Raw genomic sequence first — 115,343 nt, forward strand, 5'->3', positions numbered from 1 at the left:
ATTGTTGCTTGCTTTAACGAGGTGACCAACTGCAAATCCAACTTCGCCGAGGTTTGTAGAAGCAATTGTTGTTCAGCATAATTATCCGCTGGAATCAGTGCTTGACCGCCACCTTTGCTCAATTGCAACAAGCTTGGCAAGACACCATTAACCGGGCGTAATTCTCCAGTCAAAGCCAGCTCTCCATACAGCTCTATTTCAGGGTCTTGCGGTGCGCTAATTTGTTCTGAGGCAATCAAAATACCAATCGCAATCGCTAAATCATAGCGGCCGCCGGATTTAGGCAAATCAGCTGGCGCTAAATTAACCGTAATACGCTTGGCCGGCATCTCAAAGCCAGAGTTGAGCAAAGCGCTCCGAACGCGCTCTTTACTCTCTTTAACCGACGCCTCCGGTAAACCGACAATCGAGAGACTTGGCAAGCCGGAACTAACATGCGCCTCGACTAGCACACGTGGTGATTCCATGCCTAGAATTGCGCGACTGTATATCCTAGCCAAGCCCATACAAAACCGACGACTACTGACTCTTCTGATCTTCTAACTCTGAAAGGCGTGCTTCCAGTGCTTCAAGCTTACTACGAGTCTTCGCCAAAACCGCTTTCTGCACATCAAACTCTTCACGCGAAACCATTTCCATTCGCTCTAAAACACGCTGTAAATTCAACTGAACCTGCTTTTTTCCCTCTTCAGGGAACTCTGCAAAACCGGCAGGAATCGCATCGGCTAACTTTTTAGCCATTTCTTCTAACTGAGTTGGATTAAACATTACTACTCCTAAATCACAATTTAAGGTAACTATACCCATTCAGACTCAATTAGTGAAGTAGCGAACTCTAGGGAAGCGCAGAACAAGTCCAAATGGCTACTTCAAAGCATTACGCCCCAATGCATTTAGAAACCGTCATTAGAGCAATTTAAAATGCCTAGGTTTTTTTACTAATCTTTTTCAAACCCTTGCCGTTAATCAAATTAACGCTATAAACAATCATAAATAATAATGATGGCAAATAAGTAAGACTGACTTACTGTCCATGCATACAGGTGCCGACTTTGCTAAAATCATTAAACATAACAAGGGAAATAGCTATGTACCGTATTCAGGACAGTCCAAAAGTCGCGCTCCGACTTTTTCAATACATAAAGGCTAGTTTTGAAGAACAGGGGATAAACCCTATTCCACTCAATTACTATCTTTGGTATCAATATTACAAAGGCGAAAACCCGCAATTTCGTCAAGAGATGGACCATATTCTAAATGACGAAATAGGCTATAGCGACCGTATTGGACGCCGCCTATTCAATGATTATTTTGCAGTCGACACCACAGCCTCCGAGTTTGATAAAGCTTTTCGCCGCCTAGTTAACCTGATGGTCAAGAAAATTAATACTTGGAACGAAAAACTAGACACTCACACCGACGAGTTGGAAAACTCCACCGCCCGTTTACAAAACCAAGATCTTAACGTTGACGATATTCGCCAAATTACCGATAACGTTTTGCACACAGCGAACTCAATGCAGGCTACCAACCGAGAATTTCAGCAAGAAATGATCTCCAACGCACATGAGATCAAAAAACTTCGACAACAGTTACTCGCTGTACAAACCGAATCTTTACAAGATGAATTGACCGAAGTCGGCAATCGCAAAGCCTTCAATATGGAAATGGAACAAGTTTTGCAAGAAGCTGAAGAGTACGGTACAAAATGCTGTTTAATTCTGACTGATATCGACCATTTCAAAAAATTTAACGATACTTACGGGCATTTAATAGGAGACAGTGTTCTACGTTACTTTGCCAAGGTAATTAAGCGCAAGCAAGGTGCTAACGAAAAAGTATTCCGCTATGGCGGCGAAGAATTCGTCATCATTTTAAAGAACAGCTCACTGGAAGAAGCACACAAACGAGCAGAAGAGATTCGTAGCCAGGTTTCCAGCGCACATTTAAAACTGAAAAACTCTGATCAAGAAATCAATATGATTACCTCATCATTTGGTGTAGCGGAATTACGCTTAAAAGTAGATGACCGAGAAAGTCTGTTTGCTCGAGCAGACAAAGCGCTCTATCAAGCGAAAAAAGAAGGGCGTAACCAAGTTATCACCGAACAAGCAGCCTAAAGAAGTAACTGTCAAACTAGCAGGTCAAATTCTCGGCTAATTTGACTGCTTATCGCTTGTTTCAGCGATCCTATAGTCTCTTTCCATCACCCCTGCACCGAGAGCTCTTAGCTCATTTTTTCGGGCATTCAATTTCAAACGATTATGATAAGGGGCAGTATAAAGCACATAAACCGCGCGTTTGCGTGCATTGCTCCAAGTTTCACGCATATACAATTTCTGACCTTTTTCACTAAGGCGCTTTAATGCTCGTTGTGCAGCGGCAGGAGAGAAGAAAGAACCTGCCAACAGATATTTAGGCGTCTCTAATGCGACCGAAATCGGCGTAGTATCATCTGGAATAACTTCAACATCATTGATCGTATCGTAAAAGGTAATTTCCGGTTCGGCATACAACTTTGCCGCCTCAGGCATCGGTAAAGCCTCAACAAAGATACCGCTCGGCTCAACAACTTCCTCAACCTTTACCGTTTTTTCGGTAACTGACGAACTCGGCTCACGTAACCACTGCAACGGCTCATCCAAACTATTATTAGAAGGACTTTTCTCAACTTTCGGCTGGATTACATCTGCTTCGACTAAGGAATCATCAAGCGAAGTCTGCGACGCAGCTTCTGACAGGTTTTCAGTATGAGCTTGTGCAGCCTTAACGCTTGACTTAACACCAGAACTGGCAAAATGCGAGACCACCCAAATTCCACCTAGCATCACCACCATCATTAAAAACATCGACAACCATAAATTCCGGTTGCCACTCTGTTTTTCCTGACGCTTATGCCGTGCCGAATGGGTATCTAGCATTTTAGGTTGTCGAGGGCGATAATCGCGAGCCATGCGTCTACCTATCTACTAAGCAAAAAATGTAAGAGATTACATCGACTGTGGTGCCGACACATCCAATAGTGCCAGACCGTTTTTCAATACCTGTTTAACCGCGCTAATCAATGTTAGACGAGCTTGACGTAAGTTATCATCTTCAACAATAAACTGGCTTGCGTTGTAGTAAGAGTGTAATCCATTTGCCAAATCTTTCAGATAGTAAGCAATTTGGTGCGGCTCATAAACTACTGCGGCACGAGCAATAACTTCTGGATATTTCGCCAGTTCAGTCGCCAAAGCAGTTTCATGCTCGGCGGTCAGCAAGTTCAGATTCGCCATCCCTTGCTCAAGATCTAAGCGATAACCTTTATCAACTGCTTGTTCTAATACACGACAGATACGCGCATGTGCATACTGGATGTAATACACCGGGTTATCGTTCGACTGCGACTTCGCTAAATCCAAATCGAAATCCATATGTTGTTCCGACTTACGCTGCACATAGAAGAAACGCGCCGCATCAGCACCGACTTCTTCACGCAGTTCACGCAAAGTAACAAATTGACCGCTACGCGTCGACATCGCCACTTTTTCACCGCCACGATAAAGCACCGCAAACTGAACCAATAATACTTCAAGCTGTTCAGGATTGGTTTCCATCGCTTCCATCGCCGCACGCACACGCGGAATATAACCGTGATGGTCAGAACCCCAAATATCGATCAGCACATCAAAACCGCGTTCCAGTTTATTAAAGTGGTAAGCGATATCCGATGCAAAGTAAGTTTTTAGACCATTATCACGCACCACAACGCGATCTTTTTCGTCACCGTAATCGGTCGAGCGGAACCAAAGCGCGCCGCCTTTTTCATAAATTTTGCCGGCTTTCTGCAACTTCTCTAGCGCCGCATCAATCACACCGGTATCCATCAAAGAACGTTCCGAGAACCAGTTATCAAAGCGTACATTAAAGCCTTCTAAATCGTCTTTAATATCACCTAAAATACTGTTGATCGCAATCTGTAGTACATCGTAATACTGACTTCCAAGCAGGTGTTTGGCTTTTTCAATCAGGTCATCGATATGCTTTTCTTTATCACCGTCATCTTGACCTTCATCCGCCGTAATTCCGGCAAACACTTCAAAAGCCGGCTTCTGTAGCGTTTCCGCAAACTGATTACGTACCTGCGACGCAATATCGAAAATATAATCGCCCTTATAACCATTGCTCGGGAAAGCAAATTCTTCACCGCACTGTTCTAGGTAACGCAACCACACCGAAGTCGCCAAAATATCCATCTGACGACCGGCATCGTTAACGTAATATTCACGACAAACGTCGAAACCGGCAGCATCCAAAAGATTAGCAACTGACGCACCATAAGCCGCACCACGGCCATGCCCGACATGCAGCGGACCGGTCGGATTGGCAGAAACGAATTCCACTAAAACCGACTTACCTTGCCCGACATTGCAGCGACCATAATCGTCAGCTTTCTCGAAAACTTGCCCAACTACATCAAATTTCGCCGAGTCGTTGACAAAGAAGTTAATGAAACCCGGACCAGCAATTTCGACTTTCTCGATAATCGAGCTATTTTGCAACAAATCGATAATCTTCTGCGCCAAATCACGCGGCGGCATACCCGCCATTTTGGTGAGCATCATCGCCAAGTTAGTCGCGAAATCACCGTGCGCTTTATCGCGAGTGTTTTCAACATGGATGCGCGGTGCGGCATCTTCCGGAATCACACCTTGATCTTTAAGTTGTTGCACCACATCGGTCAAAATTTGCGCAAGTTGCTGCTTCATTTGCTGCTCTCTTTGTTGTAAATCTGCAATCTGTCGGGAAGTTTTCTGGATTTTCAAAACCGCCAATTCAAGCGGTTTTACGTTTCTAAAATCAAGCCAGATATGATACCTGATTTCACTTAAGGTTTTTACGAAATCTAGCGATTGAGCGCAGCCCTAAAAACAAAAAACCACCGGCCTACAGAATAGGCCGGTGGTTTTTGCAGACAACGCTGAGCGGAAAAACTAGCCGGAGGTTTTCGAAGCCGGTTTAGCGGTCTTCTTAGTTCCCGTTTTTTTCGCCGTTGTCTTTTTGGTTGTCGTTTTTTTCGCCGCGGCTTTCTTAGCAGGCGCCTTCTTCGCTGCGGCACGACCGCGTTTCTTCGGTTCTGGCGCTTCATCCAAACGCTTGATGCACTCTTCCAATGTTAACTGCAAAGCATCTTCATCCTTGGCAATCTTGGCATTTTTCTTGGTAGTCAAGTCAGTGATATAAGGCCCCCAGCGCCCTTTCAGGATTTTGACATCGGCATTTTCCGGGAAGGTTTTGACAATTTTCTCGGCTTCCGCTTGGATTTTTGCTTCCACTAAAATCACGGCTTCTTCCAGCGTGATGCTTAACGGATCATACCCCTTAATCGGCGCATATTTCTTGGTGCCATATTCCAGATAAGGTCCGAAAGGCCCCTGCTTAGCAATCAGCTTCTGACCGGCTTCAACGCCAAACGTCGAACCGTCCACTGCCGTAGCGCTGTATGATTCTGGCATTTCACCGACTTCACGAGGCAGCTTAAACAGTTCCAACGCATCTTCCAGCTTCAGCACATCCATTTTCTGCCCTGGCATCAGGCTAGCAAACTGCGGTTTCTCTTCATTTTCACCATCGCCCAGCTGCACATAAGGACCGAAACGACCGATTTTAACAAACATCGGCTTGCCGGTTTTTGGGTCATTCCCCAGTAAACGCGCCTGTCCGGCTTCTTCACGAGAAACGTCTTCCGCCGCTTCCACTTTCGGATGGAACTGGCTATAGAAGTCTTCCAGCATATCTTGCCATTCCAACTTACCGCTGGCGATAACATCGAATTTATCCTCAACTTTAGCGGTAAACTGATAATCCAAAACATCACCAAAATGCTTGGTCAAAAAGTTGGTAACAATACCGGCAATATCGGTCGGAAACAGCTTATTCTTTTCCGAACCCGCCATTTCCGATAAAGTTTCAGCATTCATGCCTTCCGCATTCAAAGTCAGCTGGCGGTAATCACGCGGCGTACCTTCACGATCTTCCTTGACCACATATCCACGCTGCTGCACAGTATCGATGGTCGGCGCATAGGTTGATGGACGACCAATACCCATCTCTTCCAAAGTACGAACCAGACTGGCTTCGTTGTAACGTGCCGGCGGGCGAGCAAAACTTTGACGAGCCGTCAGTTCGCCAAGCGACAAGGCTTGACCAATCTGCATCGGCGGTAAAATACCGTCATCGTTTTTATTGCCGAAATCGTAAACTTTCAAGAAACCTTCAAAAGTGATCACCTCACCTTTGGCAACCAATTTATCGTCACTCAAATTACTAATCGCAATCTCAACTGTGGTGCGTTGCAATTGTGCATCGGCCATTTGCGAAGCAATTGCACGGCGCCAAATCAATTGGTACAGTCGCTGCTCATTGCGCTCGCCAGTGACTTCACTGACATTAAAATCAGTCGGTCGAATCGCTTCGTGCGCCTCTTGCGCATCAGCGTTTTTGGTTTTGTAACGGCGGCTATGGCTGTATTCTGCACCGTAATTCGATGTCACAACTTCTTGCGCTTGAGCAATCGCCATTTCCGACAAGTTGACCGAGTCGGTACGCATATAGGTAATTTTCCCAGACTCATACAAACGCTGTGCAATCATCATGGTCTGCTTAACCGAGAAGCCTAGCTTTGAGGAAGCTTCCTGCTGTAGCGTTGATGTGGTGAAAGGCGCTTTCGGGCTACGTTTTGCCGGCTTTTCTTCTAACGACTGCACCGACAATTGCGCTTTGCTGATTGCCATCAGATAAGCTTGCGCTTCTTCTTCGGAGTCAAAACTCGCATTGCGTTTTACATCAATTTCACCACATGGCTGACCGGCTTGATCAAGCAACTGCAACTTACCTTGCACTTTGAATGAGAAGCTAGCCTCGAATTTTTCAATTTCTTTTTCACGTTCGACAATTAAGCGAACAGCCACCGACTGGACACGCCCAGCCGACAGGCCGGTACGGATTTTTTTCCATAGAATTGGCGACAGTTCAAAACCGACGATACGGTCGAGGATTCGGCGCGCTTGCTGCGCATTAACCAAATCCATATCCACAGTACGCGGATTAGCGACCGCGTTTTGAATCGCTGGTTTAGTGATTTCGTGGAACACAATACGTTTGGTGTTGCTAACATCCAGTTTTAAGGCTTCCGCTAGGTGCCAAGCAATGGCTTCCCCTTCGCGGTCCTCATCCGTTGCCAACCAAACCGCATCGGCCTCTTTAGTCAGTTTACGAAGCTCGGCAACGTTCTTCTTTTTATCCGGAGAGATTTCATAATTCGGCTCAAAACGATTCGCTAAATCAATCCCCATGCCTTTCTTTTGAATATCTCGAATATGGCCATAGCTCGAGCGGACAACAAAATCTTTGCCCAAATACTTTTCAATGGTTTTAGCCTTGGCCGGCGACTCCACTATCACCAAATTTGTCATAAATTCCCAATACTTCTTATCAGTCGAATCACTTGTAAATCCAAGGATTCAATTATTAATCTTTTTTTTAGGGTGCATAATTTTTTTCGGATTTGCAATCAATTTTGTTTGCGAACAGAAAAATTCGCAGAAAGGATATATAAAAATAAGAGTGCTTTTGCCGTTAGTGAAGACGCTGCCAACGTCCGGCAGAAAGTTTTTCCACCTGACCTTGCAATTCCAGCATCATTAACTCGGTCTGCAATGCAGAAAGCGGCATTTTACTGAGCACCAAGAGTTCATCTAGGGAAACTGGTTCAAACTCAATAAACTGCAATAATTTACGCGCCGACTCGGATAATTGCGCACCCTTATCATCGGAACTCGCAGACTTACCTTTCTCTTCCGGCAAGAGCGACAACTGTAATAAGGCGCCAAGTTCGGCAAACACATCTTCACCGGACTCAACCAACTTGGCGCCTTGCTTGATTAACTGGTGGCAACCCTTAGCTTGTGGATTGTGAATCGACCCCGGAATCGCAAACACTTCGCGTCCCTGCTCATTGGCAGTACGCGCGGTAATCAGAGAACCGCTTTTCAAGCTCGCTTCGACCACCAAAGTACCGACACTTAAACCGCTGATAATGCGATTACGACGTGGAAAGTTTTTTGCCAAAGGGCGTGTGCCAAGCGGATATTCGGAGACCATCGCCCCCTCGGCAGCAATTTCTCGCGCCAAAGCTTGATTAGCTGCCGGATAGACTCGGTCTAAACCCGTCCCTAAAACAGCAATGGTTTTACCAGTACCTTTTAATCCGCCTTGATGCGCGGCGGCATCGACACCGGCGGCCAAACCGGAAGTAATGGTCAACCCCTGTGAGGAAAGAAAACTGGCAAAATCGAGAGCATTGGCGATACCGGTTTTCGAGGCGTTACGACTGCCGACTACAGCAATCTGCGGGTCATTCAATAACTCGACACTGCCGCGCACCGCTAAAATCGGCGGCGCATCATCGATCTCTTTTAATAAACGTGGATAGTCACTATCCCAATAAGTCAGCCAACGTTGCGGAAAACCGCTACTGTCTTCTTGCCAAGCCAATGCTTGTGCAACTAAAGGCTCAGCAATGTCGTCTTGCAGCTGTTGCAGCTGCCAAGCATTGAAACCGCTGATTTTTTGAATTTCGTTATCACTGGACTGCAAAACATTGCTAAAACTGCCGAAAGCCTGCAACAGAGCCTGTAACTGCTCCAGTTTGGGCTGCGCTTGATGCAAACGCAAGAGTTGTGGGAGTTCTGAAAACGCAGACATAAAATTCAACTTACAATTCAGCTATAATGCAGACAATTATTGATAACCCTGATTTACAGGCGCTAAAAACCTGTAAAAAAGTATAAACGCAAAGAGCATTTTAATGGAAAAACACGCCGATTTACTCGACATTGTCCTGTACCCTGAGCAAGGCCTTCGCGAGATATGCAAACCGGTCGCTGAAATGAATGACCGCATCGACAAACTAATTGACGACATGTTTTACACTATGTACGACGCGCCGGGTATCGGCTTGGCCGCGCCGCAAATCGCCGTACAAGAGCGCGTAATCGTGGTTGATGTGTCAGAAAGCAAAGACGAACCTATCGCCCTGATTAACCCGAAAGTGATTCAAGAAGCCGGTAGCATCACTTGGGAAGAAGGCTGTTTATCTCTGCCGGGCGTTTATGGCAAGGTCAAACGCCCAAGCGACATTATCGTTGAAGGCATGAACCGTGACGGCAAGATCATCCAAATCGAAGCCAGCGAACTGTTAGCAGTCTGTTTACAGCATGAAATCGATCATTTGAACGGCGTACTTTTCACCGACCATCTATCCGGTTTGAAACGCACTCGCGCTCTGCAAAAGTTCCGTAAACTGCAAGCCGAAGGCGAAAAATAATGAGCCAGCCATTGAAGATTATTTTTGCCGGAACACCGGATTTTTCGGTCGCACCTTTGCAAGCGTTGCTTGATTCCGAACACGACGTGATTGCCGTCTATACACAACCGGATCGCCCAGCCGGACGCGGTCGAAAACTAACGGCCAGTCCGGTCAAGCAACTCGCTCTAGAACACGACCTGCCGGTTTATCAGCCATTGAGTTTGCGCGACGAAGCCGCACAAGCTGAAGTCGCCGCCCTAAATGCCGATGTCATGGTGGTGGTTGCTTACGGTTTAATTTTGCCGAAAGCGGTATTGGAGATGCCGAAATTGGGCTGTCTAAATATCCACGCTTCATTGTTGCCAAGATGGCGTGGTGCGGCACCAATCCAGCGTTCAATTCAATCCGGCGACGCGGAAACCGGCATCACCATTATGCAGATGGATGTCGGTTTAGACACCGGCGATATGCTGTATAAAATCGCAACACCAATCAGTGCCGACGACTCTTCACAAACCCTGCATGACCGTTTAATGGACATGGGCGCGCAAGCGATTATCGACACCTTAGCCGACCTGCCAAACTTGCAGAAAAAAGCTGAAGGGCAAGACGAGTCGCTCGTGACCTATGCGGAAAAACTCAGCAAAGCAGAAGCGGAAATCGACTGGACTAAACCGGCCAGCGAACTGCAACGCGCCGTGCAAGCTTATAACCCTTGGCCGGTCGCTTTCTGTAACTTCCAAGACAAACCACTGCGTATCTGGAGCAGCCGCGTTATCGAAGCTAGCACCGATGCAACTCCGGGAACCGTATTAGCGGTCGAAAAAGACGGCGTGCAAGTACAGACCGGTGACGGCGTTCTATGCCTGACTCAAGTGCAACCGGCCGGTAAAAAAGCCATGGCAGCCTATGACTTTGCGCAAGCGCGTCAACTGCAAGGACAGCTTCTACAATGAGTGAGCAGCCAAGCCAAAACAGCGGCGCACACACTCGCTTTGTCGCGTTGAAAATGTGTCTACAAGTGGTCGAGCACGGCCGCTCTTTGAGCCAAGTATTACCGGAAGGTTTAGCACAATTCAGTGATAAGCGTGAACGCTCGTTTGTGCAAAACTTGGTGCTCGGCACCTTGCGCTGGCAATTTCGCTTAATGGCGATTCGCTCGCAACTCTTAAAGAAAAAACTGAAAGCCAAAGACGAAGACGTCAATCAACTGATTCTGCTTGGCTTATTCCAAATTTTGCATACTGAAACCGCTGAACATGCGGCGGTTTCGGAAACCGTCAATGTCACCGCCAAGCTAAAAAAGCCGTGGGCGAAAGGTTTAGTAAATGGTATCCTGCGTAACTTTATGCGTGAAAAAGACGCCATCTGCGCCGAAGTTGATCTGAAACCGGCGCAGAAATATTCGCATCCGCAGTGGTTCTTCAAAGCGATGCGCAAAGCCTATCCTGAACACTGGCAAGAAATTCTTGAAGCCAATAACCAAATCGCGCCGCTGACCTTGCGCAATAACGCCTTGGAACAGTCGCGCGATGAATTATTGCAAGCCTTTGCAGAAGCCGACATCCAAGCCAGCGAGCATCCGCATTGTCAGCAAGGCATCGTGTTGGAACAAAGCACCGATATCACCCAACTGCCGACCTATGACGAAGGCGGTTTTAGCGTACAGGATGCCGCAGCACAACAGGCTGCGCAAATCCTGCAACCACAAGCAGGCCAAAAAATCCTAGACGCTTGTGCAGCACCAGGCGGTAAAACTGCACACTTACTGGAATACGCCAATGCCGATTTAGATTTATTGGCACTGGAAAAAGAGCCCGAGCGCCTGGATAGATTGGCGGAGAACTTGCACCGTCTTGGATTAGAGTGCGATTATCGAGTTGGTGATGCCAGTCAAGCAAGCGACTGGTGGGACGGTCAACCTTTTGACAAAATCCTTCTGGATGCACCTTGTTCGGCAACAGGCATTATTCGCCGTCACCCAGATATTAAATGGCACCGTATCCCGGAAGACATCGAAGAGCTGGTCGAAATTCAGCAAAAAATTCTTGATGAGTTATGGCAAACTCTGAAACCCGGTGGACAGATGCTGTATGCAACCTGTTCGGTACTGCCACAAGAAAACCGCGAACAGATGCAAGCTTTCTTGGAACGTACCAACGATGCAGAGATGATTCCGTTAGCGGTGGACTGGGGTTGGCAAGACAGTGAAATCGGACGTCAAATCCTACCGGGGCAAGACGGCATGGACGGCTTTTACTACTGCTTGCTGCAAAAGCAAGCGTAAACGGTAGCAGGCTCAGGGTATGCAATCGGTCACAAGGCATTTCTCAATCATCTTGATAATCGCCAGCATGTTTGCCGCCCTTTCCATGCCTGCGTTCAGCGCCGACGACATCAGCAAGTCAATTCGCTTGGACCCTTTCTCACAATTAATTAGCCCAAACGATGATGACATCATCGGTTTACAGCCCAACCAAGCCCAACCCAAAGAAGTGTTGAATATCGATCTGGATGAAATGCTCGCTGACGAGGAAAGTGTTATCGACACCATCAGCCAACCGAGCATCACTCTGATCAAGGTGGTCGATTATCGCGATAATCAGCAACTAAAGATTGATTCGCTAAGTCGCTTTAAACTCGGCGAAGCGCAGATTGAAGCGATTAATCATGGCATCAGCCTGAAATTCCGCACCGAAATCCTGCTGACCGAAAGCAGTTCTCTTCTCGGCTTTCCCTATCAGCGTACTCGCAAGCACTTTCGCTACCACACCGAACTGACCAGTTTTGGCCTTAACCGCCAGTATCTTTTATTCAATAACCGCAATGACAAACGTCAACATTTCAGTTCCATTGACCGCGCTCTGGAAACCATGGGCACGCTCGATGACTTTGAAATTGCTAATTTAAAAGAACTACACCCAACCCAAAAGTATCGATTACGAGTGCGCATCTATTTGGATTACTGGGCTTTGCCGTCGCCGATGTTACTGGACGCACTGCTGGATGACTCTTGGCGCTTGGACAGCGGCTGGTTTGAAGTTAACCTAACCACTCCATTGAGTTGGCAATAACAGGAGTCGCAGATGGGATCATTTGGACGCTTTTTAAAACAGTTCGGCTGGGTTAGCCTGCTGTTTAGTGTATTGATGTTGATGCTGGTGATGATGAGCCAAATTCTGCAAAACGCCTCCAAATTCGAAGAGGCCTACTCAGTGATGCTCGTTATCACTTGGGTCGGCGTCGGGGTTCTCTTGGGTCTGTTTGTGCGCACCTTGTGGAAGCTGTATCGCCAATTTCAACAGAATATTCCCGGCATTAAAATCACTATCCGCCTAACGGTTTTGGCGACGATTTTAATGGGCATTCCGGCAATCACCATCTTCGCCTTCTCGCTGAATTTTATCCAACAAGGCATTAACCAATGGTTTGACGTCACCACTGAAGATGCGCTCAATAAAGCCGCTAATCTCGCAACCATCACCTTGGACAATAAAACTCGCGACAGTTTAAAACTAACGCAAAGCGTAGTCAGTCAGCAGCAAATCGGTTTGGAATTCAATCCGGTGGCAACCGTCGATACCATCCGTATTCTGCTCAATGCTCAAGAGGTTGCGCTCTATCAAACCAACCAACAACTAGCCGCTTTCAGCTCTCGTGACAACACGCAAATTTTACCGAGTACGACACCCGGCGATAATCTGTTCCAACAAGTGCGGAAAGAGACTCCTTATGCCGCTATCGAGAGCATCCCCGGCGCCACCCTCAAAGAACAATTCGTACGCATTCTGATTCCAGTCGGACGCTCATTGAACTCGCAATATGCGCTACAGGCAATTTTCCCAATTCCGCAAAACCTCACTGCGCAAGCCGACTCGGTAGCCGTAGCCGCACAACAATACAGCGAACTTTCATACCTAAAAGGCCCATTAACCACCAGTTTCACCTTAATCTTATCAATGGTAGTGTTACTGACTTTAGTGACAGCAGTACTGTTTACCGTGCGAGCAGTACAGAACTTCACTAGCCCGATTCGTACTTTAGCACGCGGTACCAAAGCAGTTTCACGCGGCGACTATACCATTCGCATGCCGGTCAAACAGCAGGATGAATTCGGCGAATTGATTAGCTCTTTCAACGATATGATTAGCCGTATCGCACAAGCGCGAAACGACATTAAACTCAGTCACCAACAAGCCGAAGTGCAAAAACTGTATCTGCAAACCGTCATCCAAAACCTGACTAGCGGCGTGATTACCATGGACACGCAACAGCAAATTCGTACCTTGAATAGCGCCGCCGAAAGAATCCTCGATGTAAAAAGTGAACACCTTCTAGATCAGAGTATGTCGTTCCTCGCCAAGGCGAAAACCCTAGAAGAATTACCCGGCGACCAAGAACTGCATCAACAAAGCTTGCAACATCTGTTGGGACGAATCGTGCAGGAATTTTCCGATTTAGAAAGTGCCTCCAACAAACCAGCCAACGATTCGGAAAATAGCTGGAGCATGCAGTTTGAATTCCAAGTCGCCAATGGTCAAAAAATCTTATTTTTACACGGCTCACCGCTACCGGCGCTGGATCAGAAAGCAGCTGGTTACATTATCGTTATCGATGACATTACCGAATTGGTACAAGCACAAGTACACGCTGCTTGGAGTGATGTGGCACGCCGTTTGGCACATGAAATCAAAAACCCGCTCACGCCGATACAACTTTCGGCGGAACGTCTTAATTTTAAACTTGGGCGCAAGCTAGAAGGCGAAGATCAGGCGCTACTCGACCGACTAACGCTGACCATTATCGAGCAAGTCAGTACCATGCAAACACTGGTACAAGCGTTCAGTGATTACGCCAATACGCCGGAAGTCAAACTGCAACGTACCGAATTGTGCAGCTTGATTCAAGGCATCACCGAAATGTATCAAGACCCGAGCGCTAAGTGGCAAGTCGTCTCACATCTCGATCAAAATTGTCCGTTGGTATTAGCGGATAAATCACGCCTGCGCCAACTGTTCCACAATCTAATTAAGAACGCCTTAGAAGCCTGCGAAGAATTGCCGGCACCTAAGGTCGAAGTCCGCGCCGATGTAGTTGACAATGATCATCTCGAAATTCACGTTTGCGATAATGGCCCCGGCATTCCGCAAGAGGCGCAAAACTGGATTTTTGAACCCTATTCAACCGATAAACCGAAAGGGACGGGCTTAGGTTTAGCGATTGTCCGCAAAATTGTTGACGAACATCACGGACAAATTCGGGTTAAGACTTCACCCGCCGAGGGCACCTGCTTTATAATCACTTTACCCATCCTAGCTAGCGAGTAAACATGAAACCGGGCAAACTACTGATAGTTGATGACGAAAAAGACATTCGTAATTTAATGCACGAAATCTTTGCCGAGGAAGGTTATCAGGTTGATACCGCTGCCAACGGCGTTCAGGCCAAGCAAGCTTGGCGACAAAGTTTACCGGATATTATGTTTCTCGACGTATGGATGCCGGACGTAGACGGCATTAGTCTTCTTAAAGATATGCAACAGGAATCGCTTCTAGAACACACCAAAGTGATTATGATGTCCGGCCACGGTACTATCGAAACGGCAATTGAAGCCACCAAACTGGGGGCTTACGACTTCTTGGAAAAACCGCTTTCGCTGGCAAAACTGATTGTCACTGCCGAACGCGCCATGGAGAACATCCGTCTTAATCAAGAAAACCGTCAGCTTAAACAGAAGCTACCGGAGCAGTTCTTGCCAATTGGCAAAAGCAAATCCATGGTCAGCTTGCGTGAGACCGTAGAACGCTTAGCGAAATTCACCATGCCGGTATTGATTGAAGGCGAATCCGGCAGCGGTAAACATCATCTAGCGCGAGCACTGCACAAAACCAGTAGCCGTAAAGATGGAGCGATTGTTGAACTTTCCGCTTATGACTTTAACCGCCATTTAGAGCAAATGCAGGAATCCGCACTATTACAGCAACTGCGTCAAGCCGACATGGGCACCTTAGTCATTGCGAATATTGAACAACTGAATCTTGACGCACAAAATATTTTGACCGATTTAATTCAAAATAAAATGGTGCAGATGGACGAACAGAAGATCGCTTTAGATATTCGCATTATCGCTCTGAGCCGAGGTGAGCTGGAACTCGCCGTCGAACACGGTAATTTCCGCGACGAACTGTATCAACGTCTGAAGGTGATGCCAATCGGCATTCCTGCCTTGCGCCAACACACTGAAGATATTCCCGAACTATTGGAGTTCTTCATCAACCACTACGTCACCCGTGATGGTTTGGAATACCGTCATTTCAGTGTTCCTGCGCAAAATACACTGCGCCAGTACGCTTGGCCGGGGAATTTAAAAGAATTACAAAACCTAGTACAACGTATATTAATTCTTGGCAATGGCGAAGTGACCGATGAAGAAGTGCGCAATTATCTTAAAGAATCGCAAAGCGAATCCAGTCAAGCAGCCAACGTCGATACCACTTTAAATTTAAAAGAAGCCAAAGACCGTCTGGAAGCGGCTTATCTGTCGCAACTATTACGCGAAACCGGCGGCAATGTCGCCGAGACCGCAAAACGTTCCGGCATTGACCGCACCAACCTATACCGTAAATTGAAAAATCTCGGTATAGACCCGAAAAACCCAATCTGATTTGGCTAACGGAAGGTCTCTCAAGACCATGATGTAAATCGAGAACGCAGATGAACATAGTGATTTTAGGTGCCGGTCAAGTCGGCTCATCGCTGGCAGAAGTGCTAGCTAATGAAAACAATGATGTAACCGTGGTTGATATTGACCGCCTACATCTACAGCGTCTGCAAGACCGCCTCGATATCCGCACTGTTTTCGGCCACGCTTCGCATCCAGACATTCTGACCCAAGCCGGCTTGGAAGACGCTGATATGCTGATTGCCGCAACTCAGAATGACGAAACCAATATCGTCGCTTGCCACCTTGCACAATTGATGTACAAGGTGCCGACTAAGATTGCTCGTGTACGCGGTCGTTCTTATCTTGCTCACCCTGAACTTTTTGATAGAAACCAGAACGAAAACGCCGTCAATATCGACCTGCTTATCAGCCCGGAAAACCTGGTAACTGAATATATCCTACAATTAATCGAATATCCCGGATCATTGCAGGTTATCGATTTCCATCACAGTAAACTACGTATGGTCGCAATGCGCGCCTATGAAGATGGTCTATTGGTTAACAAGCAGATTAATACTCTGAAAAAACATCTTCCTAGCGCAATTAAAACCCGAATTGTCGCCATTTATCGTAACCGAGACGAAATCGTTATGCCTACTGGCGACACAGTAATTCGAGCAGGGGACGAAGTATTTTTCCTAGCCGAGCCGCGTCATGTCCCGGCTATCATTGCCGAATTACGTCAGAAAAAAGAAAAACCGTCACGCAATATCATGATTGGCGGCGGCGGAAATATCGGTTTTCATCTCGCAAAAGCCTTGGAAAAAGACCATATGGTTAAATTAGTTGACCATAATATGCTTCAAGCCCGAGAAGTCGCGGAACAATTGAATAATACCGTAGTCATTCGCGGCGATATTTCCGATAAAGATTTGTTATTGGAAGAAAATATCGATGAAATCGATCTATTCGTTGCGGTAACCAATAGCGACGAAGCCAATATTATTTCCGGCATGCTCGCCAAAAAACTCGGCGTGCGCCGTGTTATTGCTCTGGTGAATAACCAATCTTATGTCGAACTGATTCAATTGAACGGTATCGATGTGGCAATTTCCGCCGACAGCATCACAACCAGTAATTTATTGCACCATACACGCCAGGGCGACACGGTAAAAGCCGTAACCTTACGCCGTGGTGCCGCAGAAGCGATGGAAGTCGTTGCGCACGGTAGTGAAAATACCTCGGAAATTATCGGTAAGACCCTAGCTGAAATTCCTTGGCCAAGCGACATCACTGTCGGCGCGATTATCCGAAATAACGAGGTGATTATTGCTCATCGTGACTTGGAAATTGAAGCCGAAGATCATGTCATTCTCTTCCTGACCGACCCAAATAGCGCCTCGGCAATTGCCGAACTGTTTGCCACCAGCGAACCAAGCTGGTTTAGCTGGAACTAAGTATGCACTCCAAAATCATCCTTAAAATCATCGGTCTATTGCTGATGATTTTCAGCCTGACCCTAGTCCCTCCGATTATTGTTGCGTTGATTTATCAAGATGGCGCTCTAACGGCATTTGCTTCAGTTATGGGCGGAGTCTTAATGCTCGGCTTATTTTTATGGCACCCGGTTCGCGATTACAAACAAGACCTGAAAATCCGCGACGGCTTCTTCGTCGTGGTCATGTTTTGGGTGGTGCTCGGCATGGTCGGAGCACTTCCTTTATATATCGAAAAGGAGGTGCCTCTCAGCCTAACCGATTCCATTTTTGAGTCCTTCTCCGGCTTGACTACCACCGGCGCAACCGTACTGACCGGCTTAGACGATTTACCGCATGCCATTCTCTGGTATCGACAACAGCTACAGTGGCTTGGTGGCATGGGGATTATCGTTTTAGCGGTCGCAGTGCTGCCTATGCTCGGCGTTGGCGGCATGCAATTGTATCGAGCAGAGATGCCTGGTCCAATGAAAGATTCGAAAATTGCACCACGTATATCGGAAACCGCCAAAGCGCTTTGGTACATTTATCTCGGCTTAACCATCGCCTGCGCTCTAGCCTATCGGTTTGCTGGCATGAACTGGTTTGACGCCTTTAGCCATAGTTTCTCTACCGTTGCGATTGGCGGCTTCTCGACCCATGATGCCAGTATCGGTTATTTCGACAGCTTTGAAATTGAATTGGTCGCCATCTTCTTTATGATCTTGGCAGGAATTAACTTTGCACTGCACTTTAGCGCTTTCCGTAGCTTAAACGCCAAAACTTACCTTAGTGACCCTGAATTTAAAGTCTACGCGACCCTATTGCTCGCAATTAGCCTTATCGTCAGCGTATTTTTATATCTACACAATGTCTATCCGAACTGGTCGGATTCCATACGTTATGGCTTATTCCAAGCAATCTCCATTACCACCACCACCGGTTTCGCCAATGCTGACTTTTCTGCATGGCCAAGTTTCTTGCCCGCGTTACTGATATTTATGAGCTTTATCGGCGGTTCTGCGGGTTCAACCGCCGGCGGTATGAAAGTGATTCGTTTCTTGCTACTTTCCAAACAAGTGTTACGTGAAATCCAAGGCTTATTGCATCCAAACGCAATTATGCCGGTAAAACTCAGCGGCCGCAGTATTCCGGAAAAAGTGATGATGGCTGTCTGGGGTTTCCTAGCCGTTTACGTCTTTACCTTCACGATTATTATGCTCGTGGTAATGGCACTGGGGGTTGACCAAGTCACCGCTTTCTCGGCGGTGGCAGCAATGATGAATAACCTCGGCCCGGGATTAGGTGAAGTTTCCGCCAACTACGCGACGCTAAGTGATCCGGTGAAATGGGTGCTGACCTTCGCCATGCTGCTCGGGCGCTTGGAAATTTTCACCTTACTGGTATTATTCACCGCTGCTTTCTGGCGTAAATAAAAAGGATCGTAACCGTGCTTAGCAGCCAAGAAAAATGGGATCAGCGCTATGCTGACTGCACCTTACAAACACCGGCTAATCCCTGCTTTGTGCTACAACAACACAGCAAACTGCTGCCTTTTTCCGGCAGAGCTTTGGAACTAGCATGCGGGCTGGGCGGAAACGCTCGTTTCTTGGCGCGCTGCGGGCTGAAAACCGACGCTTGGGATATTTCCGATAACGCACTGACTATCCTGAATAACTTCGCCAACCTAAATCACTTGCCAATCACACCGCTGATTACCGACCTGGAACAGATGCTTCTTCCCTATCAACAATACGATGTTATTGTCGTCAGTAGATATCTAGACCGCGCCTTGTGCAAACAACTCGTTTCGGCATTAAAGCCAAATGGCTTGTTGTTTTACCAAAGTTTTCTCGCCCCCATGCAAAACAATGCACCGAGTAATTCTGACTTTTATCTGCAAACCGGAGAATTGGTCAAACTCTTTAAAGAATTGCGTTGTGAAGTGAATGGCGAAGGCTGGTTAGCGTCGGAAAACGCGAGCGACGGTGCTGAGAAGCACCGCTACAGCTGGTTTATTGGGCGCAAAATCAAATCGTAAAACTTACTTCTGATAAATGCCCTGTGTGCCGCGGAAGCGGCGATAAGTCCACAAATATTGTTCTGGCGCCATCTTGATACACTGCTCAACTCCCTGATTTAAAGCCATCGCAGCCTTAATAGAGTCAGCATCCGCCAAAGCATCTCGATCAGCGGGTAGGACATGCAAAACAAAACCACCTTGCGGATGGCGCAAACCTACCATAAACAGCACTTCCGCCTCACTCTTCTGCAAGAGTTTGCTGACCAACCCCATGGTTCTGGCCGGCACACCCATAAACGGCACTTTCGGCGCGCCTTCGCCGGCATCCTGATCCGGCAAGATGGCACTTAATTTATTACTGCGCAAAGCCTTAATCAACTGACGAATACCGCGTAAATCGGTCGGCACCAATTCAGAGCCAAACCGACCGCGCGCTTCACGCATCATCTGCTCTAGACCTTGCAGATTGGGCGGTTTATACATCACCGTCGATGGATAATGAATTGCCAAATAATTGCCGACCACTTCCCAATTACCGATATGCGGTCCAAGCATCAACACCCCTTTTCCTTGAGCGAAAGCCTGCTCCAATAGCTCCAAACCATGCACTTCACGGACTGCATTCAACAGCTTTTCCTGATTCCAGCGCCACATAGCACCGGATTCGCAAATCGCTTGTGCATTGTGTTGCAAAACCTGTTTTAACAACTTGTTTCGCTGCTCTTGCGACAATTCAGGGTAAACCGCCCGTAAATTACACTCCGCCAAAAAACGCTGACGATTCGGCAGCCAATATAGAAGCGTGCCGATGAATTTACCAATTGCCTGAGCAACACTCAGCGGCAATAGAGCAAAACCTTTAATCAGCACCACCGCAAACCCAGTCGCAAAGGACTGCTTAAAGCGCTTAGTAAATGAAATTTTTTGTTCAGGAGTTGTCTTACTCATTGCCAATTACTTCTATTCATCAGTTGCTAAATCAGCGGCGCCAGCGTGGTTATCATCAGCAATCAACGGCTGCATTGCAGTCCAAAGATTGGCGTAAAGGTGCTTATTTTTCTTCTCTTGCTCAAGTAACAATTGCTTAGTCTCTTCACGCGCTTGCGGCTTAGCATAACAAGCCGGACAGTTATCAGGAATCACTGGAAGTTCGGCCGTCTTAGCAAAATCGCGAGTCTGATTCTCTCTCACTCGCACCAACGGACGGATAATACGGATATCGCCGTCATCGTTCAGATAATGCGCTTTCATGGTTCGTAGCTGACCGGCGTTAAATGCCGACATAATGAAACTCTCCGCCAAATCATCTAAATGCTGCGCCAAAGCTAAGACGTTATAACCTTCACGGCGACAAGTGGTGTACAAGATGCCGCGCTTTTGACGAGCGCAGAAACTGCAAAAAGAATTGCCCTTCATCCGTTCTTCCGCCAAAGCGACAATATCTTCACTCTCATAAAAATACGGAACATCCATCTTGGCACACCACTCTTTTAACGGCGACGGATCAAAGCCCGGGATTTCCGGATCGATAGTACAGGCCGCTAAATCAAACTTAACTGGCGCGTGACGCTGTAGATGCTTCAAAATAACCAACAAAGCCATCGAGTCCTTACCACCCGATAAACCGAGCATCACTCGATCGCCATCACGCAACATCTTAAATTGCGCCATTGCCCGACCGACCGGTTTCATAATCGCCTTCGGGGGCTTAATCCAATCCTTGGTACGCTCTTTTTTGGTTAATTTAACTTCGTTTTCTTCGTTTGTTTTCTCAACACTGTGCGTGTCGTTCATGAAAATGCCTGCCAACTAAAATTTAAAACAGCGTTATTTTACCGCTTTTGCAAATTCTTAGTAGCGACACTTAAATGATCCTTGATTGACAGCTTCTTCAAACTTCATCAATGAAATTAATTATCCACTTGTTTTACTAAAAATAATTTTATGTTAAGCATTTAAGAAATATTGACATCAATTAAGAACAATTTAAACATCACTAATAGAATGGAATTTCTGTGTAATTCTGTTTTACTTCTACCAACGTCAAGACTTTAAAACAACATGACACGTTCTGGATTTGTCGCAACTGATTATAAAAGCCCTAGCAAACGATTAACATCCTGAACACCTCTTAAAAAATGACCACCAGCATACAGCCGTTAAAGGATACGATTATGAGCCGAACATTCAAACGTACAGCACTCGCCGCAGCGATTCTAACTGCAACTCTAGGACTGACCGCATGCGGAAGCGGGAGTAGTAGCACAGACACTTCCACAACCACTACTTCTGGCACTGCGGCTAAAGGAATTATCAATGCCGGTGTCGTTATCGCTCAAGAACTGGATTTAACAGCAGCCGACCCATTTGCCGCGGATGCACTCATTCCCCTAACGGAAACACAAACGGGTGAGACTGGTAGCTATAGCTTAGAACTGCCGGATAGCTACAATGGCGGTCCAATATTGTTGACACTAACAACTTCTGCAACCTCAGAAATGAAATGTGACACTGTTGGTGGATGTGGATCTTTCGCGAATGCCGATGATGCCAACGATATCCTCGTTGATAATGGAATCATTGACTTTGGTGAATGGTATAAACCCAATGTTGATTCGGATGCAACTGCTGTAATGATGCAAACTTTGATTCCTGCAGGTTCCAGCACGACTATTTCCGCCAGCATTACACCTTTTACCAATATGGCTGTTGCGCGAGCAAAAACAAGATTTTCCAGCGACGACTCTGATTCTCTTAACAATGCTATCAGTAATGCCAACTATGAAGTAGCAACCCTTCTTAATATCAATGCGAATACTCTGTTAGGTACACAACCTATCGATATTACCGATTCAGAATCCGTAAATGGGGCCACCAGTCCTGAACAAGTTGCCTATGCCGCTTTCTCAGCAGCAGTAGCGAATATTGCCGCCAATAACAACCAAACCTTAGGTGAAGCAATTACCGCTCTGGCAAACTCTTTTGCGACAGGTGAAATGGCAATTGATGACACCGATGGTGCTAATACTATATCGATTCGCGAACTGGTACAAGAAGCCAATGACACCTTGGCTGAAGCCGATACCACTGATAAATCTGGCTCAATTCAAAGTATGGAAGATGATGCTGATGAAGCTGAAGCAAATGGCCAAACTACGGTTAATCCCGAACCAAATGATACTGCTACAGCCTCTGCCGTGGATAAAGCAAAAGCACTTGTAAAAGATTTCCGCACCTATGTTAACGCTCTAAACAACACGGTGAACGATCCTAATTTCGCATCGAGTTTTGCTGGCGAGATTGATAGCTCAATGACATTACTATCGAATATGGAAACGGGCGACAACCCAATTGCAGCAACCGCCTATGGGTTACAAGTTATTGAAGCGGAAATTAATAACGCATCGGTGCCAGAAGCTACTTCAATAAACGTTGATATCGACTTTGCAACGGATGCACACGATTACCTATTCACAAGTGGTACTTTGACTGTAACAGCCACCCTAAACGAAGACACGGATGCCTATTCAGGAACTATCGCGCTTGTTAACGCTTCTGATGGAACACGAACCGGTAACTTAAACGGAAGCATTTCAGGAATTATTGAGGAAACTATTCTTAAAGAAACAGAGACTACAGACGAAAGTGAAGGATTATTTACACTTACTAACGGCACACTTAGTGGCGATGTAACGACACCTTCTGGTTCGCTTGAACTCAATGAAACAGCTTTCAACATTAGCGGCGAATATTATGACTACGTTAACTACGATGAAGAGAGTAAAACCTATTCAGATGAATCCAGTGAATCCATAGCGTTCGACTTTGATTCCGGAGCCACGTTAACCGTTTCAAACGAAAGCGGAACTGATGTTGTCTATGCAGGTTCATTCAATATTGATGCGATATTCAACTCAATATCCTCATCGACTAGCACTCCTGAATACTGGGAATACAGCGAAAATGGTCAGCCATTAATTAAAGAGCTTTCATACACTGGTTCAGTCACAGTAGGCGAAGAATCAAGCAGTATTGAGATTACGCTTAATTCTCCGAATGCGTTTGAGTTCTCAAACCCTGAAACGACAGATTCTAATGAAACCGAAGAAAACTTTATGGAACTAGTCGGCTCACTTAGCTTTGATGTCGCCCTAGCTGACTTAATAGACCCTATTTCCGTAGACTGGCTTGCTGAACGTACAGGCCTTAACACGGGCTCTTCAACCTTGACATTAACTCACGGAGACCGATCAATTGTTATTGATGGTAGCGCGACGGTAAACAACGATGCAAGCATAGAAGAACTATTTACTAACGTAAATGGAGATATTACAGTTTCGAATGTAGATGGCGTGGAGCTAATTATCAATCAACCAGAAGAAGATTCTGCTGAAACTGTTATTGGTACTATCACGGTAGAAGGTGAAGAAGTCGCTACTGTCGAAAACATTGACGGCGTCATCAAAATCACCTATCCAGGAGCAGGAGAAAATGGCGGCGATTATGTTCAATTCTTCTAAAAAACATATAACACTTTAGTTACAGCATTAAAGGCGATATATTTCGGTACATCGCCTTTTTTATTAGTCACTAATGCAGGATGCAAAATGCGACACTCTAAATTATTCGCCCATCTAATCGCTATCACAATCTCAATTTTACTAAGCCAACCTGCCCAAGCTAATGACAATATTTTTTTTCAACTCAGTAGCTTCAACCACAGTGAACCCATTGCCCTTAAAGCATTAAACGAGAGTTGGGATAGTGAATTCACAGCTGGCGAAAAAATATTGAGTTTGAGTCAAATAGAACTGGGGTTCAAACAAGATAACTGGCAAATTTCACTATTTCAAAGATTTGACTACCTAGTTAAATTCTCTAAAGACACCTCTGAATTCATTTATGCAACTGAAAACAAATTGCCTCTTGAAGAAAACCAAGAATATCAACTCGAACTAGAGAGCCGATCTTTTGCGGCATCTGGTGTTAAATTTGCCATAAATAGCAATTGGCAAGACATTAACTGGCAGCTAGGAATAAGCTACTTACAAGGCTCAAAACTTACTGACGGAGCATTAAATGGTGTTGCAACACGCATAAATGATAACGACTATAACTTTAACTTTGATGTTGATTATTACTACGACAATGACTTCATCTTCGATCGAAATATAGAGCAGTCACCACAAGGCTATGGCTATGCAATTGATTTAGCTTTAAACAGCCAATTAAGTGAGAAATGGTCTGTCAGACTATTTGCAAAAGATTTGCTTGCTCAAATTTTCTGGCAAGATGCACCTAGATCAGTAGTAACAGGAACGTCAGACACCAAAACCTATGACGAGGACGGTTATGTGATTTTCAATCCAGTCGCTTCCGGAACCGAAAGCACTGAAGACTTCACACAGCGAATACCAATTAAATTAAATTTAAGTAGCACTTATCGAATCACACCGCAACACAGCATAAAATTTGGTTATCGAAACCTCGACGTAGCCGAATTTTATAATCTGGCCTACCAATATCACACTCCTCATTCGCGCTTCGACGTTGGTTATTACCTATCGGCTCAAGCTTGGAGTTTAAGTTATCAACGAAGCTGGTTTAAGCTTCAACTACTCACCGACGATTTGGATTGGCAAGAAGCAAAAACACTCGGTGTTAACTTAGGACTAAGTTACCGTTTTTAGCGGTTTATCTCCCTTCCGCAAACGAAAACGGCGCCGAATTGGCGCCGTTTTTATTTCTCTTCACACAAGCCTGCTACTTAACCAAGCAATGCCGGAACGTTCTTATAAAGAATAAACAGTCCCATTAGAATCATAAACACGGCGAAGCCTTTCTTAAGCGCACCTTGGTCGATTTTTGAGCTGATCTTATGCCCAATCCAACCGCCTAGAATACCAATTGCCGAGAAAATCCAGATGATGTTCCAATCCAGTTGCAGATTGAGTTTTTCCAATACCGGCAGATAACCCGCAAAGCCGGCGAAAGATTTGGCGGCAATAATCACCAAACTGGTTCCGACCGCCATGCGCATTGACAGGCCGCCAAGCAACACTAACGCTGGAATAATCAGGAAGCCGCCGCCGACACCGACTAAACCGGTGACGCCACCAACCACAAAACCGTCGATAGCAATTTTATAGAAAGCACGAGGTTCATGCGGTTCGTCCGATAACTTAACCGGCTTATACATTAAATAAGCGGCAATCAGCAACAGCGCGGTGAAAATCAACATCTGCACTGCGTCGGTAACAAAATTGGCGGTCCAAGCACCAAAAACCGCACCGGCCATACCCGGAATACCGAACATAAACACCGTACGCCAGTCGACTAATTTCTGTTTCGCATAGGGAATCAACGAGAACAGACTAATAATCCCGACAATCATCAAGGAACCGGCAATCGCTACTTTGGTCTCTTGACCAACCACATAATTCAGTACCGGTACGGTGAGAATCGATCCGCCTGAGCCTAACAGCCCGAGGGTAATCCCGATAAATAAAGCGCCAATCCAGGCTAAAACCATAATGGTCTCCTAAAATCTGTAAAAACCTATTTTTAAATCTTTTGAGCTAACTATTATATTTGCCGACTATTGTAGCCAAAGCCCCTATCACTAATCGTGACGGTATCATTAAATGCTTATATTTATTATTTTCGCGTTAAAAACACACCGCTTTCAATGTGATGTGTATAGGGAAATTGGTCGAACAGCGCGGTTTGCTCAATATTATGCGTCTTGGTCAAGACTTCTAAATCGCGTGCTAAGGTTTCTGGATTACAGGAAATATAGATAATTCTGTCGTAATCGCAAACCATCTTTCTGGTTAAATCGTCTAATCCGGCACGCGGTGGATCAACAAAAATGGTGCTAAAGTCGTAGCTGTCTAAGTCCACACCTTTTAGACGATTAAACTCGCGCCCGCCAAACGCCTCGGTGACTTCTTCCGCCGCCATCTTAATAATCTGCAAATTGTCGATGCCGTTGTCGGCAATATTAATTTGCGCGGAAGCCACCGAGGTTTTCGAGATTTCCGTTGCCAGAACTTTGCGGTAACAATCAGCCAAAGCAATCGAAAAATTCCCATTACCGCAATACAGTTCAATTAAATCACCGTTCGACTTGCCGGAAACCGAGCGCGCCCAATGCAGCATATGTTGTGCGACATAAGGATTTGGCTGAGTAAAGCTGTTTTCAATCTGTTGATAATGGAAGTCTTTGCCATCAACATGCAGCGTTTCCGTGACAAAATCCTGATCTAATAGAATTTTCTGCTTACGCGCACGACCCATAATATGGTTAATCGGCAACTGTGTTTTTAGAGCCTGCGCAGCTTCTAGCCATTCATTATCCCCTTCAATTTTGCGACGATAAATCAACGTAACCAGCATTTCACCAGATAGGGTGGCCAAAAAATCCACTTCAAATAAGTTTCTACGTAAGGCTTCATTGGCTTTCAGCGCGTCCATCAGCTTTGGCATTAAATCAGCAATCGACTTAAGCGCCATCGGGCACGAATCGATTCGCACCTTCCGCTTATTCTCCTGATCGAACATAATATAGAAGCTATCGTCTTCCTCATGCCAAATACGGAATTCAGCACGTGCACGATAATGTTCAGTCGGCGATTCAAAAACCTGCAAGTTTGGCGCTTTCGGTAATAAACCTTGTAGACGTTCGACCTTCTCGGCCAGTTGTTGCGAGTAATTTTCAGGAAAAACTTGGCACAGCATAACAATTCGTTCCGTTGCGCCAGAGCTTGGCGAACACAAAAATCGGTATTATAACAAGTCATTAAAAGCGAAATTAAAGGAAACACTGAAATAACTTAACTAGGGTTTGATATTGATCGCATTTGCCCCGCCTTTATATAACAGACGAATTATCGACACTGAAAAAGTTAAGGGCAATTGGCCTGATTAAGTATTAATACTTAAATTAACTGTAATTCTCACTCAAAAATACTTATACTGGAGTAAATTTTATTTAACAAGTAATGAGCATTTAAGATGTCCCAGCCAGTTTTTTTGATTGTTGATGACCAAAAATCCATCGCTCAAGTTCTGAAACAAAAACTTAGCGTGCAATCGACTCTGCCCATAAAAATTTGCCATAGTCTTGCTGAAACCCAAATGTTACTTGCAACGGGGGTCACGATTGAAGTTGCCCTATGCGACCAAAATCTAGCCGATGCGCCACATGGAGAAACCATCAAGTATCTATTACAGCAGCATATCCCCACGGTCGTTTTTAGTGCCAGTTTTTATGATGGCAAAGATGGCGGTAACCACTATAAGAAGATTGCTGATTTTGTAATGAAAGACAGTCCTGCCGCGCTAGATTATGCGGTCAATATAATGCTCAATCTCAGCCAAAATGCGCAACGCCAAGTCTGGCTTTTAACCTCAAACCAGTCAAATTACGCACAAAAACTAATCAACATGCTTCACCTGCAACGCTATCAGGTTCAAACCTTTGAAAAACCAGAAAAAATTCAGCAGCAACTCACCTCAGAAACACCCAATATTATCTTAATTGAAGACGCCACCAATCTAAAACAAGAAGCCGTCTATCAATTTATCGAGGAGGTAAGGCAGGGCTACAATTTAAATCAACTGCCGATGATGATTTGCGAATCTAGCGAAAATATTTACAGCGCAATCAAAATGATGAAATATGGGGTAAACGACTTTTTTAATACCTCTTTTACCGCAGAAGAATTTTATGTTCGTTTAAAACAGAACATCGAGTTAAGCGACTCTTACCACGCGATTGAAGATATCTCACGAACCGATGCACTAACCAAAATTTTCAATCGACGCTACTTCTTTGAATCAGCAGAAAAAAAATTCGCCAAGTTACAGCAGGCACAAAAACCTTTCTTTGTATTGATGGCTGACATTGATCACTTTAAACAGGTAAACGATACCTATGGACATCAAAAAGGCGATGAGGCGATTATCTTTGTAGCAAAACAACTACAAGAGTTTTTTTCAGAGTACTTGGTTGCACGGTTTGGAGGAGAAGAGTTTTGTGTCTTTGGCGAACTAAGCAACCTCGATCAAATTGAACAGCGTTGCGAAGCATTTCGAATCCATATTGAAACCGAATCCGATATCGCAACCAAGATACAATTTACTGTCAGTCTCGGTCTGTGCTCTTCCGGTATGAACATTGACCAAGCCTTTAATCTTGCTGACGAAGCTCTCTACCGCTCCAAAAATAATGGGCGCAATAAACTCTCTCATTGTTAAACCTATTTTAAAACCGCCTAGAGACACAATAGACAACAACTGTTAAAAACCCTCGAAAACGCACTTTAACAATCATTAATCGATACAAAACGATTCGACCACTAAAACAATACCGTGCGATACAAACGTGGAAGCCACCTATAAAGTAACTGCGCTGAAACCAATACAGATATATTCTAAACCTTCCTTAATGCCCATTCTCTCAACTGCGAGCGTTTGCTGTCTAAATCAGTTAAAATACGGCCAATTATTTTTACAGCTTATTCAGGGTTCAGATTTTCATGAGTTCACGCGCGGATCGTATTTCATTACTAAAATCACTTCTTGCCGAAAGAGTCGTCATTCTAGATGGCGCTATGGGGACTATGATTCAAAATATGAACCTTACGGAAGAGGATTTCCGTGGCGAGCGTTTTGCCGATTACCACATGGACATCAAAGGCAATAACGACATTTTGGCAATGACCAAGCCGGAAGTGATTCGCGACATCCATCTAGCTTTCTTACGTCAAGGGGCGGACATAGTTGAAACCAACTCGTTCAACGCCACCACCATTGCCCAAGCCGATTACGACATGCAAGAGGTGGTCACGGAGCTTAACCTTGCCTGCGCCAAAGTCGCACGTGAAGCCTGTGAGATTGCTGAATCGGAAGACGGCAAACCGCGTTTTGTCGCCGGTGTGCTTGGGCCAACAAACCGGACAGCCTCGATTTCGCCAGATGTCAATGACCCGGGTTTCCGTAATACTTCTTTTGACGAACTGGTTGAAGCATACAAACAAGCGACTCATGCATTACTTGAAGGTGGCGTCGATACCATTCTGATTGAAACCATTTTCGACACCCTAAACGCCAAAGCCGCCATTTTCGCGGTGAAAGAAGTGGAAATCGAAGTTGGTTATGAAGTGCCAATTATGTTAAGTGGGACGATAACGGACGCAAGTGGAAGAACCCTTTCCGGCCAAACCACTGAAGCTTTCTATAATGCGGTGGCGCACGCCGAACCACTTTCGGTCGGCTTAAACTGTGCGCTAGGGCCTGAAGAACTCCGTCCTTATGTACAAGAGCTAAGCCGCGTGTGTGAAACCTATGTGTCGATTCACCCAAATGCCGGTCTGCCGAACGAGTTTGGGGAATACGACGAAACGCCGGAACAAATGGCGGCAGAAATCGCCGTTTGGGCAGAGCGTGGCTGGATTAATATTATTGGTGGTTGTTGTGGTACGACTCCTAACCACGTGCAAGCGATGGCTGAAGCCGCGCAAGCGCATCCGCGTCGCGAATTGCCAGAAGTCAATCCAGCTTGCCGCCTATCCGGTCTTGAGCCGCTGAATATTGATGAAAGTTCTCTGTTCGTCAATGTCGGTGAGCGTAATAACGTCACCGGTTCGGCACTGTTCAAACGTCTAATTATCGAAGAAAACTACGAAGAAGCCATCGAGATTGCCGTGAAGCAGGTGCAAGACGGCGCACAGATTATCGACGTCAATATGGACGAAGGGATGCTGGATGCCAAGGCGTGCATGGTCAAATTCCTCAATCTACTTGCCTCAGAACCGGAAGCATCGCGCGTGCCGATTATGATTGACTCCTCAAAATGGGACGTCATTGAAGCCGGTCTAAAGTGCATTCAAGGTAAAGGGGTGGTCAACTCCATCTCGTTGAAAGAAGGCGAAGAAGCCTTTATCGAACACGCACGCAAGGTAAAACAATACGGTGCAGCGACCATTGTTATGGCATTCGATGAAGACGGTCAGGCCGATACCCTTGAGCGCAAAATCGAGATTTGTGAGCGTTCGTATCGCGTATTGGTTGATAAGGTTGGTTTCCTACCGCAAGACATTATTTTCGACCCGAATATCTTCGCGGTTGCGACAGGTATTGAAGAGCACAATAACTACGGTCTGGACTTTATCAACGCGGTCACTTGGATTAAAGCCAATCTGCCGCACGCCAAGATTTCCGGCGGTGTCTCCAACGTCTCTTTCTCGTTCCGTGGTAATAATCCGGTGCGTGAAGCGATTCACTCGGTATTCCTGTACTACGCAATTAAAGAAGGTATGGACATGGGTATCGTTAACGCCGGTCAAATGGCGATTTACGATGACTTACCTGAAAAACTACGTTTAGCCGTAGAAGACGTGATTTTGAATAAAGACCCTGAAGCCGGTGAGCGTCTGCTAGAAGTCGCTGAAGAGTTCCGTGGCGATGGTTCAGCAGCGGGTAAGGTGCAAGATACCGCTTGGCGTGAAGAATCGGTTGAGAAACGTCTGGAGCACGCGCTGGTCAAAGGGATTACCGATTTCATCGAAGAAGACACCGAAGAAGCCTATCAAAAACTCGGCTCCGGTCTAGCCGTTATCGAAGGCCCGTTAATGGACGGCATGAACGTGGTCGGTGATCTGTTCGGTTCAGGGAAAATGTTCCTGCCGCAGGTGGTGAAATCGGCGCGCGTTATGAAGCGTGCAGTCGCCTATCTTGACCCTTATCTGCTGGCGGCGAAAACCGAAGGTCAGCAGCAAGGGAAAATCGTTATGGCGACCGTTAAGGGCGACGTGCACGATATCGGTAAAAACATTGTCGGCGTAGTTCTGCAATGTAATAACTTCGAGGTGATCGACCTTGGTGTAATGGTGCCTGCCGAGAAAATTCTCGATACAGCGGTAGCCGAAGGCGCGAATGTAATCGGGCTTTCTGGCTTGATTACCCCTTCGCTGGAAGAGATGGTCAATGTCGCCAAATTGATGAAAGAACGCGGGATGAATTTACCTCTGCTTATCGGTGGTGCGACCACATCTAAAGCGCACACGGCAGTGAAAATCGAGCCACAATACGATCATCCAGTAGTGTACGTTAAGGATGCATCGCGTGCGGTGGGTGTGGCGCAAAGTCTGATTTCTAACGATCTGAAAGCCGACTTTGCCGCGAAGATTCGTGCCGAATACGAAACCGTGCGTGAAGAGCGTAAAGCCCGTGCCAAGCAGGTAAAACGTGTGCCTATTAATAAGGCGCGTGAAAACAAAATTGACATTGATTGGAAAGATTACCGGCCGGTAAAACCTTCATTCTTAGGTGAACGCGTCATTGAAGACTTCCCATTGGAAAAACTGCTAGAGCGTTTTGACTGGTCACCGTTCTTCCAATCTTGGGAGCTACATGGCCTCTTCCCGCGTATTCTGGATGACAAGGTGGTCGGTGAAGAAGCGCGTAAGGTCTATGCCGATGCCAAAGAGATGCTAGAAAAAATCATCGCCGAAAAATGGCTGACCGCCAAAGCGGTTTACGGTTTCTATCCGGCGAATGCGATTGGCGATGACATTGAAGTTTATACTGACGAGTCGCGCACCGAAGTGCTGACTGTGCTGCATAATCTGCGTCAACAGGCGGAGAAAAAACGTGGCGGTTACAACCAATGTTTGTCCGATTATGTAGCACCAAAAGAGACTGGCATTGCTGACTATGTTGGTCTATTCGCGGTGTCCGGTGGTATCGGTTGTGACGAAAAAGCAGCGGAATTTGAAGCCGAACACAACGACTATGAAGCGATTATGTTGAAAGCATTGGCTGACCGTTTTGCCGAAGCCTTTGCCGAAACGCTACATGAAATGGTGCGTAAAGACGAATGGGGCTATGCGCCAGACGAAGCTTTAGATAACGAAGACCTTATTAAAGAGCGTTATCAAGGGATTCGCCCTGCGCCGGGTTATCCGGCCTGTCCGGAACACACCGAAAAAGGCACCATTTGGGAACTACTGAAACCGTCGGAAGCGATTGGTCTAGACCTAACCTCTAGCTACGCCATGACTCCGACCGCGGCGGTTTCCGGTGTCTATTTCTCGCATCCAGAATCGAAATACTTCGGTGTCGGTTCGGTCGGTCGCGACCAGGTCGAAGACTACGCCAAGCGTAAAAAATGGAGCATCGAAGAAGCCGAGAAATGGCTAGCACCGAATCTTGGATATGACCCTGAAGACTTTGCGCAGTAATATAAAAAACCGAGAGGTTAGAAGATTATGGAATCACCCAATCAGTTAGATTTAACCGTACTAAGCAAAGCCATTAATTCATTATCAGTAGCTTTAAATGAATACAAAAAAGACACTAGCAATGAATTTGTCCGTGATTCCTGTATTCAGCGTTTTGAATATTGTTATGACCTTTCAGCGAAGTTTATTAAACGTTACTTGGCTCTAACTTCAGAAAATCCTACGGAAATTAAAGAGCTCAGTTTTCAAAATCTGATTCGTACCGCTTACGGCAAAGGGCTACTGAAAAACAGTTGGGATGAATGGTGGCAATATCGCGATAACCGTAATGTCACGTCTCATGGCTATGACGAAAATAAAGCCATTAAAGTCGTCACTGAACTACCGCCGTTTTATCAAGAAATGCAATACCTGCTGAACAGCCTTCAGGAGCGCAATGACTTCTGACATTGACTTTGGCTTAACGCCTGCTGAACGAGAGATTATTCAAGCTATTCTGGCAAATTACCTACCAGAAAATTGCTCTGTTTGGGTCTTTGGCAGTCGCGCCAAAGGCAGGGCCACCTATCAATCCGACCTTGATTTGGCAATTGAATGCCAATCGCTCCTCGACAGCAAAATTATTAGCCGTCTTAAATACGAATTTGAAGAATCCAAATTGCCATTTATGGTGGATATAGTAGACTTTAATTCTGTCAGTGATTCATTTAGAGAAATTATTGAGCGGGATAAAAAGCCAATCACTTTGCAAAAGCAATCGAGTCTGACCCCATAGCTTTCAGTATCGCAATATATCTGTACTCAAAATTAGGCTAATAACAAGTTATGACCATGAAAGAATTTTTATTCATAATTCGAGAAATAATAGTCATTATTTTTACAGGTGGTATTCCGGTCTTAATTGCTTACATTATTGGCGGGGAAGATGAACTTGAAAAAACAATATCAGGCCTACTAGCTCCTGAAATTTTTTTGTATTACAGTATAATTCCTCCAATTCTTTTTGCCACACTTCACTATACTGATAAATATTTTTATATTAATCCAACAAGTAAATTCCAAAGTACATTAAACTTTACTATCTCGATTTTCCATGAACTAAGTTCAAACATAATCGGAATTTTTCGCCTTGCTAGTGGAATATTAATAAGCATTCCCATTCTTGTCTTAGTAGTGGAACCTGAAAGTTTTAATTCGACAATCCAATTTATTCCTTATGGAATTTTATCTGGAATAGAAGTTGTAATTTTTTATTGGTGGTTTTCCAAAATCGAAATTAAGTTCAAGTCAAAACTAAACGCTCACAACAAACTTGAACTTAAATGTTAAAAAGCTATGGGGGGCAGACTCCATTGCTTTTTATTCAACCCATTTTCTGTAATAAGTCTGCCAGTTCAATCTCATCATTTAGCAGTTGTTGATGCCAAGTTTGCAACTGTTCTGCACATGCATTATCCACATCGGTTTGTTTCCATAGATCTTCAATAAAATGCGCTAGGGCGCGTTTTTCGATTCTGAGCATAGCTTGAATTTGTTCGGCGGTTAGGCTGTTCATATGCGATGCTGCGCCAAAGTCACCCAGCAGTAAATGCCCGCCTTTATCAATCAGCACATTGTGTGCATAAAAATCACCATGCACCAATCCTTGCTGGTGCAGGTGATGCAGTGCAGAGGTGGCTTGTTGCAGTAGTTTCAGCAAGGTGGTTTGGGTTAAAGAAAAGCCTTCGGCAAACTGGTCGCGGGTGCAGCTTTGCAAACTCGGCGGCAGTCCCAGATTTTGATAATGGCTTGGAATCAGTTCCATTACCAACCCGAGTTTTTCACCGTGAATTTTGGCTTCAACATTAACTAAATTCGGATGCGTTCCGGCAGAAATACAGGCACGCATTTCATCTTCGGGATAGCCGTCGCTAGTGACGTCGCCCTTAAAAATTTTGACCGCTTTGTGCGCGCCGGTTTCAAGTTCTTCTGCCAGATAAATATGCCCTGACGCCCCCTGCCCTAATAGCTCTTTGAGCTCAAACGCTTCGAGCTCGGAAAGCAATAATTCATCTTGCGCAGTCGGTTCAGTTCGGCAAAACGGATTACCCGCATAGGCACACCACGCTAAGCTTGGCATTTTTACCAACACATCCGGAAATTCCGTTAGCCGGTTGGCCGAGATACGAATTAACTCTAAACGCTCACAGCTCGCCAAAGTGGTTGGCAGAGCCACCAATTGATTACTGGCTAAGGCTAACTTTTGTAGTCGAGGTGTTTTATCAAAACAGTCCGGCAATTGAGCAATCTGGTTATCGGTCAAAATCAACCAACGCAATTTAGGCGGCAAGGCATTCTCAGAAACCCGTTTAATCTGACAGCTTTTAAAACCAATCATTTCTAAATTCTGACATTGCCCCAACACCTCAGGAAGTTCCGTAAACGGATTATTTGAGGCAAATAGAATTTTCAGTTTTTTGAAACGCGGTAAATCACCCGGCAAAGTGCTCAGGTTATTGCCGCCTAAATCAAGAATTTCCAGTGAATTGGTGAGCGCATAAAGCTCTGGTGGAAACTCGTTTAAGTTCTCCGAAAGTTGAATTCGTAACAAACCATCACTGTTTTTCTGCACATCAAGCTGCTGTTGAATCCGCTGTTGTATATCGTTCAAAATTGAGTTCCTATTATTTTGTCTGCAGGTGAGCTTTGCCTATATTTTTGTATCCACCTATCCAGTGCACATCACTTGAAGTCAAAGATAGCGACGTTATGCGACTCTATTCGCTAAAATTAACATCTATTCGATAACCGCATTGGGCAATGCACTATTTTATGACATTATTCGACAATCAAAACATCGGCTTATTTGAAAACAATGGTGCAAACTATGCCACCTATAGGCCCGTTTATCCCCAAGAATTAGCCACGGCGCTTTCGCAACTCTGCCAAAATCATCAAACCGCTTTAGATGTCGGCTGCGGGACTGGGCAACTCACATATTTATTAAGCAAACATTTCGTTTCAGTGATCGGAACCGACACCAGCAGAAGCCAGTTGGAATTTGCGCAAACTGCAGAGAACATTCGCTATTTGCACGAATCTGCCGAAGATACCCGTTTAGAAAATGACTCTGTTGATTTGGTTGTGGTCGCCCAAGCAGCACATTGGTTTAACTTGGACAGCTTTTATCAAGAAGTTAAGCGGATTGCCGTGCAGGATGCCGTTATCGCTCTTATCAGCTATGGGGTTCCTTATATAGAAGCGAGCGTCAATTCCGTCTTTCAACAAGGTTACTGGCAACAAATTCACCAGTACTGGCCGGATGAACGAAAACACGTGGAAAACGGTTATATTGAACTGCCCTTCCCCTTTCAAGAAATCGACTTTCCCGAGACCTTTATTCACAAAGAAATGAACTTGGATGAATTTATCGGCTACATTCGTACTTGGAGCGCCTATAAAAAAGCGCAAGAACGACAAGAAGTAACGGCTTTTACTTTATTCTTTGAACAGTTGGAAAGGTCTTGGGGAAATAGAGCGAAAACACACAAAGTATCTTGGCCTATTTCGGTTAGAGCTGGAAAAATTGCCTGACCGGGTTAAACCCCTAATAGTTTGACTAAGAAATAACCGCCAAACATCAGGAGGACAAACAGGATTGCGGCGAGAATAAAAGCGCTGGAACCAACCTGCTTCATTTTACTGATTTGCGTTTCCATGCCCAAAGCGACCATCGCCATAGTCAATAGAAAAGTATCCAGTTGGTGAATGGCAACAACCCATTCTCTTGCTAGCAAATCCAGAGAGTTGAATCCGGCTACTGCCAGAAAACCGACCGCAAACCAAGGAATCGAAGCGACTAGCGATGATTGCTTGCCAGCAGAGGCCGTGACACGACGCGCCATAAACCACCCGACAATCAAAATCACCGGAACAATCATTAGCACACGTGTCATTTTTTCGATTACTGCGTATTCTTGTGCGATTTCCGGTAGCTCGCTAGCGGCACCAACAACTTGCGCAACCTCATGCAGAGTACTCCCAAAATAGAGCCCTTTCGCTTTGTCGCTCAAGGCAAATAATTGCATACCATCCAAAACCGGATAGAGAAACATCGCTAAGGTTCCAAACACCACTACGGTGGCTACCGCAACAGCGGTTTGATGGCTTTGTGCTTTGGTAACCGGTTCCAATGCCAATACCGCTGCCGCACCGCAAATGCCACTGCCGGCAGAGGTCAACAAAGCCGTTTCCGGTTCCATTTTGAGCACTTTGGTTCCAATCCAAAAACCGACCGCTAGAATCGTTGCAACAACGATCGCCGCAAGCACAACGCCTTGCCAGCCGATGGAAACAATTTCCTGAAAGGTAATCGAAAAACCGTACAGAATAATTGCAAGACGCAAAATTTTGCGAGCCGAAAAACTGATACCAGCATGCCATTCCACAGGGATATTCTGATGCAGCGTGTTGCCATAAATTGCGCCAAGCAAAATTCCGACAATAAGCGGGCTGAGCCCTAAGGCCATCACCCATGAAGTTTGTGAAATGGAGTAGGCCGCGATGGCAAATAAAGCGACCAATAAAATACCGTTAAGGGTGTGTCCCCGTTGCGTTGCTGAAAACATAAGACTGGCTCCTAAAATAACTACCTTGTGTTAGAAGTCATTTTATCGACGGCAAACCATTGTAAAATCTTATTAATTAATTTTAATTATCGGAAAAACTGATGATAAAAGCCAGCTATCTACAGACCTTTGCTAAGGTTGCCGAACTGAACAACATTACTCTGGCAGCAGAGGCCTTACACCGCTCGCAACCTGCCATTTCAGGACAACTTAAAGCTTTGCAGGATGCATTTTCGGAACCGCTTTATCTGCGCAAAGGCGCTGGAATCGAACTAACCGAATTAGGTAAATCTTTACTGCCCTACGCACAGCGACAAGCAAAACTGTTAATTGATGCTGAAACCTTCCGTATGCAAATGGAACAGAATCAAACTATTGCCTTAAAGGTCGGCGCAACCGCCACTATTGCCAACTATGCGTTACCGACGCTGATTGCACGCTGTCATCAGGCTTATCCAATGATTAAAATTGATCTATTAGTCGGCAACACCCAGAAAGTGCTGAGCCAACTCAATACGCTGGACGCCGCTTTTGTGGAAGGCAGGGTACAAGGCATTCGTAATACCGGTTACTCCCCTTCTTCTTGGAAACAGGATGAGTTGATTGTCATAATGCCTAAGGATCATCCTTTAGCTAAACAGGCAGAAATCAGCTTAAAGTCACTTATTCACTATCCGCTGATTATGCGCGAACAGGGTTCGGGAACGCGGGAAATAATTGAACTGGCGTTTAAACACAAAGGTTTGAATTTTGAACCAATTATTGAACTTTATAGTACCGAGTCGATTAAAGAGGCGGTGCGTGTCGGACTCGGTATTGCACTTATATCCAAACTTGCGGTAGACACGCTTCCATCGACCATTCACTGGCAGGCTTTGCGGCCAAAAGAGCAGATTATTCGCCCTCTTTCCCTTCTCTTACCGGAACTTGGAGCCAATAACCATTGGATTCAGAAATTGATTTAATACTCTAAAGCGCGGTTCTGTTACTTATCTTTTCGCGCACGTTGGATTTCTCGCTGGGTAAACAGATAAAGCTGTTCGATTTTATCGCGTGCCCAATCGGTTTTACGCAGAAAAGTTAAACTCGATTTGATACTTGGATTGCTTTTAAAACAATTCATTCGCGTTTTTTGCGCCAAACCTTCCCAGCCATAATACTCTTGCAATTCTATAACAATGCTTTTTAAGGTAATGCCATGCAAAGGGTTATTACGCTGAGAGGACGTCTGCCGTAAATTCGGTTTATTGGATTTTGACTTGGCTTCCTGTGTTACCGTCTGTTTAGCTTTAATCACCTGCACGGTTACTTTTTCTGCTGAGCCCTGCTGCGCTTTTAACTTAAGTGTTTTAGGTTTATTGTCTGTATTTTTATCAGCCACCGGCTTTCTCCTGCAAAATTTCTTCTCCCTTACATTATTGGCAATTGAGGCTAAATCTCAATTAATAGCAACCGAGAAACTATTCGACGCCTATCTATATGCACGGCAATCTCAGAGAAACGCCGCCTAAAATTTATCTCTTCAAACTTCTCGCTGAAGTCAATGGGGGCTTATTCTGCGCTTGCTTAGCTTTATCCCGTCCCTACTTAAAGCAGCGCTTTCCTATTTGTTTGCATAATCTTGCCAAAAATCAGTGTTAACTTATATTCGCTGGCTGTGTTGTATGCGACATCGGTCATTTTTGCAGTGACTTTATCAGGGTTTCTCATTAAATTAGATAAAACGCACTCACATCGAAATTATCTGCGTTTGCGCTCAGGAGATTATGCCATTGGAGAAGAGAATAAAATTCACACTGGTTTTTAACCTTATCGCGGTGGCGCTGTTAAGTAGCTGTTCGAATACTCCAATGCGAGATATGCCGAAAGAGCAGGCCCCGTTAAACTGGCAAAATAGCCATGCGGCAATAACAGCAAAAACGATGACCGGCATTCAAAACCCTTGGTGGTTTCAGCTAAAAGATACAACACTTAATAATCTGATAGCCGAAGCAATCAAATCTAATCCTGACCTGCTTTCAGCACAGTCCGCAATTCGCGCTGCACGCGCTTATCGAAAACAAGTTCAAGGCAGTCTTTTGCCGGTTTTATCCGCTAATTTGGGCAGCGGAGTAAGCCAAAGCTTTAATCCCAGTGACAGCAGTCAGTCTTACTCAGCAGTATTAGATGCGAGTTGGGAGCCGGATCTTTTCGGTACAGGACAAAGTACACTTGCCGCAGCAGACGCCGAAGGCAAAGCAGCTTATGCTGATTATGCCGATGCCTTAATCACGTTAAGTGCAGAAGTCGCCTCCAATTACATCGCTTTACGCAACAGCCAGAAGCAATTGCACCTGACCCAAGACAGTTTGCAAAGCTGGCAGGAAACCTTGCAGTTAGTCGAATGGCAACAACAAGCAGGGATCGTTTCACAACTGGACTTGGAACAAGCCAAACGCAGCTATCAGCAAACGGTTGCCAGCATTCCATCTATTCAGCAGACCATTATTGAAAGCCAATACCAGCTGGCGGTATTGCTCGGACGTCAACCGGAACAACTACCTGAATACTTAACAGAGCCCGGCGATATACCACAAATTCCGTCGTCAGTATTTATGCCGCTACCGGCTGAAGTACTACGTCAAAGGCCAGATATAAGAGCTGCCGAACAACGCGTCATGGCTGCAATTGCGCAAACCGAACTTGCTGACAGGAATCGATTACCGAACTTCTCTTTAGGCGGCAAAATTGGTTGGAGTGCCACCTCCATAAGCGACCTATTTAATATTAATGCTCTCGCTACCTCGCTTTCGGCAAGCTTACTGCAAACCATTTTCGATGGCGGACAGTTGGATGCAAAACTGGAACGACAGCAAGAAATCGAGCTACAAACTATACTTAGTTATCGCAAAACCGTACTGGAAGCGCTCCGTGAAACTGAGAATGCTTTGGCAAACTTAGATAATACGCGACAAAGCTATCTGGCCTTGCAGCAAGCACTGCTCGCATCCGAACAAGAAGAGAAATTAGCGCTGATTCAATATCAGGCTGGTGCAATCAGTTTTTCCGATGTGCTCACCGCTCAGCGCACACGATTGACGCTCCGTAAACAGATCATCGAAACGCAAGTCGCAGAACTTGCACAAATCATTACCTTATCCAAAGCCATTGCCGGAGACTGGGCAATGCAACAAGCCGTGCAATCGGTCGGAGAACAATAGCCATGTCAGACACGAATCAAACAGAACAGCTAAAGAAAGAACTGCAACTCGATAAAAAACCTCACCCTAAATGGCTGACTTGGTTATTCATTACGCTCTTACTTATTGCGGGCTTGATCGGCGCTTGGTTTTATAGCGCGGGTTCAGCAGTACAAAAGCCAATCTACAGTTTAGGTAGAGTCTCCCAAGGCGACATTCGAGTCACCGTCACAGCAACCGGAACCTTGCAACCAACCAATGAAGTTGAAGTCGGCAGCGAACTATCTGGCACCATCGACCAGGTATTAGTCGATTACAACGATAGAGTTCACGTCGGCCAACTATTAGCACATTTGAACACCGAAAAACTACAAGCGCAGGTTTTACAATCCAAAGCCGCTTTACAAGTTGCAAAAGCCGGAGTCTTAGAAGCAGAAGCCACCTTGCAAGAAGCTCAAGCTCAACATCAGCGCTTATTGAAAGTCCGTAAAATGAGCGACGGTAAACTACCTGCACAGGCAGATATGATTGCCGCCGAAGCCAGTCTAAAAAGAGCCAAGGCGGCCAAACAGACTTCGCAAGCGCAAGTAGAGCAAGCCAAGGCCAGTTTGGAACAAAACTTAACCGATATAGCCAAAGCGGATATTGTCTCGCCGATTGACGGAATCGTATTGATTCGCTCGATAGAAGTGGGGCAAACTGTCGCTGCCTCCATGACCGCTCCGGTTCTATTCACACTTGCCGAAGACCTGAGTCAGATGGAACTGCAAGTTGATGTCGATGAAGCCGATGTCGGCTTGGTCGAGAGTGGACAGAAAGCAACCTTCACCGTTGACGCCTACCCAAATCAACAGTTTCCAGCGACAATCAAGCAAGTACGCTATGGCGCACAAAGCACCGATGGCGTGGTGACTTACACCACACTACTTACGGTAGATAATCCTAAATTACAACTTCGCCCCGGCATGACGGCAACCTCTGAAATACTCGTCAAAGAGCGTAATAATGTTGTACTGATACCGATTGCCGCCTTACGTTTTACTCCAGAACTATTAGGCAATGGGACGGAAGTACAATCCCAAAGCCTGATTGATTCCTTGACTCCACGGCCACGTCGCCGTGAAGCAATGACGGTTAAAAAAGAAGAACTGCCGCAAGGAATGCAACAAGTATGGCAGCTGGTCGATGGTCAACCGCAAGCGTTATTAATCAAAACCGGAGAAAGTAGCGGCAAAATGGTTGAAGTGCTAGAAAGTGATCTCGCTACCGGCGACAGCTTAATCGTTGGTGTTGAGGTGCCGCTAAAATGAGTAGCACAAACGCCACCGAGCCAGCTCTAATTGAATTTTCCGAAGTGATAAAAACCTATGGCAAAGGCACTTCGGAATTTCAGGCATTAAAAGGCGTAAATTTTGTCATTCATGAAGGTGAGTTTGTGGCGATTATGGGACCAAGTGGTTCAGGCAAATCGACTGTTATGAATACCCTAGGTTGTCTGGATACGCCCACTGCCGGTCATTATCTTTTTCAAGGCGTGCATGTCGAATCTCTCAATCGTGATCAACGCGCGCTATTACGCCGAAATTATCTTGGCTTTGTGTTTCAGGGCTTTAATCTACTGGCGCGCACTACAGCGATTGAAAACGTAGAATTACCCTTGCTGTATCGAGGCATGAAACGCCATGAGAGACAAACTGCGGCACGCAAAGCTCTGCAACTGGTCGGGCTTGAAGAATGGGAAAACCATTCTCCCGGCGAACTTTCCGGCGGACAACAACAACGCGTTGCCATTGCACGCGCACTGGTCACCAATCCCAAAGTTCTGCTCGCAGATGAACCAACCGGAAACTTGGATACTGCGCGCAGTCAGGAAATTATGGAACTGCTTAGCCGCCTGAATCGCGACTTAAATATCACGATCTTAATGGTCACCCACGAGGCAGAGATGGCGGCTTATGCGAATCGGCTAATTCACTTTGTCGACGGCCTTGTTGAGCAAGATGCCTATCAGGAGCCTAAATCATGATTTGGAATGCTTTTTTACTCGCCATTAGAGAGATTCGACGCAACCTAATGCGCTCAATCTTAACCATGCTCGGCATTATTATCGGTGTCGCGGCGGTCATCACTATGGTTACCTTAGGGAATGGTGCGACTGCCAAAGTCACGGCAGAAATATCCAGCTTAGGCAGTAATTTATTAATGGTTCGTCCCGGGCAGCGCATGGGGCCAGGACGTGATTCCAGCGGCGCGAAAAGTTTTTCACTTGAGGATGCTGAAGCAATCCGTAATGGTGTCGCATCTATCGTCGCTGTCGCCCCCACTGCAAGCGCAAGTGTTACCGCTGTATTCGGCAATGATAACTGGTCAACGACGATTACCGGAACCAACAATGACTACTTTCAGACCGGTAATTGGAGCTTTGCCGAGGGCAGGCAATTCTCCGAAACCGAACTAAAATCCGGCAAACCCGTTTGCGTTATCGGCAAAACCATCAGCAAAGAGCTATTCAATAACGAAGATGCATTAGGCGAGAAAATCCGCCTTGGCAGTTTCTCCTGTGAAGTGGTTGGCCTATTACAGAGCAAAGGGCAATCCATGATGGGCAGTGATCAAGATGACACAATCATTATGCCAATTAAAACCGTACAGCGCCGTTTAACCGGTAATCAAGACGTACGCATGATTCGTATTTCGGTTAAACCGGATATCGATACCGATGTCGTCAATCGTGCAATCACCATGTTATTGCGTGACCGCCGCCATTTAAGTGATAACGAGAAGAGTGATTTCTCGGTTATGGACACCCAAGAAATCACCAATACCTTAACCGGAACAACCCGAGTGATGACCATGCTATTAGGAGCCGTTGCTGCTGTTAGCCTGATTGTCGGCGGCATCGGCATTATGAATATTATGCTGGTGTCGGTTACCGAACGAACCCGAGAAATTGGTATTCGTATGGCGATTGGCGCCTTGGAAAGAGAAGTACTGTGGCAATTTCTGGTAGAAGCCATCGTACTTTCTTCGCTAGGAGGAATTATCGGTATTATTCTGGCACTGAGCGCTTCCTACTTCGGCAGTATGCTCATGGGCGTGCCCTTGATTATTGACTATGCCATTGTCACTCTGGCGTTTGTGTTCTCAGCCATGGTCGGCGTCGTCTTCGGCTATTTCCCTGCCAGAAATGCCGCTCGACTCAATCCAATTGACGCCTTGCGACATGAATAGCCACCTTAATGGTGTTCCTGCAAAATCTCCCAATGCACTTCGCACTCGCCTTTAGCGGTAGCAATATAGGCCGAGTTACCGCTAATCGTGACCGAGAAATCCATGGTGCGTTCTAGCATGGCCGAAAAGGCTTGGATTTCACTCCAATCAAAACGATAGAAGTCGGCCGCTAATTGCCCGAATTGCATTATCCCTTGCTCCCACCAAACATCGGACTTGGTATTGAAGCTATAGACTTTCACCTGTCGCCCTTTTCGCGCCGCTTTCTTTATTCGATCCACTGCCGGTTCGCCAACATCAATCCACAAGGCGATTTGCTCATCTAACGTGGTGACCGAAATCGCCGGTTCGTCCGAATCACTCAACCCGGCTCCGAACTGCAAACGCTCTTGGGCATTGATGCAGTAAGCTAACAAACGAACCATCATCCGTTCATCATTTTCCGATGGATGTTTGGCAACCGTTAAGTTCAAGGCATCAAAGTGCGAACGATTTAAATCGGATAACGAAATTTTAAATTTATAGACAGTTGGTTTTAGCGCCACCGGAATCCCTTTTCAAGGTTGAAAAAACAGGCGCACATCATGCCATAAAAAACGCGTCAAGTATGCCCAACTCGCTCTGTTAGAATGTCACTTTGCTCAAGATTTTCTATGCTCGGATGAAAACATCAACAACGCTTTCTTTGTCTCTATACCGTTTTATCTGGGTGTGGCTAACCTTAACGCTTTGCCTCTGGCTCGGCTGGCATCTTTTGGCACAGTTCAATTTTCTGTACCCGCTTTGGCATGACTACGCGAGTATAGGCGCAAATATCGATCACTACAGTCCATTAAACAAATTTCGACATGAGTTTGCCTTAACCGACCGAGAAACCCGTTTTGCGATGTTTGCCGGCATTGTCGAAGCGATTCATCAACATGGGCAAGGTTTACAAGATTTAACCTATCCAACCTCGAAAGGCATGGTACCGCTATTAAGATCGCCTGAGATCATCCATCTGCAAGATGTTGCCAATTTAATTGATTTATTAAACAAGTTAGCACTCTGGTTATGGGCAGTATGGCTGGTGGTCAGTTACTTAATCGTTACTCACAGCAAGACAACTTTTATTAACACCAAGAATAGCCTGCTGAACTTGATTATCGGCTTGGGTGTCGCGATAGCCGTTGTGCTGATAATCGGTGCCAAAAAGGTGTTTTACCAAATGCATATCTGGATTTTTCCGGACGACCATCAATGGTTCTTCTATTACCAAGAATCGCTGATGTCAACTATGATGAAAGCACCGGACTTGTTTGCTTGGATTGCAGCAAGCCTATTGTTAACGGCATTAATACTGTATCTTGCCGTACACTGGATAATGAATTATTTCACAAAGCAGGCACAACACGAATGAGTTTATTGAATGCAATTTTCCGGCTTTTCGGTTACGAATGGGTTCGTGACGAAACACCTTATGAACGGATAGAAGATGATCCTATCTCCGACGAAGGTTGGGACGATTTATATGAACATTCACCACGCTATAGACTTCGTAAGATTCAACCCGAGCAATAAAGTGTAGCAACAATTACACTTTTTGCTACCATAGTCACTTCATTTACTAAATTGGAGTGAAGCATGATACATCCTCGCCACCAGCATATCGTTGTTGCATTTTTCATGGCGCTATTCATGTCTTTTTTAATGTCCGGCGTCATCAGTGCTTTAAACGTAGGCATTCCGGAAAACTTTTTAATGATTTGGTTCCATGCTTGGTGGACCGCTTTTATTATCGCCTTTCCATCAGTGTTATTTGTTGCGCCAATCGTACGCAGAATAAGCAACCGGTTGATTCGTAAAATTGAGCATCACCAATAAAATTAAGCTTTATTCCTGTGATAATTCCAGTAATCTAGCTATTAACTTGATTAAACGATAGCGAACACCTATGAAACAACTGTTACGAAAACTCGCCTCCCCTCTTTTTACCGCACTTGAAAACGCCGAAGGTGAATATGAATACAGCCGGTCACACCGCACTGTTCTGTATGTCATGGGTCTGCTCTTTTTACTACTGTCCGGCATCGGTTTATATTTTTCGATTTCCATTAACCAACTAGCAGGACTGTTTCCTGTCATTCTATTTGCCGGCATCGGTTTAATCTGTCTGATTGTGGCATTTGCTGGCAGTGATAAAGCGGTTGCGAAAATCTGGCGTAATCGGAATGAAACCTTCTCAAAATAGGGCAACACAATGACTTTCTTGATGTGAGTTGAGTATGCGTCTTCTTACTTAGAAAAGTTAACGCTAAGTGCTTGACGCCTTACAATAACTACCCTAATTTTAATAGGTCATTTATCTAAGGAGACACAGAACAAGTCCCCCATTGACTTCAGCGAGGATTTGCAAGCCTCGCCCTTAGAGGCTTTGAATAATTTAGCTGCGCTGTGTTGCTTGTTTTTGTCAGGTCTAGACATGACTGCAAACAACCGCCTTGTTCAGCCAAATTGTTCTGTGCCTGAAGTCATTTGGACTTATTCTGTGTCTCCTTAATTACGCCAAATAAGGGGAAGGCATGAATTTTCATACCAAAATCAACCATTTTGCTTACTTCTGGTTATTAGTACTCGCAGGTTGGTTATTGGCTTTTTCTGCACACTGTGCCGACAAAGAAACCGAATTCAACGAAAAAATTGTTACTCCCGAGTTAATTCAGCAACTACAAACCGGTGGATTTGTTATCTATATGCGCCACGGCAATACCGATAACAGCCGTCCGGATCAAGCCCCAAAAGTCGATTTAAACGACTGCTCAACCCAGCGAGTTCTCGACCAAAAAGGGGTTGCAGTCACTAAACGTGTCGGCAACTATGTACGCGCAGCGCGAATTCCAATCGGCGATGTTTTTGCCAGCCCGATGTGTCGTGCCAAAAACTCTGCTGAAAATGCTTTTGGCCACTACCAGCTGGATAATAAATTGATGTATACAGGCACCATGACCTCGGCAGAGAAAAAACCGGTCATCGCTAATACCCGCCGCCTTATCTCTGAGCCACAGCCTCTCGGCACTAACCGAGTTCTCGTTGCGCATGCCCCGAATATGATGGACTTAATCAATTATTTCCCCGAAGAAGCAACTCTGGTGATCTTTAAACCGCAAGGGAATAGCCAGTTTGAATATTTAGGCAGTATCCGTCCAGGAGATTGGCCAGCTTTATTAGAACAGCTAAAGTAAAGAGCTTAACTGACAATGATGCGTTTAAGACTCTCCACTTTATTGCTCTTTCTATTTCCAGCGCTGACGGTGCTGGTGTTGGTTAGCCTATTTAACACTTTCATGCTGAACCAAATTTCCAGCTCTCAAGCCGCTAATGAGAGAGCCATTAAACAGATTGTCTTCGACCTACATAACACCATGTTGTTTATCGAGGAAGTCGGCACCCAATACAACAATCTGAACGAGCTGTTAATTACCACGGACAAGCAACAACTTACACAAGCGCAAGCCTATCGCATTCAATCACGTATGGTCGATGACCTAGCCAAAGTTGAAAGCGAAATGGATTCACTGCAAAGGCGCCTGAGTAGATTGCAACTACCCGGTTTCAACATCGATGAATGGCATCAAAAGTTTGATGACTTCAAGAACTTTGCCGTTATGGCATCCGACATCGTCGTGATTGATGCCAATACCGCTCGAACTTATATTCACTCGGCACAAAAAGCGTATTTTCAGTTCGTGACGCAGTCCAATAAACTCTCGAATACTTTATCGGTATATTCCGATTATATGTTCGTGCAAATTCAAGATGATTTTAAACAGTCTCTCAATACCGTCTACTTTTGGGGGGCCGCCAGTTTGCTTATTGCGCTATTGGTGGCAATTTTGTCTGCTTTGCGACTATCTGGCTACTTACGAACCATTATGACCTCATTACGCAGCTTGGCCTCCTACCGGGATGATATTCCTCGCCTCGGCGAATTACGCATCATGCTAAAAAGTACCCGCGGTGAACTACACCAATTGGCGAATGCAGTCCTTAAATTCAAGCGCACTCTAGAACTGAATAAAGAGGAAGAACAACAGATTTTCCAACTGGCGTTTTATGATGAATTAACAAAATTGCCGAATATGCAGATGTTAAAAAAAGAGCTGCAAAATCACCTTATCAAAGCCAAACGGAATCGCAGCAAAGGCATACTGATAAAACTCAATATCAACGGTTTCAAGGTTTTCAATAATGCCCTAGGCTACGACTTCGGCGATCAATTGCTAATGGCGGTTGCTAAACGTCTTCAGCATTGCACCTTAGAGAACAATCTGATTTTCCGCGGCAGTTCAGACGAGTTCTTTATTCTTATCGAACCAATCGATAAAGTTGATACTCAATTAGTGCAGAATACCTCTGCTTTTGGCGAAACGATACAGCATTTGTTCAGTGCGCCTTTGAACATTCAAAACGAGCAAATCACCGTTACCCTGAGCCAAGGAATTGTCTGTTTCCCTGACAACACTGAAAGCAGTCAAGAGGTGATTCGTAATGCAATGATTGCCATGCATAACGCTAAGGCTCTCGGCAATAACCGCTATGTTGTTTATAACGAAGCCTTATCGGAAGCGGTCACCGAGCAGTTTACCCTTCTAAAAGATCTTGAATCGGCATTAGAAAATGACGAGCTAACCTTCTATCTGCAATCGCAAGTACATTCAAACAACACGATTCCGCGAGCAGAGGCATTGATTCGCTGGAACCACCCAACACGCGGCTGGATTCGTCCTGACATTTTTATCGGCTTAGCAGAACAACAATCCAATTTGATTATCACTCTTGATAAATGGATGCTGACCCAAGTCTGCAACTTCATCAGCGAACAAGCCAAACACGGCATCGACATGCGTATTTCCATTAATATATCCGGCCATCACTTCGCCCATCCTCATTTTTTGAATCATGTGCAACAGGTGTTCAAAAAAACCGGCGTCAATCCACAGCAAGTCACATTAGAGTTAACCGAAAGTGTTTTCTTAAATGACTTTGTCGACGTCATCAATAAGATGAAACATCTAAAGGCACTCGGCGCGCATTTCTCGATTGATGATTTCGGCACCGGTTATTCGTCGTTGAACTATCTGAAACGCTTGCCGGTTAATGAAATCAAGGTTGATCAAACCTTTGTCCGTAATATCACCAGCAATAAAGAAGATTGGACACTGGTAAAAGCGGTATTCGAAATGGCACAAACCTTTAACCTTGAAGTGGTCGTCGAGGGCGTGGAAACCAAAGAACAGGAAGCGGTTATCCAGCAGTTCGGCTCAGCGATTATTCAAGGCTATCTGTACGCCAAACCGATTCCACATCAAGAATGGCTAGAGAATCTGCCATCGCAACACTCGACAATTTAAGCTGCTTGAAAATCGGTATCGTAACGTCGCAATAATGAAATAAAGCGCTGATCGTCCTGCAAATTGACTAGATGCGGGTCTTGGAAAATCGTTTCGGCATTCCCTTCCGCACCGTCCAACGACTTACTCAAAAACTGCACCGCCTTGTCTAACGCCCCCAGAATCGCGTAAGCGCTCGCCAATTGATAGTTGGCATGACTGTTTTCCGAATTCAAACGCAATGCCTGATTACATAGTGAAATGGCCCAGTGCGGCTCGTCCATATCCAAGACAACATCGGCTTTATAGGTCATGGCTTCAACATTTTCCGGATCCCGCTCTAGAATCTGGTCGTAGATTTCAACCTTATTGCTGAGAACTTGTTCCTGCCCAGCCTTCAACCATAGACTGTAGATGTCTTGATGTTGAGAAATCTTTTTCTGGGCACTGGTTATACCTCGGGATTTGCGATTCAGTTCTTCTTCCAATTTAGCCAAACGGCCTTCATACTCGGTCACCACCTCGTCAATTTTGGTATTGGCAAGCACATGCACTTTATCTTTCACGTCGCGAATCGAATTCCAACCGACCAACACCAATACCGAACTAACCCCGGCAATCAAATAGAAAAAGTAGGTAATGGTATCGGTTGCATAGCTGACCGCTCGGGTGGTCGCCGCCAATTCACGGTTGGTGATTTCCTTGGTCACTTCAACATGCAAATCATTCATATCCGTGCGCAATTGCTTTAATTCGTCCATCACATAGCGCTCGACAAACGGGTTATACAACGGCTCTTGCAAATTCTCGACCTCTTGCGTTTCTTTGGTATGCATCTGTGCCGCTTGCGCCCATGGCATCAACATCAATAGCATTAGTGAAAGTGTTATTTTTAGACTACAAATCGTTTTCATCCAATCAATTCCGGTTAATTGCTAAGTAATATCACCAATTAACCCTAACATAGACGCACAAGAAATTCAGGGAAGCTCCAAACAAGTCACGCCGGAAATCCGCTAAAATAGCGGCAAATTTTATTTTTGGAGAAGCTATGAAACGCGTCGAACATTTATTTGAAGGCTTGCTGTTCGCTAGCCGTTGGCTAATGGCGCCAGTCTATTTTGGTTTAGTTATCGCTATGGTTATTTTGCTGTTTAAATTCGGCAAAGAGCTGCTGGATTTAGCCCTTAGCCTTGGCGAGGCGACCAGCGGTAATATCATTATCGGTGTGCTGACTTTAGTCGACGTAGCTTTGATTATGAACCTGCTGATTATCATTATCTTCAGTGGCTATGAGAACTTTGTCTCGAAAATGGACTTAGCCAACCACGAAGACCGTCCGGAATGGATGGGACATATCGGCTTTACCGATCTGAAAATTAAAGTTATCGGCTCAATTGTCGCCATTTCCGGTATCGAACTGCTGAAAGCCTTTATGAATGTCGATCAGTACACCGATAAACACTTGGCTTGGTTAATCGGTCTGCATATCACTTTCGTGTTCTCGGGTGTAATGTACGCCTTGATGGATCGTCTAGGCCACTCGCCGAGCAAAGGCAAAGATGACACGCACTAATCGTCCGACCGGAAAGCTTGCCACGCAAGCTTTACTGCTTTTTGTCTTCGGCTTATTCGCCTTTCAAGCCAATGCCAAATGCACAATAGACGAACACTGGTTAAACCTCGATTACGATCATCAGATCGATTACCAGAATGCCGATGTTGCAACCGATTTCTTTCTGCTGACCTTTTCCAATTCACAGAAATTCTGTCAATACATGGAACGCAAAGGTCAAACTGATAAAGTCAAATTCCAGTGCCAATCGCCGAACCAATTCGGCTGGGTGGTGCATGGTTTATGGGGCGAATCTAAGTCAGCTTATATCCGCGGTGATAACCAAGGCCATCCGCGTTTTTGTCGCGGCAACCTACCCAAGTTGAATTTACAAACCATAAAGCCTTATCTGTGCATGAGCCCGGGCACGCGTTTACTGCAAGGCGAGTGGGAAAAACACGGCGCTTGCGACTTCCCAAGTGCCACGGCTTACTTTGCCAAAACGCAAGAACTATATCAGCGTTTCCAGATGCCGCCGGTTGAGTTTAAAGCAAAAAAAGCCATGCTATGGATGAAGAAAAACCACCCGCAATTGAAAGATAAATGGATGCACCTAACCAAACATGAATTCGGCATCTGTTTCAATAAGCAATTCAATGTGATGTCTTGTCCGAAACAAAGACGATAAATGCTTAAAAAGACACGATGAACTGGCAACTTTCTCCATCCGAAAACCCGACAGCACTATGGCGCTTACAGAGAAATTCACAATGGATTGAGTTTATTGATTCAGTCGATAATCTTCCAAATGTTCGCTACCAAACTGTATTGATCGATTTAGCAAAATGGGATCAATACTGGCAACAAGACCGTTGTAATTTTGTGCCTGCTGATCTATCCGATTTTCCTACCGAATGTTGTGCGAGCAATTCTGACTATGTAGCGGAAATCGCCATGCATCAACAAAAAATCAAGCGCTGGAAAACTGAACTCGCTTCCGGTTCAGGAAAAGTACCTGCCGTGTGTTTTTGTGAAACAACCGTTAACGGTTTACTACGAATTCGCCAAGGCCGACACCGCATCGTCTATCTAAGACAACTCGGCATACCGGCGTTCGCTGCCGCTATCCCCATAGCACTTTTGCAAGACTTTACTGAACAACAGCTTGTTTTTAACCACTAAGCCATCAAAAACTTCACTTTTGACACTGTTTTACACAACCCTAGCCCAAACCCCCTTCAGCTCTGACTTTGCACATCCTTGCCTGAAAAAAATTCACATTTCCTTCACAAATAATTAGTAAAACTAATCCATAGATTCATTGAATCTATGGATATAAGCCTGTATATTTCACCAAACAATAAATATAAGAATTTAATAATATTCTAATTCTGGTGCAACCGGTAATCAAAAGGAGACTTTACAATGACGACTAACAAACCCCAATTTCAAGTGCTGCATATCCTTGCTGCACTCGGCGCTGGCGGAATGACTGCATCGTTTTTCTTTGTAGTGAACTTTATGACAGCACATCCAGGTGATGTATTTATCAGCTGGGATATACTTGTAGCCAACTATCTTGGCGGCACTAGCCCTCACCAATTACTAGTACAGTTTTACATGCTAGGAGCAACACTTTCGGCAATTCTGCATTTTGTCCTGCTAGCACGCTGGTTTAAAGGTTTTAATCTATTCCGTAAAACCGCAGCCTACCAGACCCTGAAAAACTCCAATGCCGAAGTACAACTAATGGCTATTCCACTGACCCTAACCATGAGTATGAATGTGTTCTTTATCCTCGGGGCTATGTATATTCCAGGGTTATTTAGTCATATCAATTTAATGGGCATGGAAGCGCAACTTATCGACTTTATGATGGTTGGAGCCGGTGTCTATTTCAGCGCAATGCTTGTGTTAGCACTGAAAATTTTCTCGGTTTACTGGATGCGTTTAGTTGATGGCAATCTGGACTTTGTTCAAAATTCAAACCTTGCTCAGCTTTTGGCTATTTTCGCTTTCGGGATGATTGGCGTGAGCTTGGGCGCACTAAGTATGTCCAAAATACCAACCATCGCTCTATTCGGCATGAGCATGGCGTATATTGTTATCACTCTCACCATTATGTTAGGTCTCATTAAACTGATTATCGGCTTTAAATCGATCTTCCAAGAAGGCATTGCTCCGGCAACCAGCGTAACACTTCTGTTGCCGATGGTTATCACCGCGATGATTGTAGTCGGTCTAATCCGCGCCGACATTGGCGCTATGCATGCTCTGGACACGACTCGTGATGCGAACTACCACCTATTGGTGACCACAATTGGTATTGGCTTCTCAGTGATCATTGCACTATTTGCTATCAGCGTCATGCGTCGTAAAAAGTATTTCCAACTTCTAAAAGAGGGCAAGCTGGACGGTTCTTCATTCGCTCTAATCTGTCCAGGATTCGCTTTTGAAGTGCAGTTAGTAATGTGGTTAAACGTGGGCATGGTTTTCACTGGCTTTATCGCTTTCGATAGCACGGTTTACTATGTACTGTGGACACCAATCATAGCGATTCAATTAGTGACCATCTATTACTTCGTTAAGCTACTACGCTTAAACCACTTTTTGAAGTTCGCGCCGCAGCAAGCAAACGCTTAAGCCTGACAAAACAAAGTCCGCTTACTCCATCTTGAGTAAACGGGCTTTTTCTCATTGCGTTTTACCTCCTATCATCTTGCCTTCTTTTCTCCGATCTTTTTCAGTGACACTTTCGCACCCATTCATAACGTCTTAAAAAAAGATTTATGCCAAATAAACTCCGTTTATTTCCCTAGTAAAAACCCTGTTTTGACCTTAGCAGTAAAACCCATAAAAATACCATCTAAAATAATAAAAACCTTAGAGGAAAATTCAATGGACGTAACAGTCTGGTCGGGTTGGATAGCCGGCATAGCGATAGGTCTTTTCGTGGTTCTGCATTTTTGGTTAATCGGTAAACCAGCAGGATGTTCTACCGGTTACGGCAATGTATGCGGCATGCTATGTAAGAAAGTGCGTTATTACCATGAAGGCGAATACGAGAAAAAAAGCAATATCAAACTGTGGTTTTTGGTCGGCATCCCTATCGGAGGCTTACTTGCCGCTTTGACTTCGGATAATGCGTGGCAGGTCAGTTTTGATATGGGCATGTATGAACAAATTCTACCGGGTTCGGATGCCGCTAAAGCCATCTGGCTAATGTTCGGCGGCATGCTATTGGGCTTCGGCGCCCGTCTGGCAGGAGCTTGTACAACCGGTCACGCTTTAGTTGGCGGTGCCATGTTGAACCCGCCAAGCCTATTGGCTGGCGCGGTATTCTTTGCCAGTGCTTTAATCACCACACAATTGTTATTCAACACGTAATCGGAGGAACTAAAATGCCAAAAAGTCATCAATTACCGCCGATTAAAAGTGCTAGCCTGACCTTAATGAACTTCGTGCACGCCTATCGAATCAATATTTTAGGCGTGATTATGGGGATTATGTTCGGTTTCTTAATGAGTCGTGCCGGCGCAACCACTTTCGATTTTCACGCCAAGATGTTTCTGTTTGAAGACATGCAGTTAATGAAGGTCATCGGCACTGCCGTTGTCATCGCCATGCTCGGCGTGTTTATGCTGAAGAAATTTCATGTCAGCGCCATCGCTACCGGTAACGAAGTCGATTTCGTTAAAAAGCCGTACCAGCAAGGTTTAATTGCCGGCGCATTCCTGTTTGGTGTCGGCTGGGCAATGACCGCAGCCTGCCCGGGAACCATACCGGCGATGGTCGCAGAAGGCAAAATTGGCGCGGTTTTCAGTTTAATTGGGTTATTGCTGGGCACCCTTGCCTACGGAATTTTGCAATCATTTATCGCCAATAATGGCAGCTATAAAGACGCTTTTAAACAATAAACGACACAATTAAAAGTTCGCCATCTATTAACCTTGGGGCGAGTTCTGGAGTTTTCTAGAATTCAAGCCAAGGTTCCTTTTCTTCGTTTTCATCTACCCAGATTCCGCAAGCAGTTTGTGTCAAACCTTGCACCCTTTTACGCTTTTCACCAAAACCTAACTTATTGTTTTGTAAAAAGTTTAATTGAATACAGTTGTCGACAACCGCAAATGGCTTAACTTGCTGATTGTGCTGTTTATAAGCGGTTTCAAGGCGTTCAATATCCATAACCTCATCCTCGATAAGCACCGATTACACTTAAAAATATCTATGGCTGAATAAAAAAGCTTCGATTAAAGCGCGGTGGTGGCTATAAATTTCAGACAATTTCATTATAATACCTTGTTTTTCAAATTCTTAGCCGCAACCGCATCGGTGAAAAACACTCATTATTTCGGTTGGCGCTAAACCTTTTTCAGAAGATAGAGAATTCTAATTTATGACAACGCAGAACATTCGCAATATCGCCATTATTGCCCACGTTGACCACGGTAAAACCACCTTGGTTGACCAACTTTTAAGACAGTCAGGCACACTTGATGAGCGCAAAGATACTGGCGAGCGTGTCATGGACTCGAACGATCTGGAAAAAGAACGTGGTATTACCATCCTGTCGAAAAACACGGCAATCAACTGGAACGACTACCGCATCAATATCGTGGACACTCCGGGACACGCGGATTTCGGTGGTGAAGTAGAACGTATCCTATCGATGGTTGACTCAGTACTACTATTGGTTGACTCGGTTGAAGGGCCTATGCCGCAAACCCGTTTCGTAACTGAAAAAGCGCTGCAACAAGGGCTTAAGCCAATCGTTGTTATCAACAAAATCGACCGCCCTGGTGCGCGTCCTGATTGGGTACTTGACCAAACGTTCGACCTATTCGACCGTCTTGGTGCGACTGACGAGCAGATGGACTTCAACGTTCTTTATGCATCTGGTCTAAACGGTTTTGCCGGTTACGAAGAAGATGTTCGTGACGGTGACATGCAAGCGGTTTTCGAAACCATTATCGATAAAGTACCTGCACCGGATGTTGATATCGAAGCGCCATTCCAGTTGCAGTGTATCTCGCTAGACTACGATACTTATAAAGGGGTTATCGGGACTGGTCGTATCAAGCGCGGTATCGCCAAAGTAGGTATGCAAGTTAGCATCATCGACGCACAAGGCAATACTCGTAAAGGTAAATTTGGTGAAATCTTCGGTTACCACGGTCTTGAGCGCATCAACGTTGATGAAGCACATGCCGGTGACATCATCGCCTTCTCTGGTTTCGATCCGCTGAACATCTCAGATACTATCTGTGATCCGGACAATGTTGAAGCGCTAGTTGCGCTAACGGTTGACGAGCCGACCGTAAGCATGACCTTCCAAGTTAACGACTCTCCGTTCGTTGGTCAAGAAGGTAAGCTACTGACTTCTCGCCAAATCCGCGAGCGTCTGGACAAAGAACTACTAACCAACGTTGCTCTTCGTGTTGAAGACACTGAAGACGCGAACAAGTTCCGTGTTTCCGGTCGTGGTGAACTTCACCTTTCAGTCCTAATCGAAACCATGCGTCGCGAAGGTTTCGAAATGGGTATCTCTCGTCCGGAAGTAATCTTCCGTGAAATCGACGGTGAGATCCAAGAGCCTTACGAAAACCTAACCGTTGATGTACCTGAAGAATCTCAAGGTACCATCATGGAGAAACTAGGTCTACGTAAAGCGGAAATGCAAGACATGGTTCCAGACGGTCACGGTCGTGTACGTGTTGACTTCATCATCCCATCACGTGGTTTGATTGGTTTCCGTACTGAATTCATGACAGCGACTCAAGGTAACGGTCTGATCTTCTCAAGCTTCTCACACTACGGACCTAAGTTCGCTGGTTCGGTTGGCGAGCGTAACAACGGTGTACTTATCTCGAACGATAAAGGTAAGGCACTTTCTTACGCGCTTTATAACCTACAGGATCGTGGTCGCCTATACATTGGTCACGGTGAAGAGGTTTATGAAGGGATGATCATCGGCCTACACAGCCGAGCGAATGACCTGACTGTTAACGCCCTGAAAGGCAAGCAGTTAACTAACGTTCGTGCTTCTGGTACTGATGAAGCGCTAACACTGGTTCCACCGGTTCGCTTCTCGCTAGAACAAGCACTAGAATTCATTGATGATGACGAGCTAGTGGAAGTAACGCCGGAAAGCATCCGTATTCGTAAGAAGTACCTAACGGAAAACGAACGTAAACGTGCGAGCCGTGCTTCTAAGGATGCATAAATCATCTTAAAATTCAGCTAAGTCATAGACTTAGTCGAATCGTACAAAAAAACCGCGTCTGGTAATTGCCATTCGCGGTTTTTTATTGTCCGGCTTTTAGGGTAAACTTTCAGACAAGTACAGGAGTGATCAAGCGTGTTTAATCAGAATCTTTATCCAGCTATCGAACCCTACGTGCAGCATAGTTTGCAGGTCGACAGCACCCATTCGTTGCATGTCGAAGAGTGCGGTAATCCGCATGGCATTCCGGTACTGTTTGTGCATGGCGGCCCGGGCGGCGGCTATAGCCCGATTCATCGACAGTTCTTTAATCCGCAAGCTTATCGTATTGTGCTTTTCGACCAACGCGGCTGCGGCCAATCTCGTCCGCACGCTTGTCTAACCAATAACACCACCGCACACCTTATCGAAGATATCGAAAAAATTCGCCGCCATTTAAAAATTGATAAATGGGTTCTTTTCGGCGGTTCCTGGGGCTCAACGCTGTCGTTACTGTATGCACAAAGCTATCCGGAACGCGTGCTTGGTCTGATTCTACGCGGCATTTTTTTATGCCGAGACGAAGACGTAAACTGGTTCTATCAACAGGGTGCCGACCGCTTCTTCCCGGAATATTGGCAAGACTTTATCGCACCGATTGCACCTGAAAAACGTCATCAAATGGTCGACGCTTACTATGAAACTCTAACCAGTTCCGACGAAGTAGCACGCATGCGTGCCGCAGAAGCTTGGTCTGTCTGGGAAGGCAGAACCTGCACCCTGCAAACCGATGACGATACCGTCAACCACTTCGGCGATCCTTTTCATGCTTTAGCGATGGCTCGAATTGAATGCCACTACTTCAAGCACCAAGCCTTTATCGAAGATAATCAGATTCTTGAAAATTGTCAAAGCATCGAACATCTTCCAATCACTATTGTGCATGGCCGCTACGATATGGTCTGCCCGGTCAATCAAGCCTTCGAGCTGGCTGAACGCTTACCGCAAGCCGATGTGGTGATTTGCAACCATGCCGGTCATAGCGCGATGGAGGCGGAAATTACTCGCCAATTAGTGGCGACCACCGATGCCTTTATCAAAATGCTGGAAGCTTCATGATCTGCCTGTTACAACGCGCTAAATACGGCAAGGTAGAAGTCGACGGCGCCTGCATCGGTGAAATCCAGCAAGGTTTAGTGGTGCTGGTTGGCTTTGAACCGCACGACAACAGCGAAAAATTGGAAAAAATGGCGCATAAGCTTCTTAACTACCGAGTGTTTGCCGATGACGATGGCAAAATGAACCTAAATGTCCAACAGATCAATGGCGGCGTATTATTAGTGCCGCAATTCACACTGGCGGCAAATACCAAAAGCGGCTTACGCCCGAGTTTTTCCAGTAGTGCTGCACCGGCTCAAGCAACCCTTTGGTTTGATGAGTTTATCGACGTCGTTAAACATAAATACCCACAAGTGCAAACCGGTGAGTTCGGAGCCGATATGCAAGTCAGCTTATGTAATGACGGGCCAGTGACCTTCTGGTTACAAAATTGAAAATGCTCTTATTTTGTATAGGCTCTCTTAAATAAGACAGTCAAAAAATGACTTGCATCACGACCAAGCTATTTTATTCTCCTAAGTCTTTATGCTTACATTGCATTTCTCTAAAGGGTGTTTACACTGATAATTAAAACCATAAACACTCTTATGACTCCTCTCCACAGGAACGGTAATGCCAGACTCCCCTAGCAAAATCCTGATTATTGAAGATGATGCGGTTACCCGTTTGACCTTAGTCAAAGTATTGGTACGTTCCGGTTACGAGGTAATCGAAGCTCATAACGGTCGAGAAGGATTAGGGGCTTATATGGAGCACCATCCTCATCTCGTATTAATGGACGTGATGATGCCAGTGATGGATGGTTTTGATTCTACCCGAGCCATTCGCGAATACGAGCATAAGCGCGCCGTTCCAATTTTAATGCTCACCGCATTAGATGACATTGATTCGATTGATGATGCCTTTCATGCCGGTGCAACCGATTTCATTACTAAACCAATCAACTGGGGCATTTTTGTTCAGCGCGTCAAATACGCACTGCGGACTGCGCAAATCGAAGATAAATTACGGATGCGCCAAGCAGAGCTTGATTTTGCCCAAAAACTCGCCAAATTGGGCTATTGGGAATGGGACATAGCTAAAGACCAAGTCATCGGCTCAACCGCCGTTTTCAATATTTTCGACGTGCCGATGACGGAAAAAACCTCACTCAAGCAATTTCTAAGCAACGTCATTGAAAAAGATCGCCCTATTTTGCAACAAGCGATCTTGGAAGCAAACCAAGGGCAAACGAAAATACAGGTCAGTTTCAGGGTCGTTTCGCATGATGGCTCAATTAAACATATCGAATGTCTTGGCGAAGTCGAATTTGCTCAGAATGGCGAGCTGATTAAAATTACCGGTTCGGCTCAGGACATTAGCCGCCTACACCGAGCAGAAAGCCAAATCGAATATCAAAACACCCACGATTCACTTACTTCACTCCCCAATCGCAACCACTTCATCAAAACGCTTAAAACGCAACTTCAAGAATACCCAAAACGGCTATGCGCTGTGATTGTGTTCGACATTGACCGTTTTAAACAGATCAACACCCATTTTGGTCAGGACTTCGGTGATGAACTGTTAACAGCCATTGCTCAACGACTCAATCGCATTACTCGTGACGGTGATTATGTAGCTCGTATTGGTAGCGATGAGTTTAGTATTGTCGTTGTCAACTTGACCACCCTAAATGAACTCAATCATCTGGTAAACCGTTTACAGGAAAGTTTAAAAACCGCTTTTGTCATCAACAAACAAGAGTTATTCCTAAGCATCAGCGCCGGTGTTGCCGCTTTTCCAGAAGATGGAAAAGATGCCGACTCGCTATTGAATAATGCCAATATCGCCCGTGCCAAGGCGAAAACCGAGGGCGGTAATCAATTCCTGTTCTTCAGCAGCGAGATGAACCAAGTCGCGCAAGAAAGCATGCGGATGGAAAACGAATTGCGCAATGCTTTGAAGCTTCAGCAAATCGAGGTCTACTACCAACCGCAAGTCGATGCCCAAACCCTACAACCAATTGGCGCGGAAGCACTGGTGCGCTGGAATCATCCAAAATTCGGACTGGTCTCGCCGGCAACCTTTATTCCGCTCGCGGAAAGCACGGGGCTGATTACCGAAATCGGCAATTTTGTGATGAGAGAAGCCGTCAAACAGACATATCAATGGTATCAACAAGGACATAACTTACGGATTGGAATCAACTTATCTAGTCGCCAATTTACCCAAAGTAATTTAATGAAAGAAGTTCAAGAACTTTTGTCGAGTAACGATTTACCAAGCGAATTGATCGACTTAGAAATTACCGAGAGCTTAGCAATGAGTGATGCCGAAAGCACAGCACACATTTTAAATGGACTGAAAGCAATGGGCGTCTCGATTTCGATTGACGACTTCGGAACCGGTTACTCCTCTCTCGCTTATCTACATAGTTTTCCGATAGACACCATCAAAATTGACCGCTGCTTTGTACAAAACCTAAATACTCAAGCCGGCCAAGCGATTGCCAATACCATTATTGCTATGGCAAAGAGTCTAGATTTAGAAGTCATTGCCGAAGGCATTGAATTAACCGAACAAATTGATTATCTTCAAGCGAGACATTGTGACATTCTCCAAGGCTTTAAATTCGGTAAACCGATGCCTGCAAGAGAGTTTGAGCAATGGTTGCGAGAACAGCCTAAAAAATCTGCAGCGACTAACTCAGTTGCCGAAAACTCAACCAGACAATAAAAATTTATTTCCAGAGGTAGCTCCATGCCGGTCGATCAAGAAAATCTCAACATGCTTAAAGAGGTGATAGGCGAAGACCTAAAAGAAGTCATCGAAGCCTTTTTAACCACCAGTCCTGAAATCCTCGGTCAGATTAAGCTGTCCATAGAAATTGAAGACGCCGCCGGCGTACAGCTACATAGCCATACCCTGAAAGGCAGCGCCGCCAATATCGGCGCCATTCACCTGCCAAGTCTCTGCGCCGAGTTAGAAACGAAAGCCAAAGATGGCGTGGTTGCACCTGAATTTAACGACATGTATGCCAATATCGAAAATGAATCTCAAGCAGTCTTCAAGTTTTTACGCGAATTTTTGCAGAGTTTTTGAGTCATTTGCGGCAAAATAAGCGTCTGATTTTCAAATAAATGTCGAGAATTTGTCATGCATTACCGAGTAACAGACCGTGAAACGCACGCAGCGAAGACGCCGCACCATATCTTTAATATCAATATCATCATCACCCACCTATTTATTTCCATGATTGTTCTGGAAATCGGTGATACGGTTGCCTTGCTATTGGTGCCGCTTATTTCTTCACTGGTCATCGCTTATCTGTATTCTCGCGCTCGCAAAATTTGTAATGAAGCGACCTGTAGCTGGTTTGTCAAAGCACACTGGACCCTAGCTTGGCGTCGCGGACGCATACTATTAATTAGTTATGGCATCGCTTTAGGCATGGTCGCACTTTATCTGCTATTCGACATGCTGTTCCCTGGCGGTTTCAGCATGAACAACTTCTCAACCGACGGCGAACAGACTCAACTTGGCGAAATTATCACCATCCGATTTGCAGCAGTAGTGATTTTCGTCGCTGTATTGATTACCTTTATGCAAACCGGTATTTCAGTATATGACGCCGGTAAAGGCATCATTGACCCGAAAATCGAAAAATACGCGCCACGTCATGCAGGGGCTAACGCTGAGCTTGGCGAAGGCAGTGACGAGCCTCACCATAAAGGCGTCAAACAGATGGACGAAAGCAAGCAAGAGCAAGAGAAATAGTCGATGGCAAGCAATAATAAAAAACGTCCGCTGCCGATGTTCTGGTTGGTGCTGATTGGCTCTTTAGTCATATTTGCGCTAATGCTGCTGATTCAGCCGCAACGTGAAGCAACCGATGAATCACACCTACCCTGGAACGCTAAATTCTCTGAAGACGGTAATCTACATACCCTTGGGCTTATCGTCGGTCAATCCACCGTTAATGACGCAGTCAAACTGTACGGCAAAGACGTGGAAATCAAGATGTTCTCAGCGTTGAACGAAAGCGATAAGAGCGTTGAAGCCTATTTTCCGGTCATGTATATCGGCTCGATCAAAGCAGCACTGGCGATGCGTATCATCGTACCGCAAGAAAGAATGCAACAAGCCTTCGATAACGGTAAGAAAATTGTCATGAGTAGCACAGGTGGCCGAGAAATCGAACTTTATAACCAAGATAAAGTCGAGTTCATGAATATGCCAGTTTCTAGCATCACTTTATTGCCGCGTAAGCATCTAACCGAGCGCGCCATCAAAATGCGTTTCGGTGAGCCAGATCGCAGAGAAAAGCAGTCTGATGGACTACAACACTGGTTCTTTGATAAGCTTGGGTTAGAAATGATTATTGACCCAGAAGGGCCGGAAGCCTTGCAGTACACCAATGGACAATCAAAGTAAAAATATCCATCTCATTTTAGGTTCAGGCGGTGCACGAGGCCTAGCGCATATCGGAGTAATCCGCCATCTTGAGAACCAAGGCTTCAATATCACCCAGATTACCGGGTGTTCAATGGGAGCCTTGATTGGTGGAATTTACGCTGCCGGTAAATTGAACGAGTATGAAAACTGGATTAAAAGTATCAACCGTTTTGATGTTTTGCGCTTTTTGGATCTATCCCTGACCGGTAAAAACGGTTTAGTAAAAGGCGACAAAATTATGGATCAACTGCGTGAATGGATTGGCGACATACAAATTGAGAATCTATCCATTCCCTTCACAGCAGTATCCACCGACATCCTTAGTCAAAAAGAAATCTGGATTCACCAAGGTGATTTGATTGATGCTATTCGCGCTTCAATTTCTGTCCCCGGAATATTCACTCCGCTGGTTAAAAACGACATGGTCCTAGTGGACGGCGGCATTCTTAATCCATTACCTATTCCACCGCAATCACTGCTCAACAAACAAATTTCTATCGCTGTCAGTTTATCCGGCCGGCCAATTAAAAAGCCTTTAGGCCAAATCGAAACGATAGCAGGCCATTCCGATGGTTCGCTAACACAACAAAAATCAGCTGTAACGCGCTTTATCGATACCTTGCAGGAATTCTTTCAGTCGGAGCATACCGAAAGCGAACAACGCACCAAAACCGATTTATCCCTGACCGATATTCTCATGGGCATGTTCGACACCATGCAGGATACTTTGGCGCGCTATCAAATCGCCGGTAACCCACCGGATATTTTGATTGAAATACCAAGTAATATTTGTGAATCGCACGATTTTCATCGTGGAAAGGAACTTATCCCAGCTGGCACTTACTGGGCCAAGAAAGCGTTAGACGAGCAACTAAGTTATTTGGAATCGACTGACCGTTAAAGATTCTCTATGACTGCGGTTCACTCTTATCGGTATTTTTTTCTGCTTGAGCAGATTCAGATTCCTTCTGAGGCGACTTCTTACCGTCCTGAGGAACAACATCATCGTCATCCATTAAGATGCGATGCGCCTGACCATCCATATCCTCGAAAAACCCTTTTTTTGCCATCCAGATAAATGCCACAACAACTAAAAAGCCAAAAAGCAGAACAAAAGGAATTAATACATAAATAACGTCCATAGCTCCCTCTAGGTTCTTACTGACTCTGGCCGAGTGGTTTTGACGATCGTTTTTTCCTGACGTTTACGCATCTGCTTTTCATTAAAGAAACTACGGATACGTGCGGCATTACCTATCACAACCAGTGAACTCAATGGCATGGTAATAGCGGCAATAAGCGGTGTTAGAGTACCTGACATCGCTAAAGGAACCATAACGATGTTGTAAGCGATTGAACTGGCGATATTCTGCTTAACAGTCCGCAAGGTACGAATCGACAAAGCAATAGCAGTATCGACAGAAATTAATTGGTTGTTCATCAAGACGATATCGGCGCTTTCCATCGACACGTCAGTTCCTGAACCGAGCGCAATGCCGACATCGGCACGCACCAAGGCAGGTGCATCGTTGATGCCGTCACCAACCATGGCAACTTTCTGACCGTTCTGCTGCAATTGACGAATTTGCTCATTCTTATCCTCAGGCAAAACCTCTGCAATCACATTCAAGCCACCGAGCTGGTCGGCAACACGCTCGGCAACAACCTGCAAATCGCCGCTTAACAAAGTCACTTGCTTACCTCGCGCTTTCAAACGTTGGATCAACTCCTTAGCGTCTTCACGTATTTCGTCTTCCAGATATAAAACCGCTAAGGCTTCACCGTTTTTCGCCACCCAGACCGCCGTCTGCGCCATTTTGGCGTGCGCCTCAGTCTTAGCCAATAAATTATGGGGTAGCTCAATTTCTTGGGTTTGCAGCCATTTAGCAGTACCAATGCACCAAAGATCGTCATCAATCAATCCACGTACACCACGCCCAGATAACGCTTTAAATTCAACCACTGGATGCAAATCTTTGATTTGCAGGTTTTGACGTTCGCAGATTGATTCTACCAACGCCTTCGCTAAACTGTGCTCAGAACGGTGTTCAATGGCCGCTACCGCATTAAAAATCTGCTGCTTGTCGATCCCTTCGTTTAACCATTCCGTTGCAGTTAAACGCATTTGTCCTTTGGTTAAAGTGCCGGTTTTATCAAATACGAAGTGATCCATATCTCGTAAAGTTTCCAACACCGTACCATTTTTCACCAAAATACCATGCCGTGCGGACACACCGGATGCAACGGCAATCGCCATCGGCGTCGCCAGACCGAATGCACACGGACAAGTGATAATCAGTACCGCGGTGGCGGTCATAATCGCAAATTCGATATCGGCATTAAAGAACCAGAAAATAAAGCTGAAAGCCGCTAACGTTAAGGTGACTGACACAAAATATGGCATGATCTTATCGGCGGTACATTGAATCGGCGCTTTTGAACCTTGCGCTTCTTCAACCATATTGACGATTCGACCAAGTTGCGTATTTTGCAGGATCGATTCCACCTCAACCGTTAGGTTACCGTCGATATTCAAAGTTCCCGCAGCGACTTTCGAACCTTTCGACTTCAAAATCTCGCGCGCTTCACCACTTAGCATCGACTCATTAACTTGCCCTTCACCATCCAGCACCACACCATCGACAGGAAACTGTTCACCCGGTTTGACAATAATCTGCATGCCTTTGGTCAGTGTACGCACCGGTACGATTTTTTCGCTATCCTCTTCCAGTTTGCGCGCTACTTTCGGCTGTAAATCCATTAATCTACGTGAGGCATCAACCGCCTTATTTTTGGAAATTGCTTCCAAATAACGACCGATTAATAGTAAGAACATGAAATCGATCAGAGTATCGAAATAAACATCACCAACATTTTCTGGGTGGATCGTGACCCAGACGGAATAAAGATAGGTGGTGAGCATACCAATACTGATGGAGACATCCATGCCGACAGTGCGGCCTTTGATTGCTGTCCAAGCCCCTTTAAAGAAAGGTTGACCGGAATACACCAAAGTCACCGTGGCGATAACCAATTGAATCCAGTGGAAATAGCTACGATATTCAGGATCCTCATTCGCTCCGGTATAAAGCGCGACTGAGAACCACATCACATTCATCATCGCAAAACCGGCAAACCCTAATCGATATAGCAAGTCACGGTTGGCTTTCTTAGTGGCCGCTTCACTGACTGATGCATCGTAAGGGGTCGCATCGTAGCCGATACTGTTAAGTTTTTTGATAATGTCGGACAGTTTGAGCTTGGCATTATTCCAACGCAATTTAATCTGCTTATTGGTGAAATTAACGCGTGCAAGTAGGATACCGTCGGTATTCGCAAGTGTATGCTCGATTAGCCAGACACAGGCGGCACAGTGAATGGCTTCAGACATTAAGGTAATTTCACGGCGGTCACCCAGACTATCGACATACTGCTCTTGAACTTCATCATAGTCATACAGGTCAATATTCTGATTAGGAGCCGGTGGTGGAGAAAGCAATTCCCCGTCGGGGGTACGTTGATAAAAACTCTGCATTCCCGATTCGTAAATCACTTCACAAACCGAAGCGCAGCCGTGACAACAAAAAGGACGCTCAGTGCCATCAATTGGTTTAAGTATTAATTCGCCTTCAGGAATGGCCTGACCACAGTGAAAACAACTTTGCGCCATAGGGTTATCCGTTTACTCTGGGTCTTGAACCATAATCGAGCGACCGATGTTATATACATCATCCCCCTTGGTGATTTCCATCACCAAGTCCCACTTGCCTTTCAGCGGCAGGCTGAAATCTGCTTGATAACTTCCAATTGGCTCAACGGCTGTTAGGGCTTGTTCACCATCCAAATCACGATCCGACGGACGGTAATAATACAAAATAGCGGAATCAACTGTCATCGGCTGGTTATCTTTATCCAAAACCTTAAGCGTGACGGTCTGCGCCTTGCCTTCTGACAAAATCGGTAGATCAATGTCCAGTTGCCAGCCGAGCTGTTCCATGCGCTTCTGTTCAGCAAGAATTTTATCCATGTTCTTACCTTGCTCATAGAAATCATCAACCACTAACCCCGGATTGGTAACGATTGCCATACTGACCATGAAAAAGTTGACCGCCAATACAATGGTCAGAATCACCAACCATGCAATAACAAACGGGTTTTTCCAAACATTACTCCAATCGCGATTGTCCTGTTTATCCGCAGTCATACATTCCTCTTTAGCGTAAATAAAAAGCCCTAATACCCAGACTGGGTAAAAGGGCTTTATTATAGCGATTTTTATAGTCAGACATCGTACAAAGTCTGACTATTCATCTAACCTTTCCATCAATATCAGCGTGGCTGCGGACCAATAAATACCGAATCGTAAACCGTACGGATTTCCGGTTTATTGATGTCTTCGACAATAATATCAATTGGCGTATTGGTCTCGGTTAAATCCTTACGCGGGATTTTCACTAATAGCGTGGTCGAACGCACAGTTCCAGGATGTACCAGCACATTTTCATCAACTACATAACTCAAGCTCGCTGGGCCGCCGGCGATACTCACCCTAACAACCATCTCTTCCGATTGTTTATTCACAATCTTCAAAGTCCATTTATTCTGAATCGAACCGTCACTCATCTGCACAAATAACGGAGAACGTTCATGCAGCGCTTTAACATCAATCGGTGCCATCGTCGCCAGACCATAAAGAATTGCACCGGCGGCAAACGCCATAATCGAAGAATAGACAATTACACGAGGACGCTTCCAAATAGCCGGCAGTTTTTTGCCGGTAAATTCTTGTAATGAAGCATAACGAATCAATCCTTTCGGCTTTTTGATTTTCTCCATCACCGAATCACAGGCATCAATACACAGACCGCAGGTGATACAGCCGAACTGTTGACCACGACGAATATCTACCCCAGTCGGACACACTGCAACACACAAGTTACAATCGATGCAATCACCTAACTGCGGCGCTTCTTCACCCGGTTTTGGACGCTTCATACGACCACGTGGTTCACCGCGATCTTGGTCATAGGTCGGTACCACAGTTTGGGTATCAATCATCGCGCCTTGAATACGCGCATAGGGACAGAAACCGATACAGGTCTGCTCACGAAGGAATCCGGCAAAGAAGTAAGTCGCAAGGCCTAAAACAACGACGACAGTGGTTTCAACGCTACCCCATTCAAAAGCGAACAAACGCGCCCATAAGTCTAAGGCATCAGTAAAGTAGGCAACGAAGCTGAAAGAAGTCGCAAAACCGATCAATAACCAAAGAATATGTTTCGGCACCTTAATTTTGATTTTTTCAAAACTCATCGGTGCTTGATCTAATTTTTGACGCTTATTCGGCTGGCCTTCAAATTTTTCTTCTAACCAAGTAAAAACATCAGTCCAGACAGTATGGAAACAAAAATAACCACACCAAAGTCGTCCAGCTATCGCCGTCGCCGCCGCCAGCAACAAAGCGAAAAACAGCAGAATCATTGCCAGAATCCAAATATCTTGCGGCAAGATGGTCAAACCGAACATATGGAACTGACGATTAGCTAAGTCCCAAAGAATCGCCTGCTGGCCGTCCCAACGTAGATAAGGTCCAATAAATAGAATCAACCAGAAAGAAGCGACAATCCACTTAAATTTACGGAAAATCCCCGGAATACGTTTGGCATGTACCGTTCCTTCGGTATGGATCGGTAATAGTTCGACACCGATATTTTCGAGGTTCTTATTGGACGTTTCTACGCCACCCAAAACGGAGGAACCTGTGCCGCTCTTCACGGTATTTGTATCTTGCTGCTTTTCAGACATAGAGCATTCCTTGCTTATCAGCTAATGCGATCAATATGAATTACAGGTATATATTCAGATATACCCAAATCAATTTTGAAACAGATTGTAACTCTTCCGAGATTATGTCAAAAATGATTGTTTTTATAGGGATAGATAAAGCTTTTTTGATTTCAGATAGCAATAAAAAAACCGGGCGTAAGAGCCCGGCTTTCTGCAAAAGGTCTATAAAAGACGAAGAACAAGATTAATCTTTGTCTTCTTCGTTCTTCTCCATGCCTTCCATACCGCGTGCTGCTTTCCAAGCGAACCCGATTAAAGCAACAATCGATAGGACTAGTGCGCCGATAGAGCCCCATAGTACCCAATCATTATTTAAATCACCCATAACTGACTCCTTAAATAAACATTCATGGTGTGCCGTAATAGAACGGAGAGCTTATAGCTCTCCGCAACATTTATTACTGACCGCCACCTAGTTGGTGAATATAGACAGCTAGACGCTTAACGTTAACGTCGGCATTTGGTAGACGCTCTTTAAACGCTGGCATGATCGCTTGGCGAGTACCTTCAATGTATTCACCGTTTTTCTTAACGTTTACACCGTTAGCGATAACGTTACGGATCTGCTCACGATCCGAGCTGAAACGCCATACTTGGTCAGTTAGGTTAGCCGCACCTGCCGGAGCAAGTGGTTTACCCATAGGGCCATGACACGCTAAACACATACCTTTTGCATAAACGGCTTTACCGGCTGCAAATGCGGCATCATTACCTTTGCCTTCTGAAAGTGCGATGACGTAGTCAGTTACGCTATCGATCTCTTCATCAGTCAGGTTACCCATCATGCCGCGAGCCGGCATATTACCGATACGACCGTTTTTAATGGATGCTTCGATTTGTGCAACATTACCACCCCATAGCCAATCATCGTCAGCCAATACCGGGAAGTTAGGGTTACCAGCACCACCGGCACCGTGACACGCTGCACAGTAATCACCGAACAGCACTTTAGATGTCGCTACCGCGTATTGTTTAAGTTCGTCATCTTTAAGGATGTCTGCAACCGACATTGCTGCCAATTGTTCTTCTTTATCGGCAAACTTCGCTACACGCCAGTCTTTAAGCACTTGAAAATCTTCCTTGTACTCTTCGATTGCTGTCCAACCGGTTAGACCCTTCGTGAACTCACCGGAATTATTGGTAAGCGGAATGGTCGGGTAGTACAAAGTGTAAAAGATGATCATGATGAAACCAGCATAGAACGATAACATCCACCACAGCGGCGGCGGGTTATCTAATTCACGTAGGTCTTCATCCCAAATGTGACCAGTGTTACCTTCGTCTGGCCAAGGGTTATGTCCTGCCATTTTTTATTCTCCTCAGAATGATTTAATCATCTTCAAGGATTTTGTGTTTTTGCTCTTCTAGCTCTTTACGCTTTGACGGGCGCAGAGCTAGAGAGAAGGTAATTAACATACCTACAAAAACTAAAACCGTGATGATCAGTCCAGCCCAGTCTTGGCCAGTCAATGCTGACCAGTCTGTGCTGAAGTAATGTTCGATACTACTCATTATTGACGGTAAACTTTGCTGTCATCCAGCTTAACCATCGTGCCTAGAACCTGAAGGTATGCAACCATCGCATCCATCTCGGTGTAACCTTCGATTGCTTTGTTTGCATTTTCAATTTCCCAGTCTGTATATGGCACACCTAAGGTACGCATTACAGATAGGCGTTTCTTCATATCACGTTCTGTGCCGAAGAAATCTTCAGAAACTTGGCGTTCAGCCAGCCATGGATACGCAGGCATTACTGATTCAGGAACCAAGTCCTGTGGACGTAATAAGTGCATTACGTGCCATTCATCAGAATACTTACCACCTAGACGAGCTAGATCAGGACCGGTACGCTTTGAACCCCATTGCATCGGGTGATCGTACATAGATTCTGTAGCTAATGAGAAGTGACCGTAACGTTCGCGTTCATCACGGAACGGACGAATCATTTGAGAGTGACAGATGTAACAACCTTCACGAAGGTAAAGATCGCGGCCAGCTAGCTCAAGCGGAGTATATGGACGTACCCCATCACCTGCTTTCCAATCTGCCATCATCGGTTTACCGTTCTTATCGAACTTGTAAAGCGCTTTTTCTGAAACGATTTTACCTTCAGCATCTTCTGTGAAAGTACGTTCCCAAACTAACTCAGGGAACTTTTCGTTTTTCGCGTTACCGTATTTATCGGTTTGTTCTGTATAGTCCACAGCAGACTTAAGATAGAACAAAGGTACGATCTCTACGATACCTGCAATAGATACCGCCAACGCGGTTGCTAGAAACAGTGCGAAGATATTTCTTTCGACACCGTCTTGCCAATTCGTAGGCTTATCATCATGGTTTGACATGAGTTTGTGCTCCTCAACTCATTAGGTTCAAAGCTAAGTGCTGACTTAGCAGCACTTAGTATTTCACTTATTTATTATGCAGTTGCTTCTACCGGCTTCGACGCACGTGCGTTAGCCATACGGATAGTCATTACTACGTTATATAGCATTACTACCGCACCAGAGAAGAACAATAGACCACCAAACGCACGCATTGCGTAGTAAGGGTGCATTGCAGCAACAGACTCAGCAAATGTGTAAGCAAGCGTACCGTACTCATCATAAGCACGCCACATTAGACCTTGCATGATACCTGATACCCACATCGCAACGATGTAGAACACAGTACCGATAGTCGCTAGCCAGAAGTGGAAATTGATTAACTGCATTGAGTACATCTCGGTTTTCCACAGTTTCATAACCATGTGATAAAGCGCACCGATCGAAACCATCGCAACCCAACCTAGAGCACCAGAGTGAACGTGACCAACCGTCCAATCAGTGTAGTGAGATAGCGCATTTACCGTTTTCGCAGCCATTACCGGACCTTCGAAAGTCGACATAGCGTAGAAAGCAAGTGAGATGATCAAGAAGCGCAAGATATAGTCTGTACGCAGACGATCCCAAGCACCAGATAGCGTTAACATACCGTTAAGTGCACCACCCCATGAAGGAATGATCATCGCTAGAGAAATTACCGCACCTAGAGAACCCGTCCAGTCTGGAAGAGCGGTGTATTGCAAGTGGTGAGCACCTAGCCATACATAACCGAACATTAATGCCCAGAAGTGAATTACCGATAGACGGTAAGAATAAATCGGACGCTGTGCTTGCTTAGGCACGAAGTAGTACATGATTGCAAGGAAACCAGCCGTCAGGAAGAAACCTACCGCATTGTGACCCCACCACCACTGGATCATTGCATCTTGAACACCAGCAAACATTGAATAAGAGCGGAATAGAGATACAGGAATCGCTAGACCGTTAACAACGTAAAGGTAAGTGATCGCAATCATCATACCTAGGAAGAACCAGTTCGAAACGTAAACGTGCGAGTGAGTCTCTTTATTACGAATCGCGATAGTCATCACGAAGTTAAAGGTATACATGGTCCATACAACAGCAATTGCAATCGCCAAAGGCCATTCTTGCTCGTGGTACTCTTTACCGGTTGTCATCCCTAGAGAGATAGAAACAACGGTCAAAAGCAGACCAATTGTGAAAAGAATTGCAGTCCACCAAGCCATAGAATTACTCCATAGCTTCACACCGTTAGTGCGCTGAACTGTATAGAAAGCGGTTGCCATCAAGGTCATACCACCGAAAGCGAAAATAACCGTGTTCGTATGCATTACACGCAAACGAGCGAAGGTAATTTCAGCGATATCAAAGTTTAACGCTGGCCATGCAAGCTGTGATGCAGCAAAGGTACCGAAGAAAGTACCAATTACCAAAAACACAATTGCACCAACCGTTAAATACTTGACGACGCCATTATCGTATTGTGGCTGTGCTGTCGTATCCATTAGTCGGATTCCCCTATATAGTCAAATTTTGTCTGACTTTGCATAATTTACTTAACAAAGCAGACTCCGTTGTAGGCGGAAATTATAACCGCCACTTGGAAGTCCATGCTAGCTGTAGACTATTGAAAATTAACTCACATCAACCACAACAGATAGATAAAAGCCAAGTTTCAACAACTTACAAGCAAATTAGCCAGACCCATTTCAAAAAACCTCGGGATTATCCCAGAATTAGGGCTTTATTGCCCACTAAAAATTACTTATTGCTCCATATTAAAAAATTCTTATACAGCCTAATTGCTTTACAAATCAGATGCTTAACCGCCAAACTAACGTAGCAATTTATCCTCGGCCTTTAACCTTCAATACTTTTTGCGATCCCTTTCGACAAAACAGCAAACTTCTCTTTAAAGTGGCTTTTGAGTTATCATATTAGGCTTTCAGATATTCTAGGAATTCACTTCAATGCGAACCGCAACCATCAAGCGTGACACCTTAGAAACGCAAATCGAAATCAGCGTTAACCTTGACGGACAGGGCGAAGCCAAATTAGAAACTGGCGTGCCTTTCTTTGAGCATATGCTCGATCAAATTGCCCGCCACGGCATGATCGACCTTGATATCAAAGCCAATGGCGATTTGCATATCGACGATCACCACACGGTTGAAGATGTAGGCATCACGCTTGGACAAGCGATTGCTAAAGCGGTCGGCGACAAAAAAGGCATCACTCGTTATGGACACGCTTATGTTCCGCTAGACGAAGCGCTGTCTCGCGTTGTGATTGACCTATCCGGTCGTCCAGGCATGGAATTCCACTGCGACTTTACGCGTGAACAAATCGGCACTTTTGAAACGCAACTGGTTATGGAATTCTTCCAAGGCTTCGTTAACCACTGCGGCGCGTCATTGCACATCGACAATATTCGCGGTATCAATGCTCACCACCAAGCAGAAACCATCTTTAAAGCCTTTGGTCGCGCTTTACGAATGGCATTAAGTGCCGACGAGCGCATGGCCGGCAAAATGCCTTCAACCAAAGGAAGTTTGTAATGAATCGAAAATTGGTTGCCGTAGTGGATTACGGCATGGGCAACCTACGCTCGGTTTCTAAAGCGGCCGAGCACATGGCGGATGAATACACCAAAATCGTCGTTACCCAAGACCCACAAGTGATTCATGACGCCGACTCGGTGATTTTCCCAGGGCAAGGTGCCGCCAAAGCCTGCATGCAAGCACTGCATGACACCGGCATGGCCGAACCGGTCAAACTTGCTGCGCAAGAAAAACCATTCCTAGGCATCTGCATGGGTTTGCAGGTGTTAATGTCGCACTCTGATGAAAATGGCGGCGTGGACTGTCTAGACATTATTAAAGGTAATGTCACCCAGTTCGACCTAAGCGCGCACCCAGAACTAAAAATGCCGCATATGGGCTGGAATCAGATTCACCAGACCCAAGACCATCCGCTATGGCATAGCATTCCGCAAGACAGCCGTTTTTACTATGTGCATAGCTACTATGTTGCGCCGGAAGACAAAAGCACCATTTTCGGTGAAACCACTCACGGTCAAACTTTCCCGGGCGTATTGAGCACGCATAATCTGTTTGCTATCCAAGCTCATCCGGAAAAGTCCGCCGAACACGGCCTGCAACTATTTAAGAATTTCCTATCATGGAACGGCCACTAAACCGTTTCGTTCAGAACAAAGTTTAATAAGGTTTTAAGATGCTACTAATTCCAGCAATTGATTTAAAAGACGGCGAATGCGTTCGTCTACGCCAAGGTGTAATGGAAGATGCCACGGTTTTTTCCGGTGACATTGTTGCCATGGCAAAACGTTGGGTTGACCAAGGCGCGCGTCGTCTACACATGGTTGACTTGAACGGAGCCTTCGACGGCAAGCCGGTCAATGACAAAGCAGTTTACCAAGTGCGCGAAGCATATCCTGACCTACCGATTCAAATCGGTGGCGGTATCCGTGATTTGGAAACCATCGAAGCCTACCTAAAAGCAGGTGTAAGCTACTGCATTATCGGCACCAAAGCGGTTCACAATCCAGAATTCGTTGCCGAAGCTTGTAAAGCTTTCCCAGGCCACATCATGGTTGGCCTAGATGCCAAAGACGGCATGGTCGCAATCAATGGCTGGGCAGAAGTCACCGACTACGAAGTTAAAGCCCTAGCGAAACAATTTGAAAACGACGGCGTAGAAGCGATTATCTACACTGACATCGGTCGTGACGGCATGATGCAAGGGGTTAACGTGGAAGCAACTCAAGCACTAGCACAAGCGGTCAATATTCCGATTATCGCGTCTGGCGGCATCACCAACCTAGATGACATCCGCAACCTTTCCGAAATCGAAGCTGACGGCGTAACTGGCGCCATTACCGGCCGCGCTATCTACGAAGGCACGCTGGACTTTAAAGAAGGCCAAACGCTTTCTGACCAACTAGCGCCAAAAGGTTAATAAACAATGAGTCTAGCAAAACGCATTATTCCTTGTTTGGACGTCGATAACGGCCGCGTTGTTAAAGGCGTGCAATTTGTCGATATACGCGATGCCGGTAATCCGGTAGAAGTCGCCAAACGTTACGACGAACAAGGCGCGGACGAAATCACCTTTCTAGACATTACCGCCACTTCTGACGGTCGCGGCACCACCATCCATATGGTTGAAGAAGTCGCCAGTCAAGTATTTATCCCGCTAACCGTTGGCGGCGGCATCCGCAAGGTTGAAGATATTCGTACCATGCTGAACGCCGGGGCTGATAAGGTCGCGATTAACTCGGCAGCCATCTACAATCCAGAATTCGTAAAAGAAGCCTGCGATGCCTTCGGCTCACAGTGTATCGTACTGGCAATTGATGCCAAAAAGGTGTCTGGTGAAAATGAGCCCAATAAGTGGGAGATCTTCACTCACGGCGGCCGTAAAGAGACTGGCATTGACGCTGTCGAATGGGCGGAAAGAATGGAAGCCTACGGGGCAGGTGAATTATTGGTTACCTCTATGGATCGTGACGGCACCAAGAGCGGTTTTGATAACGAACTGATGAAAGAGATTACCTCTCGCGTCAGAATTCCGGTGATCGCTTCCGGCGGTGTCGGCAAACTGCAAGATCTGGTTGATGGCGTGAAAGAAGGTGGCGCCGAAGCAGTTCTTGCTGCTTCGATTTTCCATTTTGGTGAACACACTGTGCAAGAAGCCAAACAAGCAATGGCCGAACAAGGCATTGAGGTGCGACTATGAGCGAAAAAAGTATTCTAGAACAGTTAGATGCCGTGCTAGAAGCGCGTAAAGCCGAATCCGCTGACAGCTCCTATGTTGCTAGCCTATACGCCAAAGGCACTGAGAAAATCCTCAAAAAGATTCAAGAAGAAGCCCTTGAAGTCGCCATGGCCGCCAAAGATCATGATCACTCGACTTCTGATGAAGACAAAGAACACTTAATTTACGAAGTCACCGATTTATGGTTTCATAGCTTAGTCTTACTTGCGCATAAAAATGTAAACTCTGATGCAATTATGACTGAACTACAACGCCGTTTTGGCCTATCCGGCCATGACGAGAAAGCCAGCCGTAGCGATTCATAACTCTACTAGGACTTGCTGCGAAAGATTTTTTCGCTACATCCTAACGAGTTCTGAAGCCACAACATCATTGTGATTTCGGCTGGCAAAAATTGACGATTTACAGGAAGGAACCCTCAATGAATCAAGAAAAATCGATATTCAGCAAAATTATTGACCGTGAAATTCCGGCAACAATCGAGTATGAAGACGAAAAATGCATCGTGATTCACGACATCAACCCAAAAGCACGTGTGCACCTACTGGTTATCCCGAAAAAAGAAATCGCTACTCTGTTTGATTTAACTCCGGATGACAAAGATTTAATGGCACACATGATGTTGTTACTTCCTCAACTCGCAAACGCACAAGGATTGGACGGATTTAAAACACAAATCAACACCGGAGTCTCCGGCGGACAGGAAGTTTTTCATATCCATATCCACTTGCTAGGAAACTAATTGAATTCGACTTAGATACGCCTAATTACTGGCAAGTATCACTCAACGCTAATAAATTATTTTTGTGCAATTAAATTGGCGGATTTGATATTATTAGCGGCTACTGAAATTTAGGGATTGGTGCCACGCCCTAGTTAAAGGCACAATGAGCAGAAAATCTGGAGTTTTATACCATGGGAATCAGCATCTGGCAGCTACTTATCATTCTAGCAATCGTATTAGTTTTATTTGGTGCTAAGCGCCTTAAAAACGTTGGTAGCGATCTAGGTGGTGCCATCAAAGGCTTTAAAAACGCCGTAAAAGATGAAGAAGACAAAAAAGACGAAGCAGTCGCTGATAAGAAAATCGACAACAAAGACGCTAACAACGTTTTTGACGTAGCGGCTGAAGAGAAAAAAGCGGACGAGAAAAAAGATAAAGCTTAATTGATAGCGTCACCCGACTCTATTTTTTAACTTTTCTTTTTAGGTAGGTGTAACCAGCCATGTTCGATATCGGCTTTCTTGAAATATTGATGATTATGATTATCGCTCTGATCGTTATCGGTCCAGAGCGCATGCCGGAAATTGCCCGTAAAATAGGCAGTTTCGTCGGTAAAACTCGTAACTTCATTAATACCGTCAAACAAGAAAATCAATTTGATGAAACCGTTCAGGATTTCAAAAAATCGATGGACATGGCTGCGCAAGAGCAGCAAATCAGCAATATCCATAAGGAATTGCAAGACGGCTTGAATATGGGCATGGAAAACGTCAATCTTGACGATTTCCAACGTCCGTTTGGCGGAGACATCGATAAAAGCAGTAGCTCATTTAATCGTGCACCCTCGCAACCGCAATTGAACACACCTAAAGAAACTGCTGAAACCACCACTCAGTCGACACCGGCTAGCGAATCAACCGTTTCTACAGAATCTGCTCCGGCTTCTCAACCGGTACCAACCGCGCAAGCGTCTACAGAAAATAGCAACACTCAAGATAGCGCTTCCAAAAACACTACTGACCCAAGTAAAAGCTAAGCATACCTATGAGCGATTCGGCGCTACCACCACAAGATAAAGAGATGACTCTCGTCCAGCACTTATTGGACTTGAAAACGAGTCTTACTCGCGGGATTTTGGCGATTATTGTCGTCTTTTTGTTCCTATTCCCGTTTGCGAATGAGATCTATACCTATATCGCCGAGCCGCTAACTCGCTATCTGCCTGAAGACACCAGCATGATTGCAACCGCGGTTGCCTCGCCATTCTTGACGCCGTTTAAGTTAAGCTTCGTGTTGGCTATTTATATCGCAATGCCGTTCTTGCTGTACCAACTGTGGCGTTTTATCGCTCCGGCTTTATACAGTCACGAAAAACAGTTGATTGGGCCTGTACTGTTCTTTAGCTCGTTCCTATTCTACTCCGGTGGCGCTTTTGCCTATTACGTGGTGTTCCCACTGGTATTCGGCTTCTTATCTACTACCGCTCCGGAAGGCGTAACCATTGCCACCGATATCGCTGCCTATCTTGATTTCGTTATTAAGATGTTCTTCGCTTTCGGCATGGCATTTGAAGTGCCAATTATTACCGTTCTACTGATTCTGACCGGCATGGTACGTGCCGAAAAATTAGCGCATGCGCGTCCATATATTGTGGTCGGTGCTTTCGTTATCGGAATGCTATTAACTCCGCCGGACATCATTTCGCAAACGCTGCTAGCGGTGCCAATGTGGCTGCTGTTTGAACTCGGTCTATTGATTGGTGGTTATATCGTCAAAAAACGCGGTCTGGATAAAGATGAAGACGACGCTGATTACGATGAAGATCCATACGACATGCCTGAATCACAAGCTGGACAGCAACGTGCGCAAGCAACTTCATCGACAAATTCTCAGCAAACGTCAACAACGCAGACGCAAACGAGCCAAGCCATACAAGAACTGGATCAACGCTATGCCGACCAAGTCGATGACGATCTAGATTGGGATGACGAGTTTGATAAAATTGACGATCAAATGCGCAAGCTAGAACGTGAATACCAAGCGCGTAAAGACCAAGAAAAAGCAGAAAAAGACGCTGCTGAACAAGGCAAAAAAGAAGACAACCAAAATGGTGACACTTCAGAAACGGCCGAGAAATCATCAGTTGATATTGAGAATGACAAGCAAGGCAAACCAGACAACCAGAAATCCTAATCTGAAAAACACCATGGCTTATCAAAGCGATGGTGTCTGTCTTCGCTTTTCCAAAACAACGTTCACTTTACTCTATGCACTGGCACTTTCTCTTGTCGGCGCATTAATGCAAACAGCCGACGCTTCACCACTAAAGAATCACCCTAGCCCCTATTTAGCGATGCATTCCGATGACCCGGTTCATTGGCAACTGTGGAACCCCGATACCCTCAAACAAGCCCAAAAACAAAACAAACTGATTTTGCTTTCCAGCGGTTATTTCTCATGCCACTGGTGCCATGTCATGCAGCAAGAGGTTTATCAAAACCCGCAAAGCGCAGCGCTGATTAACCAACTGTTTGTCAGTATTAAAATTGACCGTGAGCTGCACCCCCTAGTCGATAGCCAGATGATTGACTTCGCGCGCAAGTACCGTGGTTCAGCCGGTTGGCCACAACACGTCATTCTCACTCCCGACGCCAAACCCTTTGCCGCTTTTACCTATTTGCCAAATGATAAATTACAGACTTATCTTCGCAATGTGGATAAGTTGTGGAAAAACGATAAAACTGTGATTAAAAAGTTAGCCGAATCGGCAATTCTTCAACCACAGTCCGTCAATATCGTTTGGGACCCTGAAAAATTCAAAACCGCCTTATACGCTGAACTGCAAAACGTGATTGATGATTTCAGCGGCGGCTTACAAGGCTCCAGTAAATTTCCAAAAACACCTTTATTGCTGGCATTAATCCAACAAATTGACCTACCGGAAACGCTGAGCGACTGGTTACAACTCACACTCAAACAGATGGCACAGCAACATCTATTCGACCACCTATATGGTGGATTTTATCGCTATACCGTCGATCCAGAATGGCAAGAGCCACATTTTGAGAAAATGCTATATGACAACGCGCTATTACTTGAACTGTATCTGCACGCGGATATGCGCTGGCCTGAACAAGGCTTCGCTAAAACTGCTGACGCCACACTTGGTTATCTACGCCAGCAACTTTATTCACCGCAGCTACAGCTCTATCTAGGGAGTCAGTCCGCGATTGATACCGCGGGCAATGAGGGTGGCGATTACCTATTCAGCAAACAACAGTTACAACAACTTCTGACAGCTCCTGCTATCTCACAGGTTGAAAAAGAATGGTTAATGCATACACCTAAGTTTGCGCTCGGCTACCATCCTAAGCCGACCGAACAGCACTGGTCAGAAATCAAACAGCAACTTTTAGCGGCGCGTCCAATCCCTAAAATGGCAATTGACGATAAAGCGATTGTCAGTTGGAATGGGCTATTACTAAACGCCTTGGCACAAGCCAATACTTGGCTTAAACAAAACCCTGCTAACGAAGAATTGTCCAATCTACAAAATGCCAAACAATGGGGGCAAGACTTAGCCGATACGTTGCTTACAATCAGCCAACAGCAACAAATTCCGCGAAGTCTGATTTTTACCGACAATCAAAGTACTGCACTAATCAATGCCAACCTCGAAGACCTCGCTTATCTATGGCAAGGACTCAATGCATGGCAGACAGCGACTCAGCAAAAAATCGACCTAGCCAATTTGCAAAAGCAGATTCAACCTCTGCTCAGTGCAAACGGCTGGCAAGATCCACAAAGTTTGGCGCTCTATCCGCTCAATCACGGTGTCACCATTGACGATGCCGTACCGTCGGTCACCGCCATGCTAGGCTGCGACTTCGGCAAACTGCAAATCGACCAAAATGATTTCTATGAAAAAGCCATCAACTACGCTAGTTACCTAAACCTCTCACAGTGCGAATAACTTCTTTTACAATAGCCAACATAGTGATTAGGACGAGAAAAACATGGGCTTTTTAATTGTCGGTTTTATCCTACTGTTTGTATTAACCACCTTGCCAAGCATCTGGACCAAACATATCCTCAATAAACACCGTAAACCGCACCCTGATATTCCCGGCACCGGTTTACAGTTTGCTCAGCATTTGGTGAAAAAATTCGACCTGCCGATTAAAGTAGAAGAGACTGAAGACGGCGACCATTACGACCCAATCGGCAAAGCGGTGAGAATTTCCAGCGCCAATGCCCATTCCAACTCACTGACCGCAATTACCACCGTCGCCCACGAAATCGGCCATGCATTACAAGACAAAGACGGTTATGAGCCGCTAAAACAACGCACCATACTGGTCGAACGCGCCTCGATAATGCAAAAATTCGCCAGTGGCGCCTTGATTGTCACGCCGATTCTGGTCGCCGTAGTACATACCCCGATTATCGGTTTGATTACATTCGGCGCGGGGTTTATTGCGATGGGCGTGCCGGTGATAATCCACCTGAGTACTTTGAAAGTGGAATTTGATGCCAGTTTTGAACGCGCCTTACCGCTTCTGAAAGAAGGCGAATACCTCAGCCGCAGCGACCAACGCAAAGCCAAAAAAATCCTCTGGGCCTGCGCTATGACCTATGTCGCCGCTTCGCTATCCAGCCTGTTTAACCTCTGGAAATGGCTAAAAGCGTTAAAACGTTAAAACGCAATTACAAACAGAATAACCCTCCATTTTCAATAAAAAATTTTACATACTTAATAATATATAAAACAAACACTTAATACTCATTTAAATAACTCTTTATGTATAATAATGGCGACATTTATTGACACTCAATAACACGGAGTTATTTAATGAAAATTAAGACTATTTTCAGCGTACTTACAGCAACAATCATCTTTTCAGGATGCGTTTCCACACAAACAAAAACATCAACTCAATCTACATCGAATGGTGTAGAGAGTGAAATACAAAAAGACGCATCAGGCAAGGAATATAAAATTGTTAAGACTTACCAGTGCGCTTCGCCAGTAGCAAAAATTTCAGTTTCAGAACTCAAATGCAAAACCGCGCAATGCCAACCAGTAGCGCAAGGCACTGGAAACATGGGCATGCTTCTAGCCATGGCGAGAACACAAAATGGTCAAAAAGACCTGTCTAATTTAGGTCCTGCCATGTCAACTATGTTGACCTCTTCACTTAACCAAAGTGGTTGTTTTGAAGTATTAGATCGTGAATCCTTAGAAGAGTTAAAAAGAGAACTGGCTTTAGCAGGTAAAACCATGCAAATTGACTCTGCAGATTTAATCATGACAGGCTCAATTACTGCCCTGAATTATGAAAAGAAAAAATCTACTTTTGGTGGTGGTTTAATCCCACTAGCCGGAGCCTTTACAAATACTACTACGACTGCAAAACTTGATATCGATATGCGCCTAATGGATGTCAACTCTTCCCGAGTCGTTTATACAAAAACCTATAAATCGAATGCTGAAAATGATAACTATGGCTTCGGCGCTCTAGGATTTGGCGGCGGTGCAGCTGCAGGCGGAGCAATGAGCTTCGGTGGGGATTTAGAGTTAGAAAAAGCCGTACGTTCTGTTATTAATCAATCAGTGGCAGACCTTATTCAAAGTTCCGCAAAAGGCGCCTACACAGTTAAAGAACAACGTGTAGATGTTGACTAACCTTTAATAGCAGTCTCGAAGGCGTTGAAACGTTAAATCAATCATTTTTAATAGATAAAAGTGTGTTTATCTCTTCTTCGCCTTGTTTTTCAGCTAATGTGCGCTGTTTTTCACGAAACCGCGCATACTGCTGAATAGCCTTTTGATCAGCTATTTTCTTTGTCATCTGCCCAGAGTTTTGCAAAACATCACGATTATTAAATTCTAAAAACTGATCTAGCTTTAACTGCCAATCCTGCATAAACACCTGTTTACGACGTAAAGCTTGGTCTTCTGCAAAATCTAACCACATGGTCACAATCCGATTAAGTTCTTTGATTTCCGTTTCAGAGAGGTAATTCTTGGCAACCGTTACATCGGCTTTCGTTACACTCTTGCCTTTGGTCGAGGTTAATCCCATATTCGGCAATTCTGCATCTGCCCGACTGTGAATGATTTCTGCCGCCGTTTGTCCCGAGACGGCAAAATGCAGTTTGTTTTGCATAATCCTAAAAAACTGCGTTGTTTCGCGCGAACTCGGTTGATAATCCGCCGCCATCGAGAAAATCTCTTTAACCCGTAGATACATTCGACGTTCACTGGCACGAATATCACGAATGCGTTCTAGCAACTCATCAAAATAATCAGGAATCAGCGAACCTTCAACCGGAGGATTCTTCAGGCGCTCGTCATCCATCACAAAGCCCTTGCGCAGATATTCACTTAAACGCTCAGTAGCCCAGCGTCTAAACTGCGTACCTCGCGATGAACGCACTCGATAACCCACTGCCAGAATCGCCTCTAAAGAGTAGTGTTCGATTAAACGCGAAACTTGACGAGAACCTTCTTGGCGAACTATCCGGAATTTCCGGATAGTTGCCCCTTCAGCCAGTTCAGAATCAGCATATATGCCTTTTAAGTGTTCATTAATCGTGCGCACATCTTTTTGATAAAGCTCAGCCATTAACGCTTGAGTCAGCCAAATGGTTTCTGCTTCAAAGCGACATTCAACCCGCGACTGACCATCTTCGGTTTGATAGAGTAAAAACTCACTGTGCGGAGCCATTGGCGCATTATCATTCGTCATTGCCGGACTCCTTTTGCTCAGCTTTTCCCTGTTCAGGGTAAAGCACAATATCAACGGCCTGCATTAACCTCTCAGTTTCTGTCAGTGCCACAATGATTTTCTGATAATGCAAAATATCCTCAAAGTTAAGCGTTCGGCCTTGGCGGTCTTTGAGCCACTTTTGTGCCGGTTGATAACCGCCTATATAGAATTCCCAGGCTTTTAACGGCACTTGGTCAAAATACTGATCGTCATTAATCCACACCTTGCCATGCGTCGCTGAAATGGCCTCATAGCCGATACTGGTTTTGGTCATTTTACGGGTGACCACATTATCGCCCGCCTGCGGATAAGAAGTAATTGGCGTATTCAAAACCTCATGTTCCAGCAGATGCCGACGGCGCAGTTCATCACCCAAAGTCACCAATTGCCAGAAGGTTTCCGATGTTGGATAAGGCACTCTCGGAAAATCGGTTTTTAAGAACTCTTTATAGGTTTCACGATAGGTTGGGCTATGCAACACGGCATAGATATAATCGAGAATATCGATTGGCGTGAAAAAGCCCGAGTCCACATTGGAAGGTGCAAAATCCTGCTGATTATTTTCCGCTTTAAATGCCAGTTTCAGGGCTTTTTCAAAGGCTTTAATTTCTTCGGGATTTAAATTCGGTGTTCGTTCAGAACCATCTTCAGGGTAGAGGTATAGAGGGAAAAGTGCCGATTGAATAGTTCTCTCAGCACACTTTGTTTCCATAACATATTTCGAAATATAAAAATGGTCACAAGTTGAACTTTTGTTACTTCTAGCTGTAGCCAATCCTAAATTAGCTTCTAGCATATGTTGCATTACATCTAAGCGGCTACGCTCAATAAATGTAGGATCAAAATAAATATAACGAATGTCGAACGGTCGATAGCTAATTGTTTCAATATGCTTTGAATCAAATACGGAAGAGTGTTGAACGTCTGCTATTTTCCAAGTTTTATTTTCACGAACACCTAACTGTTTTTTCACCTGCTCTGGTTCATTATCTAAGAAATATTGAATTTTTTTTTGCAGGGTTTGAACATTATCATCAATTACTAAACCATCTCTTGATGTAACAATCCCAACATTATTTATCTTAAATAAATCAGGAATAGCAAAACCTTGATCATATACCTTTTGTAGGCCAAAATCCTTCGGCACCATAAAATACATTGGCTCAATATTAGGCAATGGCTGATATGGCACATCTTTAAATGCCGTACTTTCTAAAAAGGCGTATTTATCTTTGCGTTTTCCCCAAAGGTCATAGTGATAGGCTTTACCAAGTTCGTTATTGCCTTTTTTACCAGTTTTAACCAGTAAGTTAATACTGACACCTTGCTCGATATCAAAGACATTTTCATCTTTGGAACCATCAGGGCAGACTTCTTTTTTCTTGCCATTACCATGTAAATCAATAGTGTAGATTTCGTCATAGGTTTTAAGTAAATTCCAGCGCATACCACGAAAAGTCGGGTTATCCAAAAAGCCGTGTGGATTGATAAACGCCAAAACCCCTTCACCATTTTTTTCAATAAAGTGTTGGGCAAAACGCATAAATTTAACGTAATCATCATTAATCCATTTAGGATTTCGTTCTTGCAGTTTTTGCTTGCCGCCCGGCTCTTTTTTATAGTCATCCATTAATGACATAATCCAATCGCCTTTATTGGCACTTTCGCCGGAATAAGGCGGGTTGCCAAGCACCACCATTACGGGCGTATCTTTTTTAACCGCATTGGCTTCTCTGGCTTCATTACTGAGCCATTGCGAAAACAGGCTGTGGGTGTCTGGGTGGTACTCTTCCAGTGAATTAGTCAGGAAAATGCGCAAACGGTTATTTTGATCGCGTTGACTGCAACCGGTTTCACCAAGCAACATATCCAACTTTAAATGCGCCATGGCGTAAGAAGCCATTAGCAATTCAAAACCGTTTAAACGCGGTACTAGATGTTCTTCGACATACTGCGGCCAGATGCCTTGCATATGCTGGAATTTGCTTTGATACAGGAAATTAACTACTTCCGCTAGAAAAGTTCCCGTGCCGGTTGCTGGGTCAAGAATCTGCACACGATGCACTTCTTTTGTGCCGTAGTATTTCCCTTTGCGCTTGGTGATTTTGCTGCCTTGCGCCTGCATATCCGCCGAGGCTTCCACCTCGATGCTGGTTTTACTGTTATCTGCCAAGCCATCAACAATGCCAAATTTGCTTTTTAAGATTTCATCGACCGCACGAACAATAAAATTAACCACCGGCTGAGGCGTGTACCAAACCCCACGCGCCTTACGCAATTTGGCATCATATTTGGCAAGAAAGGTTTCATAGAAGTGGATAATCGGGTCGGTCTGCGCGGTCTTTTTACCATAGTTTTGCAGAATGCTTTTCACATCGGCATGCAGAAAAATTTCTGCCAAGTTATCCACCGTCGGGCGAATACGTGCATCAATGTTATAACCGGCAATCGACTGGAACAGATTGCGTAACAACGGATTACTTTGTGGAATTAAACGCGCCGCTTCATCACGGTCAAAAGTCGGTAGGGTCGGATCATGATAACGCGCGGCAAACATGCCATAAGCAAGGGTTTGTGCATATAAATCAGCAAATTGATTCGGTTCCAAATCGTGAATCAACTGGTCGTGAAAAACTTTAAATTGCTGGGTCAGTTCAGATTCCACCCCAGTATTTAAATCTGCCTCCAGTGCTTCCTGCAAAATAGTCTGTAAAAGTCTGGCCTTACCCGCCATAAATTCGGCCAAGGCAACTGGTGACTTAATCGCTTGGGTAACACGAGCACCAAAAGAACGGACTTGATCTTCAAACTTTGCAAAATGCTTAGGCTCCGGTTCAATCTGATTCGGGTTATCGAAAGCGGGTTGCCCTAAGCGAATCTCAGCAATCAACTCACCTTTTTCAAAAAATTGAAACCAGACATAATCGGTAATAATCAGATTATCGAGCGCCTTTTTATAACGATTAAACTGTTCAATATAATTTTTGCTTTTTAAATCCTTGCCAATGTCTTTGGCTTCAATATAGCCTATCGGCACACCCTTTTTGGTGATGACAAAATCTGGGTTACCGCAGTCGGTGATTTTGGAAGGCTCATTGATAATGTGGTGATCTGGTAACAGCGTTCTAAATAACTGTTCAAGATCGGTACGAAAGGTATGTTCGGAAGTGTGCCCTTGGGCAAGGCGCTGATTAATTTGATCAAGATAGTCGGCTATTTGCATTTTCGATATAAATTATGAGTTATTTATTCAGGCTAGCTATTGTATGCAAAACTCAGCCGTTATACACCCACCAACTGCAAAGTGACATGGTGCACTTTGTGCTCATTATTCAAGTATTGTTTTATGTCCTGAATCGTTGATTCATTGATATTTTCAAGGTCAGTTTTAGCGTGTAGGGTCATCATCACTTGGTCTTCGGCAATCGCCCAAAGGTGAATGTGATAAACATCATTAAGAAAGTCGAACTGCTGTAACAGGTCTTCCTTTATTGACTTGATTTCATAACCCGCCGGCACACCTTCCAACAAAATATGTGCCGATTCTCGGGTTAATCGATAAGCGCCGATACCAATAATGGTTGCCATCAGAATCGACAGTATCGGATCAATCGGTGTCCAGCCGGTATAGTAAATTAGAATCGCGCCGACAATAACTGCCACCGATCCCAAGGTATCGCCAAGAAAATGCAAGGTCGCGCCGCGCATATTCATATTGTTTTGGTTACCGGAGTGCAGAATCCAGAATACAAATAGGTTATTCAGCAACCCAATCACCGCAATAATAAACATCTCTTTACCCATAATTTCCTGCGGCTCTAGAAAACGCTGAATCGCCATGACAATAATCGCTGCAACAATCAGCAATAAGGTAAAACCGTTTACAAAAGCAGTCAGAATTTGAAAACGCTGATAGCCATAGGTCATCTTGGCATTGGCTGGTTTTTTGGCGATTTGAAAGCCCCACCAAGCAACCGCCAACGCCATCGCATCGGTCAACATATGCACACCGTCAGCGACCAATGCGATGGAATTCACCCACAGGCCGCCAAAGATTTCTACCAGCATATAGCTCGCCGTGATAATCGCCGCAATCATCACCTTTTTCTGGCTATGACTATGCCCGTGATTGACTTGGGAATGGAGACTCAGCTCGTCTGGATCGTTGCAAGTAAGCGGAGTCGCTTCCTCTATCGGATGATGGTGGTGATGATTATGCATAAAATCCCTTTTTCTAAACCGATTTGGTTTTCGCTATCGCCCAGGCGGCGACAAATTCCACTGCTGAATGTTTTTTAATCTGCCTAGCTAATGCTTGCATAGTAGCGCCTGTTGTTATCACATCATCAACAATTGCAATCCGTTTCAATGAACTTAGCCTTTCGGTTTGCACAGCAAAGGCGCCGCGTAAATTTTGATGACGTTGGTTACTATCAAGGTGCGTCTGTGATTCGGTATGCTTAACTCGTAACAACGCCTTATCCAATACCGGTACGCCTAAAAATCTGCCAAGTTCATCAGCCAGCAATTGTGCTTGGTTATAACCTCTTTGCCGTCTGCGCCAAGGATGAATCGGCACAGGTAGTAAAGCCTCAATCTCGGCTGCCAACAGTACCTGTTGCTGTTCATGCCAAAACAGCTCGGCCAGCAGTCGTGCATGGCTCATCTGCTGATGGTACTTCAATTCATGAATCAATCGTGTTACAGGTTCTTGAAAAGAGAAAGCCACTTGCGTTCGATCAAATGCAGGAGGATGGTGTAGGCAACTGCCGCATAAATTGCCATCCAATGAAAACTCGGCACACTGTGGACAGAAGTTTTTTATACGTGGAAGCGCTGCAATTTCGTGCTCGGTTAAATCACAAAAATTACCCGCCTGTTGACTCAATACCGACGTCGGCGGAATGAGCCATCTCTCCAACCAATGCATCGAAGATTCCTTCAAGACTACTCGTTCGTTAATGAGCTATAATACGCCGTAATTCTGCGACTCGATAATGGAATATTTTTATGCTTGAAGCTGCTCTACAAGACAAACTCGGTCAGGTTCGCCACGATTGGACAATCGATGAAATCCGTCAAATCATGGATCAGCCTTTTAATGATTTAATGTTCCAAGCGCAGACCGTACACCGCCAGAACTTCAACCCGAACGAAGTACAAACCAGTACTTTGGTCAATATCAAATCCGGCGGTTGTGCCGAAGACTGTTCATACTGCTCGCAAAGTTCGCGCTACGATACCGGCTTGGAAAAAGAGAAGATGATGGCCGTTCAAGAAGTGGTCGATAAAGCCATCGCCGCTAAAGAAAAAGGCGCAACTCGCCTGTGTATGGGGGCTGCATGGCGTAACCCGAATAAAAAAGATTTCCCGATTGTTCTCGACATGGTCAAGATGGTCAAAGGTCTCGGTATGGAAACTTGTCTGACTCTAGGAATGCTAGATGACGATCAAGTCAAACAGTTGAAAGATGCCGGTCTGGACTACTACAACCACAACCTAGACACCTCGGAAGCTTACTATCCGCAAGTCATTACGACTCGTACTTTCCAAGATCGTTTAGATACCATCGACAAGGTACAGAAAGCCGACATCAATGTCTGTTCCGGCGGCATTATCGGCATGGGCGAAGCACATAAAGACCGCGCCGAATTACTGAAAACCTTTGCTAATATGCACCATCATCCAAGTTCGGTGCCAATTAATCTACTGGTGCCGGTCGAAGGTACGCCAATGGCGCATATGCGCGGAAAAACTGATTCATTCGAGTTTATTCGTGTCATTGCCGCGGCTCGTATTTTAATGCCACAATCATACGTGCGCCTGTCTGCCGGGCGTATGGAATTGACCGACGAAGCGCAAGCCCTATGTTTCCTTGGCGGTGCCAACTCGATTTTCTACGGCGATAAACTTCTGACCACCGATAATCCGGAATCGGATCACGACACGGTGCTCTTTGAAAAACTCGGCATTAATATGCAAGTCGCTAAAACACACCTTAAAAGCGAAGCCAAATCGGCATAAACTTGATGGCGATAGAGTCTTTACAGCAACGTTTTACCGAGCGTCTTGAACAAAGACGCAAACAACACCTCTATCGCCAACGCCCCCTCGCTTTTTCGCCGCAACAACCGCTGATGAAGATTAATGGCATTGACTGCGTTAACTTCTGCTCGAATGACTATCTTGGTCTTGCCAATCATCCGCAAATCAAACAGCGTTTAATCACCGCTCTACAAAATAGCGGTATCAGCTACGGCTCCGGTGCCGCACATCTCGTCACAGGTCACCACCTTGAACACCACCTACTCGAAGATGAACTGGCCGACTGGCTTGGCGTTGAACGAGTCCTGCTGTTCTCGACCGGTTTTATGGCTAATCTGGCAGTACTGCAAACCTTAGCGCAGAAAGGCGATGTCATTCTCGGCGACAAGCTTAATCACGCATCACTAGTGGATGGAGCCTTACATTCCGAAGCGGACTTTAAACGCTATCCGCACCTTGATACACAAGCTCTGGAAAAGCGTTTACAACAGGCTTATCAAGAACAACAGCAAGCAATTATTGTCACCGACGGAGTCTTCAGCATGGACGGTGATCTGGCGCCATTGGCAAAGATTCAACAACTCGCCAAATCTTATAACGCTTGGACGATTATCGACGATGCGCATGGCTTTGGTCCCCTTGGTAATAAAGGACGCGGCACGCTCAATCATTTCGGTTTAAAAGCCGATGATAATACCGTGCAAATCGGCACTCTCGGTAAAGCCTTTGGTTGTAGCGGCGCTTTTGTCGCCGGTTCCAATACCGTCATTGAAGCGCTGATTCAATTCGCACGACCATACATCTACACCACTGCCAGCACCCAACTGAATGCAGTGGCGGTTCGTGAAGCTCTGCAAATCATCCAGCAAGCCGATAACGAGCGCCAACAACTGCATGACCTGATTCAGCAGTTCCGTGACGGTGCCGAGGCAATTGGCTTGCAATTATGGGATTCGCCAACCGCGATTCAACCCATTCTACTTGGCGATTCCTCGACTGCATTAAGCTGGTCAGAGCATCTTAAACAACAGGGCTTTTGGGTCGCTGCAATTCGCCCGCCAACCGTACCGAAAGGTCAAGCTCGTCTGCGTGTAACCCTTAGCGCGTCACATACTTCAGAGCAAGTGCAACAACTGCTTGCCGCCTTAAAATCTTGCCGACAAACTGAGTGCAAATAATTCTGCATAGCTTCTCGAAAACACGTATATTTATTCAAATAAAACAATGAAAAGCAGATAAGAATTCAGGCGGGAAACCTATGTCACTCACCATGCAACAAGGCATTAGTAATGCCCAAAAAATCCTCGAGAACCTGAGCGTTGACCCAATGCCTCAGGAATTTTTCGAACTGCAAGGCGAAATGTTTTCAGCCAGTCCCAATATGGTCAAAATCGGCGATATTATTGGCCGCCACCCAAAGCTTCTGGGGCAGTTTCTCGGTTCGGTCAATCAGCGCCTAAAACGCCCGCAAGACGACTTAATTCTCGACCCGCACGCGGCGGTCAATCTGCTTGGTCTAAAAGAAATTGAACAACTGTTTCTATTGAGCTATCTTTCCAGTTCTGTGCCTAAAACGCACTTTGATCAAGAATTGATTAATCGCAGTAAGCGCGCTTCGATTGCTGCCGCAGAACTCTCTTACTGGGTTAACGATATTGGTTATGCCGAAGCCAATCTAGTTTCATTCTTGCAAGATATTGGCGCCATCTATATGGCACGAGCATATGGTTCAGAGTACTTAGGCGCCTGTAACCAAACACAGCTGAATTTTCCATTTAGCGGCTACCAGAAAGAGATGGAAAAATATCAAACAGCACACACTTATCTTGGCAGCTTGATTGTGCACCGTTGGCAGCTGGGAAGCTTATTAGCCAAAAGCGTTCTATTGCATCACAGCAAAGACCTACAGAGCCTCCAGAAATACGATATACGCGTTGCCCATATGGTCGCTATGATTCAGGTAGCCAATGGTTTAGTGCAATTGAATTATTATCAAGAAGAAGAAACCGAAGAACTACGCGAATCAATTGACAGAGCGGCTCAATTTTTAGAACTTCCGGAAAATGCCATTAAAGCCGCCATTTCTGTACTGGAAAAATGGGGCGACAGTTGTTGCAATCACGGCGCAAGCCACTAAACAACTGAAATTAGCTTATTGTCGAAAATTACACATAGCCGACATGGTCGCAACACCTTGTCAAACCCTATATTCTATTTGCCTAATACGCGATCCAACTCTGCATAGGCTTTATTTAACCAAACCTTAACACGCTGACGCTCCAACAAGCCTAAGGTCGGCCCGAGTGCTTCATCTTTGTTATTAGCGGCAGACCATAGACTTGCGCCAACTCGATCTATCTTTCGCATGGAACCTGCATGCAGTTGAGGAAGGTCGATGCTTGTCGCGCCAAAAGATTCTGCTTTAGTTTTCGCTGCAGACTTATCAAATAACGAAAAATCGTTACCGCGTCCACGGTTACGTACAAGGATATAGTCGGGATCAGCACCATAGGTATCCAACATCTTATCGAGAAGACGAATTGAGTCAGTCCCATCATCCATAACATGCCATAAGGTAACAACGACACCAATCTCTTCAGCCAATTCGACCAGTCCGGATTCCTGCATCCAACGATCAATATTACGAGCAGATTGAGCAGCCAAATCGACAATGACATCACAACCTTGTTCTGCGGCCACTTCCGCAATTTGGTCAACACTCTCAAAATTACTAATATCAACCGCTTTTGCATAGTCTCCGTAATAGCGAATTAGGGCGCCGTGAGATAAATCACCATCAAAGGCGGTAAACGGCTTATTGCGATCTATGTGATATTGCGCCAATACTCTGGCAAGCACCGACTTACCGACACCGCCTTTTTCTCCACCAACAAAATGGATTCGAATCATCTAAATTTCCTTTCAATTTTTCTAATTCTTAATGGCTATTTTTTCGATTAAAAAATCCACTGGCATAGCCTAAAACCTCTTTCTTACGCAAGATTGAATTCGTCGAAGGCGTTAGATCAGACTTTTTGTCTTCATCCGGCGCAATTACGGTTTCAATCTCCGCTTTAATCTTTGTTTCTTCTGGCATTTCCGGTTCTGGGTCCGAAACCGATTGCTCCAAAACACGATCCAGCTCCGCATAAGATTTGTTTAACCAAACCTTAACGCGCTGGCGTTCCAGCAGGCCAAGTGTCGGTCCGAGTGTTGCATCTTGGTTATTGGCAGCAGACCATAAACTTGCGCCCACTCGATCTATCTTCAACATTGAACCCGCGTGCAATTTGGGGAGGTCAATGGTTTGCGCACCAAAAGATATAGCCTTGGCTTTCGCTTGCGAATTATCAAAGAGCGAGAAATCACTGCCGCGCCCATGGTTACGTACCAGAATATAATCTAGACCAGAACCATAGTTATTCACTGTCTTTTCAAGAAGTCGAACTGAGTCGGAGCCATCATCCATAACATGCTACAGTGTGACAACTAAGCCGATTTCTTCAGCCAATTCCAGCAATCCGGATTCAGCCATCCAGCGGTCAATTTTTTGCGCGGACTGGGCGGCCAAATCGACAATCACATCACAGCCAAGTTCTGCGGTTACTTCCGCAATTTGGTCAGCACTCTCAAAATTGCCAATATCAACCGCTTTTGCATAGTCGCCGTAATAACGAATCAAAGCACCGTGCGATAAATCGCCATCAAAGGCGGTAAACGGTTTATTGCGATCTATATGGTATTGTGCCAATACCCTCGCAAGCACCGACTTACCGACGCCGCCCTTTTCTCCACCAACAAAATGGATACGAATCATCTAAACTCTTCCTAATTAAGTCGCCACTTTTTACGCATATCAAGAATATGCGGGAACTCATTATTTGGTGGTAGCTCGATATACTTGAATTCATGTTTGGATTCATTGCGTTCGACACTCGTTTTCGTCTCGCCACGCAAGAAAAGTTCTTTCGCACGCTCTTCCTCAAGAGCTTTCGGCACATGTTCATTTTGGTAATAACTCAAGTCCCAAAAACGATTGATACGACGCGATTCAGCCTCATACGAATTGACCGGATAGACGTCGTAACTCAGCCCACCTGGGTGCGATACGAAATAGGTACATCCACCTACGGATTTACTGTTCCAAGTATCCACTACATCGAAAACCAGCGGCGTGTCCACGCCAATCGTCGGATGCAGCGCTGACCATGGTTGCCAAGCACGATATTTCACCCCGCAGACAAACTCGCCTTTTTTATCTGTTGCCACCAGAGGCACTTTCACGCCATTACAAGTCACAACATATCGAGCATCATTAAAGTCATTGATTTTGAATTGTAGTCGTTCCAGAGAGGAGTCAACATAGCGTGCAGTGCCGCCACTGCCCATCTCTTCACCTAGTACATTCCAAGGCTCTATCGCACTTCGCAACTCAACATGCATCTGCCCCACCGTGACCATGCCATACAGCGGGAATCTGAATTCGAAGAATGGATCAAACCAATCTAATTTAAAGTCATAGCCGTTGTCATTTAGGAACTCGACAACATCGGCGATGTCTTTTTTAACATAGTGTTCCAGCAAGAATTTATCATGCAGCTGCGTGCCCCAGCGCACCAGATTGTGCTTATATGGTTTTTTCCAGAAAACCGCGATAAGCGCACGAATCAACAACATTTGCAGCAGGCTCATTTGCGCATGCGGCGGCATATCAAAGCCGCGGAATTCCAAAATACCTAGCCTACCGCTACTGGAATCCGGTGAATACAGCTTGTCGATACAGAATTCACTACGGTGAGTATTTCCGGTGATGTCAGTTAATAGGTGTCTGAAAAGTCGGTCCGTTAACCAAAATGGCACTTCCCCGTCGGGAATCTGGCTAAAGGCGATTTCCAACTCATACAAATTCTCAACGCGCCCTTCATCGACACGGGGCGCCTGACTGGTTGGTCCAATGAAAGCTCCGGAGAACAGATAGCTTAAACTTGGGTGGTGTTGCCAAAAGGTAATTAAGCTCCGCAGTAAATTTGGATCTCGCAACAATGGACTATCACTTGGCGTTGCACCACCAATAGTGACGTGGTTACCACCACCTGTACCGGTATGCTTACCATCAAGCATAAACTTCTCTGTACCAAGTCGGCTCAATCGAGCTTCTTCATACAATGCAAAGGTATTCGTTGTCAGTTCATCCCAAGAATTGGTTGGATGTACATTGACTTCGATAACACCTGGATCCGGGGTAACACGTAAGACTTCAATTCGGTTATCTTTAGGCGGTTCATAACCTTCAATCACCACCTCAATATTCAATTCTGCCGCTGTCGCTTCAACACAAGCAATCAAATCCAAGAAACTTTCCGGATAGTCCAGTGGCGGCATGAAAATATAGATTTTTCCATCCCTTTGCTCAACACATAAACCGATGCGAACAAATTCCGAATAACTATTCACCTCTGTGGTGTTTTCACTAGCCTCTTTGCCACGCAACACAACTTGCTCATAAAACTCACCCAACTCACCGGTTGGCGCAAACAAGTCCGGTTCAAAGGACTCCTCTAACTCAACGTGGGGCTTAGCAAGAAGAGAATTGATTGGTAAACGCAGACCCATGGGCGAATTACCCGGCGTCAGATAGAGCTTACCGCGTTTAAATTCCCAACCACAGGTTATCCATTTAGTACGCCCCCAGTTCAACGGCAAGATATATCCCATCTCTTCATCAAGCCCGAGACTCAAAACTTCTGCTAACTTCTTACGCGCTATATCGTCTTTAAGATCGAATTCTTTGGCGTTTTCATCGAGCGGCAACTTCATTTCGGTCGACAAATACTCAATCGGATCTTCATAGGCCGGTAAGACATTTTGTGAACTCACGCCCAGATAACGACACAGAACATTCATGAAATTCTTCGCATCCGCCGTGGTGTAGTTATAGGCTTTATTGTTACTCGCCAATAGCTTTTCATTCTGCCAAATGGCTTTACCATCTTTGCGCCAAAACAGACTCATTACCCAGCGAGGAATCGGTTCGCCCGGATACCATTTTCCTTGCGCCTGATGGATCAATCCGCCATGCGCAAAACGGTTCAACAATCTGCGCGTCAAATCATCGGCAAGTTCACGTTTATGTTCACCATCTGCGTCGGTATTCCATTCGGCTGATTCCATGTCATCAATACTGACAAAGGTCGGCTCACCGCCCATCGTCAATCTGACATCACCATCCTGTAAATCCTGATCAACTTGAAACCCAAGATTGTAAATCTCTTCCCACTGCTCATCGCGATACGGCTTGGTGATTCTTGGCGACTCAAAAATTCGAGTGACATCGTTGGAGAACTCGAATTCAACTTCGCATTTATCCGTTGCCCCCACAATTGGAGAAGCGGAATCATAATGCGGCGTACAGGCTAACGGAATATGGCCTTCACCAGCAAACAATCCGCTGGTAGCGTCCAACCCTATCCAACCTGCACCGGGAATATAGACCTCAGTCCAAGCGTGCAAATCCGTGAAATCCTCAGCCGGCCCACTTGGCCCATCAAGCGATTCTACGTCTGCGGTCAGTTGCACCAAATAACCAGAGACAAATCTCGCCGCAAGACCTAGATGCCGTAAAACCTGAATAAACAGCCAAGCATAATCGCGACATGAACCGGTTTTGCAAGTCAGGGTATGCGCACAAGTTTGCACACCAGGCTCCATCCGAATGTTGTAGCTTAGGTGTTCATAAATTTTTTGGTTGATATAGACCAAAAAGTCGACAATCTTTTTTTCTTCGGTGCTAATGGTTTTTACGAAATCAAGTAGCTCTTGATCATCTTCATCAGTTTCCAAATAGGGAGAAAGTTCTTTCTTAAGTGATTTTGAGTAATCAAAAGGAAAATGTTCTGCACTGTCTTCAACAAAGAAATCAAATGGGTTGAGTACTTTCATATCCGCAACCAGATCAACTTCGACACTGAGCTCATCAACTTTTTCAGGGAACACCACTCTCGCCAAATAATTGCCAAAAGGATCTTGTTGCCAATTGATAAAGTGCTCTTTTGGAGAAATGTTTAGTGAATATGACTCAATGTGAGTTCGGCTGTGCGGTGCCGGTCGAAGCCTGAAAACATGAGGCGACAAGGAGACCTTTCGGTCAAATTTATATTTGGTCTTATGAGAAATCGCTACTTGCAAAGCCATTTTATCTTTCTATCCCTTAGAAAACTTATTAACGAAAGTGATTTTTTAATAAGTTTGGTTCATTTATATGCCGTGATTTTGGGTTAAAAGCAGGTTTCTTTCCAAAATCGGTCGCGGATTAAAATGAGTAGGGAAAAGGCGAACGCGGGAGGGATTACAGCGAAAAAATCAAATGTCAGCGCACCGGATTAGGGCATGTTTTGCCGCAAATGCACACAAACGAGGCTTAAGACAGTACGAAACAAACCCAATGACTTCAGGCTTTATAAAAAATTGGCTGAAAAAGAGAGAAAAACAGCAGAATTGAACTTTCTTGCAGCCAATCGGGGGCAACCGAAGACTGCAAGCCTTCAGCTCTTCATTGCTAAAGAGGCATCTAAAGGAGGTAAGGTTGCAAAACTCTCTATCATGCGCTGACACCATATCTGATTGATGTTTTTGAGATATTCGCTATCGGCTTCAAAATGATAGTACTCACCGGGCATTAACGCATTGGCACGATAAACCTGAATGTCAATTGGCGGACCGACGGTCAAGTTACTGCGCATAGTCGAATCCATTGACACAAGCGAACAAAGCGCAACCGTGTTCAAAGGCGTTTTACTGTCAATAATACGATCTAAAATCGGCTTACCATACTTGCTTTCACCAATCTGCAAAAACGGCGTGAGTTCAGAAGCGGAAATATGGTTACCTTGCGGATAAACCAAGGATAGCTGTGGCGGGCTACCAAGCACCTGACCGCCAACGATAAATGACGACTCGAAGGTTGGGGAGCTCCCCATTTTAGTTTGCTGTTCGATACTGAGCTCACCGATGTAATCTGCGGCCTCGTGAATATCTGCAACGGTATTTAAATTAACCTCGGTATTATTTGCAATATCTTTGGACAAACGGTCAATAACGGCTTGAGTTGTCGCAAGATTACCCGCCGAAAGAATAACAAATTGTCGATCGCCTTCGATTCCAAAACGGAACATTTTGGTATAGATGTTAATTTGGTCCGCCCCAGCACTTGTGCGGGAATCAGAGCAAAAAGTTATTCCTTCATCAACAAGCGCAGCTACGCAATAAGTCATGGTTCAAATCTCTTCGGTTTATTTTTTTGGGTGTGATTATACGCAAATCTATTTTTTTTGGTGATTTGAAACTTTCTTGCGGACAACAATGACTGTACTTGCAAAGCAAAAAACAGCAAAACAGATAGTTAATGACGGCGACCACACCAATCACAAAGTATTACCAGTCAACGGCGATTTATACTTCCTTCTAAAGGCAGACGGCTCGATCAAAAATATCCAGAAGACGGCCAATGACCCATATTGAAAAAAAGCCCGCACCACTTTAACCCAACCCAAAAACATTAAATGAAATCTTGAGCGGCACTTTGCTCGTAACCAACTGAATTTAATAAACTTTTTTGGTAAATTACCATCTATTGCTATTTAGTAATCTACTTAGGGTCTGTTGAAAATTCATACTTGACTCTGTTGTCTCTGAAAAATTCGACAATCAAGGCGCTTTCTCAACTTATCCCTTCGAGCGTCGAGTTCTTCGTTTGAGCGCAGTTTATAAAGCACACGGGTGTGCTTTACCTCTTTGAGGCTTACGTTCAAAAACGTTCCTGACGTTTTTGTGGTTATTCCAAATAAGAGATGAGCAACGCAGAGCATCGGATTTTTAAGCACAACCCAAAGAGCCATTGCCATTTTCACGCCAACGGTGTTGGACGCAAAAATAGTAGTGGCAGAACCTAATTACGAATTTTCAACAGACCCTTACCTCAGGCGATATAAAAATGTTGGACAACCTAAAAAATTACCCAGTTAATGGCTTCTACGATGAAGCCGTACAAGATGCTGACACTCCAAGACCAGCGGCTCGAGCCCTCTTTACTCGTCTCGACGGCTCCTATTTCGATTCCTTGCAAGAAATGCAAAAGGCGGCTGAAGTTGCCATTGCTCAAATGGGAATCTCTTTTACGGTTTATAGCGATAAAGGAAATATTGACCGACTTTGGCCATTCGACGCCTTCCCAAGAACCATCTGCAATACAGAATGGACAGCAATCAGTAAGGGGCTCACACAACGCCTTAAAGCACTGAATATGTTTATTGAGGATGTCTACAACGACCGAAAAATATTCAAAGCAGGCATTATTCCGGAAGACGTAATCACTTCATCAAAAGACTTCCGTCCAGAGTGTATGGGCATGAAATTAAAACACAGCTCTTGGGCATGCATTTGCGGCTCAGACTTAGTGCGAGATGGTGAAGGTAAAGTTTATGTATTAGAAGACAACCTCCGTGTACCATCCGGAGTCTCTTATATGCTGGAAAACCGAGCGGTAATGAAACAGGTTATGCCAGAAATATTCCAAGACATGAACATTTTGCCAATTGACGAATATCCGCTGCAACTCCTCTCCATGTTGCGTTCTCTTTGCCCAACGAATGAGAAAAACCCAGAAGTTGTGGTATTAACCCCGGGTATCTTTAACTCCGCATACTATGAACATGCCTATCTAGCCCATGAGATGGGCACTGAATTGGTGGAAGGTTCTGACCTAGTCGTATTAGATGACGACTGCGTTTATATGCGAAATATCGAAGGCTTAAAACGCGTGGATGTTATCTATCGTCGTATCGATGATGCGTTTATTGACCCTGAAGTATTCCGCGAAGACTCGGCTCTGGGTGTACCAGGTTTAATGCGCGCATGGCGTGCAGGCAATGTCGCCATCGCCAATGCACCAGGGTGCGGTGTCGCCGATGACAAGGTGGTGTACGCCTATGTACCAGACATGATTCGTTTCTACCTTGATGAAGAACCGCTCATCGATAATGTACCGACCTATCTTTGTGATCGCGAAGAAGACCGAAAATACGTGCTCGAACATTTATCCGAATTAGTTGTTAAGCCTGCCAACGAATCCGGCGGCTACGGTCTATTAATTGGCCCGAAGGCATCGCAAGAAGAAATCGACACTTTCGCACAATTAATTGAAGAAAATCCGCGCAACTATATTGCGCAACCAACCCTAAACCTGTCAACCGTGCCAACCGTATGTGACAAAACACTCGAACCTCGCCATGTCGATTTACGACCATTTATTCTACAGGGTAAAAAATCCTATGTGACAGCGGGAGGGCTGACTCGAGTAGCTCTCACCAAAGGCTCTCTGGTCGTTAACTCATCGCAAGGCGGTGGCTCTAAAGACACTTGGATTGTGGTGGAAGAATAAAGGAAATTTGTGATGTTATCTAAAGTAGCTGAACGCGTATACTGGCTTGCCCGCTATATTGAACGCATTGAAAATACCGCAAGACTGGCAAAGGTACACTCCCAACTCATGCTTGATCTCCCTAAATCGGTCAAACTGAGCTGGTATGACTTAGTACAGATTACCGGCAATGAAGACTATTATGCAGAAAATTACGACAGTCGCAGCGAACAAAACTGCATGAACATGCTGTTAAAAGATCGTAATAATTCATCTTCTCTTATGTCGTCTCTATGGTGGGCGCGTGAGAACATACGTACCACACGCGACATTCTGCCACGTGAAGCTTGGATTCATATCAACGAGCTTTATATCATGGTCAAAAACCATCAGGAAGACTTCGGCGTCCGTGCCAAAAGGAATGCCCTACTTTCAACCATTATTCGTTCCTGCCAAGCCTTTACCGGCATGCTGGAAGGTACGATGAGCCACAATGAAACTTACCGTTTCTTGAAACTCGGAATGCTAATCGAACGAGCTGACATGACCACTCGTTTGATTGATGAAGGCGGCCTCTTTGTTGCTCAGGAACAGTTTGAAAACGAGGAAGAATCGCCATTTGACGCGATTCTGTGGGCCAATCTGCTACGTTCGGTAAGTGCTTATTTTATGTATCGCCAACAGTACCAAACCGAAATTTCCGGTCAAGAAGTGCTGCATTTCCTTACCCAAGACAAAGACTTTGCTCGCTCCGTAAGCTACTGTTTAGGGGAAATGAGTTTCATCATGCGTAAACTACCGAATCCCGAACCGATGCAAAATGCTTTAGAATTACTCCAGAAAAAAATTAGTGCCGAACAAAAACTGAATATCGGCAGTAATGAACTACATCAACATCTGGATTGGATTCAACGTGAGCTTTCACAAATTAATGGACTTTTATACGACAACTGGTTCAATCCGAAACAAGTTGCCTAACCCATTATGAAAAGATTTTATTGCTCATGCAGTAAAGAAGTCGGTTTTCACGATCATGTATGCAAAAACTGTGGTCGTGACCTCGTCTATGATCCTGTTCTCGGCACTATTTTGAGTGGCGAATTAATCAATACCGATTGTTTTATTGTCCATACACCCGATGGACAAAAAAACCGGCAGTTAATTGCCTGTGATAACCGCCACACAACGGTTGCGTGTAACTGGGCGTTAGTACCCGAAGACCAAGAAAATGACTGCGAATGCATTTCCTGTCGCAGTACGCGAAGTATTCCTGATCAGGAAGGCACCGACAAAAATCCCACTCGATGGTATAAGCTAGAACGTAGCAAACGCCAACTTATGCAGACTTTGATTGATCTCAAAGCCATTGATGCTACCCAGCCTGAATTATATGAAGACCTAGAATTTGACTTTTTAGAGGATAAGCGCAGCAACCCTGACCTTGAACTCGAACATGTTTTAAGCGGTCATTATGACGGGTTAATTACCATCAATGCAGCGGAAGCGGATGAAGGCTTTTTGCACACCATGAAAGAGCAGATGCAGGAACGCTATCGAACACTGCTTGGTCATTTCCGTCATGAAATCGGTCATTATTTCTGGCTGAAATTCTTTCATAACGAAGAAATGAGAAAGAAATTTCGTAAAGTATTTGGTGACGAACGTGAAGACTACAGCAAAGCGCTAAAACGCTACTACAAATCGGGCAACCAGTCTCACTGGCGCTCGCGCTTTATCACTCCTTACGCCAGCAGCCATCCGCATGAGGACTGGGCGGAAACTTGGGCGCACTATATGCATATAGTCGATACGTTGCAAACCGCCCACAGCTATGGGCTGAGCGACTATGAACCGCATAAGAACAGTTTTGATCAATGGTTTGTCGAATGGGGCAGAGTCACTCAGGTAATGAATGCTCTAAACCGAAGCATGGGAGTTGCAGAACCCTACCCGTTCAAAGTTTCGGATATTGTGGAAGGAAAATTACGCTTTATCGACGAAATGATCTGCTTGTATGCGTTAAACATAAAATCACCTTCGCAACGGAAGCCAAAAAAGGTTTCGGTTAAATCGAAGAAGACAACTAAGGAAAATCGGAATAAATCCAAATGACTTCAGACAAAGCCTCTGAAAACCGAAGAAAGACGCAACTCAGCAATACGGTTGTAACGCCTCTTTAAATCAATGAAGACTTATTCTGTATTTCCACAAAATCAGCCTTATCAAGGCGAAACAGGGATGTAACTATGGAAACGATTAACTCAATCCTTTCAACAGCAAGTAGCTGGGCTTGGGGCCCGGTGATGCTGTTCTTGATTCTCGGAACCGGCCTGTTTCTGACCTTTCGATTATCTTTCTTACCGCTTCGTAATCTTGGTAAGGCATTCAAACTCCTCTGGCAAGGTCGCCATTCCAACCAAGAAGGCGATATTCCTCCATTCAGCGCACTGATGACCGCACTGGCTGCGACCATAGGAACAGGTAATATCGCCGGCGTTGCCGCTGCGCTCTTTATCGGAGGCCCTGGGGCGATTTTCTGGATGTGGATTACCGCTCTAATCGGCATGGCAACTAAATATTCAGAAGCGGTTTTAGCCGTACACTATCGCGAAACTGACGAAGATGGTCGCCATGTCGGCGGGCCAATGTACGCAATTAAAAACGGCATGGGCGAAAAATGGAAACCGCTCGGCATTGCTTTCGCCCTCTTCGGCGCAATCGCCGCTTTCGGAATCGGCAACATGGTACAAGCCAATGCGGTTGCCGGCGCAATGGAAAGCGCTTTTGAAATCGACAATACCTATACCGGCATTGTCTTGATGATTCTGATTGGCTTGGTGGTGTTCGGCGGAGTAAAACGTATCGCCAAAACCGCGACTGCTTTAGTGCCGCTAATGGCCGCTTTATATATCGGCGTCTCATTATGGATTCTAATTATTAATATTGATGCACTACCGACGGCTCTCATCACCATTGTCGAAAGCGCTTTTACCGGCCATGCCGCAGCCGGCGGTTTTGCCGGTGCCAGCATTATCTTAGCGATTCAATTCGGGGTAGCACGCGGGGTTTTCTCTAACGAAGCCGGTCTTGGCTCTGCACCCATCGCGCATGCCGCAGCACAAACCAATAATCCGGTTCGCCAAGGGCATATCGCCATGTTAGGGACTTTCATCGACACCATTATCATCTGCACCATGACGGCTTTGGTTATTATGGTTTCCGGCGTTTGGCAATCCGGCGAGACCGGCTCGGTATTAACCGCGAACGCCTTTAGCGAAGGGCTTGGTTCAAATATCGGCGCCGTGATCGTCGCTATCAGCCTCTCGGTGTTTGCCTTCACAACGTTGCTAAGTTGGAGTTATTACGGTGAGCGCTGCGCCGAGTTTTTGACCAATACTCATATCATTACGCCATACCGCGTGCTGTGGATTGTGGCGATTTTTGCCGGTGCTTCGCTATCGGACTACTTCAATACTGTGCTGATTTTGGCGGATGTGCTGAATGCCTTGATGGCGATTCCTAACTTGATTGCTCTACTTGTGCTATCACCGGTTATCGTCAAGTTGACTAAAGAGTATTTAGCGACCCAAAAATAACATCGATTAGGCCTCTGCCAAAGCAACTTGGTATGCCTTCTGATGATTTGCATGCAAGCAAGCCACCACTTGCATATCGAGCTCACCTTCGGCAGTCATATCATCAACAATGCTGAGAATTTTCTCTACCGATAAACCTTTGCGATAAGGCCGATCTTGAGCCAAAGCTTGCACAATATCAGCGACAGCGAGAATTCTTGACTCTAAAGGCAGGTCGGTTTCACGTGCCGGATAACCAATTCCATTCAGTTTCTCATGATGCTGAGACGCCCACAGCGCAATATCTTCCATCCCTTTAATACGGCGTAAAATCATTAAAGAGACAAAACTATGCCGGTTCATTTTTTGGCGCTCTTCATGATCTAACGGCGACTGTTTTTCCAGTACATCATCTTCCATGTCCAACTTACCTAAATCATGTAACAGACCGGCAAGATAGATACGTTGCTGCTTACTCTCGCTTAAACCCAGCTGCTTGCCAAGATAAGCCGACAAGGAAGCAACTCCGATCGAATGCTGATAGGTAAAAGGGCTTTTGGCATCAACCGCATTGGCAAAAATCACCGCCATTTCCTGCAATTCCGCCATGGTAATTAAACGATCCACATTTTGCAGACGCTCTTGCACAAACTCAATGACCTCTTGTTTGTCATTCATCATCCAGAAAATATCAGCGCGACACGCTCTCAAAAAAGCTTTGTAAATATCCTCACGAAAAAACGCCTGCCAACGCGCTTCAATCTGCTGCAAACTAAAATCACGCGCCATATGATAATGACGATAATTCTTACTACTAATTTCTTGCCAAGCGAAAGCATCAACACGGTCAACCAGAAGAATAATATTGGCAAACAGCGCTTGCTTCTCAGTCAGCTCACCCTTTTTCACCAAACTCTGCAATAAAGGCCAGCGATCATGATGATGCAAAATATAAGGGCTAAGGTACTTCAACACGGATGAACGCTCGGCCAGCTGCGCCCCGATATGACAGTGCTCGTGCACACCTTGCCACTCCATTGACTTTATTAAATGCGCATGCACATAATTAGTGGACACGCCTAAATCATGCAGTAGAGCAGCAACAAAGAGTTCATCCAAATCTGTGTCAGATAAGCCGAATGCCTTTCCGACCTGATAAGACATCTGCGCTACTCGTTTTCCATGGCCATCATCATCGCCAACTAAATCTAAGGTAGAGACCAATGCAAACAATACATCGGCTAAAGAAATAGATGCATCCTTCATTCATAACCCCCAAGCTCGAAAGCAGACCGTACTTTAAAAACTGATTCAACACTCGTTGGGTTAAAGCAAATTTCTAAAGTCTATTTATGATTTTTATTTTCTCTATTGCAGCGCGAAAATAGCTTCCTCGCCTTAATCGGGAATAATAAATTTTATGAATATAGCGAAATATCATAACTTCCTGTTTATCTTCCCTCATCAATTAACTCAGGAAGATGCGAACCTGACTTCGTAAAAGTGTAAAATTTACCATGCAATCATTGATTTGTTCTGTGGAAAGGTAAGCCTAAAACTATGCCGTTTTTGAAAAAACATCCTTGGCTTAGCAGCCTTGTACTGCTGTTGATTTTATTTGTCAGTCTGTTGCCGGTGGCGCTCAAGCACGGGGCAATTTATGTGCTAGAAAAACAGAGCAGCCAGCAAGCCAGCATTGACAACATCGACCTTAATCTATTTACCGGTCACTTACAAATTCGCAACATTAAGCTGCAAAACGAGCAATATTCAACGCAAATCAAACAGTTTAATGCCAACATCTTACTTCGCGCATTTTTCCAAAAACGTCTGCTGTTTTCGCAAATCAAACTCAGTGGGGTAACGCTGCCCATTGAGGTGATGCAACAAAATGAGCAGCAACGTTTTAAAATCGCTGGCTTTGAAATACCGCAAAGCGCTAGTTCAGACGAGTCGCCTTCGACCAGCCTACCCATTGATTTTGGTGTCCGCCAACTAAGCCTGCATGACATCAACTTACAGCTGATTCAAAACCAACAGCAACAGCTCTACCAAATCCGCAATCTCAGCTTGAATGAACTTTATAGTTGGGACAGCGATTTCGCCCGCTTGAAGTTAACCAGTGCACTGAACAAAAAATCGATTAATGCCAACCTACAAGTACACCTGTTCGCCAAGGTGCCGAAAATCATCGGCACAATCAAGGTACGAGAGCTGGAATTGAATGACTTACAAGAATGGGTTCATCAGCCCCTTGCAGGACAACTTAGCGCTGACATGACCTTTACTATCGAACAGCAAAGTAACGGTATTAACCTCTATCAATACAGCGACATCTCCCTAAAAAATGCCAATATCACTTTGCCACAGCAACAGATCGGCAGCCAAGAATTAGCTTGGCAAGGCGATGTTCACTACTTTGCCGGTGACGTACAAGGGATAAAGGTACTCGGTAAGCTAAACGGAAAACGGCTTGAATACGCACAAGGCAGTGATGAAGAAAACACCCTTAAACTGCTGACCGATATACAAGGCAATATCGATTTAATCGGTCATCTGGATGGCCCTGATGCCAAAATCCAGCAAAACGGTCTACTTTCATTGGCCAACTTTACTCTGCAGCAAGTGAATCCGCAGCCAAGTCCTTCCGACCTAAAAATCAATTATCAAAAATTCAGTTACCAAGGCAAAGCCAATTACCAAATCAGCCAACCTAAACTCAATTTAGACGGCGCTTTAAACCTCGAAAAACTGCAAATATCGCAAGCACAGCTTACAAAAAATCAGCAACAAACCTTGCAGATCGAATATCCGCAAGTACGTTATCAAGGTGTCGTCGATTATGACCTTGAACAACAGAACATCGCCTTAAATGGAAGCCTTAGCGGTGAGAAGCTACAATTTGCACAATTGAATAAAATCAACCAAAAGCTGCAAAACACCTTAGAACTAACGTTAAATGCGCTAAACCTTACTGGTTCTCAGTACATTCAACTCGGCAAAGCACTGAACATCACTGCCAGTAGCGATGTCAGCTTCAAACAGTTGGCTTTAACCCAACAAGACAACAGCGCAGAACAGCCAAGCAAACTGAAACTAAACAGCTCTGTAAACGGCAGACTAAACCTTAAGGCTAACTTTGCCGATAATAAACAAAGCCTGTCACAAACCGGACCGATTGCGATTACAAACCTCGCTTTTACGCAGAACGACATAGGCCTGAATACATCGACCATCAGTTGGAACGGCCAGATCAATTGGCAGCAGAGCGACGAGCTGCAACTAACCGCTAAGGGCGATTTAAACGGCGCACAATTACAGTTCAAACAACAAACTGCCGGAACGCCTCTCCAACTTACGCAAAACTTGCAAGCACAGCTTGACCTACTGCTGATCAATAACGCCAAACAACTGCAATTGCAGCAGCAAGGCTCGATTCGCATTAATGACCTTAATTTGCAGCAACAAAACTTATCACAGCTAGCCAAACTGGTTCGGTACGACGGCAATCTTAATCTGACTCAAATCCACCCTAGCAAGGAACAAGCAGGCAACGGCACTCAGGAGATTAATCTACAAGGCAAACTAACCCTTAACCAAGCACAGACCGAATTACCGGAAAGTAAACTGAGCATTGCGCATAACCTAAGCTCTGACTTCACTCTGAAAACGATTATCGCCAATGATGCTTTACAGACTGATTACCAAGGTTCAGGACAAATCTCAGCATTTCGCTTTAGTAACCAACAACAAACTGCCAAGTTCAAGCGCTTTACCTGGAATGGAAAAACCCAACTCAGTCAAAATCTAGCCCAAAGCGAACAGCAACCAAAACTAAGCGGTCAACTAAATTTGAACGCTAGGCAAATCCAAGCTGGTTCGCCGAAGTCAGACAATGCCGTACAACTTGAAAGCTTCAACCTTCCAAGCCTGACACTGAAAAGTCTTGAGCATTTCGCCTTTAGAAATCTGGAATTAAATAATCTGGATGTGCAAGGCGTTCAGGGTGCCGAAAAAGTACCGGTTGCGACAATTAAATCCATCACGCTTAATCAAGGCGACATTACGGTAGCGCCTCAGTTAGCAGTTGAATTAGATAATATTGCGATTGTCGATTTTGGCAGTGAGCTCAATGTCGATAAAAACTATCAAGTAACGCAAGTTGATGCCTTATTGAACGCCTTCGGCATCGAAAAACAAACACCAAATAAAACCACCGATAAGGATGCGGAAGCCAAACCAGAAGGCACCCCATCTAATGACCTACCAAAAATCCTGCTCGGCTCATTTGCTCTGCAAGGCACCAATCAAATCCAATTGCAAATTGCTAATCCCGTCGATGAAAAAGCGCCACCCATTACCAAGACCTTAGCGATTAAAACCTTACAATTCGACTCTTTTGACAGCACAAAGCCAGAACAAGCCAGTAACTTCGAGTTTTTGGCAAGTTTGGATGAATTCAATGAAATTCGTTCAAGCGGCAAAATTGCGCCTTTAGCAAATCAACTATCAGTACAAGCGAAAACCACTATCGATGGGTTGGCATTGAACGACTTTTCGCCGCTAGTTCAACAAGCAGTCGGCTATCAAATCGACAGCGGGCAACTGTCTGCAAAAATCGACAGCAATATCGCCGATAACAAAATCGATATGGAAAACGACGTCAAGCTCTATAAGTTTGAACTGGCTAGCGCCAATAAAGAAAAAACCGACGAGTTTAATAAAAGTTTCAGTATGCCGCTGGAAGTCGGCTTGAGTCTGCTTCGAGACAAGAACGATAATATCGAACTCAAACTACCGATTAAGGGCGATTTAAGCAATCCTAATTTTAGTATTGAAGATGTCGTTGCCACGGCATTAAACGGCGCCTTGGGCAAAGCGACGCGCACTTACCTGCTACTCGCTCTGCAACCTTTTGGAGCGATTGCTTTGGTCGGTGAAATGGCTTTTGACCAGCTATCGGCAGTGCGTTTGCAACCGGTCGCTTTTGAAGATGGCAGCTTTAAAATCAGTGACGAAATGCAAACCTATCTGCAAAAAGTCAGCACCTTGCTTAAATCGAAGAGCAATGTGCAGATTAAACTATGCGGCGGTGCAAACCAGAGCGATAAAAAGAAAATTGCTGAATCCGCACAAACCGATACTCAGAAAAAAGAAGGGGTCTTACCGCTAGTCACTGACGACCAGCTACTACGCCTAGCCGGAATGCGCCAGACCATGATAAAACGCTATCTGCTGGAGCAAGGTGTCAGCACCAACCAGATTGTTATCTGCCAGCCGAAAATCAGCACAGAAAGCGGCGCGGCCAAAATCCAAATGGGTATTTAAATGTTAAACAAAACCATTCTCGGCAATGAAAACCTACCAAAACTGGCGCTTATTCACGGCTGGGGAGCGCAGAATGCGGTCTGGCAGGATTGGGCTAAAGATTATTTAGCCGATTATTACCAATTACATCTGATTGAGCTACCTGGATTCGGTAGAAGTGCCGGCGTCGATAACCAAGACAGCGACCAAGTACTGGCACAAAACTGGATTGACGAAATCGTTGCCGCCATGCCAGAAAACACACATTTGCTCGGTTGGTCGCTCGGCGGCTTGCTAGCACAACAAATTGCCATTCAACACCCAGAAAAGGTAGCCTCGCTCATCTGTCTCGCATCCACACCACGTTTTACACAAAACGACGATTGGAAGTGGGCGGTTTCGCCAAAACTCATGGCAGATTTCATGCACTCGGTACAAGCCGATAGTATCGCCACCCTTAAGAGTTTTTGGACGCTACAAATGCAAGGCAGTGACATGCCTCGCGTGCAAATCCGCCAATTCGTGAAACGCATGCAGGATTACCAAATTCCGAAATTAAGCGGCTTGACCCAAGGCCTGCGTTTACTGAAACACTTCGATTTTCGCGATCAAGCCGGCGAGTTAACAATGCCGGTGCTATGGCTGCTTGGCGAACACGACCCACTGATTCCGCAGGCATTTATTTCAGAATTCAGTACAATACAGCGCCAAGCGGAAGTGCAGATTTTAGAAGGTGCAGCACATACGCCTTTTGCGTCGCACCCACAACAAACCGCCGATGCAATCCGCCATTTTTTAGCCAAACTGAATTAAAGAGCACATGAGTCTACCCAGCCACGAGCAACTACAGCACGTTAATCGCCAACATCTTAAGCAGCACTTCAGTCATGCCGCACCGAGCTATGACGAAGCGGCGATTTTGCAAAAAACCGTGGCCGAACGGATTGACGAGCGCCTCTCGCTAACCACTGTTGAAGTCTTGCGCATTGCCGATATCGGCGCTGGAACCGGCCTGCTCACCGAAAAACTTTTGGCTCGTTACCCGGATGCGGATTTATTTGCGGTCGACCTTTCCGAAGCGATGTTGCAAATATCTAAAACTCGCCTACAGATCGAACGTTTTACTGCGCTGAAACCGCTCAATAAACTCTTGCCGAAATTTAATCAAAAGCTTGGCGTAACGCTCATTAATGCCGACGCATTTGCACTGCCATTTGCTGATGGCAGTCTGGATATGATTACCAGCAATTTGATGCTGCAATGGTGCGATGATTTGGATGCCGTGTTCCAAGAATTTCGTCGTGTATTGCGTCCAGAAGGCTTGCTGATGTTCACCACTTTCGGACCGGATACCTTGAAAGAATTGCGCCAAGCCTGGCAAATGGCTGATGTCGAAAATCAGCATGTGAATCATTTTATCGATATGCACGACATCGGCGACGCCTTAATTCGTGCCGGCTTCGGTCAACCGGTAATGGATGTCGAACACTTTACTCTGACCTACGACAAACCGATGGGCGTAATCAAAGACTTGAAAGCGATTGGCGCTACCAATGCCAGTTTAAATCGTAAGCGCGGTCTGATGGGCAAAGGCAAATTCCAAGCCATGCTGAATGCCTATGAAGAACTGCGTCAGAACGGCAAAATCAACGCCACCTATGAAGTGGTTCACGGCCACGCTTGGGCGGCGCAAGAAGTCTTTAAAGGCCCAGACCGCGACCGCAGTGGCCTAGTCGAAATCAGTCTGGATGAGTTTGCCAAGCAAACGAAACGCAACGCTTAGGGTTGTCCAAAGCCCCTGACATCCACCCACAAAAGTACCCAAAAAAAGTAAACTATAATTTATATTTGACATACATAGTGTTTTTCATAGAATCAAATAACAAAGCGCCAAATATTATTTAAGTTCTGAAAAATACATCAAAATAATAATTTTCGGTTTCTTAAAAAGTAAGCATTTTATTATTTTGGAGGGGTCATGATTCCCAATAGACTATTAGTTATTACTGCTATCCTCAGCATTTCTTTTTCGAACGCGTCTGCCGAAGAAAGTTCTTATCTGTATCCTGAAAAAGCCAAATACGAAAATAGTAGCGCAGTTTTAAAACAGAAAATTAAACACAAAACCGCCTTTGAAGTGGACTGCCGTGCCGGCAAAAACAGTAATAAAAGTTTTGGTAAAGAAGAGTGTATGCGCCCTTATGAAGTTGCGGTTAATCGAGGCAGCACTATTGGCGACGGCCCTTCTTTCGGCACTTATTTCAATGCTCATATCAGCGGCGGCTTTATCGATTATGACCGTAATGAACTGATCGCCTCGGTCTATTGGGATAATAGCAAAGACGGCAAGGGCTTGGTGGTTGCTTACAATATGGATGACTGGTCACGTCGCTTTATCAGTGGTGATGCCCAAGACGATTATGGACATAAAACCATTGCTGAAGGGCCTGCTTTTAATATGTTAAAAGACATTCAGCCAGGACCTGACGGCAATTGGTATGCCTTTAGTTATGTTTATCGCGACAATAATAAAGACAGTTTCGGCAGCGGTCCTGTGATTTACAAAGTTAATCCTGAAAATGGCAATCGTAGTATTGTTTGGGAAGCTCGAAACCCTGAATATGGGCAATGTCCATCGGGTCGTAAATCGATTAAACGCGAATCGCAAAAATTCGTGCAGTACACTCAAGAGGTATTTGCTGTTGACCCCAAAGACGGCTCCTTTATCGTCAGCTTTAGTAATAGCAAAATGGGCGGAACGGGCTTTGGTCGAGTCAGCCAAGACGGTAAAACTTGTGACATTATTTCGGTCAGTGGTAAACGCGATGACGGTTTAAAAGTAGGCCGTGGCTTCGATATGCGTGGCCCAATGTTAGGTGCTTATTTACATGACGGTAAGCTCTATACCCACTCCACAGGTGAAAAAACGTTATTTGAAATCAACCCTGAAACCGGTGATCGTAAAGCACTGATTCGTAAAGGACCAAAGCCAGAAGCTTGGCGACATGTTCAATGGGATGACAAGCGTAACGTATTTTGGATTTCCGGGAAGATGAGCTCAGCGATGGTCACTGCATGGAGACCTGGCTGGAAAAAAATCCTGATTACCGATAAGAGCTGTAGTGGACGAGATAAGGATTGGGCTGACTGGTTCCCACTTTGTAAAGAAGGCCCATTAGCGACCTTAACGCTTAACTATGGGCCTATGTGGTACAACAAAAACACCGGCACCTTATTATTCGGTTACGACTCGATCGGCATTGTCGAATTTGAGCCGGAATCCGGTAATTCGATTAACCGTAGCCTATAAAAAACAATGCAATAAATATCTAAAAATCGCCCAAGCATAAAACTTTATGCTTGGGCTTTTTATTAAAGGGATTATTGAATGAATAATCGAGCCCTCACTTCGTTAGTTATCGACAGCTATAAACAGCTCAAGGCAGCCACTTCATCTGAGGATCTGCTACAAATTCTCGACCAACTGAAAAACTTTCCGGATGGTCTTCGTTTTAATAACACTCTATTAAACGTCCTTGGCGGGATTACCTTAGTCGCAGGCATTATTTTCTGGTTTTTACCGCTCGAACTGCAACGCCAAGCACTGTTTGCTTATCTAATTGCAGGCATGGGTCTCTTGTTCATCGGTTTTGGCTTCGGCAGACAATGGTTTGTCAAAAATCTTGGTGATTCAATTCTGCAACGCGATGCCGAGTTTGATAACGGCATTATTGCCGATGACAAGGCCAAACTCGAATTGGATTCTTTTTTCAGTTTTTCGATGCTTGACCACCCAACAATCCAAAAGATTCATCGCAACCAAGAAAATGGCTACCTATTTGAAATCAAACATCGCATTCACGACTTTGGTAAAGGCAATCGATATTCCGCTGAAGTCCGCAATAGCAAAGGGCAAAAAGCATACAAAACCGAAATCCGCTATGCATTAATGATGCCATTCCAGAATTGTCCTGCCATCGAAATTCTGCATGATGCTGTAAAGCTTCGCAAAAGCGAGGGGTTTACCCCTGCATTGAATGAGTTCAATGAAACCTTCTCGATTCGAGGCGAAGATGATGTGAATACCGCACTGTTTATCAATGCCCATGCAGTTTTGCAGATTATGGAGATTAATGCCGTTTTGAAACACTGCTGTTTTGAAATTCGCGACGGCCACATCCTGATTACGACAAAATCTAAAATTATGAATTGGGACTTACCAAAAAACCTAAGCCTATATGAAATTGACGATTTCATCGCCTTCTTAAAGCAGCAAACGTCCTCACAAAATTACAGTCAATTACTCAGTTTTGTGAACAATATAAACAATCACTAGGAGAAACAAAATGTCGCAAGAAAACATCATTATCATCGGCATCATTGTCTTTGCAGCGCTGTACCTAATTTGGTTATACAATCGCATCGTATCTTACAAAAACAACGCGATTGAAGGCTGGTCGAATGTCATTGCCACTGAACGGCAAAAAGCCAAAATCCTACCCGACCTCATCGAACTAACGCAAAATTACCAAGCCCATGAACAAGCAACTCTTGATAATGTTACTAAGCTCCGCACCGCAGTCGCCAAAATGAAGAAAGAGGATGTTGATGTTTCGGGATTAGGTATGATTGAGCAGGTCAGCAAAGAATTAGTTGGTTCAATCAGCATGGTTGCCGAAGCCTATCCTGACCTTAAAGCCTCGGAAACCTATATCACCACAATGAAATCCGTCGAACGCCAAAACGAAATGGTCGGTGCGGCGATCCGCGTATTCAACTCTAACGTCAATAACTTCAACAGCTTGATTCAGTCATTCCCAGCATTGCTAGTCAATAAACTCCTTAACCGTGAGAAAAACTTAAACACCTTTGAAGACAACGAATCTTCAAAAGCATTTGAATTCAAACCAAATCTCTAAGGCAGAAAAAACCGTCGCTATCAAGATACGAGGAACGCAGAATTAGATAATTGGTATGAACTGATTGTGAGAAAAAATTTCCTCAATTGTAGCATGCGGAGCAAGTTCACATCACCACTTTTGAGAAATAAAATCGCCGCTATCAAGGCGCGAGGAACGAAGTTTATTCGCTATAAACGAGTGACGAGCAACACAGAGTGCGGTGATTTTAGACTCAAAAGAAGTTAATACATATCTTGCGGGTCTATATCTAAACTCCACCGCACCTTTCTCGCCAGCGGGCTTTTATAAATATGCGGCTGCATAATATTCAACAGTTGGTGCAACTTCTGACGTGATGCGCTACTGAGCATCAACTGATAACGAAAACGTCCTTGTCGGCGTAGCATCGGCGCGCTGACCGGCCCCCAGAATTCTAAATAGTCTTGTCCATCATCTTGTAACGACTGCCATTGCAGCTCCAAACCGGCTTTTAGCGAGTGCAGGAAATCCAATGCATCTTGCGGATTATGCGCTTCGGCACGCACCAAGCACTGGAAACGATACGGCGGCAATTGCGCCTCATTACGCTCTTGCAAAGCGGCACCGGCAAAACCGGAATAGCCGTCTTTAATCAGCTTCAATAACAGCGGGTGTTGCGGATGATGGGTCTGCACCAACACTTCACCGGCATCTTCGGCACGACCGGCGCGTCCCGCGACTTGCAATAACAACTGCGCCATGCGCTCGGTTGCGCGATAGTCACAACTAAACAAACCTTGGTCGATATCAATCATGCCGACCAAGGTCACTTTCGGGAAATGGTGCCCTTTTGCCAACATCTGAGTGCCTATCAGAATATCTGCCTCGCCAGAATGCGCTTGCGCGGTAAGTTCAGCCATTTTGCCTTTTAGGCGTGTACTGTCGCGGTCAATTCGTAATACGGCTTTATCGGCAAACCATTCGCGAATGGATTCTTCCAAACGCTCGGTGCCTTGCCCCATGGTATGCAGTTCTTTACCACCGCAACCCGGGCATTCCGGCGGCTGCGCCATCTGTTCACCGCAATGGTGACACTGCAAATATTGGTGATGCGCGCCCTGATGCAGAGTCATATTGGCATCACAGCTCGGGCAGTGCGCTTGCCAGCCACAATCATGGCACATCAAAACTGGTGCAAAACCACGTCGATTCAAAAACAGCAAGACCTGCTTGCCGTTGTCTAGATGACGCTGCATGGCGGCTTTTAATTTCGCTCCCACACCTTCTTGAATTTTCTCGCCGCGAATATCAATCAAGCGGATTTGCGGCGGCTTGGCAACACCGGCACGTTCGGTCAATTTCAATAAACGATAACGCTGTTGCTGAACATTAAACAGACTTTCCAACGACGGCGTTGCCGAGCCCAGCACCACCGGCACCTGCTGCTGATGGGCACGGCGAACCAGAATATCGCGTGCCGAATAGCGAACGCCATCCTGCTGCTTGTAGGAAGCGTCATGTTCCTCGTCGATAATACACAAGCCCAAGTTTCTAAATGGCGCGAACACTGCCGAACGCGTTCCCAAAAGCACCGAAACCTCGCCTGTTCGTACCGAATGCCACGCGCAGTGTCGCTGCGTGTCATTCATGCCGGAATGCAATAATGCGATTGGAGTTTGTAAGTAGCTGGAGAAACGACCAATCATTTGCGGCGTCAGACCGATTTCCGGCACCAAAATCAGCACCTGCTTACCTTGCTGCAAGGCAAACTCGGTCATCGCCAGATACACTTCCGTCTTGCCACTGCCGGTAATTCCTTGTAACAAATAACTGGCAAAACCGCCGCTATCCAACTTGTCGGTCACTGCACTGACTGCGTCTTTCTGCTGTTGATTTAAAGGATGATGCGCACCGGCTTTGGCTAAAGGTTCTTGCCAACATGAGCCGGGAAGCGCTTGTAGGAATTGTTCATCAAGCCACTGATTGAGGATTTTACGCCAGCTGGAAGTCATCGCTTTGCAGTCTTGCACAGTCAAGGGCTGCGGCGCTTGAAGAAAGGCTTGCGCTAGGGCGATTTGTGCTTTGGCACGCGCTGGAATATCCAGCAACTTCTCTCGTCCTAACTGAGTAACTCGCCAAGTGTCAGCCCCTTGCAATTCAGCAGGCTCGCCGGCAC

Annotated in this window: 105 protein-coding genes (2 of these 105 cut by a window edge); 69 read left to right on the forward strand and 36 right to left on the reverse strand. The window is 45.2% G+C overall.

What is annotated here, in order from left to right:
- On the reverse strand, positions 1–506 hold the 5' end (the start) of the coding sequence (locus J3998_RS02625) for a YifB family Mg chelatase-like AAA ATPase (RefSeq protein WP_208147498.1). 1,027 nt of this gene lie to the left of the window's left edge; the window shows 506 of its 1,533 coding nt (coding positions 1–506); its start codon is at positions 504–506; its stop codon lies beyond the left edge, outside the window.
- A 13-nt stretch (positions 507–519) separates the two neighbouring features.
- Positions 520–768, reverse strand: coding sequence for an accessory factor UbiK family protein (locus tag J3998_RS02630; protein ID WP_208147500.1), 249 nt, complete (start codon positions 766–768; stop codon positions 520–522).
- A 320-nt stretch (positions 769–1,088) separates the two neighbouring features.
- Here J3998_RS02630 and J3998_RS02635 point away from each other — a divergent pair, with 320 nt between their 5' ends.
- Positions 1,089–2,120 carry a GGDEF domain-containing protein gene (locus J3998_RS02635; RefSeq protein WP_208147502.1) on the forward strand — a complete coding sequence of 344 codons (1,032 nt, stop codon included), beginning with the start codon at positions 1,089–1,091 and terminating at the stop codon, positions 2,118–2,120.
- Positions 2,121–2,156: 36 nt separating this feature from the next.
- On the opposite strand, the gene J3998_RS02640 is transcribed toward J3998_RS02635, so the two are convergent.
- From J3998_RS02640 to dprA, 4 genes are all read right to left on the reverse strand, one after another.
- Positions 2,157–2,954, reverse strand: a complete 798-nt coding sequence (locus tag J3998_RS02640; protein WP_208147504.1) for an SPOR domain-containing protein — start codon at positions 2,952–2,954, stop codon at positions 2,157–2,159.
- A 36-nt stretch (positions 2,955–2,990) separates the two neighbouring features.
- Positions 2,991–4,751 (reverse strand): arginine--tRNA ligase, encoded by a 1,761-nt coding sequence (gene argS, locus J3998_RS02645; protein ID WP_208147506.1) that lies wholly within the window; start codon positions 4,749–4,751, stop codon positions 2,991–2,993.
- Positions 4,752–4,976: 225 nt separating this feature from the next.
- Positions 4,977–7,457 (reverse strand): type I DNA topoisomerase, encoded by a 2,481-nt coding sequence (gene topA, locus J3998_RS02650; protein ID WP_208147508.1) that lies wholly within the window; start codon positions 7,455–7,457, stop codon positions 4,977–4,979.
- A gap of 163 nt (positions 7,458–7,620) precedes the next feature.
- Positions 7,621–8,748: a DNA-processing protein DprA gene (gene dprA / locus J3998_RS02655; protein ID WP_208147520.1), complete on the reverse strand. Its 1,128-nt coding sequence runs from the start codon at positions 8,746–8,748 to the stop codon at positions 7,621–7,623.
- Positions 8,749–8,851: 103 nt separating this feature from the next.
- Here dprA and def point away from each other — a divergent pair, with 103 nt between their 5' ends.
- Genes def through J3998_RS02700 form a run of 9 tightly spaced genes read left to right on the forward strand, consistent with a single transcriptional unit; the run spans position 8,852 to position 19,532 of the window.
- Entirely contained in the window at positions 8,852–9,370 is a 519-nt protein-coding gene (def, locus tag J3998_RS02660) for a peptide deformylase (RefSeq protein ID WP_208147522.1), read from the forward strand.
- A complete protein-coding gene (gene fmt / locus J3998_RS02665) occupies positions 9,370–10,308 on the forward strand; it encodes a methionyl-tRNA formyltransferase (RefSeq protein WP_243750565.1) in 939 nt (312 codons plus the stop codon). Before def ends, fmt begins: the two co-directional genes overlap by 1 nt.
- On the forward strand, positions 10,305–11,639 hold the full coding sequence (rsmB, locus tag J3998_RS02670) for a 16S rRNA (cytosine(967)-C(5))-methyltransferase RsmB (protein WP_208147524.1): 1,335 nt from the start codon (positions 10,305–10,307) through the stop codon (positions 11,637–11,639). Before fmt ends, rsmB begins: the two co-directional genes overlap by 4 nt.
- A 19-nt stretch (positions 11,640–11,658) precedes the next feature.
- Complete coding sequence (locus tag J3998_RS02675) at positions 11,659–12,426, forward strand: DUF4390 domain-containing protein (protein ID WP_208147526.1); 768 nt, start codon at positions 11,659–11,661, stop codon at positions 12,424–12,426.
- A gap of 12 nt (positions 12,427–12,438) precedes the next feature.
- On the forward strand, positions 12,439–14,679 hold the full coding sequence (locus tag J3998_RS02680) for a sensor histidine kinase (protein WP_208147528.1): 2,241 nt from the start codon (positions 12,439–12,441) through the stop codon (positions 14,677–14,679).
- 2 nt (positions 14,680–14,681) lie between these two features.
- Positions 14,682–16,016, forward strand: coding sequence for a sigma-54-dependent transcriptional regulator (locus tag J3998_RS02685; protein WP_208147530.1), 1,335 nt, complete (start codon positions 14,682–14,684; stop codon positions 16,014–16,016).
- A gap of 50 nt (positions 16,017–16,066) precedes the next feature.
- Positions 16,067–17,473: a Trk system potassium transporter TrkA gene (gene trkA / locus J3998_RS02690; RefSeq protein WP_208147532.1), complete on the forward strand. Its 1,407-nt coding sequence runs from the start codon at positions 16,067–16,069 to the stop codon at positions 17,471–17,473.
- A 2-nt stretch (positions 17,474–17,475) separates the two neighbouring features.
- Positions 17,476–18,927, forward strand: coding sequence for a TrkH family potassium uptake protein (locus J3998_RS02695; RefSeq protein WP_208147534.1), 1,452 nt, complete (start codon positions 17,476–17,478; stop codon positions 18,925–18,927).
- Between the two features lie 14 nt (positions 18,928–18,941).
- On the forward strand, positions 18,942–19,532 hold the full coding sequence (locus J3998_RS02700; protein WP_341829241.1) for a class I SAM-dependent methyltransferase: 591 nt from the start codon (positions 18,942–18,944) through the stop codon (positions 19,530–19,532).
- A 3-nt stretch (positions 19,533–19,535) separates the two neighbouring features.
- Here the strand turns inward: J3998_RS02700 and J3998_RS02705 are convergent, their stop codons facing one another.
- Positions 19,536–20,462, reverse strand: a complete 927-nt coding sequence (locus J3998_RS02705) for a lysophospholipid acyltransferase family protein (protein ID WP_208147536.1) — start codon at positions 20,460–20,462, stop codon at positions 19,536–19,538.
- Between the two features lie 12 nt (positions 20,463–20,474).
- Complete coding sequence (locus J3998_RS02710) at positions 20,475–21,206, reverse strand: tRNA 2-thiocytidine biosynthesis TtcA family protein (RefSeq protein WP_425086086.1); 732 nt, start codon at positions 21,204–21,206, stop codon at positions 20,475–20,477.
- Between the two features lie 482 nt (positions 21,207–21,688).
- On the opposite strand from J3998_RS02710, the gene J3998_RS02715 reads away from it, so the two are divergent.
- Positions 21,689–24,034 (forward strand): hypothetical protein, encoded by a 2,346-nt coding sequence (locus J3998_RS02715; protein WP_208147540.1) that lies wholly within the window; start codon positions 21,689–21,691, stop codon positions 24,032–24,034.
- Between the two features lie 87 nt (positions 24,035–24,121).
- Entirely contained in the window at positions 24,122–25,204 is a 1,083-nt protein-coding gene (locus J3998_RS02720) for a hypothetical protein (RefSeq protein ID WP_208147542.1), read from the forward strand.
- 77 nt (positions 25,205–25,281) lie between these two features.
- On the opposite strand, the gene J3998_RS02725 is transcribed toward J3998_RS02720, so the two are convergent.
- Both J3998_RS02725 and trmA read right to left on the reverse strand, forming a co-directional pair.
- Positions 25,282–26,046 (reverse strand): sulfite exporter TauE/SafE family protein, encoded by a 765-nt coding sequence (locus tag J3998_RS02725; RefSeq protein WP_208147544.1) that lies wholly within the window; start codon positions 26,044–26,046, stop codon positions 25,282–25,284.
- Between the two features lie 125 nt (positions 26,047–26,171).
- The gene (gene trmA / locus J3998_RS02730; protein WP_208147546.1) at positions 26,172–27,254 is read right to left on the reverse strand and encodes a tRNA (uridine(54)-C5)-methyltransferase TrmA; all 1,083 of its coding nucleotides are present in this window, start codon (positions 27,252–27,254) and stop codon (positions 26,172–26,174) included.
- Between the two features lie 276 nt (positions 27,255–27,530).
- Between trmA and J3998_RS02735 the strand changes: the two genes are divergently transcribed.
- The 5 genes from J3998_RS02735 (at position 27,531) to J3998_RS02755 (ending at position 34,090) form a co-directional block, all read left to right on the forward strand.
- The gene (locus tag J3998_RS02735) at positions 27,531–28,775 is read left to right on the forward strand and encodes a diguanylate cyclase (protein WP_208147551.1); all 1,245 of its coding nucleotides are present in this window, start codon (positions 27,531–27,533) and stop codon (positions 28,773–28,775) included.
- A gap of 281 nt (positions 28,776–29,056) precedes the next feature.
- Positions 29,057–32,761 (forward strand): methionine synthase, encoded by a 3,705-nt coding sequence (gene metH / locus J3998_RS02740; RefSeq protein ID WP_208147552.1) that lies wholly within the window; start codon positions 29,057–29,059, stop codon positions 32,759–32,761.
- A 27-nt stretch (positions 32,762–32,788) separates the two neighbouring features.
- The gene (locus tag J3998_RS02745) at positions 32,789–33,208 is read left to right on the forward strand and encodes an HI0074 family nucleotidyltransferase substrate-binding subunit (RefSeq protein WP_208147553.1); all 420 of its coding nucleotides are present in this window, start codon (positions 32,789–32,791) and stop codon (positions 33,206–33,208) included.
- Positions 33,198–33,536, forward strand: coding sequence for a nucleotidyltransferase family protein (locus tag J3998_RS02750; RefSeq protein ID WP_208147554.1), 339 nt, complete (start codon positions 33,198–33,200; stop codon positions 33,534–33,536). Before J3998_RS02745 ends, J3998_RS02750 begins: the two co-directional genes overlap by 11 nt.
- A gap of 56 nt (positions 33,537–33,592) precedes the next feature.
- The gene (locus tag J3998_RS02755) at positions 33,593–34,090 is read left to right on the forward strand and encodes a hypothetical protein (protein WP_208147555.1); all 498 of its coding nucleotides are present in this window, start codon (positions 33,593–33,595) and stop codon (positions 34,088–34,090) included.
- 34 nt (positions 34,091–34,124) lie between these two features.
- Here J3998_RS02755 and J3998_RS02760 read toward each other — a convergent pair whose 3' ends face one another.
- Entirely contained in the window at positions 34,125–35,411 is a 1,287-nt protein-coding gene (locus J3998_RS02760; protein ID WP_208147556.1) for a leucine-rich repeat-containing protein kinase family protein, read from the reverse strand.
- Between the two features lie 161 nt (positions 35,412–35,572).
- Between J3998_RS02760 and J3998_RS02765 the strand changes: the two genes are divergently transcribed.
- The gene (locus J3998_RS02765) at positions 35,573–36,334 is read left to right on the forward strand and encodes a class I SAM-dependent methyltransferase (RefSeq protein WP_208147557.1); all 762 of its coding nucleotides are present in this window, start codon (positions 35,573–35,575) and stop codon (positions 36,332–36,334) included.
- Positions 36,335–36,339: 5 nt separating this feature from the next.
- On the opposite strand, the gene J3998_RS02770 is transcribed toward J3998_RS02765, so the two are convergent.
- Positions 36,340–37,368 (reverse strand): YeiH family protein, encoded by a 1,029-nt coding sequence (locus J3998_RS02770; protein WP_208147559.1) that lies wholly within the window; start codon positions 37,366–37,368, stop codon positions 36,340–36,342.
- Between the two features lie 101 nt (positions 37,369–37,469).
- On the opposite strand from J3998_RS02770, the gene J3998_RS02775 reads away from it, so the two are divergent.
- A complete protein-coding gene (locus J3998_RS02775) occupies positions 37,470–38,333 on the forward strand; it encodes a LysR substrate-binding domain-containing protein (RefSeq protein ID WP_208147561.1) in 864 nt (287 codons plus the stop codon).
- Positions 38,334–38,353: 20 nt separating this feature from the next.
- Here J3998_RS02775 and J3998_RS13590 read toward each other — a convergent pair whose 3' ends face one another.
- On the reverse strand, positions 38,354–38,749 hold the full coding sequence (locus J3998_RS13590) for a VF530 family protein (protein ID WP_481924055.1): 396 nt from the start codon (positions 38,747–38,749) through the stop codon (positions 38,354–38,356).
- 391 nt (positions 38,750–39,140) lie between these two features.
- Between J3998_RS13590 and J3998_RS02785 the strand changes: the two genes are divergently transcribed.
- From J3998_RS02785 to J3998_RS02800, 4 genes are read left to right on the forward strand one after another with little or no spacing between them, the layout of a single operon-like run.
- Complete coding sequence (locus J3998_RS02785; RefSeq protein ID WP_208147563.1) at positions 39,141–40,568, forward strand: efflux transporter outer membrane subunit; 1,428 nt, start codon at positions 39,141–39,143, stop codon at positions 40,566–40,568.
- A 2-nt stretch (positions 40,569–40,570) separates the two neighbouring features.
- Positions 40,571–41,857 (forward strand): efflux RND transporter periplasmic adaptor subunit, encoded by a 1,287-nt coding sequence (locus J3998_RS02790; protein WP_208147565.1) that lies wholly within the window; start codon positions 40,571–40,573, stop codon positions 41,855–41,857.
- Positions 41,854–42,573 (forward strand): ABC transporter ATP-binding protein, encoded by a 720-nt coding sequence (locus J3998_RS02795; protein WP_208147567.1) that lies wholly within the window; start codon positions 41,854–41,856, stop codon positions 42,571–42,573. Before J3998_RS02790 ends, J3998_RS02795 begins: the two co-directional genes overlap by 4 nt.
- Positions 42,570–43,778: an ABC transporter permease gene (locus J3998_RS02800; protein WP_208147569.1), complete on the forward strand. Its 1,209-nt coding sequence runs from the start codon at positions 42,570–42,572 to the stop codon at positions 43,776–43,778. Before J3998_RS02795 ends, J3998_RS02800 begins: the two co-directional genes overlap by 4 nt.
- Before the next feature lie 5 nt (positions 43,779–43,783).
- On the opposite strand, the gene J3998_RS02805 is transcribed toward J3998_RS02800, so the two are convergent.
- Positions 43,784–44,323 (reverse strand): YaeQ family protein, encoded by a 540-nt coding sequence (locus J3998_RS02805; protein ID WP_208147571.1) that lies wholly within the window; start codon positions 44,321–44,323, stop codon positions 43,784–43,786.
- Positions 44,324–44,439: 116 nt separating this feature from the next.
- On the opposite strand from J3998_RS02805, the gene J3998_RS02810 reads away from it, so the two are divergent.
- The 6 genes from J3998_RS02810 (at position 44,440) to J3998_RS02835 (ending at position 49,168) form a co-directional block, all read left to right on the forward strand.
- Entirely contained in the window at positions 44,440–45,177 is a 738-nt protein-coding gene (locus tag J3998_RS02810; protein ID WP_208147573.1) for a lipoprotein intramolecular transacylase Lit, read from the forward strand.
- On the forward strand, positions 45,174–45,338 hold the full coding sequence (locus J3998_RS02815; RefSeq protein WP_208147575.1) for a hypothetical protein: 165 nt from the start codon (positions 45,174–45,176) through the stop codon (positions 45,336–45,338). Before J3998_RS02810 ends, J3998_RS02815 begins: the two co-directional genes overlap by 4 nt.
- Positions 45,339–45,401: 63 nt before the next feature.
- The gene (locus J3998_RS02820) at positions 45,402–45,641 is read left to right on the forward strand and encodes a DUF2798 domain-containing protein (protein ID WP_208147577.1); all 240 of its coding nucleotides are present in this window, start codon (positions 45,402–45,404) and stop codon (positions 45,639–45,641) included.
- A 70-nt stretch (positions 45,642–45,711) separates the two neighbouring features.
- A complete protein-coding gene (locus tag J3998_RS02825) occupies positions 45,712–46,008 on the forward strand; it encodes a hypothetical protein (RefSeq protein WP_208147587.1) in 297 nt (98 codons plus the stop codon).
- Positions 46,009–46,339: 331 nt separating this feature from the next.
- Complete coding sequence (locus J3998_RS02830; RefSeq protein WP_208147590.1) at positions 46,340–46,999, forward strand: histidine phosphatase family protein; 660 nt, start codon at positions 46,340–46,342, stop codon at positions 46,997–46,999.
- Between the two features lie 15 nt (positions 47,000–47,014).
- Positions 47,015–49,168, forward strand: coding sequence for a putative bifunctional diguanylate cyclase/phosphodiesterase (locus tag J3998_RS02835; RefSeq protein ID WP_208147592.1), 2,154 nt, complete (start codon positions 47,015–47,017; stop codon positions 49,166–49,168).
- Here J3998_RS02835 and J3998_RS02840 read toward each other — a convergent pair.
- On the reverse strand, positions 49,165–50,061 hold the full coding sequence (locus J3998_RS02840) for a tetratricopeptide repeat protein (protein ID WP_243750566.1): 897 nt from the start codon (positions 50,059–50,061) through the stop codon (positions 49,165–49,167). The genes J3998_RS02835 and J3998_RS02840 overlap by 4 nt on opposite strands.
- A gap of 137 nt (positions 50,062–50,198) precedes the next feature.
- On the opposite strand from J3998_RS02840, the gene J3998_RS02845 reads away from it, so the two are divergent.
- From J3998_RS02845 to J3998_RS02870, 6 genes are all read left to right on the forward strand, one after another.
- A complete protein-coding gene (locus tag J3998_RS02845) occupies positions 50,199–50,723 on the forward strand; it encodes a TIGR00645 family protein (protein WP_208147594.1) in 525 nt (174 codons plus the stop codon).
- Entirely contained in the window at positions 50,710–51,390 is a 681-nt protein-coding gene (locus J3998_RS02850) for a ribonuclease T2 family protein (RefSeq protein ID WP_208147605.1), read from the forward strand. The genes J3998_RS02845 and J3998_RS02850 overlap by 14 nt, the downstream gene beginning before the upstream one ends.
- A 17-nt stretch (positions 51,391–51,407) precedes the next feature.
- Positions 51,408–51,884, forward strand: coding sequence for a hypothetical protein (locus J3998_RS02855; protein ID WP_208147607.1), 477 nt, complete (start codon positions 51,408–51,410; stop codon positions 51,882–51,884).
- A 243-nt stretch (positions 51,885–52,127) separates the two neighbouring features.
- Entirely contained in the window at positions 52,128–53,345 is a 1,218-nt protein-coding gene (locus tag J3998_RS02860; RefSeq protein WP_208147609.1) for a TsoY family (seleno)protein, read from the forward strand.
- 255 nt (positions 53,346–53,600) lie between these two features.
- On the forward strand, positions 53,601–54,089 hold the full coding sequence (locus J3998_RS02865; protein WP_208147611.1) for a YeeE/YedE family protein: 489 nt from the start codon (positions 53,601–53,603) through the stop codon (positions 54,087–54,089).
- Between the two features lie 14 nt (positions 54,090–54,103).
- Positions 54,104–54,619: a YeeE/YedE thiosulfate transporter family protein gene (locus J3998_RS02870; protein WP_208147613.1), complete on the forward strand. Its 516-nt coding sequence runs from the start codon at positions 54,104–54,106 to the stop codon at positions 54,617–54,619.
- Between the two features lie 55 nt (positions 54,620–54,674).
- Here J3998_RS02870 and J3998_RS02875 read toward each other — a convergent pair whose 3' ends face one another.
- Positions 54,675–54,887: a hypothetical protein gene (locus J3998_RS02875; RefSeq protein WP_208147615.1), complete on the reverse strand. Its 213-nt coding sequence runs from the start codon at positions 54,885–54,887 to the stop codon at positions 54,675–54,677.
- A gap of 211 nt (positions 54,888–55,098) precedes the next feature.
- On the opposite strand from J3998_RS02875, the gene typA reads away from it, so the two are divergent.
- From typA to J3998_RS02915, 8 genes are all read left to right on the forward strand, one after another.
- Positions 55,099–56,925, forward strand: a complete 1,827-nt coding sequence (typA, locus tag J3998_RS02880; protein WP_208147624.1) for a translational GTPase TypA — start codon at positions 55,099–55,101, stop codon at positions 56,923–56,925.
- Positions 56,926–57,060: 135 nt separating this feature from the next.
- The gene (pip, locus tag J3998_RS02885; RefSeq protein WP_208147626.1) at positions 57,061–58,023 is read left to right on the forward strand and encodes a prolyl aminopeptidase; all 963 of its coding nucleotides are present in this window, start codon (positions 57,061–57,063) and stop codon (positions 58,021–58,023) included.
- Entirely contained in the window at positions 58,020–58,457 is a 438-nt protein-coding gene (gene dtd / locus J3998_RS02890) for a D-aminoacyl-tRNA deacylase (RefSeq protein ID WP_208147637.1), read from the forward strand. Before pip ends, dtd begins: the two co-directional genes overlap by 4 nt.
- A 178-nt stretch (positions 58,458–58,635) precedes the next feature.
- Entirely contained in the window at positions 58,636–60,741 is a 2,106-nt protein-coding gene (locus tag J3998_RS02895) for an EAL domain-containing response regulator (RefSeq protein WP_208147639.1), read from the forward strand.
- Positions 60,742–60,765: 24 nt separating this feature from the next.
- Positions 60,766–61,107: an Hpt domain-containing protein gene (locus J3998_RS02900; RefSeq protein WP_208147641.1), complete on the forward strand. Its 342-nt coding sequence runs from the start codon at positions 60,766–60,768 to the stop codon at positions 61,105–61,107.
- A gap of 54 nt (positions 61,108–61,161) precedes the next feature.
- Complete coding sequence (locus J3998_RS02905; protein WP_208147643.1) at positions 61,162–61,782, forward strand: ABC transporter permease family protein; 621 nt, start codon at positions 61,162–61,164, stop codon at positions 61,780–61,782.
- A 3-nt stretch (positions 61,783–61,785) separates the two neighbouring features.
- The gene (locus J3998_RS02910; protein WP_208147645.1) at positions 61,786–62,439 is read left to right on the forward strand and encodes a hypothetical protein; all 654 of its coding nucleotides are present in this window, start codon (positions 61,786–61,788) and stop codon (positions 62,437–62,439) included.
- Positions 62,423–63,361 carry a patatin-like phospholipase family protein gene (locus tag J3998_RS02915; protein ID WP_208147656.1) on the forward strand — a complete coding sequence of 313 codons (939 nt, stop codon included), beginning with the start codon at positions 62,423–62,425 and terminating at the stop codon, positions 63,359–63,361. The genes J3998_RS02910 and J3998_RS02915 overlap by 17 nt, the downstream gene beginning before the upstream one ends.
- A 7-nt stretch (positions 63,362–63,368) precedes the next feature.
- On the opposite strand, the gene ccoS is transcribed toward J3998_RS02915, so the two are convergent.
- The 9 genes from ccoS to ccoN all read right to left on the reverse strand — a co-directional run bounded on the left by ccoS (position 63,369) and on the right by ccoN (position 72,157).
- Positions 63,369–63,602, reverse strand: coding sequence for a cbb3-type cytochrome oxidase assembly protein CcoS (ccoS, locus tag J3998_RS02920; protein WP_208147668.1), 234 nt, complete (start codon positions 63,600–63,602; stop codon positions 63,369–63,371).
- 8 nt (positions 63,603–63,610) lie between these two features.
- Complete coding sequence (locus J3998_RS02925) at positions 63,611–66,130, reverse strand: heavy metal translocating P-type ATPase (RefSeq protein ID WP_208147670.1); 2,520 nt, start codon at positions 66,128–66,130, stop codon at positions 63,611–63,613.
- 12 nt (positions 66,131–66,142) lie between these two features.
- Complete coding sequence (locus tag J3998_RS02930; RefSeq protein WP_208147672.1) at positions 66,143–66,664, reverse strand: FixH family protein; 522 nt, start codon at positions 66,662–66,664, stop codon at positions 66,143–66,145.
- A gap of 125 nt (positions 66,665–66,789) precedes the next feature.
- Positions 66,790–68,265: a cytochrome c oxidase accessory protein CcoG gene (gene ccoG, locus J3998_RS02935; RefSeq protein ID WP_208147674.1), complete on the reverse strand. Its 1,476-nt coding sequence runs from the start codon at positions 68,263–68,265 to the stop codon at positions 66,790–66,792.
- Positions 68,266–68,491: 226 nt separating this feature from the next.
- Complete coding sequence (locus tag J3998_RS02940) at positions 68,492–68,632, reverse strand: hypothetical protein (RefSeq protein ID WP_208147676.1); 141 nt, start codon at positions 68,630–68,632, stop codon at positions 68,492–68,494.
- A gap of 73 nt (positions 68,633–68,705) precedes the next feature.
- A complete protein-coding gene (gene ccoP, locus J3998_RS02945) occupies positions 68,706–69,614 on the reverse strand; it encodes a cytochrome-c oxidase, cbb3-type subunit III (RefSeq protein ID WP_208147678.1) in 909 nt (302 codons plus the stop codon).
- 22 nt (positions 69,615–69,636) lie between these two features.
- Positions 69,637–69,819: a cbb3-type cytochrome c oxidase subunit 3 gene (locus tag J3998_RS02950; RefSeq protein WP_243750567.1), complete on the reverse strand. Its 183-nt coding sequence runs from the start codon at positions 69,817–69,819 to the stop codon at positions 69,637–69,639.
- Positions 69,819–70,652 (reverse strand): cytochrome-c oxidase, cbb3-type subunit II, encoded by an 834-nt coding sequence (ccoO, locus tag J3998_RS02955; RefSeq protein ID WP_208147680.1) that lies wholly within the window; start codon positions 70,650–70,652, stop codon positions 69,819–69,821. Before ccoO ends, J3998_RS02950 begins: the two co-directional genes overlap by 1 nt.
- A gap of 74 nt (positions 70,653–70,726) precedes the next feature.
- Positions 70,727–72,157, reverse strand: coding sequence for a cytochrome-c oxidase, cbb3-type subunit I (gene ccoN / locus J3998_RS02960; RefSeq protein WP_208147682.1), 1,431 nt, complete (start codon positions 72,155–72,157; stop codon positions 70,727–70,729).
- A gap of 465 nt (positions 72,158–72,622) precedes the next feature.
- Here ccoN and hisB point away from each other — a divergent pair, with 465 nt between their 5' ends.
- The 12 genes from hisB (at position 72,623) to J3998_RS03020 (ending at position 81,859) form a co-directional block, all read left to right on the forward strand.
- A complete protein-coding gene (gene hisB / locus J3998_RS02965; protein ID WP_208147684.1) occupies positions 72,623–73,210 on the forward strand; it encodes an imidazoleglycerol-phosphate dehydratase HisB in 588 nt (195 codons plus the stop codon).
- A complete protein-coding gene (gene hisH / locus J3998_RS02970; RefSeq protein ID WP_208147686.1) occupies positions 73,210–73,848 on the forward strand; it encodes an imidazole glycerol phosphate synthase subunit HisH in 639 nt (212 codons plus the stop codon). The genes hisB and hisH overlap by 1 nt, the downstream gene beginning before the upstream one ends.
- A 38-nt stretch (positions 73,849–73,886) precedes the next feature.
- On the forward strand, positions 73,887–74,630 hold the full coding sequence (hisA, locus tag J3998_RS02975; RefSeq protein ID WP_208147688.1) for a 1-(5-phosphoribosyl)-5-[(5-phosphoribosylamino)methylideneamino]imidazole-4-carboxamide isomerase: 744 nt from the start codon (positions 73,887–73,889) through the stop codon (positions 74,628–74,630).
- Between the two features lie 6 nt (positions 74,631–74,636).
- Positions 74,637–75,410: an imidazole glycerol phosphate synthase subunit HisF gene (gene hisF, locus J3998_RS02980; protein WP_208147690.1), complete on the forward strand. Its 774-nt coding sequence runs from the start codon at positions 74,637–74,639 to the stop codon at positions 75,408–75,410.
- Positions 75,407–75,754, forward strand: coding sequence for a phosphoribosyl-ATP diphosphatase (locus J3998_RS02985; RefSeq protein ID WP_208147692.1), 348 nt, complete (start codon positions 75,407–75,409; stop codon positions 75,752–75,754). The genes hisF and J3998_RS02985 overlap by 4 nt, the downstream gene beginning before the upstream one ends.
- A 116-nt stretch (positions 75,755–75,870) precedes the next feature.
- Positions 75,871–76,191, forward strand: coding sequence for a histidine triad nucleotide-binding protein (locus tag J3998_RS02990; RefSeq protein ID WP_208147694.1), 321 nt, complete (start codon positions 75,871–75,873; stop codon positions 76,189–76,191).
- 173 nt (positions 76,192–76,364) lie between these two features.
- Positions 76,365–76,616: a Sec-independent protein translocase subunit TatA gene (locus tag J3998_RS02995; RefSeq protein WP_208147696.1), complete on the forward strand. Its 252-nt coding sequence runs from the start codon at positions 76,365–76,367 to the stop codon at positions 76,614–76,616.
- 59 nt (positions 76,617–76,675) lie between these two features.
- Positions 76,676–77,209 carry a Sec-independent protein translocase protein TatB gene (tatB, locus tag J3998_RS03000; RefSeq protein ID WP_208147698.1) on the forward strand — a complete coding sequence of 178 codons (534 nt, stop codon included), beginning with the start codon at positions 76,676–76,678 and terminating at the stop codon, positions 77,207–77,209.
- 8 nt (positions 77,210–77,217) lie between these two features.
- Positions 77,218–78,366 (forward strand): twin-arginine translocase subunit TatC, encoded by a 1,149-nt coding sequence (gene tatC, locus J3998_RS03005; RefSeq protein WP_208147700.1) that lies wholly within the window; start codon positions 77,218–77,220, stop codon positions 78,364–78,366.
- 13 nt (positions 78,367–78,379) lie between these two features.
- On the forward strand, positions 78,380–80,146 hold the full coding sequence (locus tag J3998_RS03010) for a thioredoxin domain-containing protein (RefSeq protein WP_208147703.1): 1,767 nt from the start codon (positions 78,380–78,382) through the stop codon (positions 80,144–80,146).
- A gap of 43 nt (positions 80,147–80,189) precedes the next feature.
- Complete coding sequence (locus tag J3998_RS03015) at positions 80,190–80,873, forward strand: zinc metallopeptidase (RefSeq protein WP_208147705.1); 684 nt, start codon at positions 80,190–80,192, stop codon at positions 80,871–80,873.
- Positions 80,874–81,025: 152 nt separating this feature from the next.
- Complete coding sequence (locus J3998_RS03020) at positions 81,026–81,859, forward strand: CsgG/HfaB family protein (protein ID WP_208147707.1); 834 nt, start codon at positions 81,026–81,028, stop codon at positions 81,857–81,859.
- Positions 81,860–81,896: 37 nt separating this feature from the next.
- On the opposite strand, the gene J3998_RS03025 is transcribed toward J3998_RS03020, so the two are convergent.
- From J3998_RS03025 to J3998_RS03040, 4 genes are read right to left on the reverse strand one after another with little or no spacing between them, the layout of a single operon-like run.
- Complete coding sequence (locus J3998_RS03025; RefSeq protein ID WP_208147709.1) at positions 81,897–82,925, reverse strand: virulence RhuM family protein; 1,029 nt, start codon at positions 82,923–82,925, stop codon at positions 81,897–81,899.
- Complete coding sequence (locus tag J3998_RS03030) at positions 82,915–86,169, reverse strand: type ISP restriction/modification enzyme (protein ID WP_208147718.1); 3,255 nt, start codon at positions 86,167–86,169, stop codon at positions 82,915–82,917. The genes J3998_RS03025 and J3998_RS03030 overlap by 11 nt, the downstream gene beginning before the upstream one ends.
- Before the next feature lie 59 nt (positions 86,170–86,228).
- Entirely contained in the window at positions 86,229–87,167 is a 939-nt protein-coding gene (locus J3998_RS03035) for a cation diffusion facilitator family transporter (protein ID WP_208147721.1), read from the reverse strand.
- Between the two features lie 13 nt (positions 87,168–87,180).
- Complete coding sequence (locus tag J3998_RS03040) at positions 87,181–87,876, reverse strand: ComF family protein (protein ID WP_208147722.1); 696 nt, start codon at positions 87,874–87,876, stop codon at positions 87,181–87,183.
- 80 nt (positions 87,877–87,956) lie between these two features.
- Between J3998_RS03040 and bioB the strand changes: the two genes are divergently transcribed.
- The 3 genes from bioB (at position 87,957) to J3998_RS03055 (ending at position 91,128) form a co-directional block, all read left to right on the forward strand.
- On the forward strand, positions 87,957–88,970 hold the full coding sequence (bioB, locus tag J3998_RS03045; protein ID WP_208147724.1) for a biotin synthase BioB: 1,014 nt from the start codon (positions 87,957–87,959) through the stop codon (positions 88,968–88,970).
- 5 nt (positions 88,971–88,975) lie between these two features.
- Complete coding sequence (gene bioF, locus J3998_RS03050; protein WP_208147726.1) at positions 88,976–90,169, forward strand: 8-amino-7-oxononanoate synthase; 1,194 nt, start codon at positions 88,976–88,978, stop codon at positions 90,167–90,169.
- Between the two features lie 80 nt (positions 90,170–90,249).
- Positions 90,250–91,128, forward strand: a complete 879-nt coding sequence (locus J3998_RS03055) for an HDOD domain-containing protein (protein ID WP_208147728.1) — start codon at positions 90,250–90,252, stop codon at positions 91,126–91,128.
- Positions 91,129–91,202: 74 nt separating this feature from the next.
- Here the strand turns inward: J3998_RS03055 and J3998_RS03060 are convergent, their stop codons facing one another.
- From J3998_RS03060 to J3998_RS03080, 5 genes are all read right to left on the reverse strand, one after another.
- Positions 91,203–91,901 (reverse strand): P-loop NTPase family protein, encoded by a 699-nt coding sequence (locus J3998_RS03060; RefSeq protein WP_208147730.1) that lies wholly within the window; start codon positions 91,899–91,901, stop codon positions 91,203–91,205.
- A gap of 28 nt (positions 91,902–91,929) precedes the next feature.
- Positions 91,930–92,460, reverse strand: a complete 531-nt coding sequence (locus tag J3998_RS03065; RefSeq protein WP_208147732.1) for a hypothetical protein — start codon at positions 92,458–92,460, stop codon at positions 91,930–91,932.
- A 6-nt stretch (positions 92,461–92,466) separates the two neighbouring features.
- Positions 92,467–92,808: a P-loop NTPase family protein gene (locus J3998_RS03070; RefSeq protein WP_208147735.1), complete on the reverse strand. Its 342-nt coding sequence runs from the start codon at positions 92,806–92,808 to the stop codon at positions 92,467–92,469.
- A gap of 11 nt (positions 92,809–92,819) precedes the next feature.
- Positions 92,820–96,182, reverse strand: a complete 3,363-nt coding sequence (locus tag J3998_RS03075) for a transglutaminase family protein (RefSeq protein ID WP_208147737.1) — start codon at positions 96,180–96,182, stop codon at positions 92,820–92,822.
- A gap of 350 nt (positions 96,183–96,532) precedes the next feature.
- Positions 96,533–97,162: an Ntn hydrolase family protein gene (locus J3998_RS03080; protein ID WP_208147739.1), complete on the reverse strand. Its 630-nt coding sequence runs from the start codon at positions 97,160–97,162 to the stop codon at positions 96,533–96,535.
- A gap of 187 nt (positions 97,163–97,349) precedes the next feature.
- Here J3998_RS03080 and J3998_RS03085 point away from each other — a divergent pair, with 187 nt between their 5' ends.
- From J3998_RS03085 to J3998_RS03105, 5 genes are all read left to right on the forward strand, one after another.
- Positions 97,350–97,508 (forward strand): hypothetical protein, encoded by a 159-nt coding sequence (locus tag J3998_RS03085; RefSeq protein ID WP_208147741.1) that lies wholly within the window; start codon positions 97,350–97,352, stop codon positions 97,506–97,508.
- Positions 97,509–97,980: 472 nt separating this feature from the next.
- Positions 97,981–99,426 carry a circularly permuted type 2 ATP-grasp protein gene (locus tag J3998_RS03090; protein WP_208147743.1) on the forward strand — a complete coding sequence of 482 codons (1,446 nt, stop codon included), beginning with the start codon at positions 97,981–97,983 and terminating at the stop codon, positions 99,424–99,426.
- Between the two features lie 12 nt (positions 99,427–99,438).
- Entirely contained in the window at positions 99,439–100,383 is a 945-nt protein-coding gene (locus J3998_RS03095) for an alpha-E domain-containing protein (protein ID WP_208147745.1), read from the forward strand.
- Positions 100,384–100,389: 6 nt separating this feature from the next.
- Positions 100,390–101,517 carry a putative zinc-binding metallopeptidase gene (locus J3998_RS03100; RefSeq protein ID WP_208147747.1) on the forward strand — a complete coding sequence of 376 codons (1,128 nt, stop codon included), beginning with the start codon at positions 100,390–100,392 and terminating at the stop codon, positions 101,515–101,517.
- Positions 101,518–101,651: 134 nt separating this feature from the next.
- Complete coding sequence (locus tag J3998_RS03105; RefSeq protein ID WP_208147749.1) at positions 101,652–103,001, forward strand: alanine/glycine:cation symporter family protein; 1,350 nt, start codon at positions 101,652–101,654, stop codon at positions 102,999–103,001.
- Between the two features lie 6 nt (positions 103,002–103,007).
- On the opposite strand, the gene J3998_RS03110 is transcribed toward J3998_RS03105, so the two are convergent.
- On the reverse strand, positions 103,008–104,246 hold the full coding sequence (locus tag J3998_RS03110; RefSeq protein ID WP_208147751.1) for an HD-GYP domain-containing protein: 1,239 nt from the start codon (positions 104,244–104,246) through the stop codon (positions 103,008–103,010).
- Positions 104,247–104,540: 294 nt separating this feature from the next.
- Here J3998_RS03110 and J3998_RS03115 point away from each other — a divergent pair, with 294 nt between their 5' ends.
- The 6 genes from J3998_RS03115 (at position 104,541) to J3998_RS03140 (ending at position 113,206) form a co-directional block, all read left to right on the forward strand.
- A complete protein-coding gene (locus J3998_RS03115) occupies positions 104,541–108,308 on the forward strand; it encodes a DUF748 domain-containing protein (RefSeq protein ID WP_208147753.1) in 3,768 nt (1,255 codons plus the stop codon).
- Complete coding sequence (gene bioH, locus J3998_RS03120; protein WP_208147772.1) at positions 108,309–109,100, forward strand: pimeloyl-ACP methyl ester esterase BioH; 792 nt, start codon at positions 108,309–108,311, stop codon at positions 109,098–109,100.
- Between the two features lie 7 nt (positions 109,101–109,107).
- On the forward strand, positions 109,108–110,070 hold the full coding sequence (gene bioC / locus J3998_RS03125) for a malonyl-ACP O-methyltransferase BioC (protein WP_208147782.1): 963 nt from the start codon (positions 109,108–109,110) through the stop codon (positions 110,068–110,070).
- Positions 110,071–110,265: 195 nt separating this feature from the next.
- Positions 110,266–111,597 carry a hypothetical protein gene (locus J3998_RS03130; RefSeq protein ID WP_208147784.1) on the forward strand — a complete coding sequence of 444 codons (1,332 nt, stop codon included), beginning with the start codon at positions 110,266–110,268 and terminating at the stop codon, positions 111,595–111,597.
- A gap of 78 nt (positions 111,598–111,675) precedes the next feature.
- Positions 111,676–112,623 carry a hypothetical protein gene (locus tag J3998_RS03135; protein WP_208147786.1) on the forward strand — a complete coding sequence of 316 codons (948 nt, stop codon included), beginning with the start codon at positions 111,676–111,678 and terminating at the stop codon, positions 112,621–112,623.
- 10 nt (positions 112,624–112,633) lie between these two features.
- Complete coding sequence (locus tag J3998_RS03140; protein WP_208147788.1) at positions 112,634–113,206, forward strand: LemA family protein; 573 nt, start codon at positions 112,634–112,636, stop codon at positions 113,204–113,206.
- Between the two features lie 224 nt (positions 113,207–113,430).
- Here J3998_RS03140 and J3998_RS03145 read toward each other — a convergent pair whose 3' ends face one another.
- Positions 113,431–115,343 carry the 3' portion of a primosomal protein N' gene (locus J3998_RS03145; RefSeq protein WP_208147790.1) on the reverse strand. 367 nt of this gene lie beyond the right edge of the window, so only the last 1,913 of its 2,280 coding nucleotides appear in the window; its start codon lies beyond the right edge, outside the window; it ends in the stop codon at positions 113,431–113,433.

The organism is Thiomicrorhabdus marina (genome assembly GCF_017571465.1).
Classification (GTDB): domain Bacteria; phylum Pseudomonadota; class Gammaproteobacteria; order Thiomicrospirales; family Thiomicrospiraceae; genus Thiomicrorhabdus; species Thiomicrorhabdus marina.

What these genes read in the sequence shown, in the direction of transcription:
- J3998_RS02745 (WP_208147553.1), top strand. Translation starts at nt 32,789, where the DNA reads ATGGAATCACCCAATCAGTTAGATTTAACCGTACTAAGCAAAGCCATT.
- J3998_RS02940 (WP_208147676.1), bottom strand. Translation starts at nt 68,632, where the DNA reads ATGGGTGATTTAAATAATGATTGGGTACTATGGGGCTCTATCGGCGCA.
- J3998_RS03040 (WP_208147722.1), bottom strand. Translation starts at nt 87,876, where the DNA reads ATGCATTGGTTGGAGAGATGGCTCATTCCGCCGACGTCGGTATTGAGT.
- J3998_RS03035 (WP_208147721.1), bottom strand. Translation starts at nt 87,167, where the DNA reads ATGCATAATCATCACCACCATCATCCGATAGAGGAAGCGACTCCGCTT.
- J3998_RS02790 (WP_208147565.1), top strand. Translation starts at nt 40,571, where the DNA reads ATGTCAGACACGAATCAAACAGAACAGCTAAAGAAAGAACTGCAACTC.
- topA (WP_208147508.1), bottom strand. Translation starts at nt 7,457, where the DNA reads ATGACAAATTTGGTGATAGTGGAGTCGCCGGCCAAGGCTAAAACCATT.
- tatB (WP_208147698.1), top strand. Translation starts at nt 76,676, where the DNA reads ATGTTCGATATCGGCTTTCTTGAAATATTGATGATTATGATTATCGCT.
- J3998_RS02695 (WP_208147534.1), top strand. Translation starts at nt 17,476, where the DNA reads ATGCACTCCAAAATCATCCTTAAAATCATCGGTCTATTGCTGATGATT.
- J3998_RS02900 (WP_208147641.1), top strand. Translation starts at nt 60,766, where the DNA reads ATGCCGGTCGATCAAGAAAATCTCAACATGCTTAAAGAGGTGATAGGC.
- J3998_RS02950 (WP_243750567.1), bottom strand. Translation starts at nt 69,819, where the DNA reads ATGAGTAGTATCGAACATTACTTCAGCACAGACTGGTCAGCATTGACT.
- J3998_RS02770 (WP_208147559.1), bottom strand. Translation starts at nt 37,368, where the DNA reads ATGTTTTCAGCAACGCAACGGGGACACACCCTTAACGGTATTTTATTG.
- ccoN (WP_208147682.1), bottom strand. Translation starts at nt 72,157, where the DNA reads ATGGATACGACAGCACAGCCACAATACGATAATGGCGTCGTCAAGTAT.
- argS (WP_208147506.1), bottom strand. Translation starts at nt 4,751, where the DNA reads ATGAAGCAGCAACTTGCGCAAATTTTGACCGATGTGGTGCAACAACTT.
- J3998_RS02840 (WP_243750566.1), bottom strand. Translation starts at nt 50,061, where the DNA reads ATGAAAACGATTTGTAGTCTAAAAATAACACTTTCACTAATGCTATTG.
- J3998_RS02735 (WP_208147551.1), top strand. Translation starts at nt 27,531, where the DNA reads ATGTCCCAGCCAGTTTTTTTGATTGTTGATGACCAAAAATCCATCGCT.
- J3998_RS03100 (WP_208147747.1), top strand. Translation starts at nt 100,390, where the DNA reads ATGAAAAGATTTTATTGCTCATGCAGTAAAGAAGTCGGTTTTCACGAT.
- J3998_RS02675 (WP_208147526.1), top strand. Translation starts at nt 11,659, where the DNA reads ATGCAATCGGTCACAAGGCATTTCTCAATCATCTTGATAATCGCCAGC.
- hisA (WP_208147688.1), top strand. Translation starts at nt 73,887, where the DNA reads ATGCTACTAATTCCAGCAATTGATTTAAAAGACGGCGAATGCGTTCGT.
- J3998_RS02985 (WP_208147692.1), top strand. Translation starts at nt 75,407, where the DNA reads ATGAGCGAAAAAAGTATTCTAGAACAGTTAGATGCCGTGCTAGAAGCG.
- typA (WP_208147624.1), top strand. Translation starts at nt 55,099, where the DNA reads ATGACAACGCAGAACATTCGCAATATCGCCATTATTGCCCACGTTGAC.
- J3998_RS03135 (WP_208147786.1), top strand. Translation starts at nt 111,676, where the DNA reads ATGAATAATCGAGCCCTCACTTCGTTAGTTATCGACAGCTATAAACAG.
- J3998_RS02825 (WP_208147587.1), top strand. Translation starts at nt 45,712, where the DNA reads ATGAAACAACTGTTACGAAAACTCGCCTCCCCTCTTTTTACCGCACTT.
- J3998_RS03030 (WP_208147718.1), bottom strand. Translation starts at nt 86,169, where the DNA reads ATGCAAATAGCCGACTATCTTGATCAAATTAATCAGCGCCTTGCCCAA.
- J3998_RS02855 (WP_208147607.1), top strand. Translation starts at nt 51,408, where the DNA reads ATGAACTGGCAACTTTCTCCATCCGAAAACCCGACAGCACTATGGCGC.
- bioC (WP_208147782.1), top strand. Translation starts at nt 109,108, where the DNA reads ATGAGTCTACCCAGCCACGAGCAACTACAGCACGTTAATCGCCAACAT.
- J3998_RS03075 (WP_208147737.1), bottom strand. Translation starts at nt 96,182, where the DNA reads ATGGCTTTGCAAGTAGCGATTTCTCATAAGACCAAATATAAATTTGAC.
- J3998_RS02725 (WP_208147544.1), bottom strand. Translation starts at nt 26,046, where the DNA reads ATGGTTTTAGCCTGGATTGGCGCTTTATTTATCGGGATTACCCTCGGG.
- J3998_RS02820 (WP_208147577.1), top strand. Translation starts at nt 45,402, where the DNA reads ATGATACATCCTCGCCACCAGCATATCGTTGTTGCATTTTTCATGGCG.
- hisB (WP_208147684.1), top strand. Translation starts at nt 72,623, where the DNA reads ATGCGAACCGCAACCATCAAGCGTGACACCTTAGAAACGCAAATCGAA.
- dtd (WP_208147637.1), top strand. Translation starts at nt 58,020, where the DNA reads ATGATCTGCCTGTTACAACGCGCTAAATACGGCAAGGTAGAAGTCGAC.
- J3998_RS03140 (WP_208147788.1), top strand. Translation starts at nt 112,634, where the DNA reads ATGTCGCAAGAAAACATCATTATCATCGGCATCATTGTCTTTGCAGCG.
- bioF (WP_208147726.1), top strand. Translation starts at nt 88,976, where the DNA reads ATGGCGATAGAGTCTTTACAGCAACGTTTTACCGAGCGTCTTGAACAA.
- J3998_RS03115 (WP_208147753.1), top strand. Translation starts at nt 104,541, where the DNA reads ATGCCGTTTTTGAAAAAACATCCTTGGCTTAGCAGCCTTGTACTGCTG.
- ccoO (WP_208147680.1), bottom strand. Translation starts at nt 70,652, where the DNA reads ATGTCAAACCATGATGATAAGCCTACGAATTGGCAAGACGGTGTCGAA.
- rsmB (WP_208147524.1), top strand. Translation starts at nt 10,305, where the DNA reads ATGAGTGAGCAGCCAAGCCAAAACAGCGGCGCACACACTCGCTTTGTC.
- ccoG (WP_208147674.1), bottom strand. Translation starts at nt 68,265, where the DNA reads ATGTCTGAAAAGCAGCAAGATACAAATACCGTGAAGAGCGGCACAGGT.
- J3998_RS03065 (WP_208147732.1), bottom strand. Translation starts at nt 92,460, where the DNA reads ATGGATGATGGCTCCGACTCAGTTCGACTTCTTGAAAAGACAGTGAAT.
- J3998_RS02845 (WP_208147594.1), top strand. Translation starts at nt 50,199, where the DNA reads ATGAAACGCGTCGAACATTTATTTGAAGGCTTGCTGTTCGCTAGCCGT.
- J3998_RS03130 (WP_208147784.1), top strand. Translation starts at nt 110,266, where the DNA reads ATGATTCCCAATAGACTATTAGTTATTACTGCTATCCTCAGCATTTCT.
- J3998_RS03095 (WP_208147745.1), top strand. Translation starts at nt 99,439, where the DNA reads ATGTTATCTAAAGTAGCTGAACGCGTATACTGGCTTGCCCGCTATATT.
- J3998_RS03080 (WP_208147739.1), bottom strand. Translation starts at nt 97,162, where the DNA reads ATGTTCCGTTTTGGAATCGAAGGCGATCGACAATTTGTTATTCTTTCG.
- J3998_RS03015 (WP_208147705.1), top strand. Translation starts at nt 80,190, where the DNA reads ATGGGCTTTTTAATTGTCGGTTTTATCCTACTGTTTGTATTAACCACC.
- J3998_RS02930 (WP_208147672.1), bottom strand. Translation starts at nt 66,664, where the DNA reads ATGACTGCGGATAAACAGGACAATCGCGATTGGAGTAATGTTTGGAAA.
- J3998_RS03020 (WP_208147707.1), top strand. Translation starts at nt 81,026, where the DNA reads ATGAAAATTAAGACTATTTTCAGCGTACTTACAGCAACAATCATCTTT.
- hisH (WP_208147686.1), top strand. Translation starts at nt 73,210, where the DNA reads ATGAATCGAAAATTGGTTGCCGTAGTGGATTACGGCATGGGCAACCTA.
- bioH (WP_208147772.1), top strand. Translation starts at nt 108,309, where the DNA reads ATGTTAAACAAAACCATTCTCGGCAATGAAAACCTACCAAAACTGGCG.
- J3998_RS03055 (WP_208147728.1), top strand. Translation starts at nt 90,250, where the DNA reads ATGTCACTCACCATGCAACAAGGCATTAGTAATGCCCAAAAAATCCTC.
- J3998_RS02925 (WP_208147670.1), bottom strand. Translation starts at nt 66,130, where the DNA reads ATGGCGCAAAGTTGTTTTCACTGTGGTCAGGCCATTCCTGAAGGCGAA.
- J3998_RS03110 (WP_208147751.1), bottom strand. Translation starts at nt 104,246, where the DNA reads ATGAAGGATGCATCTATTTCTTTAGCCGATGTATTGTTTGCATTGGTC.
- ccoP (WP_208147678.1), bottom strand. Translation starts at nt 69,614, where the DNA reads ATGGCAGGACATAACCCTTGGCCAGACGAAGGTAACACTGGTCACATT.
- J3998_RS02860 (WP_208147609.1), top strand. Translation starts at nt 52,128, where the DNA reads ATGACGACTAACAAACCCCAATTTCAAGTGCTGCATATCCTTGCTGCA.
- J3998_RS03025 (WP_208147709.1), bottom strand. Translation starts at nt 82,925, where the DNA reads ATGACGAATGATAATGCGCCAATGGCTCCGCACAGTGAGTTTTTACTC.
- J3998_RS02865 (WP_208147611.1), top strand. Translation starts at nt 53,601, where the DNA reads ATGGACGTAACAGTCTGGTCGGGTTGGATAGCCGGCATAGCGATAGGT.
- J3998_RS02680 (WP_208147528.1), top strand. Translation starts at nt 12,439, where the DNA reads ATGGGATCATTTGGACGCTTTTTAAAACAGTTCGGCTGGGTTAGCCTG.
- J3998_RS02710 (WP_425086086.1), bottom strand. Translation starts at nt 21,206, where the DNA reads ATGAAACCGGTCGGTCGGGCAATGGCGCAATTTAAGATGTTGCGTGAT.
- J3998_RS03085 (WP_208147741.1), top strand. Translation starts at nt 97,350, where the DNA reads ATGACTGTACTTGCAAAGCAAAAAACAGCAAAACAGATAGTTAATGAC.
- J3998_RS03010 (WP_208147703.1), top strand. Translation starts at nt 78,380, where the DNA reads ATGGCTTATCAAAGCGATGGTGTCTGTCTTCGCTTTTCCAAAACAACG.
- J3998_RS02995 (WP_208147696.1), top strand. Translation starts at nt 76,365, where the DNA reads ATGGGAATCAGCATCTGGCAGCTACTTATCATTCTAGCAATCGTATTA.
- trmA (WP_208147546.1), bottom strand. Translation starts at nt 27,254, where the DNA reads ATGCTGTGCCAAGTTTTTCCTGAAAATTACTCGCAACAACTGGCCGAG.
- J3998_RS02750 (WP_208147554.1), top strand. Translation starts at nt 33,198, where the DNA reads ATGACTTCTGACATTGACTTTGGCTTAACGCCTGCTGAACGAGAGATT.
- J3998_RS02815 (WP_208147575.1), top strand. Translation starts at nt 45,174, where the DNA reads ATGAGTTTATTGAATGCAATTTTCCGGCTTTTCGGTTACGAATGGGTT.
- J3998_RS02870 (WP_208147613.1), top strand. Translation starts at nt 54,104, where the DNA reads ATGCCAAAAAGTCATCAATTACCGCCGATTAAAAGTGCTAGCCTGACC.
- J3998_RS02705 (WP_208147536.1), bottom strand. Translation starts at nt 20,462, where the DNA reads ATGAGTAAGACAACTCCTGAACAAAAAATTTCATTTACTAAGCGCTTT.
- J3998_RS02850 (WP_208147605.1), top strand. Translation starts at nt 50,710, where the DNA reads ATGACACGCACTAATCGTCCGACCGGAAAGCTTGCCACGCAAGCTTTA.
- J3998_RS02795 (WP_208147567.1), top strand. Translation starts at nt 41,854, where the DNA reads ATGAGTAGCACAAACGCCACCGAGCCAGCTCTAATTGAATTTTCCGAA.
- J3998_RS03070 (WP_208147735.1), bottom strand. Translation starts at nt 92,808, where the DNA reads ATGATTCGTATCCATTTTGTTGGTGGAGAAAAGGGCGGCGTCGGTAAG.
- J3998_RS02775 (WP_208147561.1), top strand. Translation starts at nt 37,470, where the DNA reads ATGATAAAAGCCAGCTATCTACAGACCTTTGCTAAGGTTGCCGAACTG.
- J3998_RS03060 (WP_208147730.1), bottom strand. Translation starts at nt 91,901, where the DNA reads ATGATTCGAATCCATTTTGTTGGTGGAGAAAAAGGCGGTGTCGGTAAG.
- J3998_RS02630 (WP_208147500.1), bottom strand. Translation starts at nt 768, where the DNA reads ATGTTTAATCCAACTCAGTTAGAAGAAATGGCTAAAAAGTTAGCCGAT.
- J3998_RS02830 (WP_208147590.1), top strand. Translation starts at nt 46,340, where the DNA reads ATGAATTTTCATACCAAAATCAACCATTTTGCTTACTTCTGGTTATTA.
- J3998_RS02715 (WP_208147540.1), top strand. Translation starts at nt 21,689, where the DNA reads ATGAGCCGAACATTCAAACGTACAGCACTCGCCGCAGCGATTCTAACT.
- def (WP_208147522.1), top strand. Translation starts at nt 8,852, where the DNA reads ATGGAAAAACACGCCGATTTACTCGACATTGTCCTGTACCCTGAGCAA.
- J3998_RS02765 (WP_208147557.1), top strand. Translation starts at nt 35,573, where the DNA reads ATGACATTATTCGACAATCAAAACATCGGCTTATTTGAAAACAATGGT.
- J3998_RS02875 (WP_208147615.1), bottom strand. Translation starts at nt 54,887, where the DNA reads ATGGATATTGAACGCCTTGAAACCGCTTATAAACAGCACAATCAGCAA.
- tatC (WP_208147700.1), top strand. Translation starts at nt 77,218, where the DNA reads ATGAGCGATTCGGCGCTACCACCACAAGATAAAGAGATGACTCTCGTC.
- J3998_RS02905 (WP_208147643.1), top strand. Translation starts at nt 61,162, where the DNA reads ATGCATTACCGAGTAACAGACCGTGAAACGCACGCAGCGAAGACGCCG.
- ccoS (WP_208147668.1), bottom strand. Translation starts at nt 63,602, where the DNA reads ATGGACGTTATTTATGTATTAATTCCTTTTGTTCTGCTTTTTGGCTTT.
- J3998_RS02720 (WP_208147542.1), top strand. Translation starts at nt 24,122, where the DNA reads ATGCGACACTCTAAATTATTCGCCCATCTAATCGCTATCACAATCTCA.
- J3998_RS02835 (WP_208147592.1), top strand. Translation starts at nt 47,015, where the DNA reads ATGATGCGTTTAAGACTCTCCACTTTATTGCTCTTTCTATTTCCAGCG.
- hisF (WP_208147690.1), top strand. Translation starts at nt 74,637, where the DNA reads ATGAGTCTAGCAAAACGCATTATTCCTTGTTTGGACGTCGATAACGGC.
- J3998_RS02635 (WP_208147502.1), top strand. Translation starts at nt 1,089, where the DNA reads ATGTACCGTATTCAGGACAGTCCAAAAGTCGCGCTCCGACTTTTTCAA.
- J3998_RS02910 (WP_208147645.1), top strand. Translation starts at nt 61,786, where the DNA reads ATGGCAAGCAATAATAAAAAACGTCCGCTGCCGATGTTCTGGTTGGTG.
- bioB (WP_208147724.1), top strand. Translation starts at nt 87,957, where the DNA reads ATGCTTGAAGCTGCTCTACAAGACAAACTCGGTCAGGTTCGCCACGAT.
- J3998_RS02895 (WP_208147639.1), top strand. Translation starts at nt 58,636, where the DNA reads ATGCCAGACTCCCCTAGCAAAATCCTGATTATTGAAGATGATGCGGTT.
- dprA (WP_208147520.1), bottom strand. Translation starts at nt 8,748, where the DNA reads ATGTCTGCGTTTTCAGAACTCCCACAACTCTTGCGTTTGCATCAAGCG.
- J3998_RS02755 (WP_208147555.1), top strand. Translation starts at nt 33,593, where the DNA reads ATGAAAGAATTTTTATTCATAATTCGAGAAATAATAGTCATTATTTTT.
- J3998_RS02685 (WP_208147530.1), top strand. Translation starts at nt 14,682, where the DNA reads ATGAAACCGGGCAAACTACTGATAGTTGATGACGAAAAAGACATTCGT.
- J3998_RS03090 (WP_208147743.1), top strand. Translation starts at nt 97,981, where the DNA reads ATGTTGGACAACCTAAAAAATTACCCAGTTAATGGCTTCTACGATGAA.
- J3998_RS02640 (WP_208147504.1), bottom strand. Translation starts at nt 2,954, where the DNA reads ATGGCTCGCGATTATCGCCCTCGACAACCTAAAATGCTAGATACCCAT.
- J3998_RS02915 (WP_208147656.1), top strand. Translation starts at nt 62,423, where the DNA reads ATGGACAATCAAAGTAAAAATATCCATCTCATTTTAGGTTCAGGCGGT.
- J3998_RS03105 (WP_208147749.1), top strand. Translation starts at nt 101,652, where the DNA reads ATGGAAACGATTAACTCAATCCTTTCAACAGCAAGTAGCTGGGCTTGG.
- fmt (WP_243750565.1), top strand. Translation starts at nt 9,370, where the DNA reads ATGAGCCAGCCATTGAAGATTATTTTTGCCGGAACACCGGATTTTTCG.
- metH (WP_208147552.1), top strand. Translation starts at nt 29,057, where the DNA reads ATGAGTTCACGCGCGGATCGTATTTCATTACTAAAATCACTTCTTGCC.
- J3998_RS02990 (WP_208147694.1), top strand. Translation starts at nt 75,871, where the DNA reads ATGAATCAAGAAAAATCGATATTCAGCAAAATTATTGACCGTGAAATT.
- J3998_RS02800 (WP_208147569.1), top strand. Translation starts at nt 42,570, where the DNA reads ATGATTTGGAATGCTTTTTTACTCGCCATTAGAGAGATTCGACGCAAC.
- J3998_RS02810 (WP_208147573.1), top strand. Translation starts at nt 44,440, where the DNA reads ATGAAAACATCAACAACGCTTTCTTTGTCTCTATACCGTTTTATCTGG.
- trkA (WP_208147532.1), top strand. Translation starts at nt 16,067, where the DNA reads ATGAACATAGTGATTTTAGGTGCCGGTCAAGTCGGCTCATCGCTGGCA.